The sequence below is a fragment of the Geobacter sp. DSM 9736 genome (genome assembly GCF_900187405.1).
Taxonomy (GTDB): domain Bacteria; phylum Desulfobacterota; class Desulfuromonadia; order Geobacterales; family Geobacteraceae; genus DSM-9736.
Window position 1 is genome coordinate 346,029 of record NZ_LT896716.1, and the last position, 114,315, is coordinate 460,343.

At 56.4% G+C, this 114,315-nt stretch carries 107 protein-coding genes, 1 pseudogene and 1 riboswitch (1 of these 109 cut by a window edge); of the genes and pseudogenes, 83 read left to right on the forward strand and 25 right to left on the reverse strand.

Annotated elements, in window-relative coordinates:
* Window positions 1–193 precede the first annotated feature (193 nt).
* The 13 genes and pseudogenes from CFB04_RS01565 to CFB04_RS18480 all read left to right on the forward strand — a co-directional run bounded on the left by CFB04_RS01565 (window position 194) and on the right by CFB04_RS18480 (window position 10,694).
* Complete coding sequence (locus tag CFB04_RS01565; RefSeq protein WP_088533633.1) at window positions 194–1,069, forward strand: hypothetical protein; 876 nt, start codon at window positions 194–196, stop codon at window positions 1,067–1,069.
* An 87-nt stretch (window positions 1,070–1,156) separates the two neighbouring features.
* The gene (locus CFB04_RS01570) at window positions 1,157–1,942 is read left to right on the forward strand and encodes a DUF5677 domain-containing protein (RefSeq protein WP_088533634.1); all 786 of its coding nucleotides are present in this window, start codon (window positions 1,157–1,159) and stop codon (window positions 1,940–1,942) included.
* Between the two features lie 86 nt (window positions 1,943–2,028).
* Window positions 2,029–2,295 carry a hypothetical protein gene (locus tag CFB04_RS17985; RefSeq protein WP_197692547.1) on the forward strand — a complete coding sequence of 89 codons (267 nt, stop codon included), beginning with the start codon at window positions 2,029–2,031 and terminating at the stop codon, window positions 2,293–2,295.
* 72 nt (window positions 2,296–2,367) lie between these two features.
* A complete protein-coding gene (locus tag CFB04_RS01580; protein ID WP_088533636.1) occupies window positions 2,368–2,709 on the forward strand; it encodes a hypothetical protein in 342 nt (113 codons plus the stop codon).
* Between the two features lie 228 nt (window positions 2,710–2,937).
* A complete protein-coding gene (locus CFB04_RS01585; protein ID WP_088533637.1) occupies window positions 2,938–3,378 on the forward strand; it encodes a hypothetical protein in 441 nt (146 codons plus the stop codon).
* 49 nt (window positions 3,379–3,427) lie between these two features.
* A complete protein-coding gene (locus CFB04_RS17745) occupies window positions 3,428–3,928 on the forward strand; it encodes a hypothetical protein (RefSeq protein WP_157698685.1) in 501 nt (166 codons plus the stop codon).
* Between the two features lie 232 nt (window positions 3,929–4,160).
* Window positions 4,161–4,949 carry a transposase gene (locus CFB04_RS01590; protein WP_088533638.1) on the forward strand — a complete coding sequence of 263 codons (789 nt, stop codon included), beginning with the start codon at window positions 4,161–4,163 and terminating at the stop codon, window positions 4,947–4,949.
* Complete coding sequence (locus tag CFB04_RS01595; protein ID WP_088533639.1) at window positions 4,934–5,497, forward strand: uracil-DNA glycosylase family protein; 564 nt, start codon at window positions 4,934–4,936, stop codon at window positions 5,495–5,497. The genes CFB04_RS01590 and CFB04_RS01595 overlap by 16 nt, the downstream gene beginning before the upstream one ends.
* A 78-nt stretch (window positions 5,498–5,575) precedes the next feature.
* A complete protein-coding gene (locus tag CFB04_RS01600) occupies window positions 5,576–5,959 on the forward strand; it encodes a hypothetical protein (protein ID WP_088533640.1) in 384 nt (127 codons plus the stop codon).
* A gap of 133 nt (window positions 5,960–6,092) precedes the next feature.
* Complete coding sequence (locus CFB04_RS01605) at window positions 6,093–8,285, forward strand: P-loop NTPase fold protein (protein WP_088533641.1); 2,193 nt, start codon at window positions 6,093–6,095, stop codon at window positions 8,283–8,285.
* 35 nt (window positions 8,286–8,320) lie between these two features.
* Window positions 8,321–9,169: a hypothetical protein gene (locus CFB04_RS17990; RefSeq protein ID WP_172825418.1), complete on the forward strand. Its 849-nt coding sequence runs from the start codon at window positions 8,321–8,323 to the stop codon at window positions 9,167–9,169.
* Window positions 9,170–9,260: 91 nt separating this feature from the next.
* Window positions 9,261–9,752: a hypothetical protein gene (locus CFB04_RS01615; protein WP_088533642.1), complete on the forward strand. Its 492-nt coding sequence runs from the start codon at window positions 9,261–9,263 to the stop codon at window positions 9,750–9,752.
* A 153-nt stretch (window positions 9,753–9,905) separates the two neighbouring features.
* Window positions 9,906–10,694: pseudogene (locus tag CFB04_RS18480) on the forward strand (transposase).
* 71 nt (window positions 10,695–10,765) lie between these two features.
* Here the strand turns inward: CFB04_RS18480 and CFB04_RS01625 are convergent.
* Window positions 10,766–11,158: a PIN domain-containing protein gene (locus tag CFB04_RS01625; protein ID WP_088533643.1), complete on the reverse strand. Its 393-nt coding sequence runs from the start codon at window positions 11,156–11,158 to the stop codon at window positions 10,766–10,768.
* The gene (locus CFB04_RS01630) at window positions 11,151–11,360 is read right to left on the reverse strand and encodes a DUF2191 domain-containing protein (protein WP_088533644.1); all 210 of its coding nucleotides are present in this window, start codon (window positions 11,358–11,360) and stop codon (window positions 11,151–11,153) included. Before CFB04_RS01630 ends, CFB04_RS01625 begins: the two co-directional genes overlap by 8 nt.
* 550 nt (window positions 11,361–11,910) lie before the next feature.
* Here CFB04_RS01630 and CFB04_RS01635 point away from each other — a divergent pair.
* Together CFB04_RS01635 and CFB04_RS01640 are read left to right on the forward strand one after the other, a co-directional pair.
* Window positions 11,911–12,219 (forward strand): cytochrome c3 family protein, encoded by a 309-nt coding sequence (locus CFB04_RS01635; RefSeq protein ID WP_088533645.1) that lies wholly within the window; start codon window positions 11,911–11,913, stop codon window positions 12,217–12,219.
* Window positions 12,220–12,248: 29 nt separating this feature from the next.
* On the forward strand, window positions 12,249–12,773 hold the full coding sequence (locus tag CFB04_RS01640; RefSeq protein ID WP_088533646.1) for an ATP-binding protein: 525 nt from the start codon (window positions 12,249–12,251) through the stop codon (window positions 12,771–12,773).
* Window positions 12,774–12,830: 57 nt separating this feature from the next.
* On the opposite strand, the gene CFB04_RS01645 is transcribed toward CFB04_RS01640, so the two are convergent.
* The 7 genes from CFB04_RS01645 to ptsP all read right to left on the reverse strand — a co-directional run bounded on the left by CFB04_RS01645 (window position 12,831) and on the right by ptsP (window position 21,022).
* The gene (locus CFB04_RS01645) at window positions 12,831–13,052 is read right to left on the reverse strand and encodes a sulfurtransferase TusA family protein (RefSeq protein WP_088533647.1); all 222 of its coding nucleotides are present in this window, start codon (window positions 13,050–13,052) and stop codon (window positions 12,831–12,833) included.
* On the reverse strand, window positions 13,043–13,498 hold the full coding sequence (locus CFB04_RS01650; RefSeq protein ID WP_088533648.1) for a hydrogenase iron-sulfur subunit: 456 nt from the start codon (window positions 13,496–13,498) through the stop codon (window positions 13,043–13,045). The genes CFB04_RS01645 and CFB04_RS01650 overlap by 10 nt, the downstream gene beginning before the upstream one ends.
* The gene (locus tag CFB04_RS01655; protein WP_088533649.1) at window positions 13,495–15,447 is read right to left on the reverse strand and encodes a CoB--CoM heterodisulfide reductase iron-sulfur subunit A family protein; all 1,953 of its coding nucleotides are present in this window, start codon (window positions 15,445–15,447) and stop codon (window positions 13,495–13,497) included. The genes CFB04_RS01650 and CFB04_RS01655 overlap by 4 nt, the downstream gene beginning before the upstream one ends.
* Window positions 15,444–15,923 carry a hydrogenase maturation protease gene (locus tag CFB04_RS01660; protein ID WP_088533650.1) on the reverse strand — a complete coding sequence of 160 codons (480 nt, stop codon included), beginning with the start codon at window positions 15,921–15,923 and terminating at the stop codon, window positions 15,444–15,446. Before CFB04_RS01660 ends, CFB04_RS01655 begins: the two co-directional genes overlap by 4 nt.
* A complete protein-coding gene (locus CFB04_RS01665; protein ID WP_088533651.1) occupies window positions 15,923–17,416 on the reverse strand; it encodes a Ni/Fe hydrogenase subunit alpha in 1,494 nt (497 codons plus the stop codon). Before CFB04_RS01665 ends, CFB04_RS01660 begins: the two co-directional genes overlap by 1 nt.
* A 126-nt stretch (window positions 17,417–17,542) precedes the next feature.
* Window positions 17,543–18,544: an NADH:ubiquinone oxidoreductase gene (locus tag CFB04_RS01670; protein ID WP_088533652.1), complete on the reverse strand. Its 1,002-nt coding sequence runs from the start codon at window positions 18,542–18,544 to the stop codon at window positions 17,543–17,545.
* Between the two features lie 129 nt (window positions 18,545–18,673).
* Window positions 18,674–21,022, reverse strand: coding sequence for a phosphoenolpyruvate--protein phosphotransferase (gene ptsP / locus CFB04_RS01675; protein WP_088533653.1), 2,349 nt, complete (start codon window positions 21,020–21,022; stop codon window positions 18,674–18,676).
* Between the two features lie 212 nt (window positions 21,023–21,234).
* On the opposite strand from ptsP, the gene CFB04_RS01680 reads away from it, so the two are divergent.
* The 3 genes from CFB04_RS01680 to CFB04_RS01690 all read left to right on the forward strand — a co-directional run bounded on the left by CFB04_RS01680 (window position 21,235) and on the right by CFB04_RS01690 (window position 24,433).
* Window positions 21,235–22,029 (forward strand): lipopolysaccharide assembly protein LapB, encoded by a 795-nt coding sequence (locus tag CFB04_RS01680; RefSeq protein ID WP_088533654.1) that lies wholly within the window; start codon window positions 21,235–21,237, stop codon window positions 22,027–22,029.
* Window positions 22,030–22,153: 124 nt separating this feature from the next.
* Window positions 22,154–22,513, forward strand: coding sequence for a YtxH domain-containing protein (locus CFB04_RS01685; RefSeq protein WP_088533655.1), 360 nt, complete (start codon window positions 22,154–22,156; stop codon window positions 22,511–22,513).
* Between the two features lie 501 nt (window positions 22,514–23,014).
* Window positions 23,015–24,433 (forward strand): DUF1259 domain-containing protein, encoded by a 1,419-nt coding sequence (locus tag CFB04_RS01690; RefSeq protein WP_088533656.1) that lies wholly within the window; start codon window positions 23,015–23,017, stop codon window positions 24,431–24,433.
* Window positions 24,434–24,550: 117 nt separating this feature from the next.
* On the opposite strand, the gene CFB04_RS17750 is transcribed toward CFB04_RS01690, so the two are convergent.
* Together CFB04_RS17750 and CFB04_RS01695 are read right to left on the reverse strand one after the other, a co-directional pair.
* A complete protein-coding gene (locus CFB04_RS17750; RefSeq protein WP_157698686.1) occupies window positions 24,551–24,703 on the reverse strand; it encodes a hypothetical protein in 153 nt (50 codons plus the stop codon).
* Complete coding sequence (locus tag CFB04_RS01695) at window positions 24,700–25,059, reverse strand: hypothetical protein (RefSeq protein ID WP_088533657.1); 360 nt, start codon at window positions 25,057–25,059, stop codon at window positions 24,700–24,702. The genes CFB04_RS17750 and CFB04_RS01695 overlap by 4 nt, the downstream gene beginning before the upstream one ends.
* A 315-nt stretch (window positions 25,060–25,374) precedes the next feature.
* Between CFB04_RS01695 and CFB04_RS01700 the strand changes: the two genes are divergently transcribed.
* The 10 genes from CFB04_RS01700 (at window position 25,375) to CFB04_RS01745 (ending at window position 43,238) form a co-directional block, all read left to right on the forward strand.
* Window positions 25,375–26,982 carry an ATP-binding protein gene (locus tag CFB04_RS01700; RefSeq protein WP_088533658.1) on the forward strand — a complete coding sequence of 536 codons (1,608 nt, stop codon included), beginning with the start codon at window positions 25,375–25,377 and terminating at the stop codon, window positions 26,980–26,982.
* A complete protein-coding gene (locus CFB04_RS01705) occupies window positions 26,972–28,372 on the forward strand; it encodes a sigma-54 dependent transcriptional regulator (RefSeq protein ID WP_088533659.1) in 1,401 nt (466 codons plus the stop codon). Before CFB04_RS01700 ends, CFB04_RS01705 begins: the two co-directional genes overlap by 11 nt.
* Window positions 28,373–28,660: 288 nt before the next feature.
* The gene (locus CFB04_RS01710) at window positions 28,661–30,274 is read left to right on the forward strand and encodes a dockerin type I repeat-containing protein (protein ID WP_088533660.1); all 1,614 of its coding nucleotides are present in this window, start codon (window positions 28,661–28,663) and stop codon (window positions 30,272–30,274) included.
* Between the two features lie 25 nt (window positions 30,275–30,299).
* The gene (locus CFB04_RS01715; RefSeq protein WP_088533661.1) at window positions 30,300–31,466 is read left to right on the forward strand and encodes a hypothetical protein; all 1,167 of its coding nucleotides are present in this window, start codon (window positions 30,300–30,302) and stop codon (window positions 31,464–31,466) included.
* Between the two features lie 347 nt (window positions 31,467–31,813).
* Window positions 31,814–33,796 (forward strand): Ig-like domain-containing protein, encoded by a 1,983-nt coding sequence (locus CFB04_RS01720; protein ID WP_088533662.1) that lies wholly within the window; start codon window positions 31,814–31,816, stop codon window positions 33,794–33,796.
* A gap of 38 nt (window positions 33,797–33,834) precedes the next feature.
* Complete coding sequence (locus CFB04_RS01725) at window positions 33,835–35,232, forward strand: multicopper oxidase domain-containing protein (RefSeq protein ID WP_172825419.1); 1,398 nt, start codon at window positions 33,835–33,837, stop codon at window positions 35,230–35,232.
* A 341-nt stretch (window positions 35,233–35,573) separates the two neighbouring features.
* On the forward strand, window positions 35,574–36,905 hold the full coding sequence (locus CFB04_RS01730) for a multicopper oxidase domain-containing protein (RefSeq protein WP_088533664.1): 1,332 nt from the start codon (window positions 35,574–35,576) through the stop codon (window positions 36,903–36,905).
* 14 nt (window positions 36,906–36,919) lie between these two features.
* Complete coding sequence (locus tag CFB04_RS01735) at window positions 36,920–39,061, forward strand: cytochrome-c peroxidase (RefSeq protein WP_088533665.1); 2,142 nt, start codon at window positions 36,920–36,922, stop codon at window positions 39,059–39,061.
* Between the two features lie 68 nt (window positions 39,062–39,129).
* Window positions 39,130–40,296, forward strand: a complete 1,167-nt coding sequence (locus CFB04_RS01740) for a hypothetical protein (RefSeq protein ID WP_088533666.1) — start codon at window positions 39,130–39,132, stop codon at window positions 40,294–40,296.
* Between the two features lie 836 nt (window positions 40,297–41,132).
* On the forward strand, window positions 41,133–43,238 hold the full coding sequence (locus CFB04_RS01745) for a thioredoxin domain-containing protein (RefSeq protein WP_088533667.1): 2,106 nt from the start codon (window positions 41,133–41,135) through the stop codon (window positions 43,236–43,238).
* A gap of 32 nt (window positions 43,239–43,270) precedes the next feature.
* Here CFB04_RS01745 and CFB04_RS01750 read toward each other — a convergent pair whose 3' ends face one another.
* A complete protein-coding gene (locus tag CFB04_RS01750) occupies window positions 43,271–43,603 on the reverse strand; it encodes a YajD family HNH nuclease (protein ID WP_088533668.1) in 333 nt (110 codons plus the stop codon).
* Between the two features lie 158 nt (window positions 43,604–43,761).
* Between CFB04_RS01750 and CFB04_RS01755 the strand changes: the two genes are divergently transcribed.
* The 4 genes from CFB04_RS01755 to CFB04_RS01770 all read left to right on the forward strand — a co-directional run bounded on the left by CFB04_RS01755 (window position 43,762) and on the right by CFB04_RS01770 (window position 47,493).
* Window positions 43,762–44,562, forward strand: coding sequence for an AMIN domain-containing protein (locus CFB04_RS01755; RefSeq protein WP_088533669.1), 801 nt, complete (start codon window positions 43,762–43,764; stop codon window positions 44,560–44,562).
* A 180-nt stretch (window positions 44,563–44,742) separates the two neighbouring features.
* The gene (gene murJ / locus CFB04_RS01760; RefSeq protein WP_088533670.1) at window positions 44,743–46,311 is read left to right on the forward strand and encodes a murein biosynthesis integral membrane protein MurJ; all 1,569 of its coding nucleotides are present in this window, start codon (window positions 44,743–44,745) and stop codon (window positions 46,309–46,311) included.
* 7 nt (window positions 46,312–46,318) lie between these two features.
* Complete coding sequence (locus CFB04_RS01765; RefSeq protein WP_088533671.1) at window positions 46,319–46,888, forward strand: methylated-DNA--[protein]-cysteine S-methyltransferase; 570 nt, start codon at window positions 46,319–46,321, stop codon at window positions 46,886–46,888.
* A 41-nt stretch (window positions 46,889–46,929) separates the two neighbouring features.
* Entirely contained in the window at window positions 46,930–47,493 is a 564-nt protein-coding gene (locus CFB04_RS01770) for a manganese efflux pump MntP family protein (protein ID WP_088533672.1), read from the forward strand.
* 219 nt (window positions 47,494–47,712) lie between these two features.
* On the opposite strand, the gene CFB04_RS01775 is transcribed toward CFB04_RS01770, so the two are convergent.
* Entirely contained in the window at window positions 47,713–49,254 is a 1,542-nt protein-coding gene (locus CFB04_RS01775; RefSeq protein ID WP_088533673.1) for a cytochrome B6, read from the reverse strand.
* 643 nt (window positions 49,255–49,897) lie between these two features.
* Here CFB04_RS01775 and CFB04_RS01780 point away from each other — a divergent pair.
* Window positions 49,898–50,224: a hypothetical protein gene (locus tag CFB04_RS01780; protein WP_157698688.1), complete on the forward strand. Its 327-nt coding sequence runs from the start codon at window positions 49,898–49,900 to the stop codon at window positions 50,222–50,224.
* Window positions 50,225–50,228: 4 nt separating this feature from the next.
* Here the strand turns inward: CFB04_RS01780 and msrA are convergent, their stop codons facing one another.
* The 3 genes from msrA to CFB04_RS01795 form a co-directional block, all read right to left on the reverse strand.
* On the reverse strand, window positions 50,229–50,780 hold the full coding sequence (gene msrA, locus CFB04_RS01785) for a peptide-methionine (S)-S-oxide reductase MsrA (RefSeq protein WP_088533675.1): 552 nt from the start codon (window positions 50,778–50,780) through the stop codon (window positions 50,229–50,231).
* A gap of 142 nt (window positions 50,781–50,922) precedes the next feature.
* Window positions 50,923–51,111, reverse strand: coding sequence for a GSU3473 family protein (locus CFB04_RS01790; RefSeq protein ID WP_088533676.1), 189 nt, complete (start codon window positions 51,109–51,111; stop codon window positions 50,923–50,925).
* Window positions 51,112–51,229: 118 nt separating this feature from the next.
* Window positions 51,230–51,314: riboswitch (cyclic di-GMP riboswitch) on the reverse strand.
* A 281-nt stretch (window positions 51,315–51,595) separates the two neighbouring features.
* Window positions 51,596–53,377 carry an ABC transporter ATP-binding protein gene (locus CFB04_RS01795; protein ID WP_088533677.1) on the reverse strand — a complete coding sequence of 594 codons (1,782 nt, stop codon included), beginning with the start codon at window positions 53,375–53,377 and terminating at the stop codon, window positions 51,596–51,598.
* A gap of 145 nt (window positions 53,378–53,522) precedes the next feature.
* Between CFB04_RS01795 and CFB04_RS01800 the strand changes: the two genes are divergently transcribed.
* Together CFB04_RS01800 and CFB04_RS01805 are read left to right on the forward strand one after the other, a co-directional pair.
* A complete protein-coding gene (locus CFB04_RS01800) occupies window positions 53,523–54,881 on the forward strand; it encodes a beta-galactosidase (protein WP_088533678.1) in 1,359 nt (452 codons plus the stop codon).
* 132 nt (window positions 54,882–55,013) lie between these two features.
* On the forward strand, window positions 55,014–55,694 hold the full coding sequence (locus tag CFB04_RS01805; protein WP_088533679.1) for a PilZ domain-containing protein: 681 nt from the start codon (window positions 55,014–55,016) through the stop codon (window positions 55,692–55,694).
* Between the two features lie 67 nt (window positions 55,695–55,761).
* On the opposite strand, the gene CFB04_RS01810 is transcribed toward CFB04_RS01805, so the two are convergent.
* Window positions 55,762–57,420: an AMP-binding protein gene (locus CFB04_RS01810; RefSeq protein WP_088533680.1), complete on the reverse strand. Its 1,659-nt coding sequence runs from the start codon at window positions 57,418–57,420 to the stop codon at window positions 55,762–55,764.
* 284 nt (window positions 57,421–57,704) lie between these two features.
* Here CFB04_RS01810 and CFB04_RS01815 point away from each other — a divergent pair, with 284 nt between their 5' ends.
* Genes CFB04_RS01815 through CFB04_RS01830 form a run of 4 tightly spaced genes read left to right on the forward strand, consistent with a single transcriptional unit; the run spans window position 57,705 to window position 60,045 of the window.
* Window positions 57,705–57,971, forward strand: a complete 267-nt coding sequence (locus CFB04_RS01815; protein ID WP_088533681.1) for a hypothetical protein — start codon at window positions 57,705–57,707, stop codon at window positions 57,969–57,971.
* Window positions 57,972–57,991: 20 nt separating this feature from the next.
* Window positions 57,992–58,774, forward strand: coding sequence for an HD domain-containing protein (locus CFB04_RS01820; RefSeq protein WP_088533682.1), 783 nt, complete (start codon window positions 57,992–57,994; stop codon window positions 58,772–58,774).
* Complete coding sequence (locus tag CFB04_RS01825; protein ID WP_231934317.1) at window positions 58,771–59,067, forward strand: PLD nuclease N-terminal domain-containing protein; 297 nt, start codon at window positions 58,771–58,773, stop codon at window positions 59,065–59,067. The genes CFB04_RS01820 and CFB04_RS01825 overlap by 4 nt, the downstream gene beginning before the upstream one ends.
* Window positions 59,068–59,070: 3 nt before the next feature.
* Window positions 59,071–60,045 (forward strand): Tim44 domain-containing protein, encoded by a 975-nt coding sequence (locus CFB04_RS01830; RefSeq protein ID WP_088533683.1) that lies wholly within the window; start codon window positions 59,071–59,073, stop codon window positions 60,043–60,045.
* A 101-nt stretch (window positions 60,046–60,146) separates the two neighbouring features.
* On the opposite strand, the gene CFB04_RS01835 is transcribed toward CFB04_RS01830, so the two are convergent.
* Window positions 60,147–60,527, reverse strand: a complete 381-nt coding sequence (locus CFB04_RS01835; protein WP_088533684.1) for an HsmA family protein — start codon at window positions 60,525–60,527, stop codon at window positions 60,147–60,149.
* Window positions 60,527–60,997, reverse strand: coding sequence for a tRNA (cytidine(34)-2'-O)-methyltransferase (locus CFB04_RS01840; RefSeq protein WP_088533685.1), 471 nt, complete (start codon window positions 60,995–60,997; stop codon window positions 60,527–60,529). The genes CFB04_RS01835 and CFB04_RS01840 overlap by 1 nt, the downstream gene beginning before the upstream one ends.
* Before the next feature lie 120 nt (window positions 60,998–61,117).
* Here CFB04_RS01840 and serA point away from each other — a divergent pair, with 120 nt between their 5' ends.
* Both serA and CFB04_RS01850 read left to right on the forward strand, forming a co-directional pair.
* Window positions 61,118–62,746, forward strand: a complete 1,629-nt coding sequence (gene serA / locus CFB04_RS01845; protein WP_088533686.1) for a phosphoglycerate dehydrogenase — start codon at window positions 61,118–61,120, stop codon at window positions 62,744–62,746.
* Between the two features lie 70 nt (window positions 62,747–62,816).
* A complete protein-coding gene (locus CFB04_RS01850; RefSeq protein WP_088533687.1) occupies window positions 62,817–64,205 on the forward strand; it encodes a hypothetical protein in 1,389 nt (462 codons plus the stop codon).
* A 75-nt stretch (window positions 64,206–64,280) separates the two neighbouring features.
* On the opposite strand, the gene CFB04_RS01855 is transcribed toward CFB04_RS01850, so the two are convergent.
* Entirely contained in the window at window positions 64,281–65,345 is a 1,065-nt protein-coding gene (locus CFB04_RS01855) for a 3-deoxy-7-phosphoheptulonate synthase (protein ID WP_088533688.1), read from the reverse strand.
* 124 nt (window positions 65,346–65,469) lie between these two features.
* Window positions 65,470–66,072 (reverse strand): isochorismatase family protein, encoded by a 603-nt coding sequence (locus CFB04_RS01860; RefSeq protein ID WP_088533689.1) that lies wholly within the window; start codon window positions 66,070–66,072, stop codon window positions 65,470–65,472.
* Window positions 66,073–66,211: 139 nt separating this feature from the next.
* On the opposite strand from CFB04_RS01860, the gene CFB04_RS01865 reads away from it, so the two are divergent.
* Window positions 66,212–66,895: a 4Fe-4S binding protein gene (locus CFB04_RS01865; RefSeq protein ID WP_231934319.1), complete on the forward strand. Its 684-nt coding sequence runs from the start codon at window positions 66,212–66,214 to the stop codon at window positions 66,893–66,895.
* A gap of 1 nt (window position 66,896) precedes the next feature.
* Here the strand turns inward: CFB04_RS01865 and CFB04_RS01870 are convergent, their stop codons facing one another.
* Together CFB04_RS01870 and eno are read right to left on the reverse strand one after the other, a co-directional pair.
* Window positions 66,897–68,327, reverse strand: a complete 1,431-nt coding sequence (locus CFB04_RS01870) for a nicotinate phosphoribosyltransferase (RefSeq protein ID WP_088533690.1) — start codon at window positions 68,325–68,327, stop codon at window positions 66,897–66,899.
* Window positions 68,328–68,447: 120 nt separating this feature from the next.
* Entirely contained in the window at window positions 68,448–69,737 is a 1,290-nt protein-coding gene (eno, locus tag CFB04_RS01875; RefSeq protein WP_088533691.1) for a phosphopyruvate hydratase, read from the reverse strand.
* A 184-nt stretch (window positions 69,738–69,921) separates the two neighbouring features.
* On the opposite strand from eno, the gene CFB04_RS01880 reads away from it, so the two are divergent.
* The 11 genes from CFB04_RS01880 (at window position 69,922) to CFB04_RS01930 (ending at window position 82,035) form a co-directional block, all read left to right on the forward strand.
* A complete protein-coding gene (locus CFB04_RS01880) occupies window positions 69,922–72,306 on the forward strand; it encodes an HD family phosphohydrolase (RefSeq protein ID WP_088533692.1) in 2,385 nt (794 codons plus the stop codon).
* Window positions 72,290–72,655, forward strand: coding sequence for an rRNA maturation RNase YbeY (gene ybeY, locus CFB04_RS01885; RefSeq protein ID WP_231934334.1), 366 nt, complete (start codon window positions 72,290–72,292; stop codon window positions 72,653–72,655). The genes CFB04_RS01880 and ybeY overlap by 17 nt, the downstream gene beginning before the upstream one ends.
* 4 nt (window positions 72,656–72,659) lie before the next feature.
* Window positions 72,660–73,406 carry a diacylglycerol kinase gene (locus CFB04_RS01890; protein WP_088533694.1) on the forward strand — a complete coding sequence of 249 codons (747 nt, stop codon included), beginning with the start codon at window positions 72,660–72,662 and terminating at the stop codon, window positions 73,404–73,406.
* A 48-nt stretch (window positions 73,407–73,454) separates the two neighbouring features.
* Complete coding sequence (locus CFB04_RS01895; RefSeq protein WP_088533695.1) at window positions 73,455–74,306, forward strand: hemolysin family protein; 852 nt, start codon at window positions 73,455–73,457, stop codon at window positions 74,304–74,306.
* Window positions 74,306–75,862, forward strand: a complete 1,557-nt coding sequence (gene lnt, locus CFB04_RS01900) for an apolipoprotein N-acyltransferase (protein ID WP_088533696.1) — start codon at window positions 74,306–74,308, stop codon at window positions 75,860–75,862. The genes CFB04_RS01895 and lnt overlap by 1 nt, the downstream gene beginning before the upstream one ends.
* A gap of 9 nt (window positions 75,863–75,871) precedes the next feature.
* Window positions 75,872–76,985 (forward strand): peptide chain release factor 2 gene (prfB, locus tag CFB04_RS01905; protein ID WP_157698689.1). Its coding sequence is split into 2 segments (ribosomal slippage): window positions 75,872–75,940 and window positions 75,942–76,985, totalling 1,113 coding nucleotides; the frame shifts between segments, so codons are not numbered across the junction.
* A gap of 63 nt (window positions 76,986–77,048) precedes the next feature.
* A complete protein-coding gene (locus tag CFB04_RS01910; RefSeq protein ID WP_231934513.1) occupies window positions 77,049–77,825 on the forward strand; it encodes a C40 family peptidase in 777 nt (258 codons plus the stop codon).
* Between the two features lie 34 nt (window positions 77,826–77,859).
* Window positions 77,860–79,101 carry a DUF1015 domain-containing protein gene (locus CFB04_RS01915; RefSeq protein WP_088533698.1) on the forward strand — a complete coding sequence of 414 codons (1,242 nt, stop codon included), beginning with the start codon at window positions 77,860–77,862 and terminating at the stop codon, window positions 79,099–79,101.
* 100 nt (window positions 79,102–79,201) lie between these two features.
* A complete protein-coding gene (locus CFB04_RS01920; RefSeq protein WP_088533699.1) occupies window positions 79,202–79,672 on the forward strand; it encodes an FKBP-type peptidyl-prolyl cis-trans isomerase in 471 nt (156 codons plus the stop codon).
* Window positions 79,673–79,703: 31 nt separating this feature from the next.
* A complete protein-coding gene (locus CFB04_RS01925; RefSeq protein WP_088533700.1) occupies window positions 79,704–80,702 on the forward strand; it encodes a hypothetical protein in 999 nt (332 codons plus the stop codon).
* A 97-nt stretch (window positions 80,703–80,799) separates the two neighbouring features.
* Window positions 80,800–82,035 carry a hypothetical protein gene (locus tag CFB04_RS01930; RefSeq protein ID WP_088533701.1) on the forward strand — a complete coding sequence of 412 codons (1,236 nt, stop codon included), beginning with the start codon at window positions 80,800–80,802 and terminating at the stop codon, window positions 82,033–82,035.
* 194 nt (window positions 82,036–82,229) lie between these two features.
* Here the strand turns inward: CFB04_RS01930 and CFB04_RS01935 are convergent, their stop codons facing one another.
* On the reverse strand, window positions 82,230–83,420 hold the full coding sequence (locus CFB04_RS01935; RefSeq protein WP_088533702.1) for a hypothetical protein: 1,191 nt from the start codon (window positions 83,418–83,420) through the stop codon (window positions 82,230–82,232).
* A 199-nt stretch (window positions 83,421–83,619) separates the two neighbouring features.
* Complete coding sequence (gene wrbA, locus CFB04_RS01940; protein WP_088533703.1) at window positions 83,620–84,234, reverse strand: NAD(P)H:quinone oxidoreductase; 615 nt, start codon at window positions 84,232–84,234, stop codon at window positions 83,620–83,622.
* Between the two features lie 148 nt (window positions 84,235–84,382).
* On the opposite strand from wrbA, the gene CFB04_RS01945 reads away from it, so the two are divergent.
* The 30 genes from CFB04_RS01945 to hldE form a co-directional block, all read left to right on the forward strand.
* Window positions 84,383–85,279, forward strand: coding sequence for an HD-GYP domain-containing protein (locus CFB04_RS01945; protein WP_088533704.1), 897 nt, complete (start codon window positions 84,383–84,385; stop codon window positions 85,277–85,279).
* 220 nt (window positions 85,280–85,499) lie between these two features.
* Window positions 85,500–86,978: a lysine--tRNA ligase gene (gene lysS, locus CFB04_RS01950; protein WP_088533705.1), complete on the forward strand. Its 1,479-nt coding sequence runs from the start codon at window positions 85,500–85,502 to the stop codon at window positions 86,976–86,978.
* Window positions 86,979–87,052: 74 nt separating this feature from the next.
* Window positions 87,053–88,327 (forward strand): lipoprotein-releasing ABC transporter permease subunit, encoded by a 1,275-nt coding sequence (locus CFB04_RS01955; protein WP_088533706.1) that lies wholly within the window; start codon window positions 87,053–87,055, stop codon window positions 88,325–88,327.
* A gap of 86 nt (window positions 88,328–88,413) precedes the next feature.
* Complete coding sequence (locus CFB04_RS01960) at window positions 88,414–89,085, forward strand: ABC transporter ATP-binding protein (protein ID WP_088533707.1); 672 nt, start codon at window positions 88,414–88,416, stop codon at window positions 89,083–89,085.
* A 31-nt stretch (window positions 89,086–89,116) separates the two neighbouring features.
* Window positions 89,117–91,426, forward strand: a complete 2,310-nt coding sequence (bamA, locus tag CFB04_RS01965; protein ID WP_088533708.1) for an outer membrane protein assembly factor BamA — start codon at window positions 89,117–89,119, stop codon at window positions 91,424–91,426.
* 48 nt (window positions 91,427–91,474) lie between these two features.
* Window positions 91,475–91,993: an OmpH family outer membrane protein gene (locus CFB04_RS01970; RefSeq protein WP_088533709.1), complete on the forward strand. Its 519-nt coding sequence runs from the start codon at window positions 91,475–91,477 to the stop codon at window positions 91,991–91,993.
* A gap of 23 nt (window positions 91,994–92,016) precedes the next feature.
* Window positions 92,017–93,060 carry a UDP-3-O-(3-hydroxymyristoyl)glucosamine N-acyltransferase gene (gene lpxD / locus CFB04_RS01975; RefSeq protein ID WP_088533710.1) on the forward strand — a complete coding sequence of 348 codons (1,044 nt, stop codon included), beginning with the start codon at window positions 92,017–92,019 and terminating at the stop codon, window positions 93,058–93,060.
* A gap of 31 nt (window positions 93,061–93,091) precedes the next feature.
* The gene (fabZ, locus tag CFB04_RS01980) at window positions 93,092–93,526 is read left to right on the forward strand and encodes a 3-hydroxyacyl-ACP dehydratase FabZ (protein WP_088533711.1); all 435 of its coding nucleotides are present in this window, start codon (window positions 93,092–93,094) and stop codon (window positions 93,524–93,526) included.
* 126 nt (window positions 93,527–93,652) lie between these two features.
* A complete protein-coding gene (gene lpxA, locus CFB04_RS01985) occupies window positions 93,653–94,438 on the forward strand; it encodes an acyl-ACP--UDP-N-acetylglucosamine O-acyltransferase (protein ID WP_088533712.1) in 786 nt (261 codons plus the stop codon).
* Complete coding sequence (locus tag CFB04_RS01990; protein WP_088533713.1) at window positions 94,435–95,364, forward strand: Gfo/Idh/MocA family protein; 930 nt, start codon at window positions 94,435–94,437, stop codon at window positions 95,362–95,364. The genes lpxA and CFB04_RS01990 overlap by 4 nt, the downstream gene beginning before the upstream one ends.
* A gap of 212 nt (window positions 95,365–95,576) precedes the next feature.
* Window positions 95,577–96,665 carry a DegT/DnrJ/EryC1/StrS aminotransferase family protein gene (locus CFB04_RS01995; RefSeq protein WP_088533714.1) on the forward strand — a complete coding sequence of 363 codons (1,089 nt, stop codon included), beginning with the start codon at window positions 95,577–95,579 and terminating at the stop codon, window positions 96,663–96,665.
* An 11-nt stretch (window positions 96,666–96,676) separates the two neighbouring features.
* Window positions 96,677–97,795: a lipid-A-disaccharide synthase gene (lpxB, locus tag CFB04_RS02000; protein WP_088533715.1), complete on the forward strand. Its 1,119-nt coding sequence runs from the start codon at window positions 96,677–96,679 to the stop codon at window positions 97,793–97,795.
* An 8-nt stretch (window positions 97,796–97,803) separates the two neighbouring features.
* A complete protein-coding gene (gene msbA, locus CFB04_RS02005; RefSeq protein ID WP_088533716.1) occupies window positions 97,804–99,528 on the forward strand; it encodes a lipid A export permease/ATP-binding protein MsbA in 1,725 nt (574 codons plus the stop codon).
* Window positions 99,528–100,187 (forward strand): lysophospholipid acyltransferase family protein, encoded by a 660-nt coding sequence (locus CFB04_RS02010; RefSeq protein WP_088533717.1) that lies wholly within the window; start codon window positions 99,528–99,530, stop codon window positions 100,185–100,187. Before msbA ends, CFB04_RS02010 begins: the two co-directional genes overlap by 1 nt.
* Complete coding sequence (locus CFB04_RS02015; RefSeq protein ID WP_088533718.1) at window positions 100,184–101,521, forward strand: 3-deoxy-D-manno-octulosonic acid transferase; 1,338 nt, start codon at window positions 100,184–100,186, stop codon at window positions 101,519–101,521. The genes CFB04_RS02010 and CFB04_RS02015 overlap by 4 nt, the downstream gene beginning before the upstream one ends.
* The gene (gene lpxK, locus CFB04_RS02020; RefSeq protein ID WP_088533719.1) at window positions 101,496–102,578 is read left to right on the forward strand and encodes a tetraacyldisaccharide 4'-kinase; all 1,083 of its coding nucleotides are present in this window, start codon (window positions 101,496–101,498) and stop codon (window positions 102,576–102,578) included. Before CFB04_RS02015 ends, lpxK begins: the two co-directional genes overlap by 26 nt.
* A gap of 14 nt (window positions 102,579–102,592) precedes the next feature.
* The gene (locus tag CFB04_RS02025; RefSeq protein ID WP_088533720.1) at window positions 102,593–102,769 is read left to right on the forward strand and encodes a Trm112 family protein; all 177 of its coding nucleotides are present in this window, start codon (window positions 102,593–102,595) and stop codon (window positions 102,767–102,769) included.
* 10 nt (window positions 102,770–102,779) lie between these two features.
* Window positions 102,780–103,859 (forward strand): lipopolysaccharide heptosyltransferase II, encoded by a 1,080-nt coding sequence (gene waaF / locus CFB04_RS02030; RefSeq protein ID WP_088533721.1) that lies wholly within the window; start codon window positions 102,780–102,782, stop codon window positions 103,857–103,859.
* Complete coding sequence (locus CFB04_RS02035) at window positions 103,856–104,635, forward strand: glycosyltransferase family 2 protein (protein WP_157698690.1); 780 nt, start codon at window positions 103,856–103,858, stop codon at window positions 104,633–104,635. The genes waaF and CFB04_RS02035 overlap by 4 nt, the downstream gene beginning before the upstream one ends.
* Window positions 104,635–105,408 (forward strand): glycosyltransferase family 2 protein, encoded by a 774-nt coding sequence (locus tag CFB04_RS02040; RefSeq protein ID WP_088533723.1) that lies wholly within the window; start codon window positions 104,635–104,637, stop codon window positions 105,406–105,408. The genes CFB04_RS02035 and CFB04_RS02040 overlap by 1 nt, the downstream gene beginning before the upstream one ends.
* Window positions 105,401–106,390, forward strand: coding sequence for a glycosyltransferase family 2 protein (locus CFB04_RS02045; RefSeq protein ID WP_088533724.1), 990 nt, complete (start codon window positions 105,401–105,403; stop codon window positions 106,388–106,390). Before CFB04_RS02040 ends, CFB04_RS02045 begins: the two co-directional genes overlap by 8 nt.
* On the forward strand, window positions 106,387–107,202 hold the full coding sequence (gene rfbF, locus CFB04_RS02050) for a glucose-1-phosphate cytidylyltransferase (RefSeq protein ID WP_088533725.1): 816 nt from the start codon (window positions 106,387–106,389) through the stop codon (window positions 107,200–107,202). Before CFB04_RS02045 ends, rfbF begins: the two co-directional genes overlap by 4 nt.
* Complete coding sequence (rfbG, locus tag CFB04_RS02055) at window positions 107,192–108,262, forward strand: CDP-glucose 4,6-dehydratase (protein WP_088533726.1); 1,071 nt, start codon at window positions 107,192–107,194, stop codon at window positions 108,260–108,262. Before rfbF ends, rfbG begins: the two co-directional genes overlap by 11 nt.
* Before the next feature lie 36 nt (window positions 108,263–108,298).
* Window positions 108,299–109,648, forward strand: a complete 1,350-nt coding sequence (gene rfbH / locus CFB04_RS02060) for a lipopolysaccharide biosynthesis protein RfbH (protein ID WP_088533727.1) — start codon at window positions 108,299–108,301, stop codon at window positions 109,646–109,648.
* Window positions 109,645–110,523 carry an NAD(P)-dependent oxidoreductase gene (locus CFB04_RS02065; RefSeq protein WP_088533728.1) on the forward strand — a complete coding sequence of 293 codons (879 nt, stop codon included), beginning with the start codon at window positions 109,645–109,647 and terminating at the stop codon, window positions 110,521–110,523. Before rfbH ends, CFB04_RS02065 begins: the two co-directional genes overlap by 4 nt.
* A gap of 31 nt (window positions 110,524–110,554) precedes the next feature.
* Window positions 110,555–111,604: a GDP-mannose 4,6-dehydratase gene (locus CFB04_RS02070; RefSeq protein WP_088533729.1), complete on the forward strand. Its 1,050-nt coding sequence runs from the start codon at window positions 110,555–110,557 to the stop codon at window positions 111,602–111,604.
* The gene (locus tag CFB04_RS02075) at window positions 111,564–112,613 is read left to right on the forward strand and encodes a glycosyltransferase family 9 protein (protein ID WP_231934337.1); all 1,050 of its coding nucleotides are present in this window, start codon (window positions 111,564–111,566) and stop codon (window positions 112,611–112,613) included. The genes CFB04_RS02070 and CFB04_RS02075 overlap by 41 nt, the downstream gene beginning before the upstream one ends.
* Window positions 112,613–113,224, forward strand: a complete 612-nt coding sequence (locus CFB04_RS02080) for a DUF4254 domain-containing protein (RefSeq protein ID WP_088533731.1) — start codon at window positions 112,613–112,615, stop codon at window positions 113,222–113,224. Before CFB04_RS02075 ends, CFB04_RS02080 begins: the two co-directional genes overlap by 1 nt.
* A 7-nt stretch (window positions 113,225–113,231) precedes the next feature.
* Window positions 113,232–114,284, forward strand: a complete 1,053-nt coding sequence (waaC, locus tag CFB04_RS02085; protein ID WP_088533732.1) for a lipopolysaccharide heptosyltransferase I — start codon at window positions 113,232–113,234, stop codon at window positions 114,282–114,284.
* A 20-nt stretch (window positions 114,285–114,304) separates the two neighbouring features.
* Window positions 114,305–114,315, forward strand: the start of a protein-coding gene (hldE, locus tag CFB04_RS02090; protein WP_088533733.1) for a bifunctional D-glycero-beta-D-manno-heptose-7-phosphate kinase/D-glycero-beta-D-manno-heptose 1-phosphate adenylyltransferase HldE. Its footprint extends 1,465 nt past the window's final position; 11 of the gene's 1,476 nt are visible here — the first part of the coding sequence; it begins with the start codon at window positions 114,305–114,307; the stop codon falls past the right edge of the window.

Below are 114,315 nucleotides of genomic sequence, written 5' to 3' on the forward strand. Positions count from 1 at the left end.
TAGCGTCGGTTAAAAATGACCGATGTTTATAATAGTATAAATTCTTAGTTACCTAGCATGCTCGCGGGTTTATAATATTAGAAACATTGCTGGTTTATATATGTATAAACTTGTTAATAATAGAAATTTATTTATACATATATAAATTATGTTCTAACTGCTCAATAACGAGTTGAAAAGAAATGGAGATGAAATGAATCGATTGATTATCTATACCGTAATTTCCTGCAGTCTGACTGTTACTCCTTGCCTTGCCACTGGTGCTTCTAATGCTACAAAAAATTTGAAGAATGAGCCGAAATTGGTTGAGGGGTTAATGTGTGGAGATACCCCTTTCAAGAAATTTACAGAAGCTGAAGCTTACGGGAGACCAAAATTTTTAGGTTGCGCCAAAATCTACAGCAAAAACGATACTAAATACTTTTTCAATGATAGGGGCCAACTGTACCAGGTTGACAGAAGTTGTAACGAATCAGAAATAGCAGCCTTTTCCAAAAAACATGGCAAACCAATTATTCGAAAGCGCGGCGATGCTACCTATGAAATGGAAGAGTCTATTTGGGAGGGACAGAACGTTAAAATTTCATTTGGGAAACAAACAGTGGACGCAAACGGAGTGTTAGAAAAGAAATGTTTCCTTTTGTACGCTTGTATTAATGTTGAGCACTCCAATTATGATTGCAACAACTTGGAGACTGAAACTCAAAAGGAACGAGTTGATAGTTTTATTGCCAATCTGGGCGTTGACTTCACTAATAGTATTCATAAAGGCACAGATAACAGTGATTTAGAGAAATATATCGAGTCAACAAATACCGCCGCAGTAAAAATGGGATTGCCAAAACCCCATTCCATAGAAGTTGGTCAAGCCATGGGTATTCCTCAATTATGCCTGAAATATGAAACGAAGGATTATCTCCCATTAAAAACAGCACTATTCAAAAGAATTGGTGACATTACGATGAATTATATGTTTGACAGTTTGGATTATGATGGAAAAACAGCATATATTTCGACTTTCCAAAACAAGAAATCAGACCGCTTAGATATGTGCATAAATAGTAGATAAGTATGCTTTCAACCAAGCGCTAGACCGGCCCAGAAACAAAGTCGGCCGGTCAGCTCTCAGCCGTTGTAGCGATTAGGAAATAAACAAGTGTCATCAATACATGATGCCGGCTTCCTCTCAGAGGAAATAAAGGAATGGATTCAGAAACACAGGAAGGAAAACGAAAAGTGGTTTTCCTTAAGCGAGAGATGCAGCAAGCTCGGCCAGGAAGTCCTCCTTTCCATCAAGGTTAACAACAACGATCTTCAAAAGATTTTGGTATCTCTTTGGTTTAACAGGCTATTGAGCCATTTCCAGGCAATTGTGCTGCTCATGGAAAGAGGAATGCTATATGAAGCACAAATATTACTTCGAACTTTGGTAGAAGTATCTTTTTCGTTAGTTTCAGTTGCCGAGAATCCAGACATTGCACAGGATTTTCTAAAGGACGACAAAGTACAGCAATTAAAGGCATTGAACACCTACATGAACCTGCCAAAAAATCTACGAGTCCAAGACGAACAGCAGGAAGCCGGGATAAGGAAGCTGATCGATGACCTCAAATGCGAAATATGCAAAAACAAATACAAGGAACTTAAAACAGAATTCATCGCGCAAAAAGCCAAAATGTCGGATTACTACAACACGATATATGCAAGTTTATGCAGCACAGTTCACAGCAGAATCCGAGACCTTGAATCACACCTTCTTCTAAATCAGGACAATGACATCGAACAATTGAATTGGGGGCCTGATGTTTCAGGCCTTGACATGGTGCTTCTGGCAGCCAATGAAACTTTTATAGTATCTACAAAAAGAGTTTTACAACTATTTGATCTTCAAGAAATTGCAGAAGAGTTTAATGCGTGTGGTGCTGAATTCGACGATATGTGAGTCGAAGCTACAACCAGGCCCTTGGACACCGACCGGGGCTGAGAAGCGCCCCGGTGCGGGTCAAGGGCGCAAGCCGTTGGGTGAATATGAGAGAGAACATAAAAAGACACAAAGTCACGCTCATTTTCTCATGTAGCCTTGTTTTGATCGCTCTGATGGATACTAAGGCGTATCTTCTGAACGGAAGTATCATCTATCGGAATTGGGCGAATCCTGAAGGTACAGGCTTGGTCATCAGCGGTTGGCAAGCACTAGGAGTCCTGGTCGGAGAGGCAGCTATTGGAGCCTATGGGCTGATTCTGGTTATTAAAACCCATGTCGATAAAGGTAAATGCCACGAGGAAGAGCAGTAGAAATAATGACACCTAACCAGGCCGTTGGAAGAGAGTGAAGTAAGGACATGAAGTATTTTAAGAAGAGCAACAATGTGGATTAAAAAGACGGCTGGAGAAATCCAGAAGGCAAAGCAGGTAAGGAACACAAAGAGGTTCATTTCCGGCTTCTTGCTAGCAGCGTTTCTTCAAGCCATTGGCTGGGACAAATACCAGCGTCCCTTCCATCCTGTTTTTCCTTTCTGGGGGATTCCGCTTGTTATCTGCATAATTATGGGAGTGCTTTTCACAGTGTTTCGAAATATGGACCCTGAGCACAGGGTAGTGATTTGTCCGACCTGTGGAAAATCAAAAAATGCTGACGGCAACATCTCATGTTCTTGTGGAGGGAATTTTATTCCAATGGATCACGTCACGTGGGTGCCGGATAAATGAAGGAGTTGCAGGGTTGCGAAGAAGCTAATAGGGGGCGGCCGACCGACATAGGGCACAGACAGAGCGAAGCCCCAACTTTCGGCTAGACCAGACCGCCCCCAGAACCTGGCGGACTTGTCAGCCTCATGCTGTTGAACACGAAGCTGACAAGATGATCGCAGATAGTCAATGCAGCCCAGGAAAAAACATATGAAAGAGAGCTTATGAAGTACGAATGGGAGGAGCGCTATGACTTGGACATGCCCAGCGTGCGGTAGTAATAACGAGGGAGACATAGTTCGATGCACATGTGGGGCTGAGGACACACCACCTGTTATCAAATCTGTCACCAAGACGGAAGCTGAAATTGCAGGAGAAAAGGCGCAAGCTGCAAAAGAGGCAGGAGCAAAATTCTTTCAAATAGTGATGCCCTTAAGTACTACCCGTGGTGGGGTAGTGCCAATGATGGGGGTATTTACTACAAGCGAAACAGCGGATCACGCATCTATATTAGAAGCAGTCGAAGAACATGGCTGGCACCTTGAGCATGTTAATTATGTCTTCAAAATGACCGAAATCGTGAGTCGTGACAAACTCCTTTCCAGTGGGCAACAGGAAGCTGTCTCGGGTGAGGTGCTTGGAATTTATATTTTTCGTATGAATGTGCAACCAACGCCACCGGCCCAATAACCAGCCGGCTTTGGAATCTATAAAACACCATCAGAACGAGGGGGGGGAAATGAGGATTGTTTTATGTTTGATGATATTGCTTGTGGCAACGGTTGTACAGGCTCAAGTGATAGGTAGTTGGAAAGATGATGGCCCTGAGGGTATCGGTACTGATATTACCATATACAAGTCCAGTGGTGCCTATCATCTGAAACAGGTTTTCCGAGACGGAAGCAGAAGTGACAAAAAGGTCAAAAAAGTTGGATCGAAATATATTCAGTACGGATCACAAGACTATTATGTTATTGACAGAGACGGGACATTGAAATGTTATGACAAGCAAGGGTTAGTTTTTGAAGCAAGATCAGTTAATCTACCAAAAGTTACAGAACAAAACACCTCTGGCGGCCAATCTTGTTATCAATTGGGAGTCAAGTATGGACGTTGTGCAACACTCTCAATGAAAGGTAAAGCTTGTAATCCAAGCGATGACATAGTTATTCCTACACGTTGCCGTGGTAATGCAGACACACAGCGTGGAATTGAAGCTGGGGCTAGGTCAGTTTATTGAAGTTGGATTATTTGGACCATCACGTCACACCACATGAATGTTCCAACGAGGCCAGTAGACCCGGTCGAGACAAGGCCGCGCCGGGTCTCCGCCCGACCGTTGGCAGAGATGACAACCGTCCGTGTTGGGTCGGACCACGGCAAGTATTTGAATTTTTGAGGATTTGCGTGTGAATTGCCCTGCATATCGGCCTTAGAAGTACATTTTTACCCCCGAAAACGAGCCTCTAAGCATGGCACGAGCGAACCGTCATTACATTCCCGGGCAGGTATGGCACATCACGCATCGGTGCCATAAAAAGGAGTTCCTGCTGAAATTCGCCAAAGACAGGCGCCGGTGGCAGTCCTGGCTCTTCGAGGCGAAGAAACGCTTCGGCCTGCGAGTCCTCAATTATGCAGTCACGTCCAATCACATCCATCTGCTGGTGATAGACAGCGCGCCGGAAGTCATTCCCAACAGCATCCAGCTTATTGCCGGAAGAACTGCCCAGGAGTTCAACCAACGCAAGGAACGCAAAGGCGCATTCTGGGAGGATCGTTATCATGCAACGGCGGTAGAACGGAACGAGCACCTTATTCGCTGCCTCGTCTACATCGATCTGAACATGGTCCGTGCAGGAGTCGTGAAGCATCCATCCGAATGGGAAAACGGCGGTTACAACGAAATCCAGAACCCGCGTGAGCGCTATAGCGTGATTGATCAGCAGGGGCTGCGGGAGTTCTGCGGCATCCCTGATTCCGAGCAGGTTGCAGATCACCACCGCAAGTGGGTCGAGGACGCACTGGTAAGTGGTCGGCCTCAACGGGAGAGTCTCTGGAGCGAGAGCATCGCTGTCGGCAGCAGCGGATATGTGGAGGAGATAAAGGCTCGTCTGGGAATAAGGGCGGTAGGGAGAATGATACAAGAGGATACAAGTGAAGTATGTTTCCTGCGAGAAGAGCCAGCGCCTTACAATGCCGATTTCACCCCCGAAAATGCGCTTCTAAGACCTGAAAATAGCTTCTATTGGCAGGAATTCTGAATCAATTCAGCATTTTGATTTGGTCCGACCCCGGGATCCGGGATCCTCAAGCACCATCAGAGAACGGCATAAGAAAGTCAGGCACACACTGGATCGGTGAAGATGGCCAACTTAGGCGGCCAGGTGGCTTCTTTCTTGACAAATACCTGAAGCGGGTAGGTTACAGCGTTAACCCGGAGATTAAAATATTTGCCAGACCATACACAACAAATGTTCTCCATTGCTGGACCGGACGGCGGAACGGGAGAAGAGACCGCCAACCTACCGCTGCTGAACTACAAAATTGTAAGCCATGGTGGCACAAAGAAATTGAATTCATCAGACCAAGGGTGGTTATCCTCCTTGGAAAGCCAGCAGCTGAATCTTTCAGCGCAGTCTGTGGAGACGATAGACCATTCAAGGATCTAATAGTAGCCCAAGGGGAATGGATGCAGTTTGGCGACACCAGCATAAAACGTTACGTCCTTCCCCATCCGACGGCGCCTTATCCTGAAAAATCTGCAATCTACAGTACTGTTTTCAAGCTTGTATCTGTCGACTTGAAGTAGACAAGCTCAACCCGCGACGGCACACGGTCTTCGCTACGCTACGCGGGTGCGCCTTGAGACGTTGGCAAACTGAGGAAAATGAAAAATAATAGAACCCTTATCTGTTGGCTAGTAGTAGTGTGCGCCTCCTTGTGGGCAGAAGGGGGTCACGCTTCTGAGCCTGGCGGAACTTTTCTCATACTATTCTTTGCTGGACTGATCTTTGCGCCAATAATTCAGCTGTTCATCTACCCCATTCTAGTCATATCTGATGCGAAACCATGGACAATAATTGTTGTAGGCGCTGTCTCATTGGCATGGGGAGCTTTTGCAGGTGTCTCCTTGGTAGGATACATAGGCGGAACTTATTTTTGCCTAACGCTATTGTTATTCTTGGCCTCATACCTTAAGAAAACAGCGAAGATAGAGAAAATGAAAGCTGAATCAAATCAAAATAAGAGCTTATCTGACAAAGAAGTGTAGGCGTGAAGCTCGACGCTGTATATCTAAAAATGAAAGCTGATATGTTGCCAACTCGCGGCTAGACCAGACCGCCCGGAAGAACTGGGCGGGCTGGTCAGCCTTTCGGCCGTTGGCCTACAGAAGGAGAATTATTATGGCAGATCACATAAATTACTCATCAGATGCGCCAATATCTACGCCAGATAAGGATAGATTCTCACGATGGCCCTTTTCCAAGCGAATATCGGAGGTCATTGCTAACAGGACTGATCCAAGTAGCATCGTTATCGGACTTTATGGGGCTTGGGGTGATGGAAAAACTACAGTATTGAACTTCATTGAAGAAGCATTAAAAACTGAATCAAATGTTATATGTATCAGATTTAATCCTTGGCGATATGGCACAGAAGAACAATTACTTGAAGGATTTTTTCATAACATTGCAGATGCTCTTGATACAAAGCTGATAACTTCTGGAGAAAAGTTAAAAGACATTGTCAAAAAGGTTGCGCCGGCAGCTGCCGGCGCATTTGGGCAAAAAGGTGTTGGTGATGGTGTAGCTCAATTTATGACTGGTCCGTCCTTAAGCGAATTAAGGTCTAGAATAGAAACCGCATTGGAAGAAGCAAAAAAGAGAGTTGTGATATTAGCTGATGACATCGACCGGCTGGAAAAAGAAGAAATTCATGCAACGTTCAGGCTAGTAAAGCTGACCGCAGACTTTAAATATACTTCCTACATACTGGCGTTTGACGAACAAGTGGTTTCATCTGCATTGCAAGATAGATATGGTGCAGGGGCTGAGAATGCAGGTAAAGCGTTCCTAGAAAAGATTATTCAGGTGCCACTAAACTTACCTTCTGTGGATCGGAAAGTATTAAGAGGATTTTGTTTTGAAGGTGTAGACAATGCGCTCGCTATAGCTGAAATCAAGCTAACAGATCAGCAGGTTCAGGAATTTGTCAGAGATTTCACACTCGCTTTTGATAAAAGGCTAAAAACTCCGAGAATCGCTAGGATGTATGGCAACATCTTAATGTTCTCATTGCCAATTCTTAAAGGAGAAACAAATCCGGTAGATGTCATGTTAATAGAAGGTGTGAGAGTGTTTTTCCCTAAACTTTACGAGGTCATAAAAAAAGATGCGGGGATGTTCACCGGTAGCGTAAGGGACTCTTATGGTAACCGAGATAAAGAGAAATCACACACTATTTCTACCATTGAAAAAGCAATAAACTCATCGGACCCAGAAGAGGTAGACGGAATATTAAGTTTATTAAAATCAATCTTTCCAAAACTTGAAGCAGTGTACGGAAACACACACTATGGAAGTGATTGGGAAAAAAGCTGGTCGGAGGCTCAGAGGATATGCTCTTCGGCATATTTCCAAAGATATTTCACTTATGCTATTCCTGAGGACGATATCCCAGACCAGACAATACAACTTCTTATCGAAGTTTCATCAAAGGAAGATCTCGCTGAAACCGCTAAACTACTAGACGAATTATTGACAACTCAAAATGCAGATCGGCTCATAAGAAAACTACGCTCACGCGCCAAATCACTATCACGAGAGTCATCGATGACATTGGCAGGAGTTCTTCTGCTCTATTCTGGTAGATGTCCTAACCCAGAAAACTTATTCAACTTCAACAATCCATTTGCTCAAGCGGCAATGCTTGTTAGTGACCTAATTCAAAACATTTCAGAAAAAAGTGAAAAAATATCTTTTTCTCAGCTTTGTATTAAAAATGCGCCAGACCTTGAATTCTCTGTCGAGATTTGCCGATGGCTACGAGTAAAAGATAAAGATCGGCCTGAAATTGACGGCTTTACAGAAGACGAAATAAATGCAATTGGGACTATCTTAGCCGAGCGTATTAAATCAGCTTTAGAAGGTGATGTAGATATCACTACAGACTACCCTAAAACATGTGGCAATTTGTTGTATCAGATCAAAAAATACATTGGTAAATCAGGCGTAGAAGACTATCTTGTCAGCTTTTTCAAAACTCGCAAACAGTCTGTTTTCAGGTTTTTAGACACATTCGTTCCTACCGCATGGGGAGTGGAATCTGGAATATCGCATAAATCTGACCTAGAAAGAGAACAGTACAATGCCATAGTTGGTCTAGTTGATCCTGAAATCATCCTCTCCGCAATAACACAGGAAATTGGCCAACTGCCTGCCGTTGCAAAAGAATATCCAAGAGACGATAACGATAGAAACCTATTGCTTACCAACCAATTTCTTTGGCTGCACAACTATGTCCTTCAGGAACAGGCTAAATCAGAGGAGGGCAAAGGCCAACAAGCGGCGGCAGACGGACAAGCCGCTGCGCCTTGAGACGTTATGCAGAAGAAAGAAGACGAGAGTGATACATGAAATTTGAGGAAAAATTCATTGCCTTCGTTGATGTACTTGGCTTCAAGAGCATGGTCGAAGCGTCAGAAGCTGGAACTGGCATGACATTGCCAGAAATCGTCGAATGCCTTTCAAAGCTGGGGACACGAGAGGATGAGGATAAAATCCTCCGTCGTGGAGCAACGATCTGCCCAGGAAGTATGTGCATCGAAAAGAACCTCAATTTCAGAATTACCCAAATTTCAGACTGCGTTATTGTTTCATCAGAAGTTTCACCTGCTGGACTTATTAACCTTGTAAGCCACTGCTGGGGCGCTGTTATCGAGTTGCTCGTACGTGGGATTATGTGCCGCGGGTATATCACAAGGGGGGCAATATATCACCAAGACGGCCAGGTTATCGGAAGTGGCTATCAGAGGGCATACGCCCGTGAGGCTGGCGTATGTGCTTTTAAGCTTGAAGCAGACGAGCGCGGAACTCCATTTGTTGAAATTGATGAAGAGGTGTGCCGTTTTGTAGATGAAGAAACAGACTCATGTGTTAAGGAAATGTTCTCACGAATGGTAAAAACAGAAGACGGGACAACTGCTTTGTTTCCCTTCAAACGGCTTTCACATTCATTTATTATTGCCGGATTCGGCAGAACGTTCGATGCTGAAAAAGAAAAAGAAGCAAATAACAATGTCAGGAAGCAATTATTGGCCTTAAAGGAAAGGGTCATGTACTACGTAGACCATACTAATACTAGAGCGGTAGCGAAGGCGAAGCACTATCTGCGTGCCCTTGACGAACAACTCACTGTTTGTGACATGACTGATGATATGATAAGCAAACTCTGTGCTCCACTGCCATTGAGGCGATTATAGAGAGCGCTGATGCATAACACTCGGGTGCTGCCGGCAAGCGGCAGACCCTCAAGCCGTTGGGCAAGGAACATTAAGAACAAAGGAAGAAGATATGGCTGATACTATTGAGAAGTACACCGAGAAAATGAAAAACATCTGCAAACAGCTACTTTCTCTCGACACTGATCTTGTGGAGGCGCTGATGCATGGTGACCCATTTGATAAGCTGATTAGGAACATGAGCACAAGAAATTCCGAAGGCGAAATTTTTTACAACCACAAAAGAATGTTAAACCACTATCCAAGATCAAGTAGAGCCAATGATATTGTTAATAACAATTCTTTGACAGATAATGAGAAAATAAAACTATTATATCTTGAGCATGACTTTCCATTAGGCCTTATAAAGTCAGAGCTGAAACAAGGCTTAAAAAAGAAGAGCAATGATGAATTGTTTGAAATTGTCGAAAAATCTTTGGCAGTCACTTTAGTTACAAAAGAAGAGAGGCGTGAAATTGACTCTAAGTATAAATCAACAATGCCAGAAAACGGTCAGAATCGTTATGAGGCAACCAATATTACATTGATGACAAAGGGTTTGTAGCAGGCAAGCTGTTGCGGTGAATGTGGAAATGGGTTGGGTCCGTGTTGGGTCGGACCACGGCAAGTATTTGAAATTTTGAGGGTATGCCTGTGAATTGACCCTGTATATCGGCCTTAGAAGTACATTTTTACCCCCGAAAACGAGCCTCTAAGCATGGCACGAGCGAACCGTCATTACATTCCCGGGCAGGTATGGCACATCACGCATCGGTGCCATAAAAAGGAGTTCCTGCTGAAATTTGCCAAAGACAGGCGCCGGTGGCAGTCCTGGCTCTTCGAGGCGAAGAAACGCTTCGGCCTGCGAGTCCTCAATTATGCAGTCACGTCCAATCACATCCATCTGCTGGTGATAGACAGCGCGCCGGAAGTCATTCCCAACAGCATCCAGCTTATTGCCGGAAGAACTGCCCAGGAGTTCAACCAACGCAAGGAACGCAAAGGCGCATTCTGGGAGGATCGTTATCATGCAACGGCGGTAGAACGGAACGAGCACCTTATTCGCTGCCTCGTCTACATCGATCTGAACATGGTCCGTGCAGGAGTCGTGAAGCATCCATCCGAATGGGAAAACGGCGGTTACAACTAAATCCAGAACCCGCGTGAGCGCTATAGCGTGATTGATCAGCAGGGGCTGCGGGAGTTCTGCGGCATCCCTGATTCCGAGCAGGTTGCAGATCACCACCGCAAGTGGGTCGAGGACGCACTGGTAAGTGGTCGGCCTCAACGGGAGAGTCTCTGGAGCGAGAGCATCGCTGTCGGCAGCAGCGGATATGTGGAGGAGATAAAGGCTCGTCTGGGAATAAGGGCGGTAGGGAGAATGATACAAGAGGATACAAGTGAAGTATGTTTCCTGCGAGAAGAGCCAGCGCCTTACAATGCCGATTTCACCCCCGAAAATGCGCTTCTAAGACCTGAAAATAGCTTCTATTGGCAGGAATTCTGAATCAATTCAGCATTTTGATTTGGTCCGACCCTGGGATCTATCCAGATGGCGACGGAATGGGCGAAAAGACATCAATTACCAAAAAGAGAAATTCTGGAATGCTCTCTTATTACTTCGAAATGACCATCAAGGGAAAAAAGTTGGGCACCTGCTTCGATTGCTGCCACAGCAATATAACAATCAGCCAGACCGACAGTTATTCCTTTCCGGCGCAAGGTGTAGGCCATCTGGCCGGCTTTCTCCCATAACGAGGGCGATTCAGGAAGAAATTGAAAGACATGAACAAAATCCCTGATGACCGATAGCTCTCGCTCGGACTTGGCTCCTTGCATTAACTCTCCGAGGATCAGTCCAATACAGCAGACACTATCCGAGTCAAGGAGATCAACAACGGCACCATGAACAGGTTGCTGTTTTCTGAAAAAATCGATCCAGACAGAGGTGTCGATGAGAACCTTAGCCAAGACGGTTGTCTCCGTGTCGTAGCTTGTCTGCTTCGACGACAAACTCCAGCTTACCAGCTAAGGATTTGATCCGTTCCAGTTTTCGCAGCCTGATTTCGTCTCTTATAGCGGTAATTACGGCTTCGGTTTTGCTGCGTGCATTAACAAGAGACATCAGTTCGGTCAGAAGATCTTGTGGAAGCGTTATGGTAGTTCGCGCCATGACATTTCTCCATGAATATAATGCATGAAATTTTGTACCATTATTGTGCTACATTGTAAACATATTTTGCGGCTCTCGCGGCAATGGGGTTGCTTTTTTATCGTTCAAATGTGCGGACTGCAGAGCACAGGATAGGTACGTGATCAAGCTTGCCCAATAAGGCACACCAGCCGACGCCAGAAAGCGGTGCGGCTGAGCTTGGTCGTTGTCAGCATGAAGAAGATGACCAAACGTGTAAATTAGCGATGCGGTTATTTGCTGGCAAGAAACCCTGCCACCTCTTTTTTGAAGCCTCAGCCCCATCAGTACACTCACCATGCCAGGAATAATTGCAGGACGTGATGTAGACCTCATTCAGTTCCGCCTCAAGACCGCAACCCAACGGTCGAAGAGTAATAACGTGGCCAGGCGGATTGCAACTCTCGGAAACCTTGCCGCAATCCTTGCCACTTGGAAATCTGACGCGCAAATCCACTGGTTTACAATACCACATGATATTCGAGCCGCAGCCGGCACGTTGTGGTACTGACATAGACATTTGACGGAGACCATGAAAGTATCGTCTGCTATTATCATTGCGCTGGTTCTCCTTGGAACACCGGGTGGTGCGAAAGATTCCCGGGACGAAGTCTTTGTTTTCAAAGCTTCACGAGGAGACATAGCATTCAATCACACCGCCCATCAGAAGTGGCTCGCTCCCCAAGGGTGCAGACCCTGTCACAAGACGGAAAAGCCGTCATTGTACAAGCCGGAGAAATCCTTCGATCCAGTCATAGCCCATTACTTCTGCAAGGGTTGCCATCGTGAAAAAGGCCGGGGTCCGATGGAATGTCATCAATGTCACAAGCGGAACAAGTAAGTATCGAGTACAAATAAAGAGAGTATGAGATGGGCCGAGCCTATATAGTCTGTGGGAGCCCTGGAGCCGGTAAGACTGTCTATGGGAAGAAGCTGGCGGAGCGGCTGGGCGCGGCCTTTCTGGACATTGACGTCTCAACCGAAGGATTGGTGCGATTGGCGCTGGAACTGGCTGGACGAGACCCTGCCGACAGGGACAGTACCTTCTTCAAGGAGCACTTTCGCGAGCCGATCTACGAGCAGTTGTTCGATATAGCCTGCGACAACCTGCGGCACATCGATGTGGTCATTGCCGGACCGTTTACCAGGGAGCTCAGAAATCCCGACTGGTGCGAAAGGCTGGCGGTACGCCTGGGGGCTCCCGTGGAGATTCACTACATTTCCTGCCCCCCTGAAATCCGGATGAAACGGATGCGCAGGCGCGGGAACGATCGGGACGAAGCTAAGCTCCGCAATTGGAAAAAATACGTTCGGTACTACGACGAAACACCACCCCTCTGCCCGCATGTTCTTGTCGATAATTCCGAGGATAGTGAAGGCGATCCGGACGTTTGACACAAAAGGGCAGCCGTTGCGGCTGCCCTTTCTAGTGCTACTGCATTTTTTCTGTGCCTAGAACTGAATCTGGCACTTCTGCGCCGTCCCCTCGGTCTTGAACCAGAGAAGCACCTTCTTCGACCGGGCGCACCAGTCCTTGATGTCCTTCTCGAAGGTGGAGCAGTCTGCCATGACTTCCAGCACGTCTCCAGGCTTCATTTTGGTCGCCATGACCGTTACCTTGAGAGTCGGTTGGGGGCATTTGAGCCCCTTTGCATCAAGTATCGTTACCGCCATGATGATGCCTCCTTTCGTGACTCGTTCCGAAGAACCAGCGGGCCGAGTTGCCGCACCGATTCAACCATTTCCCCTATGACCCGCACGAATTTCTCTCCTTCGCCTGCAGATACGTAGTCCATCCGGAAGCGTTCCTCTTCGATGCCGAACTGGCCGAGGAGCTGTTTCATGATGACGCTTCGCTGGGCGGCACGGTAGTTTCCCTCCTTGTAGTGGCAGTCTCCCGGGTGGCATGCGAGGATGATAACCCCGTCGGCGCCATTCTCAAAAGAACGGAGGATGAACTCCGGTTCGACCCGGCCGCTGCACATGACCCGGATGACATTGACGTTGGGCGGATAGGGGGTCTGGGCGGACCCCGCCTTGTCGGCTCCCGCATAGGAGCACCAGTTGCAGAGAAACCCGATTATTTTCGGCTCGAACGTTGCCGTTGCCTCAGTGCTCATCCAAGGACCCCCTGTATTTCTTCGATGATCTGCTTGTTTGTGAAATGGTTGCCGGTAATGGCCCCGGCGGGGCAGGCGGCGACGCAGGTGCCGCAGCCGTGGCAGAGGACGGCATTTACCGTCGAGACCTCCTTCTCAGCATCGAAGGATACTGCCTTGTAAGGGCAGACCGTGAGGCAGACCTTGCAGCCGGCGCATCTCTCTTCGTCTATTTCGGCATTGATCGGCTCGATCTCAAGTTTCCTCCCCTCGGCGAGGTCGGAGAGAACGTGGCCGGTGGCCGCCATTCCCTGGAGTGCCGCTTTCTGTATATCCATCGGCGCCTGGCATGACCCCGCCAGGTATACCCCCTTTATCTTGCTCCTGGCAGCGTCTATCCTTCCGTGAAGCTCCTCGAAGAAACCGAATCTGTCCAGGGTGACGTCAAGCAGCCTGCCCAGCTCAGCTGTGGCCGGACCCGGCACCACTGCAGGACAGAGCACCACCATGTCGGCTTCTACCCGGCTTTCTCCGGATATGACGACGGCGCCGCCTTTGTTTCCTGCCGTCACCGCCAGTTCGTCACCTGATTCGAATCGATGGAACGTGGCATTGGGGCTTTTGCGTGCATGGTGGTAGAGGGTGAAGGCGCTCTTGTCGGGAAGGGCGACCTCCCGGTAGAAGTGATGCACCCTTGCATCGGGAAGTTTGCCTCCGATGAGGTGGTTGAACTTGAAGGCATACTGGCAGCATATCCCTGAGCAGTATTCGCGGTGATCAGGGTCGAGGCTGCCGACGCAGTGGATGATAGCTACCGATCCGGGCACACTGCCATCCCTCCTAAGGATCTCGCCTCCAGTAGGCCCTGTGGAGGAGAGGAGCCGTTCGAACTCCAGACTCGTATAGACGTCGGGGAGGGTTCCGTAGCCCAGTGAGGGGATGGATGAGCAGTCGAGAAGGGATGCGCCGGTGGCGAGTATTATCCCGCCGACGTTCCGCTCGATGACTCGCTCCTGGTCGTCGTAGTTGATGACATCTTCACCCATAGGGCATGAATCCTTGCATGCGCGGCATTCTTCGCCACGGCTTCTGACGCAAGCCTCCATGTCGAGGAAAGGCGCATTGGGAAGAGCGCCCATGAAAGGAAAGTCTATGGCGCGCCGTTGGTTGAGACCGCAGTTGAAGGCGTTGGATGCCTCGCCGGGGCAGACGGCGATGCACTCGCCGCAGCCGATGCACTGGTGCTGGTCCACGTAGCGGGGGCGCTGGTGGATCGTGGCGATAAAGTTGCCGTAAAAGCCGGCTACGTCCACGAGTTCCGCCATGGTCAGGAGTTCTATGTTTTCCGCATGCTCCCCGTGAAGGATCTCCCCGAGTACCGGTTCCAGCATGCAGGGTCCGCATTCCATGTCCGGAAACAGCTCTTCGTAACGGACCGGCAGTCCGCCGATCACTGGCTCCTTCTCCACCAGCACCACCTTCCGCCCGGCTTCGGCGAGGGTCAGGGCCGCTTTGAGCCCCGCCGGTCCGGCGCCGACGATGAGGACGTCACGGGAGGCCTCCAGTTCCTTTTTCTCAAGGGGGACATGGTGGCGCACTCGGGCAACTGCACCGCTGATGGCCGCAACGGCTTTCGCTACGGCTTTCTCAGCCTCTTCGGTTACCCAGGCAACCTGCTCCCGGATGTTGACCATCTGCAAGAGGTACGGGTTCATCCCGGCTTTTGTCATGACCCGCATAAAGGTGCCTTCATGATCCCGGGGTGAGCAGGCGGCGACGACGATCCGGTCGGGGCGGTTTTCGGCGATGTCGGCCTCTAGAAATGCCTTCCCATCCTCGGAGCAGATGAAGTCCGCCGTCTTGAACCAGGCAACGTCAGGGAGGGCGGAAACAGCCTTGCCGACTTCCGCGGGGTCTATTTTTTCCGCTATGTTGGAGCCGCAGTTGCAGAAATATACCGCAATCTTCATGCTTTCCTCCTGTCACACTCGAGTACACCAAGGATCTCCCCCACCAGCAGCGGCACGGTGGCGGCAACGGATGGAGTCAGTTCCTCGCTGAATGTTTCGACTTCGCTGGCCTCAACTCCCCAGACCCTGATCTCCTCCGGGAGGTGAATCCCCGCCATTCGCCCCATCTGCAGCGCCGTCGCAAGGTCGGTATCGTGGGTGGATACGGTGTTCTTTGTGGTGACGAAACGCTCGATTTCAAATGGCAGGACCGTACCGGGGACATGCTCTCCGGTTATGATCGCATCGACCACATATGCCCTGTCGAATCCCGCCATCGCTTCCATGAGCCGTATGCCCCCTGTCCCGAGCTCGCACACCTCCACGTCGTTCCTCTCCCGCACTGCCGGCGCGATCTCCCTAACCACGTGAATGCCTACGCCGTCGTCGGTGAGGAGCGCGTTACCCATTCCGATGATGATGGAGCGCGTCCCCATCAGAACTCTCTCCGTATGACGCGCAAGGTTTTCCCCCGGCTGTCGCGGATGTTCAGGGTAAGCGGCATCTTTCCGGGAAGGGTGTGGGTCGCGCAGGAAAAACAGGGATCGTAGAGGCGGAATGCCATTTCGACTCTGTTGAGGATCCCCTCCTCAACCACTTTCCCGCAGGTGATCAGTTTTTCCGCAACGCGTTTGATCGACATGGCGATGGGTGCGTGGTTGTTGGTGGTGCCCACCAACAGGTTCACCTTTTTCAGCACCCCCTTCTCGTCGGTTGTGTAATGGTGGGTGAGGGTGCCGCGGGGGGCCTCGACAGACCCGATTCCGGAGCGGTTCGCACACCCGTCCTGCGGTATCGCACGAACCTCCGGCGAAAGAATTTCCGGGTCCCTGGCAAGCTCCAGCATGTGCTCGGCAGCGTAGAGAAGCTCGATGAGGCGGGCCCAGTGGGTGGCGAGCCGGTGGTGGATGGGCTGGTACCTGCCTTCGATCTTCTTGCAGCCGAAGGTCTCGTAGAGCCGCTCGTACTCCTCCTGTGCACGTGGTGTCGCCATACCGTCGGAGACGTTGAGGCGCGACAGGGGGGTGGCGCAGTAGATGCCGCTCTCCTTCCCGTCGACGAACCCTTTCCAGCCGATTTTTTTCAGATATGGGAATTTCAGGTAGCTCCAGGGTTCCACCCGTTCCGCTATCTGGTTCATGTAGTCGGATGCTGGATAGGTGACTAGTTCGCTCCCTTCCGGGTCCACGACCCTGATCATTCCGTCGTAGAAGTTTACCTTCCTGTTCGGGTCCACCGTTCCCATGGAATAGGTGCGGTGGAGGTAGATGTCGGAGGTGACGAGGTCGAGGAATGCAGGGTTCTTGAGGACGATGTCGTCGAAAGCCTTGAGGCTGAAAAGGGCGAAGTCGATGTTCTTGCGGGCGGCGGCTTCGATTTCACCCCGCTCCTCCTCGGTCAGCGGCTTGCTCCATCCTCCCGGCACTCCCGCCGTCGGATGGACCCCCCGCCCCCCTATCTTCCGGATGATGGCGTGATTTCTCGCCCGGCAGTCGATTACTTCCTTTGCGACATCGAGCCCCACCTTGCGCACCACGCCGAGTATGTTCCGCTCTGAGGGGGGAGCATCGGGACCGACTATGAAGTCGGGTCCTCCCAGGGCATAAAAATGGGTGGTGTGGTCGGTTACGTAGAAGGTCATGTAGAAGAGCTCGCGGATCTTCTTGGCGGCGGGGGGGGGATCGACGCCGAAGAGGTCATCCAGCGCCTTGGCGGACGCTAGATGATGAGCTTCCGGGCACACGCCGCAGATCCGGCTCGTAATGAGGGGCATTTCTTCGGGAAGCCTCCCCACGCAGAACTGCTCGAAGCCGCGAAGTTCCGGCACCTGGAAGTAGACGTTTTCCACGTTGCCCTGATCGTTCAGGAATATCTCGATCTTGCCGTGCCCTTCGAGCCGGGTTATCGGGTCTATCGTTATGCGCTGCATGGTGCCTCCCTTGATAACACTAAAGTCTTCATATCTGCCACGGAGACACAGAGACGCGGAGGAAATGCAGAACAGATCGAGAACCTGGTGAAGGTTCTCTGGGCCTCTGTGTCTCTGTGGCCTGTTTTAGTTTTTGTCTTTATTGGCGGCGCCCCGAAGGATCGACTCCGCAAGGCTGTATTTGTAGAAGGTCCCTGCATAGTCGGGGATTGAGGAGATGACACTCTCGATCCGGGAGTGGATTTCGGCTTCGGATACACCCTTGACTTCGCCTATGTCGATGATGGAGCCGAGAGCTCCCAGCATTTTCGCTCCCTGATCGCCGGCTCCTTCCGGGTTTCCGTAACAACCGGTGCATGGCGTATTAACCTGAGGGCAGAGGGCGCCGCAACCGTCGCGGGTAGCCACCCCCATGCAGAGAAGTCCCTGTTCCAGCAGGCACTTCTCCGGATCGGGAATTACCTCATAGCTGCGATAGAAGCGCCCTACCTTCTTCTCTTCTTTCGTACGGGAGCATTCGTCGCATACGGTGGAGCGGCCTCCCCCGATGACGCTTCCTGCCGGAGGGAGAGTCGCTCCGCTTACTATCAGTTCCACCACGTTCCAGATCTGCTGCGATTCCGGCGGGCAGCCGGGGATGTAGTAGTCTACGGGGACAGTCTGGGCAAGGGTTCTTACAGTGTCGTGAAATGCGGGAAGCGTCAGCGTCCCTTCCGCGACCTCGGTTTTTTCTCCGGGAGTGGTGGCGGTCGGGTTGTCGATGGTGGGGGAGTCGATGTAACTGCTGACGAAGTGGCTTGTGCGGGAATGGAGATTGGAGAGGGCCGGTATGCTTCCCCCCTTCGCGCACGAGCCGAAGGCGACGAGCACCTGGGACTTGCGGCGGAGCAGGTGGGCCATCTCCTCGTTCTCCCCCGTGCGGATGGCGCCGTTGAAGAGGGTGATGGCTATGCTTTTGTCCGGGAGGGCCTCAATGTCCTTTTTCTTGGTGTCCATGAGGCAGGGGCAGAACATGAAGTCGAAATGCGCATCGACATCGAGGATCTTTTCGTTGATGTTGACCAGTGAAATTTCGCAGCCGCCGCACGATGCTCCCCAGTACATCGCCAGCTTCGGTTTCTCCGCCATGCCGACCTCCGCTCCATCAGGATTTTCAAAACCTCCGCCGGAAGCGGAGGTAGTTCCAGGATGGGTAAAGATAATCGGGGCTTATGAGGAATACTTTAGAAATTTGTGTTGAATTACAGCGGGAGGGGCTCAGAGCCCAAGATCGTTGCGGATGTCGGCGAGGTATTTTCTGATGCCTGAGGAACTTTCCAGCGACAGGACATGGGCGGCTATGGCATGTGCCCTGTGCGAGTCGATCCCGCGGATAGCCTGCTTCACAACAGGGATGTAGGGAGCGGAAACGCTGAAATCGGTGATTCCCATGCCGAAGAGGATGACGGCATTGAGGGGATCGGCAGCCATCTCTCCACATATGGAGACCGGTTTGCCCGCACTTCTTCCCACTTCGGCCACCCGCTTGATGGAGTGTAGCACCGCGGGATGATACGGGTCATAGTACTGCTTCACCTTCGGATTGTTCCGGTCCGCGGCCAGGGTGTACTGGATGAGATCGTTGGTGCCGATGCTGAAGAAGTCGACTTCGCGTATGAGGATGTCCGCAATTTGTACAGCCGCAGGAACCTCGATCATGATGCCCAGAGGAATCTCGGGATTGAAGGTGTGACCGCTGCTGCGTAACTCGTCCTTCACCTCGGTAATGATTTTCTTGATGGCGGCGATTTCGTCGGTACCGGAAACCATGGGGAACATGAGCTTGACGTTTCCGTGGGGAGAAGCGAGAAAGACCCCTGCCAGCTGGTCGCGGAAAATATCGTCCCGTTCCAGCGACACGCGTATGGAGCGCCACCCCATGAAGGGGTTGTCCTCCTTTGGGTAGGCGAAGTAGGGGAGACCCTTGTCTCCTCCGATATCGAGGGTGCGGATGCTGACAGGGAGCGGGCCGAACCCTTCGACGATCTTCCGGTAAAGGCTGTACTGTTCGGTGCGGTCGGGGAATGCTTTTCTGGTCATGTACGGAAATTCGGTGCGGTACAGGCCTACGCCTTCCGCCCCGTTGGCAAGGGCCACCCGGATGTCGCTCAGCAGGCCGATGTTGGCATACAACCGGACCCTGGCCCCGTCCTTCGTCTCGGCCGGCAGGTCCCGCAGCCCTTCCAGTTCTTTCCGCTTGACGCCATAATCGTGCTGCAGGCGCTCGTATTCGACCTTTATGCGGCTGTCCGGATTTATGTAGAGATGCCCGGAGTTTCCATCGATGATAATGTCATCACGCAGGCTGATGGCATCAAGAAGTCCGTCGACTCCAAGTATCGCCGGAATGCCAAGCGACCTGGCCATGATCGCCGCATGGGAATTGAGATCTCCACGCTCGGTGACGATGCCGAGGATCTTGTCGTGGTCGAGGATCGCCATGTCTGAGGGGAGAATGTCGGAGGCGACGAGTACGCGCTTTTCACGCAGCCGCGTCCGTGTCTGGTCGTTGCCTTCGAGGCAGTCGATGATGCGCCGGCCGATGTCCTCGATGTCCGCAGAGCGCTCCTTCAGATACGGATCTTCCATCCGGGCGAAGGCTTCGACGTAGTAGTCCACCGACTCCCTCACTGCCCGCACCGCGCCGGAATCGCGGTCGATCAGCTCAAGTATCTTCCCGGTGAAGCCGCGGTCTTCCAGCATCATGAGATGGGTGTGGAATATGGCGGCATCTTCCTTGGAGATGAGCTGGGCGACCCGCTTTTCCATGTATAGCGTGTGGATCTTGGCTCGTTCCAGGGCAAGGAGAAAGCGCCGGCGCTCCTCCTGACGTGGGAGCACTTTCTCAAGTGTGCCGTCCCCCTGGCGGTCGGGGCGCTGGTTGAGGATGTAGACTTTCCCCTGGCAGAAACCGGGAGAAGCCGGGGAACCTGCGAGAGCCTGCGGCTGCCGCCCTCCCTTTCCTGCTCCGGGGCCGCCCGGGCCGTGATCTCCTGCCTTCATCCGCTCCAGTTCGTGCTGAAAGAAGGCGCGTTCCTCCTCTTTCTTGCGGATGGAATCAAGGAGCTTGGCGTTGATGACGATGCTGCTGAGCTGGCAGGCAATGGTGGAGAGGGTGCTGATTTCTTCCCTCGTGAAGACCCGCTGCTCCTTTGTTTGAACCACAATGACGCCGAGAGGTGTCTTGCGTTCGAAGAGAGGGATGCCCAGGAATGAATGGAACTTTTCCTCACGCGTTTCGCGGAAATATTTGTAACGGGGGTGGGCGGGGGCGTTATCTGTCGCCACTACTCCCTTCTGCTCGATGACCAGACCTGTGAGACCTTCCGAAGTCCTCATCGTGATCCGGTCAACGGAGCTTTTGAGGAGGCCGCGGGTCGCCTTCAGGCGCAGCGTTTCCCCATCATCCTCCAGAAGGTATATGGAACAGACGTCGGAACCCATCCGCTTTGCGACGAGGGTAACAATGTTTTCGAGGGTTTGCGGGAGGTCGTGGGAATGGAGAATGATGCCGCTGATATCCTCAAGGGTCCGCAGCCCGAGGTTTTCCTGAATTTCGTCAGCCATCGCGGCACCCTTGGAGGTAGCTGAGTTCGTCAGCAGCCCTGCTCCCGTCGTAGAATCGCACGCCCGGAGCGGGCAGCGCGGCAATCGGTATGCAGTATATTACAAGAGGTGGGAAATTGAAACCCGGGGTCTTAGGATTTTTTGATTATGCGGGTGGAAAAGCCCCTTTCTTTCTGATATAGTCTGGGCATTTTTCAGGATCGGGAGGCCCCATGAGCAGCACATTCGACGACCAACTAGCAAAAGGAATCTCTCAGCTCGAAGCGGGCGAGGTCGCGGAGGCGACAGCCCTGTTCAGGCGCTGCACGGAGATGGAGCCGGGGAATCCGGAAGGGCATTTCAACCTGGGGGATGCACTGGCAGCGGACGAGAAGCCGGAGGAAGCCATCGCCGCATACGAAAAGGGTCTTGCCATAGCTCCGGAAGATACCCAGGCGCTCACCGCCCTGGGGGATGTCTATTTCGAGCTGGGCCGCCACAAGGATGCACTGGCACGGTACCGTAAGGTCAGCGAGATCGACCCTAAAGATCCCGACAGCTATGTCAACATAGGCCTCGTCTACAATGCGATGGAACGGTCCGATGATGCCATCAAGGCCTACAATGCCGCTCTGGAACTGGACCCGAGCAATGTCTTTGCATACAATGCACTTGGGGATGCGCTTTATGGTCTGGGCAAACGGGACGAAGCCGTAGAGGCCTTCCGCAAGGGAATAGAGATCGATCCCAACGATGCGGCCGCTCACTTCAATCTGGGAGAGCTCTACTACGACCTGGGTGAATTCGAAAACGCCGAGAAGGAATGCCTGGAAGCGGTAAGGCTCGATCCACATTTCACGCTGGCTTACCTCACTCTCGGCAGCATCTGTATGGATGGCGAGCGGGTAAAGGATGCAATCAAGTATCTTCAGCTGTACCTCAAGATGGAAACGTCGCCCCAGGCCGCAGAAATGGTGGCCGAGGTAAAGGCTGTGCTCGAAGGTCTCAAGGCGGAAGCGGAGGGGTAGAGCACGAAAATTGAGAGGTACGTTTGCAACGGCGAATTTTGCGATAAAATAGACACTGTCGCCGCCGTTATGGAGGCGTCGCTTTCCGAGGCGGCTTTGATGCATCACATGAAGGAGGTAGACAATGGCTGAAAACAGGAATGGAAACACCGCTGTTCTGGGTGCGCTCATGCTAGTGGCCGGTGGCATCATCGGCGCAGGCGTCGCGCTGCTTTTCGCGCCGAAGACCGGGAAGGAGACACGTGAGGACCTCGGCCGGTACGCAACCAAAACGAGACGCAGAGCGGAGGAGGTCGTGGATGACCTTTCTTCCAGCATCTCGGAGATGGTGGACAAGGTCGGGGAAAAAGCGTCGGAACTGCTCGATTCGGGCAAGGATGCGGCCGGCACTGCCCGCGAGAGCCTTCTGAAGGCAATAGACGAAGGTCAGGAGAAACTGGAGAAACAGCGAAGCCGACTGGCCAAGCTGTTCAGCAAAGAGTAGAAAATAGGGGCGCCGATCGGCGCCCCTTCTCATTGGAGGATCCCACCTTTAGATGACGTGCGCGTTCACAACGTGTCACGGCATCCTTTCATGTAATTCCGATGAAATGACTGAAGGGAATGATAATGCCATGATCAGCGTCATGCCCAGGGGCACCTGTCGCCATTGCTGGTGAAGGAACTGCCGCCTCCGCTGAGATCTGGCAGGCATGGCTGCAGCCGTGAAAAAACGGTTGCAGCAGCACATTTCCCCGGTGCGGTACCCGCAGAAAAAGCGTGTATCGTGGGGGCGCTCTGCTGCGTCCTGAGTGCAGGCAGAGTCCAGAGGTATTAGAACCGAAAATCACCTGAACAACATGCCAGCCAGGTAAAGCAGCGATTATCTTCTATCGTTGCGTGGTGTCTCTCACTCTCATCCGGGGAGCGGTAAAACGGCAGCCTCACATTTTGATGGGGCGGGCTTGGTGAATGATGACAACAAAACCGGAGAAAAGGAGAACCTATGAAGAAACTGCTTGCACTTGCTTCGATTCTGGTCAGTACGGCAGCATTTGCACAAATAACCCCCCCGACAATGGGGAACCAGACCACTGTGCCTCCGCCTGTACTTGACAATCAGACCAGTGTACCTACGCCTGTTCTCGGTAATCAGACTAGTATACCTACGCCTGTTCTCGGTAATCAGACCAGTGTACCTACGCCTGTTCTCGGTAACCAGACGAGCGTACCTCCGACCTCCACTCAGGGGACGCAAACTCCCCAGGGAACGGAGCCGACATGTGCTGCCGACTGGCAGCAGGTACAGCAGATTTTCAGCACTACTGCCGGGGAGATCGAGGGCAACACACTCAGGATAGCCATTCCTCGCAACGACCTGACCGTGCGCAAAGCGGACGTGCAACTCGAACCCGCTCTTGCGCTGACCACTGTGATCAATTTCCAGTGTGGTCCGGAGAGGACAAGGATGACGGCGGATATGGTGCTTAAGGAAGAGGAGGTGCAGCCGGTGACGGATAACCTGCTGCGGCTGCAACAACAGCAGGCCCAAGGCGCTGGAATCAACCTGTCGGCTCTGCACGCGCATCTGATCAGCACGAGTCCGCCCGTAGTATTCCTTCACCTCGAAGGGACCGGCAACGCAAACGAAATGGCGAATGCGGTAAAAGCAGCGCTGGCCCTTACCGCCACACCGGTAGGCACTGCGGAGGCCGCAGCGCCGCAAACGCCTCCGACACAATGGGCAACGATTCAGAACAGCCTCGGGGTTCAAGGGAAGCAGAAAGGAAACGTGCTGGAGATCCGGGTTCCACGTACGGACAGCATTCAGGAAAATCCGTTCTTCTGTGACTCGACACAGGGGGTCCAGGAGCTTCTCGCACCTCCCCTTGGTGCCGCCAGCGAGTTCAAGTTCCAGCCGGTGGGGGATCGCGTTGCCGCGACAGGGGAATTCGCGCTTCTCGCGAGAGAGGTGAATCCTGTGGCGAGGGTTCTCAACGAGAACGGCATACGTGTCGAGGCGATTTCTAACCATCTCATCTTCGAGGAGCCACGGCTGATATACGTCCATTTCTGGACGATCGATAACCCGCAAAGGGTAGCGGCAGCGCTCCAGGCGGCCCTGGGTCAGATAAATTCGCAGCAGTGTCCGCAGGCGACCCAGGGTACTTCGCAAGGCACGACCAGCACGCCACAGGGTCCAACAACCGGCGTCACACCGGCTGGTGCGACCGGTGGCTCGACCGGTGGTGGCGCGCCACCGGACGGCACCACTACGCCACCGGACAGCACCACTACGCCACCGGACGGCACCACTACGCCACCGGACAGCACCACTACGCCACCGGACAGCACCACTACGCCACCGGACAGCACCACTACGCCGCCGGACGGCACTACACCGCCACCGGAGGAGCCGGTATAGATGAAGCGAACTCGGCGGTAACGGTAGTGGAGGCCGTTCCCGAGCAGGACGCTGACATGGAACGCCCGGAGAGATTGACTCTCCGGGCGTTTTTTTCGACTGGTGATTCGATCGGTTCTACCGTGCTCCCTCGATCTCAAGCTCATCGGCGACGAAGGTGCCGGTGACGAGCCTGGCCTTCACGACCGTGCCCGGTGCCGAAGCGGCCCCCGGGACGACAAGGTTGAAAAATTGGGCAGCAGTGATTGCAGCTTCGATTGAATTCCTCACCGCTTGTCTGGGCTCTCGATGATTTCCTCGCCATGCGGGATGAGGGTAAAGAGTGAATTTTCCTTCGGCCACGGCCGCTCCGCCTTAACGTGACCGCACCCTTTAAGGCATGAGAGGTAGGGTGTTCGGACGTAAAAGTAAGCGGCGTAATTGAAAAAATCGGGATAGTGCCACTGTTCGCTGACGGTGCGGGTGACCCTGGTCTCGGAACCGCAGAGGGGGCAGGAGAAGGGGGAGCAGATATCGAAATCGACGGAGATGTCCACGCGCTTTTCACCGTTCCGGAACGAAACGCAGACAATCTTCCACGGGGAGGACAACCCGAGCGTTGCGGAAAAGAGTGCATTGCGGTTCATGACTTCTCCAAACCTGATGAAAATGATATGCGGCTGTGTTATTTTGGTGTAACTCCAACCGCTGGTGAGGCCCGGCGATAGTGGTGAGGCCGGTATGGAATTCCCGGTTTTACAGGAACCGTGCCTACCCATAATCTGGGGGAGGAGGGGGCTGTAGAGTGCTCCGCCACTAGTGGTTTTCCAAGGCGTGTGAAGTGCGGTAAAGGGAGTTCAATGTATCCGGATTCAAGGTGGAAAGGATGTAATGATATGTTACATCTCTACTTTCTTTTACAGTTCAGCCAGGGCAGCTACGTTCCTGCATGAAAGGAAGGCATGGTTTACAAGGAAGACCAGCCGGCGGATGAGGGGACAAGGGAGCGGGTATCCCGCTCTCCGCTCGGTGTTGTTTTGATCATCACCGTTTCGGTGTTCGTTGCCGAAACCTTCACAATGGGGCTACTCAAGCTCTTGCCCGACATGGACCCTCCGGTGTCCTTCATTGTCGACGCGATGCTTCTGGTCCTGTTTCTCGTGCCGATCCTTCGCAATTTTCTCTTTAAGCCGTTCCAGGAGCTGGTTCAGAGGCGAGAGGTCGCGGAAGGCGCTCTCCGGGAATACCAGCGCAACCTGAAAAAGACGATCGAAGAGCGTACGGAGCGGCTTACGGAGGTAGTCAGCGAACTGAAGAGGGAGATTGCGGCGCGGAGGGAGACGGAGACGGCCCTGCAGAAAAGCGAGGAAAGGTTCCGTCAGCTCTTCGAGCAGACGGAGGATGCAATCATACTCTTCAAACGGGGCACCTGCGATGTTATCGATACCAATCCGGTTGCAGAAAACATGTACGGCTACTCCCGGCAGGAGTTCTTCCAACGGGGTCCTTCCTGCATGGTGAGCCGGGATGAGGTCGCCAGGTTCTGCGACCTGATCAGCGGCATCGCCCACGAGAAGCCATTCCAGATCGACCGAATGGTGCATGTCCGCAAGGACGGCAACGAGATCATAGTCTCCATGCGCGGTAAGATCGTCACGATCCAGAACGTGGACCTGGTCTACTGCACGGTTCGCGACATCACCGAACGGACCCGCCTCGAGGAGGAAGCCCAACTCATCCAGGCAAAACTCATCCACACCAACAAGATGACTTCGCTGGGGGTCCTGGTTACCAGCATCGCCCATGAAATCAACAACCCGAACAACTTCATAAAGAGCAACGCTCAGCTCATTTCCAGAGCCTGGGGTGATATCAGGAAAATCCTCGACGACTACTACCGGGAGAACGGCGATTTTTCCATGGGGGGACTCCCCTATTCAGAGATGCGCGATTCATCCGGCGACCTTCTGACCGGGATAGCGGACGGCTCTCGCAGGATCAGCGAGATCATCGAGAACCTGAAGGACTTTGCCCGTCAGGACAGTAGCATGATGAACGTAATGACGGACCTGAACAGGGCCGTCTCCCTGGCTGTCTCCATTCTCGGCTCCCAGATCCGCAGATGTACTGACCACTTCAGCCTGAATCTTGCCGATGACCTCCCGCAGGTAAGGGGCAGCCTTCAGCAACTGGAGCAGGTCGTGATAAACCTCGTCATCAATGCGCTTCAGGCCCTCCCCGCGCGATCGAAGGGGGTCAGTGTCAGCACTTCGGTCAAGAACGGGTTCGTGTCGTTACACGTCAGCGACCAGGGCGTAGGAATTCCTCCGGAGGCAGGAGAGCGGATCATGGAGCCCTTCTTCACGACCAAACTGGGGCAGGGAGGTACGGGTCTGGGGCTCTCCATCTCCCATTCCATAATAAGGGACCACGGAGGCACCATGTCCTTCGAGTCGCGGCCGGGGGAGGGTACTACCTTCACCGTCCTTTTACCGGCTGTTTTCTCCACGGCTACGGAATCCGAATCCATGAGATCGACTGTTACGGAGGTCACAACGCATGTCAGCTGACGTCAAGCCGGTTCTGCTGGTAGACGACGAACCCAATATCCTTACCTCTTCCCGCCTGGCGCTTCGCAGCCAGGGGGTGGATGCCGTGGCCACGCTGAGTGACAGCAGAGAGGTCCTCCCCTTTCTGGAGGCCAACAGCGTTTCTGCAATCGTGATGGACCTGTTCATGCCGAACCTGTCGGGGCTCGAACTGCTGCCGGTTGTTGTGGAGAGGTTTCCTCACATTCCGGTGATCGTGATGACGGCGGTGGGGGAAGCCCAGACCGCCGTTGATTGCATGAAAATGGGGGCGTGCGACTACCTCGTCAAACCGGTTGATCCGGGACAGCTCTATTCCAGTGTACGAAAGGCGCTGGAGATCCAGTCGCTTTCCAATGAGCTTTCCTCCCTGAAGGAATGTCTCTTCGACGACAGCCTCCGCAATCCCGAGGCGTTCGCAGCCATCGTCACACGCAGCGACAAGATGCACAAGGTTTTCCAGTATGTGGAGGTGGTGGCGAACTCACGGCAGCCCCTTCTGGTAACTGGGGAGACGGGTGTCGGCAAGGAACTTTTCGCCCGTGCGATACACACCCTCAGCGGCCGCCGTGGAGAATTCGTCTCCGTCAATGTGGCGGGGCTCGACGACAATATGTTCTCCGACGCCCTTTTCGGCCACAAGAGAGGAGCGTTCACCGGCGCCGATCAGCCCCGGGAGGGATTCATTGCACGGGCCGCAGGCGGAACGCTCTTCCTGGACGAGATCGGAGACATGAAGGAGCTCTCCCAGATCAAGCTTCTGCGGCTCCTCCAGGAGAACGAATACTACCCGGTCGGCTCCGACGTGCCGCGCAAGAGCGAGGCGCGCATTGTCTGCGCCACCAACCGCAACCTGCAGCAGGCGATCTCGGCGGGGGAGTTCCGCAATGACCTTTACTACCGGCTCTGCGCCCACCAGGTCCGCATCCCCCCTCTGCGGGAGCGCCGGGAGGATATTCCTTTTCTCCTCGACCACTTCCTTGCAGAGGCCGCGATGTCTTTCAACAAAAGGAAGCCGACCCCTCCACCGGAGCTGGTTACGCTTCTTTCGCTCCATCCCTTTCCCGGCAACGTCAGGGAGCTGCAGGCTCTGGTATTCGATGCGGTCGCCCGGCACGCCTCGGGAGTCCTCTCGATGGAGAGCTTCCGAAGCGCCCTGGGGGACGAACGCCCCCTGACAGCCGCTACCCCTTCCGAAGAAGACCCGCTCTACAATCTTTTCGGCCATTTCCCGACGATGAGGGAAATGGAGGATCACCTGATCCGGGAAGCCATGAAACGCGCCAACGGCAACCAGGGGATAGCGGCGTCACTCCTGGGTACGACCCGGCAGACGCTCAACAGGCGGCTCCAGTCGAAAGAAGAATCGTAGCCCCACTAACTGCTCCCTACCTTTTCGTCGAACCCCTGTCGCAGAAAGCGACAGGGGAGTTGCCTCCTTTTCAGCCCTGATCCCCCATTCCTCCTGACTTTCTCTTCCTCCGCCCGCGGTATCCGCTCAGCACCCGTTACACCGGTACAAAACCTCTCATTTTCTATCAAGCCGAAATCATTAATGAATTTCACGTCGGCGGGCGGGCATGAAGCATGAAGTAAACGGCAGACATCCAATCAAACGCAAAACGCGCAAGCAATGACATAAAGGAAGAGGAGGAGCGTCATGAAGCGGATACGTCAATCATGCATCAAAGCCGCGCTGGTCAGTCTCATTGCGGCTGCCGCCGCACCGGCCCATGCCGAACTGAAGGCCATGGGACCGGTCAATCCCGCCAACGGTTTCCCGGTCTGGTACCAGGATACCAACAGCCTGTCGTTGGACCTCTGTCTCGATCCTCTCGACGCTTTCTGCCTGCAGCCGATCCCCGTGCCGAACCCTGCCCAGCCGGTTTCCTTTCCCGGCAATTTCCCGGACGAGGGGTTCTGGTGGACAGGGGACGCCAGCGTAAATCTGGCGACCGGGGGGACGGCCGATCTCGTCCTTGCACTGGAGGCGGCGTTCGGCAACGGTGCGCCGGCAGTGGGCGACCAGATCAGTTTCGGCCGCATCAGGATCAGCATCGACGACCCGCCCGTCCCGGGGACATACCGGTTCATACACCCTTACGGCGTGCGCGAGGTAACCGTCGGTGCCGGAGAAAGGATATTCGATACCCGGGATATCGGGGCGACGGGGCAGCAGTTCACGGGTGTCCTGGACCCGGCGCAAAACGACACGGAGCAGGTTACGACGGTGGACATGTACCGCTTCGGACCATACCTGCGGTGGACCGACCCTGATTTTCCGGTCACTGACCCTGCTTCGGGCAAGCGCTATGTCGGTAATCCCAACATCCCCCATGCGGTGACAGGCAGTCCCTTCAACACTAACTTCTTCCGTGTGGAGGGGCCTGCCGGGTCGAACATCGGCGGCCCTGGTGTCGACTTCGTGCAGACATCGCTCTTTACCGTGTCGGGCCGGCTCATCGGGCTCGGAGTGGAGCCCTTTCCCGCCGCTGCAATGACGGCGGTGGTCGGGACCCCGGTGCTTCAGGAGGTGACGATGACGAATATAACCGGCAGCACCGTAGCCTTCACCGGGCAGAATGCTCTCGCCATCACCGGATCCCCCGACTTCACCATCGTCCCCGGGGTGACCGATACCTGTTCCGGGCAGACGCTCCAGGTGCCTCCTGCAACTCCATCCAGCTGCTCCTTCCAGGTCTCGTTCAATCCGGCTGCCTCCACCGTTGCCGCACGGAGTGCAGTCCTCACCATTACCCCCGACGATACGGCGACCGCTCCCCCCGTTTCCGTCACCCTGGCGGGCACAGCACGGTTCGCCCTCACCACCTCCACTGCAGCCAGTGCAACCCCTGCCGGCAGCCGCGTCGCCGGCACCGTCTCACCGGCGGGTACGGTGAACGTCGACGCCGGTGGAAGCCAGACGTATACCTTCACTCCCGAGGCCGGCTATTTTCCGCGGGTCCTGGTGGACGGGGTATTGCAGACGGTGACGGACAATACCGTCACGTTCGGCAACCTGGGCGCGAGCCACACCGTCGATGTCAAGTTCGTCCGCAACGGTGACGTGGTGGAAGACGGAACGATAAACATGAGCGACGCGATCAAGGCGCTCCGGATCGCGGTGGGGCTCGATACCCCTACCAATGACGAGAGAATCGCCGCCGACGTGGGCCCCCTCGTCGCGGGGAGACCGAAAGCCGACGGCGCCGTGCGGGCGAACGATGTGCTCCTCATCCTGCGGCGGGTAGTCAATCTTGATCCTATCTGGTGACCAAAATCTTCGAAAGAGGTGACATATGAATATTCGATTCCTACTTAGTGTAATTATATCCCTCTCCCTTGCCACCATCTTCGGCTGCGGAGGCGGCGGGTCTTCCGGGGGGCCTTCGGCCACGGTGGTTTCCGGCACGGCGGCAAAAGGCCCCATCAACGGCGGCACCGTAAACATCTATGCCGTCCGCAGCGGCGCAGTCGACCGTTCGGCCCCGTTGGGTACCTTCACCCCGACTCCTGCCAGCGGCGTTTACTCCGTCAACATCGGGTCCTATACCGGCCCTGTCCTGATCGAAGTGACCGGCGGATCGTACACAGACGAGGCGACGGGTGCACAGCTCGACATCAGCGCGGTGCCGCTTCGCGCCTTCGTCGGCAGCGCTTCCGGAAACGTCTCCGCCTCCGTGACGGCGCTCACCGAGATTGCCGCAAAACGTGTCGTCGACTCGGGTGCCCCCATAACGCCTTCCCTTATAACGAGCACCAATTCCGATGTGGGAGCCACCTTCGGCGTAGCCGACATCATCGGGACGCAGCCTGTGGATGCGGCTGCGGCGGGGGCCAGTGGTGCTTCCCAGCCTCAGCAGGAGTACGGGATGGCGCTGGCAGCCCTCTCTAAATACATGCAGCAGAACACCCGCACTCTCGGGCAGTCGGTTGCCGACTTTACAGCTCCCGCTACAGCTGACCTCCTGAGCAAGCTGAACACCGCTAGGACCGCCTTCATCGTCGACCCCGACAGGAACAGGACGGCCATAACCGGCAACAGGACCGCCACACGGGCCATACTGAAGCTGAGCACGGCGGGGGCGCTTACCGCCTCGAACAGTGTCGGCAGCGTGGAGGTAGTGATAAACCTTCCGCAGGGTGTGTCGATACCGCTTCAGGATGCCGGCACAGGGGAAATTGCCACCTCCGCCCTGACGCTTTCCGGAGCCATTCCCTCCAACGCCACCATTCTCAGCGGGAAATTTACCCCCGCTACCCTGACTTCGCCGGCGACGATCATGCTCGTTCTCGCCAGCGTCTCCGGATTCCCGGTCGGGGAGTTCGTGACTGTGAACTGCGACGTCGCCACAGGAAGCGTCGTAACTCCGGCCCACTTCATTCTCACCGGTTTCCAGTCCACGGACATACTCGGCGCGGCCCTGACCGGTGTTACTCCCGCCCTTGCCGTAACCTTTCAGTGATGTGATGGGGGCTGAAAAAGCTCCCCTTTTTCCATAAGACGGGTGCTTCGCCGCACCCGTTTTCTTTTGGGACACCTCAAGACGTTACAGCCGTACAGAATTTTACAGGTGACGAAAAGTGCAGTAAGAACGGCAACTTGTTAATGAGACCCGCTCTTTCCTCTCATGAATTTGTTACACCCGTCTCTCGGCCCACCTCACCTAAAGTAGTTTCCAAGTTATTGAATTAACGATCAGTTTCCGGCCAGAGAACCCTCGGCACGGAACGTGGAATACAGATATAAAACCGGTGCATTCGCTCCCGAGTCACTGCAGCGAGATTCGGTCACTACGGAGGTTGATACACAATGGCTGAACTGACTAAAAAACTTCTCCTTGCCCTACTGATCGTAGCAGGGGGGGCTCATGATGCCTTCGCGCTGCTGGGGGCGGTTTCCGGAAAGCCGACAGCCGGCACACCGAACCAGCTCACTGAAGTACTTCCGGGAGGAAATCCGGCAGATGTCGCCACGAGCCTGGCCCACGGCTTCCCCATCTGGTATCGCGACGAAAATGGCGTGAAGCTTGAACTCTGCCTGGACAAGCCGGCCGCGGGTGGTAACGGTATTGTCATCCCATGCCTCACGGCGGAGCCATTCACCAACTTCCCGATTTCCTTCCCTGCAAACTTCGGCTCGGAAGCCTTCTGGTGGAACGCTACGGGGGTGGCGACCTTTACTAGCCTTGACAACGGTACCTCGGTTCCGGGAGGCGACATGCTCGTCGTCATGGCCCTGGAGGCCTCCTTCGGAAATCTGCTGGGGACCCCGGAAGAGAACCAGCAGGTCGCTTTCGGCCGCATAAGGCTGCGGGCCAACGTTCCGGTAGCAGGCACCTACCAACTTACCCATCCCTACGGCACCCGTGATTTTGTAGTTCCGGGCGTGTCCGCAGGGCGGGAGATAAACCAGACCCAGGACCTGGGCATCATAAATCCCCTCGACTTTACGGTAGCCCTCTCCGACGGCCCCCCCCCACCGGCACCCCCCGCGCCGACTCCCCCTTCCACCGATGCGCAGGTCGTCAATGCGGACGGGCTCAGTGTCGGCCCCTTCCTGGTTCCCGCTGTGACTCCCTACAATCCGGTAACCCGTATCGGGGGTCCTTTGACTCTGGGGGGAGCGACCTATATCGGGGAACCGGGCGGGGCGGTGCATGTGGAGCAGGCACTTACCGCGGCTCCGGACGCGGCTCCTTTCGGGCATTCGGTTACACTCACGCTCCTCAATCCCCCCGCGGGCTTCGTACTGAACTCGGCCACCGGCAACCAGACGGTCACCATCAGCAACTTTCAGGTGATGGGGAAGCGTTTCAACGACGGACCCAACCTTCGGCCCACCGCCCGGCCCGACTCGGCTACCACCGCAATGAACCGCGCCGTCACCATCGATGCCGTGCTCAACGATCTCGATCCCGTCACCGGCGCCAACGTGCACGGAATCAACCGGCAAGCTCTGGGGCTCGTCGCCGCGGGGGGCGAAATCCTCCGCACCACTCCCGTCGCCACCGCCAACGGCGGAACCGTGCAGCGAACCACCAATCTGGTGACCGGCAAGGCAACCTTCACCTACACGCCGGCTGCCGGTTTCACCGGGGAAGACAGCTTCAGCTACGTCGTGCAGGACACAGGCGGCCTGATCTCGGAGCCGGTGCAGGTAACCGTACTGGTGGAGAACCTCTCCGCCAGCAAGGCCGAATTCAGGCCGAGGACAGGTACCTGGAGGATAGAGGGGACGAGCTCCGATACAACCTCGAATCTCATCACCATCCATGGCGGTCCGCGCGCCGTTCTCTCCGGGCCCACCGCGGCCGGAGGAGGGATAGGCCTGCGCGTCACCGATACCGAAATTGCATATCGCCTGACGGCGGAGCCGCTCCCTTCGACTGTGGCGAGCATCGATATCCGCCTCGACACCGCCGACGGTCCCGCAATCTTCAACCTCTATGACAGGGATTTCGACGGCGCGGTTACCTTTCCCCGGGAGGGGACCCTGACAACCTTCAACTTGCAGCCGCGCCCGAACGACGGTGTCAGCACCTTCTCCGATGCAGTGGCCAGGATACTGGCCGGAAGCGCCTTCCTGACCGTAAGGACAACCGCCCGCCCCACCGGCACCGGTGAGATGAGCGGAAGGATCAGCCGTCCCGTCATCGGTACGGCAGCCGTTAGGCCGGGAGGAAGATGGGCCTTCCGCGGCAAGTCCACCGCAAGCCCCGGCCCCTTCGCCTCGGTGAGCATTACGTCCTCCAACGGCATCAGCGCGCCCACCCTGCCTGTGCGGATGCGGTAACGAAGCATAACCTGAAGAACGTCTTAAGGAGTCTGTTTATGACAATGTCGCGACGTGATTTTCTGAAACTCAGCTCCGCCGGGCTTGCCGCCGTCGCCGTCGGAACCGCCGGCACACACTTTTTCTGGCGGGGTGGGGAAGCCATAGCCGCGGCGCCCATGGTGGACCTGGAGATAGTGGAGGCGTTTCATGAGATGACAGACAAGGTGCAGATTCCGGTCTGGGCCTTCAAGATGGCCGGAGACGTGCCGCGGGTTCCGGGTATGATGATTGCCGCCGTGGAGGGGGATGAGGTCGAGATCAGGGTGACCAACCGCCACAGCATAACCCATGGGTTCAGCATTCCCGGCGTAGTTACGGCCACCATCTCTCCCGGAGCAACCACGACCATCCGTTTCAACGCGCCCTCCGCCGGCACCTACCTCTATTTCGACCACCTCAACGCACCGGTGAACCGGGTAATGGGGCTGCACGGTGCTCTGGTCACCGTGCCGAGGATACCCTTTACACCTTATTCGCAGCCCACCAGCAACGTAACCAGGCTATTCCGTGATTTCGGTACGACGGACCATTTCCCCGGCAATCCCTGGGACCCGGCCCGATCCTGGATCTGGCTCGTCAACAGCTATGACCCGGTGAAGAACAATCTGGCATCTCTTTCGCCCAACCTCAGCGCTGCGGCGTTCACCGGCGGGTATGTTCCCCAATATTTCACCATCAGCGGGAAGAGCGGTTTCTTCGCGTCCCACGATCCTCACATTGCCGTCTCCGGCCACATCGGGCAGCCGGCAATCGTCCGCTGCCTCAATGCCGGATTGGTATGGCACTCCATGCACCTGCACGGAAACCATGTGTACGTCCTGACCGAGAGCAACTTCAGCGCCGGGACCCGTACTATCCAGCAGAACATAGTAGTTGTCGATGTGTGGAGCCTGCCGCCGATGATCGGGCGGGACGTGATCATTCCGTTCATCAAACCCCCCGACATCCCCCAGGACACATGGACGAGGATGTTGGCCGGCGCAAGCGACGAGATATTCCCCCTCGACTTCCCCATGCACTGCCACGCAGAGCCGTCCCAGACTGCGGCCGGGGGGAACTATCCCAACGGGCTGCTGACACACTTCATGATCGAGGGACCCACCAATCCGGCAGATGCGGTGATTCAGGTGACCAAGGCGGAGCTGCGGCTGAAGTTCGGGAAGCTTTCTCTCAGGGGAGTCACATCCCTTCCCGCCGGCTCTACCCTCGAAATCCACGCGGGTTCTACCATAGCTCCCCAGAGCCAGCCGGTGGGGACGGCCATAGTTCAGGGTGGGGGAGCCTGGTCCTTCAGCGGCAGGGCACTTCGGGCTCTCGCCACTCGCTCGGTGAGCATCACCGCCGCGAACGGAGGAGACCCGCAGCGGCTGGACATAAGGCCGACCATCAGGTGAGGGCACCTGTAGGTAGCAGGTTGTTGAAAAACAGCCATCTCGCCGCCGTCCTCGAAAGCCACCGTGTGCGGCGTAGCGCTGTTTATGCCCCAGAGGGTACTACGCCTCCGTGGGGCTTTCTGCGGGTGCGACGATCTGACTATTTTTGAACAACCTGAGTTTATAAACAGTCGTACGTAAAGGTTAAAGCGGCGACAGATTCGCGATGATTCCGTCGTCGGCGACCGATGGCCCGCAGGCGTAGTACCCACAGGGCATAAACAGTGCTACGTCGAGGAGCCTGAGTAGGAGCCGGCGGCGGAAGGGCGCGAATATGGCGCCGCTGAAAAGGAGAAGGAATCATGCCAGTAATACCGCGAGACATAGACCACCCTCTGAACGAGGCCAGCTACGACGAGATGATCCGCTTCTGGCAGCACGGCGTGGCCCAGCCGACCAGCGTTGCTCTTCTCGACCCGAACAACACGAAGGGGTTCGAGCCGCCGCCGAACCTGGCCGCCGGTCAGCCACCTTCTCCCAACGACCGCCGCCTCACCATGCTTAGCGCGAACTTCCGTAACAACGTCCTGGCTCCCATTCTCGACCCGGCCGCCCCGCTCCCTACGCCGGACAGCATCCCTACGCCGGCACGCACTTTCGAACTGAGCAATGTTGCTGGGGGAGGAGTGCTTCCTGTCCCGTATCCCACCAAAGGAGGCGCCAACACCCTCGAAGTCTGGGGATTCAACGCAAGCGGTGGTGCCGGCGAGACATGGTTCCCCGGCACCACCATTCGCGTCAGGGAGGGAGAACTGGTCCACTCCTTCCTGGGCCCCAAGTTCGGCAGCCATACCATCCATCATCACGGCGTCGAACCTACCCCCATGAACGACGGAGTCGGCCATGCCACCTTCCTGGTGGGAGAGGGGGGGTACACCTACCAATGGATTGCCCCGGAAGCCGGCACCTACTTCTATCACTGTCATAAAAACACGGTGCTCCACTTCGAGATGGGGATGTACGGCCTTCTCATTTCCGATCCCGATGTCCCCGGCGCCCCCTTCATCGACGGCGGCTCCGGCATGGTCTACCGCCGGGACAGCCTGAGGAGCTACCAGAGGGAGGTCTTCTGGGTGATCGATGATTTCGACAGCCGCTGGCATGAAGATGTCATCGGCATGGGGCATAGTGTCGGCATCGGCACCGTTGGAAACGAGTTCCTCCCAATCGGAGGGGTCCCCGAGAACTCGACGGTCCAGCTCCACCGTTTCGACCCGGACTATTTCCTCGTCTCAGGCGTGATTGCCGATCCCCAGAGCCAGGCCGGCGGCCGCCAGAACGTGATCACGAATCCATCCGTATCGCCGACCGCCCAGCGGGGGGAGACGCTCCTCTTCAGGGTCCTCAACGCCTCCTACACCTCGGTGACCATCAACTTTCCGGCGCACTTGAACCCGGAGGTGATCGCGATGGACGGCCGCACCTTGGGGCGGGCGCCCTTCGTCCAGTATTCGAACCCGTTCAGCATGTCGAGCATTGGGGGGCGGATGACCCTCTCCACCGCCCAGCGCTGGGATCTGCTTCTAAACACGAACGTTCCGGCGGGGACATACTTCGTCGATATCGAATACCGGCACTGGGTAACTCAGGAACTGCTGCGGACCATTTCCATCCCAGTAATCATCGTCAGCTGAATGCGGGGTCTGTCATGAAGTATCTGCAAACGAAAACAAGTTGGAGAAGTAGGGGAGGAGGGGGCACCTTCCTGTCGGCCTGCCTCATGCTCCTCTGCCTGGCGGCTGACGCGATAGCCCCCTACGGTGCCGCTCTCGCAGCGACACCCGCGTCTCTCAGGGGAGTTCCGGTTCCCGAGCCGAGCGACCTTTCACTGTTCATTTCCAACCGCGAAGCGGCGGTCAGGCTGGGAAAGGCCCTTTTCTGGGACATGCAGGTAGGAAGCGACGGGAAGACCTCCTGCGCCACGTGCCACTTTCATGCGGGCACCGACAGCCGCACCGGCAATTCCGTCAGCCCCGGTCTTCTCGGGGGGGACTCTGATTTCACGCTGGCGGTGAACGGCACACTCACCGCAGGGGATTTCCCGCTGACACGCCTTGCCGACCCCCACGACCGTTTTTCTGCCCGCACGCACACCAACGACGTCGTCTCTTCCCAGGGAGTTCCCCTGACCGCTTTCCAGCCGGGACGGACGGGGACCGCCGTCGAGGCGGGGCGCGCGCTTCGCGACACCGTCTTTACCAAAAACGGCAGGAATGTACGCCGGGTCGAGCCCCGCAACACTCCATCGGTGATCAACGCCGTATTCAACTTCGCCAACTTCTGGGACGGCCGGGCCAATCATTTCTTCAACGGCGTCAACCCCTTCGGCATCCAGGACGTGAGCGCCCGGATCTACGTCAGCAACAACGGGACGATCGAGCCGCTGGAGCTCAACAGGCTCACCGATCCCGTCACCGGGGCCCGGGTCAACCTCCTCGACAATTCGAGCCTCGCCTCGCAGGCGGTGGGGCCGCCCCTCAGCGACATCGAGATGTCGTGGCGCGACCGGAGCTTCCCGGAGATCGGAAAGAAGCTTCTCTCCCTCCGCCCCCTGTCGGGGCAGGTCGTACACAGAAACGACAGCGTTCTCGGGTCCCTCTCGCGAAGCCCTCAACCCGGCCTAGCAACGACATATGCGGAGATGATCCGGGAGGCGTTCCCCGCCCGGTTCTGGGACAGCACACAAACGGTGCAGCTCCAGAAGTCGGCGGCGCGCAAGGTGCTCCCCAGCCGCCAGGAGCCGCGGACCTTCCTCCTCAATGGTGGGAAGGCTCTTCCGAAACGGGCCGCGGCGGCACTTCCCGGGACGACTTCATACACGCTGATGGAGGCAAATTTCGCCTTCTTCTTCGGCTTGGCGGTGCAGCTCTACGAGGCGACTCTGGTTTCGGACGACACCCCCTTCGACCGCTTCGTTTCGGGAGACCCCACCGCGCTGACTGCACGGCAGCAGCGGGGGATGAACCTCTTTTTCTCAGGCGCAGCCGGCTGCGCCGACTGCCACGTGGGGGCAGAGCTGACGGCGGCATCCATCACCAATGCTCGCAATGCGCTGGAGCCTGGGCTCATCGAGCTGATGGCGGTAGGTGACGGAGCGCTGGCCAACTATGACATCGGTTTCTACAACGTCGGCGTTACCCCCACCGGAGAAGATATCGGCCGGGGAGCAGACGACCCGTTCGGCTTCCCTCTGGCGTTCTCCAGGCAGAACTTTCTCCAGCCACCTCCGCCATTCACCTTCCCGAAGCCGGGGTGCGTCAATGACTTCATAGGAGACCCACCGAATATCTGCCCCCCCACAGCAGGGGAGGTCACCAGGGTGGCGGTCAACGGGGCATTCAAGACACCGGGACTTCGCAATGTGGAGCTCACCGGCCCCTACTTCCACAACGGCAGCCTTCTCACCCTCCGGCAGACAGTGGATTTCTACGTCAGGGGTGGGAACTTCCGTGAGGCGAACATCGCCAATATCGATCCGGTCATCACCGACATCAATGGTCTCAAGGGCGCCGGAAAGGAGGAGGACCGCGCCGCTCTCGTCGATTTCCTCCTGGCGCTGACCGACGAGCGGGTCCGATGGGAACGGGCTCCCTTCGATCACCCTCAGCTTTTCGTACCGGATGGCCATTCGTCCAAGGTTAGCGGCGACCCGAGGCGCAAGAGGACGCTGGATGACAGGATGATGGAAATTCCCGCAGTAGGTGCGGCAGGAAGGCAGAGCCAGGGATTGCCCCCGTTGCGCCCCTTTCTCGACACAACCGGTGATCCGCAGTTTCACTACAGGAATTAAGCGGCAGGCGAAATCCGCCGGCCCGCACGAAATAGACAGCTTGCGAATCTGATGGAAGGAGAAAGACCATGGAAAAACTCAAAAGAATACTGACAGGGCTGCTGATAGCGGCGATGTTTGCCCTCCCGGGATGCGGCGGAGGAGGAGGGGGCGGGGGACCCAGCGATCTGGACGGGGATGGTGTGCCCAACGCTCAGGATGCTTTCCCCAATGACGCGGCGAAATTTTCGGCTTTTGCCACGAAGCAGCTTTCGCCTCTCTCCGGCGGCATTTTCAGCGCAGCCATAGGGATCAACAGCGCCATGAAAGTGATCGGCATGTCCGACAACGGCTCGCAGCAGATACAGGGGGTTCTGTGGAGCGTGGCGGCGGACGGTACGCAAACCGACCAGGTGAGACTTAAGCCGCTTGGCTCCAACTCCTACAGCGCCGCTTACGGGATCAACGATTCGGGGATCATCGTAGGGGAGTCATCCAAGGGGAGCGATACCGTGGCGGTATGGTGGCCGTCTGGAGCGACTGCGTCAAGCGAACCGACGGAGCTCCTGCTTCTTTCCGCCACCGGTCCCAGCGCCGCGTACTCCATCAACAACCGTGGTGTGAAGGTCGGAGAGGCGCTCGACAGCAACGGCAGGATGGTCGCTGTGGTATGGAGGAGCGGCGACACCGCCCCGGTTCCTCTCGGGGGACTCGCTTCCGACGCTACCAGTGCTGCCTTCGCGGTTAACGAGAGCATGAAAGCCGTGGGAGAGTCGGAGGTGTCGGCGGGCGGCGCGGTGCATGCCGTGATCTGGAGCATGGATGCCAACGGTGTTCTCACCGACGGCCCCACCGATCTCGGCACTCTGTCGGGCCACCTCAACAGCACCGCCCTCGGTGTGGCTACCCTCCCCAACGGGAAAACAGTCATAGTGGGGGAGTCTGAGTCGGCAACCGGCGAGGTTCACGCGGTGATGTGGCAGGAGGGCCTTCTCTTCGGGTACAATATCGTCGACCTGGGTCCCGCTGGGGCGAGGGGCAGCGCTGCAGCCATCAGCAGCCTGGGGCTGATCGCAGGGTTCACTGACACTACAGGTTCACTGGCAACCGTCTGGCACGCAATGCACAGCACTCCGGTCACTACCAACCCGGTGTTTTCCGATTCATCCCTCGGGCAGGCGCTGGGGATCAACAATGCGGGGTACCTGGTGGGGATCTCTGCCGACCGGGCGTTCGTTGCAGTGCCTACGCCGTAACAGCCGGTATCGCTGAGGCGGCCCACGGCTGGTTATTTAAGGCGCAGTCCATCCGGATTGCGCCTCTTTTTTTCTAAAAGCCAGGGAGGGGGCTTGCCCCCTCACCCCCACTTCATTTCTTTTGCTTGCCCAAAAGAAACGAAGCAAAGAAAAGGGCACCCCTGCGACCTGGCCTCTTTCGCGGTTCCCTCGCTGCGAGCACCGACGGCGCGACGATCAGATTCGCTTCGCTCAGGAGATCGTCGAAAACCCGCCGCCGGTGTTCTCACTCGGCCATGCCGAAGGGGAAAACTGCTTAGAAGCTAAAGCTTTAAGCCCTTAGGCCGCGTCCGCGGCCTCCCCCATTACAGGTTGCTCAAAAACAGTCAGATCGTCGCACCCGCAGAAAACCCCGCGGAGGCGTAGCAGCGCTACGCCGCACACTTTTCACTTGTGAAAAGTGGACCGCAGCTTCAAGCGCCCGAAGGGTGAGGCCGCAGGCCGAAGTCACAAGGTGGCTTTCGAGGACGGCGGTGAGATGGCTGTTTTTCAGCAACCTATGCATTTCGCCGAGTGAGGAGGCCGGGCGGGAAGGGGTATGCTGCCCAGGAGCGGAGCGACTTTGCAGAATCCCCCGCCCGGCTGACGAGGGAGGGCATCCCGAAGGGACGGAATGTTCCGGGGCGGATCTTTCTTTGCGTACTTTCTTTGGAGCCTAGCCAAAGAAAGTACGTGGGGTACGGGGCAACGCCCCGAAGGCTTAACTATGTACATCAGCAAGAATGCCGGCCGGGAAAGAGGCGCAAAAATAATCTGGTAAAATTTGAAGACAAGCCAACCGAGTGGAAGGAGCCGTTATGGGAAATACAGCCAGGGATGAGAACGAGCGGATCAGGCGCTTCATCGCGCTGGATAAAAACACTCTTCCGGCCGACGGCGGTTCCGGTTTCAATCGGCTTATCTTCGCCACGAGCCCTTACCTTCTCCAGCACGCAGACAATCCGGTGGACTGGCACCCGTGGGGTGAGGAAGCTTTCGCTGCCGCCCGGCGGGAGCACAAGCCTGTATTCCTCTCCATAGGTTATGCGACCTGCCACTGGTGCCATGTAATGGCCCACGAGTCGTTCGAGGATGGGGACGTTGCGGCCGTGCTCAACCGGGACTTCATACCGGTGAAAGTGGACCGGGAGGAACGCCCCGACATAGATGCCCAGTACATGACGGTGGCCCAGATGATGACCGGCAGCGGGGGATGGCCTCTCACCATCGTGATGACCCCGGACCGGGAGCCTTTCTTCGCAGCCACGTATCTTCCGAGGACTGCCCGAATGGGAATGCCCGGTATCATTACGGTACTCGACCGGATCACCCATTTCTGGCGGACGGAGCCGGACCGAGTAGCCGAGAATTGCGCTGCTATCCTGGAAAACCTGGGCCACGTCCATCGCTTCTCCCCCGGGCCCGCACCTGCCGGGGACGTGCAGCAGGGAGCCCGACGTCAGTTGGAGGAGATATACGACCAGGAATGGGGCGGGTTCGGGGATGCCCCCAAATTTCCGATGCCGTTCAATATCATGTTCCTTTTGCGCTGCTGGCGCAGAAATGGTGACCGGAAAGCCCTTGAAATGGTGGAGCATACCCTGCGGAAGATGCGTGAGGGGGGTATCTTCGACCAGATCGGTTACGGCTTCCACCGCTACAGCGTCGATCGGCAGTGGCTCGTCCCCCATTTCGAGAAGATGCTGTATGACCAGGCGCTCCTCTCCATGGCGTACGTCGAGGCCTGGAAAGCCACGGGAGACATTTACCATCTCAATGTGGCCGAAGAGGTCTTCACATACGTGCTGAGGGAGATGGCGGCGCCTGAGGGGGGCTTCTTTTCGGCGCTGGACGCCGACAGCGAGGGGGAGGAAGGCAAGTTCTACGTCTGGACTCCCGGCGAGATACGGGATCTTCTCGGTGAAGACGCAGGTCTATTCTGCCGGCTCTTTGATGTCACGGAGCGGGGAAATTTCGAGGAGAGCAACGTCCTCCATCTGCCGGCGCCTCTTGACGAAGCTGCGAAACGCGAAGGTCTCGATCTCTCACAGCTGAACGAGAAGGTGGCGTTATGGTGCGAGAGGCTGCTGGCCGTGCGGGAGCGTCGCATCCGCCCCTTCCGGGACGAGAAGATCCTGAGCGCCTGGAACGGCATGATGATCGCTTCGCTGGCGGCAGGGTATGCGGCAACGGGAAAACAATCGTACCTCACCGCCGCCGAGAGCGCGGCCATCTTCATTGCCCGGCGGCTCGTCAATGGCGAGGGGAGGCTCATGCGTAGCTTTCATCTGGGCAGAGGTGTCGTTCCCGGTTTTCTGGAGGACTATGCTGCATTCGCCTGGGGACTCTCCGTTTTGTACGAGGTGACCGGAAAGAGTTCCCATCTGGATCTTTCGGAAAAACTCTGCCACGAGATCCTGCGGCTGTTCAGGGACCGGGAGAGCGGGCTATGCTACGACACGGGAAGCGATACCGAGGAGATACTCTTGAGGATCAGCGACAGCCACGACGGCGTGGTGCCGTCGGGGAACTCACTGGCAGCTTACGTCCTGTGCAAGGTCGGGAAACTGACGGGTGATCTGGAGCTTCAAGAGGCGGGGCGCGCAATAATGGCCGGTGTTATGGGTAAGGCTGCCAGACAGCCTACAGGGCATCTTGCTCTTCTGATTGCATCCGATGCCGATGCTTTCCCCATCGAACTCACGGTGGCGGGTAAGCTTGATGAAGCAGCGACCAGGGCTCTGGTGCTGGCGGTGGGCAAGCTGTTCCTTCCCGGACTCGTCATCCGGTTCGCCGGGGAGGGGGATAAGGCCTATTCGCCCCTGGATGGCCGCCCCGCCTTCTACCTGTGCGCTGCGGGAAGGTGCCGCCCTCCCGTTGTCGACCTGACAGAGCTGGAGCGGCTACTCGCGGAGGTGGCGTAGCAATCCTGCAAACCTTTCCGTCGTTGAGGCTCCTACTTCCTGCCCGCCAGGTAATCGGCAAGGATGGACCGGCTGTGCTCATCGTCGTGGCAGTAGATGCAGAGGTTTTCCCAGTTGCTTCCGTCGGCAGGGTTGTTGTTGTGATTCCCGTCCTTGTGGTGGACCGTGAGCAGGTGGAGGTTGTGGAGCTCGAACTCCCGGCCGCATTTGGCGCAGATCCACCCGTGAAGTTTCAGTGACTTCTCCCGGTAGTTCTCCCCTCGCGACTGCCCTTCGCGCATCTTTCTGACGATTTCGTCCGCTTCCTCCTGGGTTACCGCTTTACCCGCGCCGGGGCGGCGCGGCCTGCTGGAATAGGCCGACATGATGCCTCCTTTTTCGTCTCCCACGTCATGATTATACGTTATTCGGCAGGCAAGGGAAGAGATGTGAATGCTGCAGCCCCTCGTCTTGCAGTATCCCCTTTGCATCATAGCGTGCTATCTGCTATAAACGGTAACCTTTGGGAATGGGGTGAGACGGCATGGTGAAGCTTGCGGTAAGGAACATCCTCGTACTGCTCGGTGCAGCCTGCTCTTTCTCTGCCGCTTCTGCGGCAGAGGTGAAGGAAGTCAGGGTAACGGGAAAAGCGGACGATGTGCGGATCGAAGTGGTTTCCGATTTCCCCATCAGATACACGCACTACACCATGTCGGCACCTCCCCGGGGGATCATTCACATCATCGGCGCGGAACCGGGTCAGGTGGAGCCGGTTACCGACGTCAGGGAAGGCCCCCTCTCCAGGGTGGTGGTGACCAAAAAGGACCTGAAGTCGATGATGGCGACACGGGTCGTGGCCGAACTGCGAAAAGAGGTCGATCTGGTCACCGAAACGTCCGACGGGGGCAGAAGGCTGACTGTTTCCTTTGCTCCCCTGGGAGCGGGGGGGGCAGCCAAGCCGGCTCGGAGACAGGGGGAACCAGGCACCGAACCGAATGCCGCTCCCGCTGCTGCGGTGCGGGAGCGTGTCGCAGCTAAGCCGCCGGTTGTGCCCCATGTGCGGGGCGTGAGGATCAACGGTAGAAGCGTGGAAATCGTCGGCACCGGAATCGAAGCCTACAAGGCATTCACCCTGGACGGTCCGAACCGGCTCATCCTGGATTTCGCGGGAGCCCGGAACGGCGTCGCTGCAAAAAAGATCGACATCCCCCACTCGAAGGTGCGCCGCTGCCGGCTCGGGGAGATTCCAGGGCGCCTGCGCCTGGTGTTCGATCTGGTCGACGGAAGCGGGCCCCAGTACAGTGTCGAAAAGATCGAGTCCGGGTTGCGCATCACGTTCCCCTGATCTTCTGGAAGGTTGTTGAAAAACAGCCATCTAGCCCCCCTCCTCGAAATCCGCCATGTGCGGCGTAGCGCTGTTTATGCCCCAGAGGGTACTACGTCTCCGTACGGCTTTCTGCGGGTGCGGCGATCTGTCTATTTTTGAACAACCTGATTTTTCAACAAGCTCTCTGATAGAAACCCAATGTCCGAAAAAAAGAACATAGCCCGCGCGGCGGGGGTCCTCGGCTTTGCCACCATACTCTCCCGTATCATGGGAATGGTGCGGGACATCGTCGTTTCGCGCATATTCGGGGCGGGCTTTGCCACCGACGCGTTCTTCGCCGCTTTCCAGATACCGAACATGCTTCGGCGCTTTTTTGCCGAAGGTGCACTCACTTCGGCCTTCGTCCCGACTTTCGCCGAGTACCGGACCAGAGAAGGTGAGGAGAGCGCCCGGGAGCTGGCTAATATCTGCTTTACCCTGCTCACCATAGTAATGGCCGGCATCACCCTTTTCGGCATCCTCTTTTCTCCGCAGATCGTCCATCTGATGTTTCCAGGATTCGCCTCGCAGCCGAGCAAGATGGAACTGACGGTATTTCTCAACCGCCTCATGTTTCCCTACATCTTCTTCATCAGCCTGGTCGCCCTCTGCATGGGGATTCTGAATACGCTACGCCACTTCTTCACCCCTGCCATATCGACCGTCTTTCTCAATATTGCGATGATTGTTTGCGCGCTCTTCCTCCACGACAGGTTCGCGGTGCCGATTACCGCTCTCGCCGTAGGGGTCCTCGTGGGAGGGCTCCTGCAGCTCCTCCTGCAGCTTCCCACGCTCTACCGTCTCGGGTTTCCAATCCGGCCGAACTTCAGCTTCGGACACCCGGCGGTAAAGCGGATTTCGCTGCTGATGGGGCCATCGATCTTCGGCGCGGGGGTCTACTATCTCAATATCATGGTGGGGGCAATCCTCGCGTCATTCCTTCCCCAGGGAAGCGTCTCCTACCTCTATTATGCACAACGCCTGTTCGAGTTCCCCCAGGGGATCTTCACGGTCTCCATAGCCCAGGCGGTCCTCCCTTCCCTCAGCAGCCAGGCGGCCGCCGGCCGGTACGAGGAGATGAAGGAATCCCTTGCCTTCGGAATGCGGCTCACCCTTTTCATTACGGTGCCTGCAGCCCTGGGGCTCATGGTCTGCTCGACACCCATTTTCAGCCTCATCTTCATGGGGGGAGCCTTCGATTACGAGAAGGCGGTGCGTTCTGGGGAAGCACTTTTCTACTACTCCATGGGGCTCACTGTGGTCGCCATGGTGCGGGTGCTCGTGCCCGCCTTTTACGCCCAGAAGGATACAAAGACCCCTGTCGCCACTGCTTTTGCGGCATTCCTGCTTAACGTGATATTCAGCCTGCTTCTCATGAAACCACTTCTACATGGTGGCCTGGCTCTGGCAACCACTCTGTCATCGCTGGTCAACCTGCTGCTGCTCGTTTGGCTGCTTCGCCGCAAGATCGGTCCCTTCGGAGGGAAGAGCCTTGCCCTTTCCGGCTTGAAGGCACTGCTCGCTTCGCTTCCGATGGCGGGGCTCGTCTACTTCATCATGGGCGCCATCGACTGGTCGGTTCCGGGAGAGAAGGTTTTGAAGACCGGCGTGCTCGGCGGGGCGATAGTGGCCGGAATGGCTCTGTTCATGCTCTGCGCGCACCTTTTGCGGTGCGAGGAGGCGCATGAGGTGGTGCGTCTGGTCCGTCGCAAGATTCTGAAAAAATGAGGATACCATGAAACATGCCAGAGACCGGGAAGCCGGCAGATACTGTTCGTTCTACGACACCGCGCTGGGATGCGGCGCCGTGGTGGCGGGGGGTGAAGGTCTCGTCGAGATCTTCCTTCCATTCGCCGGCAGGACGAGGGATGAGATTTCGAATGATGTCAGGGAAGCGTATCCCGCCGCCAACGGTGCAAGTCCGCTTGCCGAAGAGGCGGCTGCGCGGCTTGTCCGGTATTTTGCCGGAGAAGATGTCACCTTCAACTTCCCCCTGGATCTGGGGCGATATACCCCTTTTCAGCAGGCGGTCTACAGGGTGGTCGCCGCCATCCCCTGGGGAACCGTGCGAACGTACACCGAAGTCGCTGCACAAGCCGGGTCGCCGCGGGGGGCAAGGGGGATAGGGCAGGCAATGGCGCGAAACCTCCTCCCCATCATCATTCCCTGTCACCGGGTCGTCGGCGCCTCAGGGTGCATGACCGGGTATTCCGCCCCCGGTGGGATTTCTTCGAAGCAGTGGCTGCTGCGGCTGGAGGGGGTGAGGGTGACGGAGCGGGGAAGGGTCGGGCGGACGGAAGCGTGAAGGCACATTCGGCGGCACCAAGTTACAGATAAGGACATGTAATGGATTGGATGACTATTTTGGGTATTGCAGTGGCTCTGGCAATGGACGCCTTTGCCGTCGCCCTGGCGGCCGGAGCTGTTCTCAATCCTCTTACCAGGCGCCACCTGTTCCGTCTGGGATTTCATTTCGGCCTGTTCCAGGCGTTGATGCCGGTGGCAGGTTGGCTCATCGGCATGACGGTCCAGAAATGGATCTCGGCCTATGATCACTGGATCGCCTGCGGGCTTCTCTCCTTCGTGGGGGGGAGGATGATTCTGGAAGCTTTCGACAAAAAGGAGGAGAAAGCCGCCTCCGACCCGACAAAAGGCTTCACCATGGTCATGCTGTCGGTGGCTACCAGCATCGATGCTCTGGCGGTGGGGCTGTCTCTTGCAATGCTCGGCATAAGCATCTGGCTTCCCGCTACGATCATAGGCGTTGTTGCTGCGGTGCTTACCGTCACAGGCATGCTGCTGGGCCGCCGGTTGGGGGGGAGCTGGGGGAAGCCTGTGGAAATTCTCGGCGGCCTGGTGCTCATAGGGATAGGGGTGAAGATACTCCTGGAGCACACCCTGTTCAGTTGAATGTTCTTCACTATCTTCCATGCTGGTTGAGCGGTTCAGGTGGCGGGTGCAACCGCTCCATGCCCGTCCGGGTCGCATTGCCAAGCAAGGGGGCAGGCCCCGGGTGCCTGCCCCCCTTTTGCTTTCGTTCACAGTAAACAGCCGCCGCTGACATCCCTTTCTTTTAAATCATCCACCTTCCCTTTGAAAACCTTTCGGTGCCGAAACCGACGTGGAGGATCACAGCGCTCGCATGAAAGAGACGAGACTTCCCTTTTCCTCTTTCGTCAGCCTCAGGCCCAGCACCAGGTTGAATAGCTCGACAGTGTCTTCCAGGGTAAGACAGCGGCCATCGTGCATGTAGGGAGGACTGTCCTTGATCCCTCGCAGGGTGAAGGTTTTGATCGGCCCGTCCCCCGGTTCCGTGGTGAAACGCTCCATCTGAAGGTCATGCATCTGATGGTCGAGGTACGTGGGTGGAAGATGGCACTCTCCACATTTCCCCTTGCCGAAGAAGATCTTCTCGCCGGCCAGTTCCGCTTCGGTAGCTTTTGCGGGGTCGAGCCGACCCATGGGGCTCAGCTTCGGTGCGGGGGGGAAGTCGAGCATGTTCTGCATCTGGGCCATGTGCGGGACGAGTAGCCGTGGGATCTCCACTATCCCTTTTTTCATCGCGTGGATCGGATCTCCGTTGAAGTATGCCGTCCGCTGCTCAAATTCGGTGAAATCCTCGACGGAACGGAGGCTTCGCTTCGAGGCGTGGAGCTGCTGGTTGAACATGCCCCTCAGGCTTGTCGTATCCAGCCGGAACCGTCGCTCCTGGGGGCGGATGTCCGGGCTGAGGTGAAACTGACCCGTGGTGTGACCGTTCACGTGGCAATCGAAACATGCGACCCCGAGGCTAGGCTGCTCCGTCTTCCGGTCATCGGTGGCGTTGAACTCCTCCTGTGGAAGCGGTGTGAGGAGCAATCGCAGGCCGTCGAGCTGAACCGGAGTGATGAGATCCTTGAACAGGCGGTGGAAGTTGTTTATCGATACGACTTCACCTCGGGAGACGTCGCCGAGCTCCGGACGGTTCTGCAGGAATATCGCCGGGGGGAACTCGGGGAGAAACTCCTCCGGGAGGTCGAAATCGACGTCGAAGCGCTGAAGCCTCGGGAACATGTCGATCTGCATCTGGGGGAATACCTGGCCGCCGGTGGACTGCTTCGGGTGTGGAAGAGGGGGATACGGGAAGATGTTCCGCTTACGGATTTCCTCCGGGGTCAGACCCGCCAGCGACTCCCAAGTTTCCCCCTTTGAGAGACGTGCCGTCGGCCCTACCGCCAGCGGTTTCCCCCGCGACATCTTCGCGTCCGTCGCCAGGCGGGGCTTCAGGTCGTAACGTTTTTCCAGAAGCTCGCGCTGCGCTTCCATCACTTTCTTTTTCTCGGCCACATCCGCCTTGTAGATCTCTTCGAACGTCATCATCGGCTTCTTTGCGTTCAGAGGGTCACGGGCGAAATCGAACCCTTTGACCTTCCCCTCGTCGGGTTGACCGGCGAATGCAGAGGATGCCGGTGCAGCCTTGTCGGGAGCAAATTTTTCCGGAGCATCCTGTTCCGTTTTCTTCTGCTCCGGTCGCGTAATCTCAACCTTCCTCGGCGTCTGTGCCTCCTGCACCGCATCCGGAAGTGTCCGTGACTTTGCCGGAGCTTTCGTCTCGGTTCTCGACTCCGAAGAGAGTAGAACAGCGCAGATCAGGCTGATTACCGTAACTGCCATCGTCGGCTTCTTTCGCATCGAAGGGGCTCCTTTCTCATTTATTATGGATATTTAATATAGTGGCAGGGGTTACCGTAAAGTCAATACAGGTATGGCCGACACCTTGAGAAAGCAGAGATCGATTGCAAAGCGAATGGGGGGGCGATGTACTCTTGCCTCTTTTGTTTGCATCGGCATGAAGCGTGTCCGGAGTTCGGAAAAGGGGTATAATACAGATAGGTAGCAAATCCAATACAAGGGAGTTGAGGGCTGATGTTGGAGAAATGCAGCCACAGCATGCAGCACTGGGAGCACATGTGCTCATTGACCGAGAACGGTTGTGCTGCGATGGAAACATTGCGCCACAACATGGATCACGACTGCACCCCGTGTGAAGACAAGTCGCACCGGCATTTTGCAGGATGCACATCCAGCTATGTAGCAGCGTGACGAAACCAGATGGCTCTGTAAGTTGCGGGGCGGCTTCGAGAGAAGACCGCCCTTTTCTTTTGCACTTTCCGAGTGCGTTTGACATGAGGGGTTTCGGCATTAAAATGAAGCATGTGCGCGCGAGCAGCGGATGCTGAAGCGGCTTTCGCGCGGGCTGAAAACCGGACACCGTGAGAAAACGCCGTACACGGCAGAAAGGGCGCATGCGATGAAGGCGGGATGGAGGAATGCAGTGATGATTTCGGCAGTGGTTACGGCCTCATTTATGGGGGGCGAACCGGTGCAGGGCCTTGAGTGCGGGTTCATCACACGTGACAAGTGCGAAGAGGTCTGCCAGGGGAAGGAGATACGCGGGTGCAGGAGTTGCGGCTTCTTGTGCGAGGAGTGTGACTGCGGCCTTCCGGTTAATGACGAAATGGTCTGCTGCCACATGAAGGGTCCTTCCTGTGACAGCGCTACTGTTCCGGATGCCTTTCAGTGGCTTAGAAAAGACGAGTGCGACCGGTTCTGGGCCGGCACCGGTGAAAAAACATGCCCGAGGGAGCTGTGCGACCAGTAACAACTTACTGCTCGGGGTCCTTCAACTTATCGGGGAACTGCCGGAACAGCTTGGTTACCTTCGGGTCGATGACGATTCTGCAATAAGGCTGGTCGCGATTCAGGCGGTAATAATCCCTGTGATAGCTTTCGGCGGGATAGAAGGTAGTGAGCGGCACGACCTCTGTCACGATATGTCCCGGCCACAGCTTTCGTTCCGCGACCCGCCGCAGCGACCGCTCGGCTACCTCCTGCTGTTCCGGATCATGGAAGAAGATCGCTGATCGGTACTGGGTCCCCTCATCTGCTCCCTGGCGATTGCGGGACGTGGGGTCATGGGTCTGCCAGAAAACATCCAGAAGTTCTTCGAATGAAATCTCCTCCGGGTCGAATACGATCTGCACAGCCTCCGCATGCCCGGTCGATCCGCTGCATACATCCTCATAAGTTGGATTGAGCGCCGTTCCACCGGCATAGCCCGGCATAACCTCCATGACCCCCCTCAGACGCGCAAATACCGCTTCCGTGCACCAGAAACATCCACCGGCCAGTGTTGCAGTCTCACGGCGTTCGGACATGGTCACCTCCTGATGACAGTGAAGGGCCGATTATAGTGTTTTCATGAATTTTACCACGAAAGTGAGGGTATTGCAGGCAGGGAGACAAAAAGCTGCTGCGGGTGACGCAGCAGCAGGAAGAATGGGACTGCGTGTAGTTGTTTCAGGTGGAGCTGAACCTGTCCGATTCCTTGCCCGACCTACGTTTTCTGCGGATCGGGTCGCGTGCGATCCATGCGAGGCCGTTGGAGCGTTCGAATGCTATGATTTCGCGCCGGTCGATCAGGTCGTCCAGGGCACCCGACTCGACCCATCCGGTAGCGCCGTCGGAATATATAACCTTGATTTGCATCGTTTCTCCCTTTCCGTCCCTGTCAATAGTATACCCGAGGCACGACTCGGGGAGCAAAAAGAAAAGCCGCCCCGGTCGCGGGTGCCGGTGCGGCTTTCTATGCAGTTTCGCCTGTTTCTTCGGCAGCCCGGCTGTCTGTTACCTAATAACAGACCCGTTAGCTTTGTGTACCGGAAATTTCTTTTCGGCAACCCTTTCGGAAACAGGCTGACTTCAGTTTATCGCAGCTACGGGGGATGTAAAGGGCTTGCGCGGAAAATTCTGCAGCACTCGGTTCCTCTGTTTAAAGGGCACTGATTACTTCATTGTCGGCATAATTTTATTCGCACCCGGAAGTTTCGCTTAGCCAGGATAGTTAAGCGGCGTCAGATTCGCGATGATTCCGTGGTCGGTGACGACCGATGGCCCGCAGGCGTAGCAGCGCTACGTCGAGGAGCCTGAGGAGGAACCGGCGCGGAAGGGCGCGAATATGGCGTCGCCCCTCCTAGCTCGCCAGGAGTAGGCCCCGCGACTGGCTTCTGACCAGCGACGCATAGTACCCGTTGCGCCGCATGAGGCGCTCGTGATTGTCGGACTCGATGATCCGACCGTTCTTCAGGACGAGAATGCGATCCGCACCTACGACGGTATCGAGGCGGTGAGCGATGATGAAGCTGGTCCGTCCCTTGACGAGCCGGTCGAGAGCTTCCTGGACGAGAGCCTCGGATTCGGCATCCAGGGCGGAGGTCGCTTCGTCGAGAATCAGAAGCGACGGGCTCTTGAGCAGCGCGCGCGCAATGCTGATCCGCTGCCGTTCTCCCACCGAAATGCGGCACCCACGCTCTCCTACCACAAAGTCATACTTTTCGGGGAGCTGGGAGATGAACGCATGGGCGTTGGCGGCGCGGGCGGCAGCCTCTATTTCCGCATCGCTCGCATCGGGTCTCCCGTAGGCTATGTTGTTGCGGATGGTGTCGTTGAAGACAAGGGCGTCCTGTAGAACGACACCGATCTGCTGCCGCAGGGATCGCTGCTGGAGGGAGCGAAGGTCCTGTCCGTCGAGCTTTATGGAGCCGTCGGTGGGGTCGTAGAAGCGCTGCAGGAGCGAAACCATTGTTGTTTTTCCGGAGCCGCTGGGCCCCACTATGGCCACCGTCTCCCCGGGGCGAACATGGAGGTCGATGTTGTCCAGAATGCGGCGGTCCCTCGTGTAGGAGAAGCTGACATTGCGGAAGCTCACTTCCCCTTGGACCGATCTGACCGGGAGGGCATGGGGAGCATCCTTCAGCCGATCCTCCGCATCGAGGATCGAGAAGACAATGTCGAAGGAGATGCTCGCCTTGCGAAGGGTCTGGTAGATCCCGGTGAGGTTGTTCACCGGGCCGAAGATCCCTCCCTGATACCCGAGAAATGCCATCAGGGTTCCTACCGTCGTCTCGCCCCGCTGGATGAGCAAGACGGCGAACCCGATGGAAGCCGTCTTGGCCAGCATGATCACCAGGTTCTGGATGGCCCCTATCTTGGTGTCTGTGACCACCCCTCTCCGCACGATCCCGTGCGCCTCCGCCACGTCTCCCATGAACCGCTTCCGCTCCGCCTCCTCCATTGCGAAACTCTTCACGGTAACTATCCCCGAAAGCACCTCGTTGAACCGAGAGAAAATGATCCCCCAGCGGTTGAGCAGAGCGGATTCCCGTGCTGTCTGCTCCCGTGAGGCATAAATGCCTATGAGGGCGGGAAGCGGCGCAAAGAGTACCACCACCAGCGACAGCCGCCAGTCGAGGCGGATCATGATCACTACAGAGATGGAAAGGTAGATGAGACCTGGGAGAATATTGAAGGCGATATCGGCGACGGCTGCCACGAATCCGTTTATCCCGTGATTGAGCCTGGTCATGAGGCTCCCGACGGTTTCCCCACGATGGTAGGAGAGGGGAAGGGAGTGGAGGCGCGCCGTGGTGGCATCCAGAAGGTGATAATTGACAGCCAGCCGGATCTTCCAGCAGAGCCTGTTGGAAAATCCGTTAAGGGTCTCCCTCGCCACCGCGGCGGCCATTATTGCACCGACTGCCATGAGCAGGCTGGCGATGTTCGACCCACTTCCCAGGCGGTCGAAGACCACCTTGTAGATGAGTGGCTCCAGAGCCCCCAGGGCGGCCACCATGAGCATGAACAGAAGGATGAACGGAATCGTTTTCCTGTGCGGCCTGATGAAGGAGAGCGCCCGGCGGGCCTGCTTCCTTTTTTCATCGTTGAAACCGGCATATGTGATGAGTTTTCTAAGCATCGGAAACCTCTCTCAGTCACTTGAAAGCTTACTGCTCACCCACCCTAGTGAATCGGTATCGAAAATACAGTGACGGGAGTCACAGGGGTGCCGTTGCAGATGGGGCGGAGGCTGTTATAGTGGGATCAGGAGGTAGGAAGGGGGAATGAGACGAAACCTGTTTTTCCTCGTGATATGGCTCTGCGCGGCGCAGATTGGTTTGATCGCCACGGTTCCCGCATCGGCGAAAGGGAGTGCCGTCCGTGCAGCTGCCGCCTTTACTAAGCCGGTGTCCTTCAGCCTGCTTCAGGACTACCCGAAGGGTGAGGATATCCGGGAGGTGGAGCGGGACTTCCAGTTGATGAAGGAGCTTGGGATAAGCACCTGGCGTGGGAGCTTCAGCTGGATCGATTACGAACCGCGTCCAAAAAAATACGATTTCGCGTGGCTTCACCGATTCCTGCAACTGGCGGAACGTCACGGGCTAACACTCCGCCCCTACCTCGGCTACACACCTGCATGGGCGGCAAGGGGGGGGAAAGACGGTGAAGCCTGGAACGATCCCCCGAAACGGCTGGATGACTGGCGGGGATTCGTCACCCGGATAGTTACCGAAACCAAGCGGTACCGTAACATCGAGTCGTTCGAGATTTATAACGAGGAAAATGTCGCGCAGTGGTGGGACGGACGCGCTGCTGATTATAACCAGGTTCTCCGCGCAGGTTCCGTTGCGGTCAAGACGGTGATCCCTGCAACGGAGGTGATTTTCGGGGGCATGGTGTACCCCGACGTGGATTGGGTGGAGCAGGCGTGCGCCGTTCACGGCAACGCGCGAACCTTCGACATCCTGCCCTTCCACGCCTATCCCGAAACCTGGACTCCTAAAGAAGTGACTGTGGAGAATTACCTGGATCAGGGGGATCCCGGTTTTTTCGGCAAACACTTTCTGGCAACGGTGGATAAAAAGTGCGACGGGCAGCCGATCTGGATCAATGAGGCCGGCTTCGCCACCGCACCGGGTAAGACCGAAAAGGACCAGGCGAACTGGTGGGCGCGTGCCATAGCCACCTTCCTGGCGGACCCGCGGGTGGAGCATCTCGGGATTTACCAGATGAGGGACAGGAAGAAGTCGGAGAAGGTCATCGGCGAGAGCGAGAACTACCATCTCGGAATCACGCGCGCCGACCGCACCAAGAAGCTCGCCTTTCATCTCCTCAAGCGGCTCATTCCCCTGATGAATACCGGATATCTCACTGTGGCCGACCGGGAGCTCGCACTGGAGGTCGTCGGAGGGAAGAGGGGGGAGCTCTATCATCACCTCTTTGTGCGTCCGGACGGGGAGCAGGTGCTCTTCGTATGGGACCGGAAGGGAAATCCAGTGCTCCGGATTCGCCCCCGAGCCGCAACCGCCGTGACCGAAATCTTCCTTGACGGCACTTCGGCTCCGGTTGAGTCATTTGACGGCCGTGAGCTGGACCGGGTCAGCCTCAGTCCCGGAACCGTTAGGATCTTCCATTTCAGGTAGCGCCTGCGGATCGCCGGGTGCTGCAGCCTCCTTCTATCGAAACCTTTTCAATCAACGTTCAAGTTGGGCCCTCGCTCTCCGATAACAACTGTAGCCTCCCTTCGACAGACCTACATCCCTGCAGGAGAATCAATGTCAGATCTTCGCATGCTGCTTATCGCCCGCGAGGGTGAAGCGCGTGAAGCATACCGTGCCGCGCTGGACCGTCTCGGCGTTCCCTATGATATTGCCGCCTCCTTCGGTGAGGTCCCTGCTCTGGCCGGAGGAAACGCCTACAGCGGACTTCTGATGGATATCCTTACCCTGGTCCGGACCAAAAAGGAGGAGGAGAAGACGGTGGCATACGAATGCATCAACTTCTACCCCTCAACTCGTTTGAAGTGGGATTCCAAACGGGATCGCATCAGTCTTCTCGCTTTCGATCATGGGACTGCGGACGAGGCGGAATCTGCCCTGGAAACATTCATAGAGGAGCGGTGCCGCAGTTTCCCGCCGCGAGCCCTCCGCAGCTCCATCAGAAAGGATCTGGTGCTCAACCTGTATCTGAGCGGAAGAAGCCTGAGTGCTGAGGAGAAAACCTTTTCCCTCAACGTTTCCCGTGGGGGAGCGTTCATACAGACCATTCATTCGTACGAAAAGGGGGACGACGTCTCGATCAGGTTCAGGGAATTATTCGAAGGTACCGAGGTGAGAGGGGTGGTCTGCTGGCGGCTTGCGTGGGGGGAGCGCCGTGCGGTCCCCGGGATAGGCATCCGGTTTGAGGGGTTGTCGGAGGCTCAGGCAGCGGAGTTGGCCCGGCTACTGAAAAAATAGGAAAAGCCAGCAGCAGCCGAAGCGCTGCTGCTGGCTAAATGTTTGAAGGGGTTCGCGCGGAGATGCGTCAGGCGGTTGCACACGCCAATTCGAGCTGCAATTCCTCGATGGCCATCTCCTGCAGTTTGAACTTCTGAATTTTTCCCGAAGCGGTCATCGGATAGCTGCTGACGAATTTAACGTAGCGCGGAATCTTGTAGTTGGCTATCTTCCCCCTGCAGAAAGCCTTCACCTCCTCCTCGGTCATCTCTTCCCCCTTCTTCAGAATGATGGCTGCCATAACCTGCTCGCCATATTTCCGGTCGGGGACGCCGTAGACCTGCACGTCCGAGATCTTCGGATGGGTGTAGAGGAACTCCTCGATTTCCCGGGGATAGATGTTTTCGCCGCCGCGGATAATGATATTCTTGATCCGGCCGGTGATCTTGCAGTAGCCGTTCTCGTCCATGACCGCCAGGTCCCCGGTATGGAGCCAGCCTTCGGCGTCTATTGCCTTGGCTGTCTCCTCCACCATCTTGTAGTAGCCCTTCATGACCAGATAACCGCGCGTGCAAAGCTCTCCCTGTGTTCCGGGGGCGACGGTGGCGCCCGTCTCGATATCGACGATCTTCACCTCCACATTGGGGAGCGAGCGGCCGACAGAGGCGACCCGTAACTCGATCGGGTCGTCGGTGCGCGTCTGGGTGATGACGGGTGAGGACTCGGTCTGTCCGTAGGCGATGGTGATCTCGGTGGCGTTCATATCCCGTATGACCCGCTTCATCACCTCTATTGGACAGGGGCTTCCGGCCATTATTCCGGTCCGCAGGCTAGAAAGGTCGAAGAGCTCGAAGGCCGGATGCTCCAGCTCAGCGATGAACATTGTCGGCACGCCATGGAGAGCCGTGCACCGCTCCTTCTCCACCGTCTGAAGCACTTTGAGCGGGTCGAAAACTTCGACCGGCACCATGGCTGCTCCGTGGGTAACGCAGGCCATCACGCCGAGAACGCAACCGAAACAGTGGAAGAAGGGGACCGGGATGCAGAGGCGGTCCTTGTCGGTAAACTTCATGCACTCGCCGATGTAGAAGCCGTTGTTCACGACGTTATAGTGGGTGAGCATCACTCCCTTGGGGAAGCCGGTCGTACCCGAGGTGTACTGCATGTTTATCACTTCGTGGCAGTCGAGGCCGGCCTCCACGGCGGCAAGCTCTGCATCGGTCACCTCCTTGCCTGATTCCACAAGGCTCGAAAAGCTGAACATTCCGGATGGGGTTTGCTCTCCCAGAAAGACGACATTCTTCAGGAAAGGGAGTGTGTTGCTTGAAAGCTTCCCGGGTTCGGAGGTTCTCAGTTCAGGGACAACCTCGTAGACTGTATCTACGTAATCGGTATCCTTGAACGACTTGACGAGGAAGAGGGTAGTGGAGTCGGACTGGTTGAGAATGTACTCCAGTTCACGGGATTTGTAGTTGGTGTTTACGGTGACCAGGACTGCGCCGATTTTAGCGGTGGCGAACTGAAGCACCACCCACTCCGGGACGTTGTATGCCCAGATGGAAACATGGTCCCCCTTTTTGATGCCGAGCCGCAGAAGCCCCTTTGCCACCTGCCTGCACACGTCGTTGAACTGCCGGTAGCTGTAGCGCAGCCCTTTATCGGGATATACCAGTGCATCGTTATCAGGATACCGATCGGCTATATGGTCAAGTAGACCGCCTGCGGTAAAGGGAAGAAGTTCCGCCATCATGTTCCTCCAGTGTGCGCCGTGCTTGCGGTGGCGAGAAAGGGCAAAATTCATTAAGTAGCAGGTACATACACGAAGGGGCGTCACCTGTCAATACGCAATCTGTGAATAGCGATTCCCGATTCAGGGGGGATGGCACGATGGCGGGGAGAGGTGCGTCAAACTGCGCCGCAGAGGGGGAAAAGAGGGTTGACCGCAGTGTCCAATGCTGTATAGTATGGCCGCCCGGGGAGTATTCGCCCCAATTGATTCAGTCGTGCAAGAGTGTAAATCGGAAGTGTGAAATGAAAGACGCAAAGAACAGCACCGCCGGTGCCAGGAAATACTTCATATACACCGGGATCGCCGTAGGAACCGCCTTAAGTCTCTGGTACCTCTACCGGATACACCTCCAGCGCATCGAGCCTGGAGTGCCGGTCAAGTACGACCCTGTGTGGACTCAGTTCGTGAACATCGCCCTCATCTACTTTGCAGCAATTTTCCAGTTCAGCCTTCTGCACAAGCTGTATGGCCTTGTGATGCGTTTTGTGAGGAAAGATCGTCCCCGGTAAAAGCCGCCGGGGGAACGCCTATGGATAAAGAAACTCTCGACCGGCTCAAAAGCTGGTTTTCCGATTACTGCTCCGGATTCCGGTTCTCCTCCACGGAAGACCAGCGGAATATTGCTCTGAAGGAAATCCATACCCGCAACGTCTGTGCGGACATGGTCCGTATCGCCGGAGAGGAGAGGGTAGCCGGAAAATCTCTCCTCGTAGCCGAGACGGTTGCTCTGTTTCACGATGTGGGCAGGTTCGAGCAGTACCGGCGCTATCGTACGTATCGTGACAGCGACTCGGAGAACCACGCTCTGCTGGGCGCCCGGATTCTTCAGGAGACCCGCGTGCTCGAAATGCTGGAAGAGCCGGAGCGGCGGATCATCATTGAGTCGGTCCGGCTGCACAACCTCTTTTCGATTCCGCGTGATGTGGCCTCCGATGTGAAGCCCTTTCTCGAGCTGATCAGGGATGCAGACAAGCTGGACATCTGGCGGGTCTTCATCGAGCAGTTCAGGCTTCCCGTTGCCGAGCAGGCTTCCGCCGCTTTCCTCGGCCTCCCCCTTACGACCACCTACACGAGCGATCTGCTTGCATATCTTCACCGTGGTGAGATGATTAGCTTGTCCAGGGTGAAAGTCGTCAACGATTTCAAACTGCTCCAGATGTCCTGGATTTTCGACCTCAACTGCAAGGCGTCCCTCCGGATGGTGGAGGAGCGGGAGTACATCAGCCACCTTGCCGAAACCCTTCCCGATGATGAGGCTATCCGGGAGGTAGTGGAGGTGCTGCGGAAGCATCTGAAGGAGCGGGTTGCGTGACGGGAGGCGAAATGCACGGGTTCGAGATCATAGGTGCAGTCGGAATTGCGATGATGTTCGTCTTCTGGCTCATTTTCGCCGCCGGGTTCGTGGTATGGCTTTGGGCGCTGGTGGATATTCTGCGCCATGAATTCAGTGGGAACAACAAGCTGATCTGGCTCCTCGTCGTGATCAGTCTCCCTCTGCTTGGGGTATTGCTTTACTGGTTCATAGGCCGGGAACAGAAGGTTTCCAGTGACGTTCATGCTCCGTTTTCCGGGCATGGCGAGGATAATAAGGAAGAGGAGAGATAGAGTATGAAGAACAATGCGATGAAGTTATTCGTTGCCGCAGTGACCCTCCTGTTGCTAGCCGCCGCCCTTCCTGACAGGAGCGCCGACGCCCGGGCCGGCGGTGGGAGGTCTTCGGGGAGCCGAGGATCCCGCAGCTACTCTCCCCCAAACCGTTCCTATTCGCGCCCGGCCCCGGCGCCGTCGAGAGATGCTTTCCCCGGTTCAGCGCCGGTTCAGCGCCAGACCGGTTCCGGCGGTTTTCTCCGGAGCATGGCGGGGGGAATCGTGGGCGGGGTGCTTGGAGGAATGCTCTTCCGCAGCCTCGGGTTCGGCGGGATGGGAGGACTCGGCGGAAGCGGCATCGGCCTCTTCGAGATCATACTCATCGCCGGCATCGGATATCTGATCTACCGGATGGTGGCGAAACGCAGAGCCGCGGCCTCCGCCCCCGGTTACGGCCCGGGAACGCAGAATGTACCATCTTACGAGCGGCCCGATTACCGTGAGCAGGCGTCCATGGCTCCGGCATGGCAAGCTTCTCCAGGCGAGGCCGACGTCCAGGCGGGTATCTCCCACATCCGGCAGATGGACCCGAACTTCGACGAAGGGCGTTTCAAGGATATGGTAATGGATGTGTTCTTCAAGATTCAGGGTGCCTGGATGAACCGGAATCTGTCGGGTGTGTTGCCGCTTCTGACCGAAGAGATGCAGCATATCCTGCAGGAGGACGTGGACCGGCTTCTGCGGGAGAAGCGGATCAACCGGCTCGAGAACATTGCCGTGCGGAGCGTCGATATTTCGGAGGCATGGCAGGAGGGGGGGCAGGATTTCGTTACGGCCCTGATCTACGCCAACCTCCTCGACTATACCGTTGACGATCAGAGCGGCGCGGTAGTTGCCGGAAGCAACATCGAGCCGGTCAAATTCGAAGAGTACTGGACCTTCGCACGCCCGGTCGGGAACAATCAGTGGAGGCTGTCGGCAATTGACCAGAAATAACTTCGACTTCAGGTTTTCTCGGGACTAAAGGATAAGCCGGTTCTGCAGCCCGGCCGGAGGTTTTCAGGCGGCCTCCGGCCTTTTCGTTTCGGCAGCTTTGACTATCTGGCCATGTGCCGCATCCCGTAGAAGGCACCGCTGGCGAAGGCGATGACCCAGAGAGTGTAGATCGTGAGGCTGACTTTGTGGAAGGTCCTGTTTATCGGCTCGGCTCGGCGGAGCAGGCTGGCGAAAGTGGCCAGTAGAAAGTGGAAGGCCATCCCGCCGAGGGAAAGAATGCCGGTGACATGGTGCATCTGCGGCGCTTTACCGAATGCTAGTGCGTAGCGGTTCATCTGCAGTGTGCCCAGGTAGTCGCAAAGCAGGCCGAGCCCGAAGACCAGAAGATGTTTTCGGTGCAGCCCTTCTTTTCGGCCGCTGAACACGGCATAGGTATAGAAGAGGAGGGCGAGGCTCATGAAGAGGATGGCTCGAAGGAGCATCAGCTGAGCCTCCCCGTCTGGCGCAAGGCTTCGTAGAGAACGATTCCTGCAGCGGTAGACAGATTGAGGCTGCGGACCTTTCCGAAGATCGGAATCCGGATCGTGCTGTCACGGTTGTTTTCGAGAAGCTCCTCCGGCAGCCCCTGGGTCTCCTTGCCGAAGACAAGGAAATCCCCCTCCCGGAAGGAAAAGGAGACGTAGCTGGTTTCCCCTTTTTTGCTCGTATAGACGAAGCGCCCGCCGGGATGTGCAGCCTTGAGCTCGTCAAGGTCCTGCCAATAGCGGACATCGATCTCGCTCCAGTAGTCGAGCCCGGCCCGTTTCAGGGAACGGTCGTCGGTGGAGAAGCCGAGCTTCCCCACGAGATGCAGCACCGTGCGGGTCGCACCGCAGAGGCGGGCGATGTTTCCCGTATTGGGAGGGATCTCCGGTTCGATGAGGACGATGTTGAAGGGTATGGCAGGTTCCATAGGCTCGCGGCGGTAATGTATACCATGAAGTGCTGCCGCCGGTCTTGAAATTTTTAGCGGTGGGGGCTATTATTCAGCTTTTCTTCCGTAGCCACACAATCCCAATCCAGAGGAGCCGCAATGAAGGTAATCGTTACCGACGAGGTTGCCAGCGAAGGTCTGGCGCTGCTGTCACAGGACCCCCGCATTAAAATGGACGTCCGACTCGGCCTGAGCAAGGAGCAGCTGCTCGACGTCATCGGTGAGTACGAGGTGATCATAACCCGGAGCGGCACCACGGTCGACCGTGATGTTCTCGATGCGGGAAAGAAGCTGAAGATGGTTGCCCGTGCAGGGGTCGGCATAGACAATGTGGATGTCGATTATGCGAGCACGAAAGGGGTCATCGTCGTCAATGCACCCTTCGGCAACACCAACAGCGCGGCAGAGCACACGCTCTCCCTCCTTCTCTCCTTCTGCCGCAACGTCCCCAAAGCGAACGCGAGCCTGAAAGGAGGGGACTGGAAGAGGGCCCCCTTCACTGGGTATGAACTGAAGGGGAAGGTGGCGGGAGTCATCGGCCTCGGCAAGGTAGGGGGACGGGTTGCCACGCGCCTCAAGGCGTTCGAGTGCGAAGTGCTTGCCTGCGATCCTTATATTTCGGTCAAACGCGCTCACGATCTTGGCGTCAAGCTGGTTTCCCACGATGAAATCTACAAGCAGTGCGACATAGTCACGGTTCATACTCCCCTCAATGACGAGACGAAAAACATGATCGGGGAGCGTGAGCTGGGGATGATGAAGCAGGGGGTGATCGTCCTCAATGTTGCCAGGGGGGGCATACTCAACGAGGAGGCTCTTCTTTCCTTCCTCGAAAAAGGGAAGGTGGCCGGTGCCGCCATTGACGTATTCAGTGAAGAGCCACCTAAATCCGAAGCAGTCAAGCGGCTCATCGCCCACGACAAGGTCGTAGTCACCCCGCACCTGGGTGCCAACACCTTCGAGGCACAGGTAAATGTGGCGGTGGATGTCTCCAGGGAGATCCTCAACTATCTGGACGACCAGCCCCTGGAAAATGCGGTCAACATTCCCCGCTTCGACCTGGCGCTCATGGACCAGATGCGCCCTTTCCTCAATCTGATGAGCGCCATGTGCGATTTCGGCATTCAGCTCCTGGACACGAACCCTGCCAAGGTCACCTTCGGCTATTCGGGTACCATCGCCCACTACGACTGCACCCCCCTTACGGTGTGTGGGATAGCCGCTCTCCTCAACCGCCGGGTTGAGCAGGACGTCAACATGGTGAACGCCACCCTAATCGCTGAGAACATGGGGATCGTCATCGAAGAGACGAAATCGACACAGGTGGACGCTTTTTCCAATCTGGTCACCCTCGCCATCGAGGGTGAGGGGGGGAAGCGCCGGCTGATTTCCGGGACCCTCTTCGAGGGAGCGCCGCGGATCGTAAGGCTGCGCGACTATTCGATAGAATTCGCTCTCGACGAGCACATGCTGCTCCTCAACTATGAAGACCGGCCCGGCATGATCGGCAAGATCGGCACCATCATGGGGACGCACGGAATAAATATCGCCTCCATGAGTCTTGGTCGACGCGAGAAGAAGGGAGAGGCGATGGTCATCCTGTCTCTCGACTCGGCGGTGCCGCCGGAGGTGGTGGAAGAGGTTCGAGACTCCATTTCGGCAAGCTTCATCCGTGCGATCCACATGCGGATCGGCACCTGCAACCGCGGCTGCGGCTGCGGCGTGTAAACTGAAAACAATGCATTTCCCCCCCCGCAGACCGGAAGGCTGCGGGGGGACTGTTATCACGGGAGGAACGGTGTCCCTGGCAGGTCGTCGCAGCTTCCATATCTTTCCTCTTTTCGCCGTCGCCATAGCGCTTCTCTATTACGGGCGGTTTCTCGACAACTTTTTTACCTTCGACGACTTCAAGTACCTGGAGAACATGTACCGGACGCGGGCCGATGTCCTCATCGGCTACGGATCTCTCAGGCTCTTGAGCAATGCGTCATGGTGGCCGCTCTTTGCGCTTTCGGGCTTCGACCCCCTCGGTTACAACCTCTTCGCACTCATCCTCTTCACAGCCAACGCCATTCTGCTTTACGTACTCCTTCTGCGTCTCATACGGGACCGGCAAACTGCCTTTCTGGCGGCAGCATTCTTCGTCGCGGGAAGTGTCGGAGCCGACGCAATCTTCTGGAAGGCCACCAACAGTTCGCTCATCAGCCTGTTTTTCTACCTGGGAAGCCTCATCCTCTACGTCGAGAGCCGCCGCGACGGTTCCACCGGGAAATTCGTAACCGCCTTTCTTCTTTTTGCAGCAGCGATGTTCAGCAAGGAAGAAGCTGCCTCTCTTCCCCTTGTGGCCGCCATGGTCGACATCCTCTTCCTGGACGGCTGGCGGGACCGGCGAGGGCTCGCCAAAAGATTCACCATTCTTTCCACCGTCGTGTTCCTTTACCTGGCAGGAAACGCGCTAGTCTTCAACTACCTGCTGAACGGCCAGGCGGAGCCACAGAAGCTGTTCCGGCTCCGTCCCCTCTATTCGTTCCTGGGGGGTGGCACAGCGTTCTATCTTCACCCGGACGGCTTCATCAGGGTCAACTCGCTGCCGGTCTACCTGACGGTTCTTCTGATCCCGGTCAGTTTCCTCATTGTCCGCGACCGGCGGCTTCTCCTTTTCGGCTACCTCTGGGTCTTTCTGGCCTTCCTTCCCCAGAGCCTCACCGGACTCGGCCAGTTCGAACCTCGCGTCATCGTCAACTCCGTCAGCCGTTATCTCTACATCACATCCATAGGCTCCAGCATCGTCTTCGCCTCCATCCTGATGAGAGGCCGGGGGATTCTTCCCAAGCGTTGGTGGTATCTTCTCTGCGCAGCTGTTCTTGTGATCTTCGTATTTTTTCATTACCAGCGGGTGAAGGTGCGCGGGGAGCTATGGATGAAGTACGGGAACGACATGAAGGAGTTTGTGGCGGAGATGAAGCGGGTGGTGCCGGCGCTTTCGGGGAAATGTCACGTGCATGTGGTGAACGGTCCGGGTGGAAGAGCGTTCATTCAGCAGGCGTTACGGGCGTTTTACGCCAACCCGGAGATATACTGGATTGATGATCCTGAGCAAACCGGGGTTCCTGCGGGAGAGCCGGTTTTCGTTGTGCTCTACCAGGTTCGCCCGGAGGACCCGCTTCAGGTTTTCCAAGTGAGATAGAGAAGGCTTCAAAGGATGTAAAGAAAAAGCCCCACCGGCAGGAGGGGCTTTTTTTGCAAGATTTGAAACGATAGCTCAGGCTAGACGGCGCCCGCCGCACGCCTTCAGGCGGGCATGGGCTTCTCTCAGAATCCTTTCGGTGGTGGCCCAGTCCAGGCACTTGTCGGTAATGGATACTCCGTACCTCAGGGCGGAAGTGTCCTCCCCCATAGGTTGATTACCCCCTTCAAGATAGCTTTCTATCATCACTCCCGAAATCGAGCGGTTCCCCTCTTCGATCTGCCGAACCACCTCCTCGAGTACTAGCGGCTGCCGCTCATGATCCTTGCTGGAGTTCCCATGGCTGCAGTCAACCATGATAGTCGGGAAGAGCCCTGACTTTTCAAGCATCTGCTCGGTCTTGGCGATATCTTCCGGGTGGTAGTTGGGTTTGTGGCCTCCCCGCAGGACTATGTGTACATCCGGGTTGCCGGTCGTGCGGATAATGGATGTGAGTCCCTCCCGGTTGATGCCGAGGAAGCTGTGGGGGTGCAGAGCCGCCTTCATTGCATCAATGGCGATCTGGAGGTTTCCGTCGGTGCCGTTCTTGAATCCGATGGGAAAGGAAAGGCCGCTAGCCATCTCCCGGTGTGTCTGCGACTCGGTGGTACGGGCTCCGATGGCGCCCCACGAGAGATGGTCGGCCAGGTATTCGGGGGTGATCGGGTCGAGCATCTCCGTAGCTACCGGAAGCTGCATCGAGGTTATCTTGGAGAGCAGGCCTCGGGCTATGCCGAGCCCCTTGGAGATGAGATGAGTACCGTTCATGTCGGGGTCGTTGATGAGCCCCTTCCAGCCGATGGTGGTCCGCGGTTTCTCGAAGTAGACACGCATTATCAGGAGGAGCTGGTCGGAGAGCTCACCCGAGAGTCTCGCCAGTCTTCGTGCGTAATCCAGCGCTCCCTCTGCATCGTGGATGGAGCAGGGGCCTACAACGACCATGAGCCGGCGGTCTTTACCCTTGAGGATGTCGGTGATCTGGGCGCGGCTGCTGCTGACGAATTCGCTTGCCCTGTCGGATAGGGGGAAAACCTGCCGCAGGTCGGTGGGGGCGATGATGGGGGTGATGCTGGTGATCTTTAGGTTGTTGGTTCTGATCATGGCCTGCCTTCCTGAACGGTTTTAGGGGCCACAATCTAGCGCGTTTCGGTCGGTTTGTCAAAAAAATCGTGCCTTTCAGGCACCTGCCGCTCATTTTGAAAGGATCGGAGGGTAGCTCCTTCCATCACTGATTTTTGAGGCTGCTCGACAATTTTTCAATGGTGGTGCTTTCCGCCCCCGCGGTGAGCATGTCCGCCACAGCCCGGGCCGAGTCCCCTGAGACGGCGTCGATTCCCCGGATTGCCTCTTCCAGGAGGGTCACTGCGTAGCCGCGGTGCAATGCATCGAGCACGGTCTGACGGACGCAATAATCGGTGGCGAGACCTCCCACATAGAGCCTGACGACTCCCCTGCTTTCGACAAGCTCCTGGAAGGTTTCACCGTTCGGGGTTACTGCAAGAAAACCCGAATATCCATCCTCTCCGGTCTTCATCCCCTTGGATAGGATCGTTACTTCCGGCGGCAGTTCGAGCCCCGGATGAAACCGCGCTCCGTCGGATTCCTGCACACAGTGCCGCGGCCACACTCCGCCATCCTCCCGGAAGTGAAGCGTGTGGAGCGGGTGCCAGTCCCGTGTGGCGAAAATGGGTAGCGCGTATTTCCGGAAGAGCCGGATGTAGCTGTTCAGGAACGGTATGATCCTGTCCCCTTCGGGCACAGGTAACGCGCCCCCCGGACAGAAATCCTTCTGTACATCGATGATCAGTAATGCCGCACCGTTTGGCATGGCTGCACTCCTTCTATGCATTCTATTGTAGAGCATTCTCCGGCAATTGCCACTATCCGAACATGACGCAACGGCTATAAATTGTTTGACATATATATTATTCGAAATATATATTGCTCTAAAATTATCGGGGGAGCATGTGAAAAGTCAGGATCAGTCATACGAGTACCCATGGGCACAGCCGGTTCGGCACAATCACCGCTGGCTTCTTGCAGGCGTGATGGTTCTTGTGATCGCCACAGGCTGGCGCTATCCGGTCTTCGGTTTCGTCGTGCCCGTAGCCATGCTCACCGGGATACTGGGGAGCTTGCTGCGGGGCCGATATGTTTGCGGCAACATCTGTCCGAGGGGTAGCTTTTACGATACCGCCTTCCGCTTCGTGGGAGGGTCACGCCCGATACCTCCGTTGCTACGATCGCCTCTGTTCCGCTGGCTATTCATGGCGCTGCTCATGACCGCTCTTGCACTTCAGATCGCGCAGAAGCCCCACGATCCATTGCACTGGGGGTTCGTCTTCTGGACTGCATGTGCCGTCACCACGGCTCTCGGCATAATACTGGGAACGATATACCGGGCACGCACCTGGTGTTCCTTTTGCCCCGTCGGAACCATTGCTTCCGCGCTCGGCGGAAAGAAATACCAGCTGCAGATCGCGGATCATTGTCGCAGATGTGCCGCCTGCGAGAAGAGCTGTCCAATGGGCTTCTCCATTTCCGCCCACAGTGGCGCAGGCGCCTTGTCCGAAAAGGACTGCCTCAAGTGCTCATCCTGCACAGCTGCCTGTCCGGTCGGCGCCTTGAGCTGGCCGCAGGAGGGGAGTTGATTCAGCTTGTTCCCCTGCGGACTTTTTCCAGGAGTTCCCGCCGCAGTTGGTTTAGTTTTCCGCTGATGGATACCTTGTAGATATGTGGATTTGCGAAACGCAGGCACCCTTCGGGAAGAAGTTGGAGCTCCCGCTTGCACCGCTCGGCCATCTCGTTCAGATCGTCCGATGCCTCCTCCGCGCGTATCCCCTCTCTCATGACGACCTTCCGTAAATCGACCAGTCGTGCGCCCGCCGGGATATAGGTGTACTCCGCGTCGTTGACGGGGTTGTAGACCATCTCTCCCGGACCGCCCATTTCTACCTCCAGGGTAATGACATCCTGAATGAAGGAGCCGTCAGGGGCGACGGCACGCAGGAGCCGCTTCCGGTCGGGAAGGGTCGCCTTGGCGGCCTCGCTCGTAGTCTTCAGTCTGGGCTGATCGCCGATTCGTACCAGTTTGTACACTCCGCCCAGAGCGCCTCCTCCATCCCCCATACATGTCGCAAGTTTCGTCCCTACGCCGTAGGTATCGACCTTTCCCCCCTCCCTCACGATCGACTCGATTACATACTCATCGATCTCGTTGGAAGCTACGATCTGCACCTCTGGGAACCCCGCGTCGTCCAGCATCCGGCGTGCGGTCTTGCTGAGCCAGGCAAGATCCCCCGAGTCGAGACGTATGCCCCACAGATTGTGCCCCCGGCTTCGAAGTTCGCGCGCGACGGTGATCGCGTTGGGGACGCCGCTCTTGAGCGTGTCGTAGGTGTCTACCAGCAGAATGCACTTGTCAGGGAAAGTCTCCGCATAGGCGCGGAAGGCCGAGAGTTCGTCGGGGAAGGACATGATCCAGCTGTGGGCGTGGGTTCCTGCGACGGGAATGCCGAACTGCATCCCGGCCATCACATTGCTCGTGCTGCGAACTCCCCCCACGTATGCAGCACGGGCGACGCTGATGCCCCCGTCGGGGCCGTGGGCGCGGCGCAGTCCGAACTCGATTACGCGGGCGGTTCCCGCAGCGTGAGAGACGCGGGCGGCCTTGGTGGCTACGAGGGTCTGGAAGTTGACGATGTTGAGGAGCGCCGTCTCCACGAATTGCGCTTCCGACAGCGTCCCCTCGACGGTCAGGAGCGGTTCCCGTTCAAAGACCACGGTACCTTCAGGTACGGCGGTCACCTTGCCGCGAAAGCGGAATTCCCTGAGATAGTCGAAGAAGGAGGGAAGGAAGATGTCAAGCCTCTGGAGGTAGGCCAGCTCTTCCTCTGCAAAGCGCAGGTTTTCCAGATAGGACAATGCTGTATCGAGGCCGGCGAAGACGGCGTACCCGCCACGGAAGGGGTTTTTGCGGTAGAAGAGGTCGAAGACGGCGGGAGTCTGATGCATCCCCTTTGAGACATATCCGGCGAGCATGGTCAGCTCGTACAGGTCGGTGATGAGGGGGGAGTAGCGCATTGGAGGCTCCGTCTGGGTGCCTCAATTGTAGCACCTTCCGCTCCTTATGCACTTGCCGGTCTGCAATGAAAAAAGGCAGGGGGGCGCCCCTGCCTTGCTATCTCATTCCGTTGTTCGTCGTTACTTCCTGATGTTGTAGAAGACGTCATGCCCACGGAAGATGGCGGAGGTGTCGAGCTCGTCCTCTATCCTGAGCAACTGGTTGTACTTTGCGACGCGGTCGGTGCGGCACAGGGAACCGGTCTTGATCTGTCCGGAATTTACCGCTACGGCCAGGTCCGCCAGGGTCGTATCTTCCGTTTCCCCCGAGCGGTGAGATATTACGGTGGTGTAGCCGGCGCGCTTCGCCATTTCGATGGCATCGAGAGTTTCGGTGAGTGTGCCGATCTGGTTAAGCTTTATGAGGATCGAGTTTCCGATTCCTTTCCGGATTCCTTCCTTCAGGATCTTCGGGTTGGTGACGAAGAGGTCGTCGCCGACGAGCTGAACCCGCTTTCCGAGCCGTTCGGTCAGGAGCTTCCATCCTTCCCAGTCATTTTCCGCCATGCCGTCCTCGATGGAAACGATCGGATACTTGTTCACCAGGTTTTCATAGAAGTCGACCATCTGCGCCGGAGTCTTTTCCGGCTGGGCCTCGTTCTCTAGGAGGTACTTCCCGTCCTTCCAAAGTTCCGAAGATGCAACGTCGAGGGCGAGAAGCACATCTTCTCCCGCCTTGTAGCCGGCCTTGCCGATTGCTTCCACGATCACTTCGAGAGCTTCTTCATTGGACTTAAGGTTCGGAGCGAAGCCCCCTTCGTCGCCGACGGCAGTATTGTAGCCTTTCCCCTTGAGAACGGCCTTCAGCGCGTGGAATATCTCGGCACCCACCCGCAGGGCCTCCGAGAAACTCTTTGCACCGGCCGGCATTATCATGAATTCCTGGATGTCAACGTTGTTGTCGGCGTGGGCTCCTCCGTTGAGGATGTTCATCATGGGGAGAGGGAGCTCTTTTGCGTTGCAGCCGCCGATGTACTGGTAGAGAGGAAGGCCGACTTCTTCGGCAGCGGCCTTCGCCACTGCAAGCGAGACACCCAGAATCGCATTCGCGCCGAGTTTGCTCTTGTATTCGGTGCCGTCCAGATCGAGCATCTTCTGGTCTATCCCGACCTGGTCGCTCGCTTCGAAGCCGCAGATTTCATCGGCGATGATGTCATTTACGTTGTCGACCGCCCTGCGGACGCCTTTGCCCAGATATCTGGACTTGTCCCCGTCCCGAAGTTCCATCGCCTCACGCTCCCCGGTGGAAGCGCCGGAAGGAACCGCAGCCCGCCCCATGACTCCCGATTCAAGAAATACCTCAACCTCAAGGGTCGGATTGCCTCGGGAATCGAGAATCTCCCGGGCGTAGACATCGGTAATCTGACTCATTGATATTGCCCCCTTGCATGAAAAAAAAGTAATAAATCCAAACAGACAATTTTTATATCACACTTTGGGCAAAAGTGAAGGAATTTGTACTTCATGTTACTATTTGACATTCCCGGGATGACACGGCTATAGTAGCTCTTTCGGTCGCACTTCGAACAGCAACCACGGAACATTCACATACCTTATGCCAGACGGCGGCAGCAACGTTAACAAAACAGGCGGATCACTTCTCCTCCTTGGCGGGCGTTTTCGCGAGGTGCTGATGGAACGGCTCTCGGACCCCCGGCATGCACACAGGAACAGGATCATCCTCCTTCTCCTCACTGCACTTATCCTTACTTTCCTCATAATCCCCCGTCAGCAGCTAATGACTACCAGCTTCAAGGCCGGGGATATAGCTACCTCCGATGTCCGCGCGACCCAGGATTACCTTCTGGAAGACCGCCCGCTCACCCAGAAAAAAAGGGCAGAGGCGGAAATGGGGACTCCAAACGTCTATAACCTTAACGAAGATATGGCGCAGGAGCTTCTGCGCAGCTTTGAGAAGGCGCTCGTAATCGCCAGAGAAGGGAAAAACATAGGTGGTGGCGGGGCCGTTGATGCTGTGCACGAGGTGCTGGGTGTCAATGTTTCTCCTCGCGATGTTGCGGCCCTTGCACGGGTGCGGCCGGAGAAGGTGCTTTCAGAAGTCGGTAGGCTGGCCGGGCAGGTTTACACCCGGAACGTGGTTACGGAGAAACGGCGGTTCTCGCTGGATAGCGCCCACGGTATTCTCGTTCTCGATGGAGGCACCGGAGAAATTGCCGGAGCCGGAGATCAACCGGCGTCGGCAATCGATCTTTCCGATGCACGAAAGATGATCGGAGCGGCGCGCCCCGCCGGAGGGGAAGATTCTGCGGATATCCAGACGATCAGGGAGCTGTTGGCCCGCGCGCTTCAGCCCAACCTGACATTCGATCACGAGGCCACGGAGCACAGGCGCAGAGCCGCTGCGGCAGCGGTAGGGCCGGTGCTTTTTCAGGTCAAACGGGGAGAAATGATCGTCAGGGTCGGTGACAGGATCACCGAAGCCCAGGCTCTCAAACTTCAAAAGATATTCGATTCCCGCCACGGCGTTAACAGCGTCTTCATGGGCGCCGGAATCTTCGGCCTCCTGCTGGTCCTCTTCTATTTCCCCTACCGGTTCGCGCGGAAGAACATCCGCAAGTTCCAGCCGACGAACAAGGACATCCTGCTCTTGTCGCTGGCCACCGTATTCCACTTCCTGATGTTGAAGATCGGCCTGGTAATTTCCACTGCTCTGGGGGGGGTATTCCCCTTCGCCGGGACATCGGATTACTACTACCTCTTCCCCTTCGCGGTGAGCAGCATGCTTGTGCGGATAGTGCTCAACTCGGAGGTCGCCCTCGTCTATTGCGCCATCACCGCACCTCTTCTAGGCTTCATGTTCGACAGCAGCCTTCTGGTGGTCGTCTACGCATTGATGGGGGGAGTGGTAGGAGCGCACGGAGTTCGCCAGTGCAAGGACCGGGGAACGATCTACACCGCGGGTCTCAAGGTCAGCGTCGTCAACATGGCGCTGGTTCTCTCGTTCCAGCTTCACAACGGCGCCCTTCTCACCACCGAAACCTTGTTCTGCATCGTTTTCGCCTTCATAGGCGGCTTCTTTAACGCAGTTCTCGTAACCGGAACGATTCCGCTCATAGAAAATCTGCTCCACTACACTACGGACATCAAACTGCTCGAACTGGCCAACCTGAACAGCCGCATTCTGCGAGAACTCATGGTAAGGGCGCCAGGCACCTACCACCACAGCGTGATGGTAGGGAACATGGTGGAGGCTGCTGCCGAAGCCATTCACGCCAATCCCCTTCTCGCCAGGGTAGCCGCTTACTACCACGATGTCGGCAAGGTCAGCAAACCTCTCTATTTCATCGAGAATGTTTCGGGAGGAGAGAACCGCCACGACAAGCTGTCGCCAAGCATGAGTGCACTGATCCTGATCTCCCACGTGAAGGAGGGAGTGGAGCTGGCCCGGGAGCACAAGCTTGGTTTGCCCATCATCGACATTATCCGGCAGTCCCACGGGACCCAGCTCATCAGCTATTTTTACCAGAAGGCCCGCAACCTTGCCGGCCCCGACACTACAATCGACGAACGCGACTTCCGATACCCGGGACCCAAGCCGCAGACAAGGGAAGCGGGACTAGTGCTGCTGGCGGACTGCGTGGAAGCTGCATCACGGACGCTGGCCGATCCTACTCCTGCACGAATCCAGGGGCTGGTGCAGAAGATCATCAACAACATATTCATCGACGGCCAGCTTGACGAGTGTGAGCTGACCCTGAAGAACATTCACGAAATCGCAAAAAGCTTTATCCGGATTCTCACAGGTGTGTACCATCACCGGATCGAATATCCGGAGCCTGCCTACAAGGAGAAAGGGAACGGGGGAAGGAAGACTGCCGATGATAGCCCTGGACAATCGCCAAAGACGCCACTCGATCGAGACGAAGAGGCTAAGAAGGGCAGCGGAGAAGATCTTAGGCGCCTTGGGATATCCCGATAGCGACCTATCGGTTTCCTTTGTGGGCGACCGTACCATACGCCGCCTGAACCGGGAGTACCTGCAACGGGACAAGCCGACCAACGTCATCTCCTTTTCCCTCCAGGAGGGAGAATTCGCGGGGGTGAACCCGCAGGCACTCGGAGACGTCGTCGTTTCCGTCGACACCGCCCGTCGGGAAGCGGATGAGGGGGAGATGACCCTTCATGCCAGGCTAGTCTTTCTGCTGCTTCACGGGATACTTCACCTGACCGGGTTTGATCATGAGCGGAGCGGGCCTGTGGAGGCTGAGCGGATGGAGGCGAAGGAACGTGAACTGTTCGAGCTGCTGAAGCGTGAAGGACTGGCTTAGGCCGATGGAGAAACCCTCGGACAACAGCCGCAGTGGCCCGCCGTTGAAGCCGACGCGTTTCATCGATTCCGCGAACTGTGCCATCGAGGGCATCATTTACACTGCCAGAACCCAGAAGCATATGCGGAACCACTTCGTGTTCGCTCTGGTTGTGCTGTTGGCGGTGCTTTTCCTGAAGGTAACCGCGGTCGAGTTTACCCTTCTGGTACTGACAGTCTGCTTCGTACTCTTTGCCGAGCTTATGAACACGGCCATCGAGGTTGTGGTGGACATGATCTCTCCCGACTATCACCCCCTTGCAAAGACCGCCAAGGATGTCGCCGCAGGCAGTGTTCTGGTGGCCGCCGTCGGTGCAGGAGTGATGGGGTATCTGATCCTGTCCAAGTATATTTTTCCGCTGTACAAGGAGGGGCTCGGCATGATAGGTACCCCCACGGAGATGGGCGCGCTGGTGTCGCTCCTAATGGTGGTGATCGTAGTGGTCATACTCAAGGCCCTGTCGCACCGGGGGACACCTCTTGAAGGGGGGATGCCGAGCGGGCACGCGGCTGTCGCCTTTTCGATTGCGACGCTGGTTTCGGTCGCCACCCAGGAGCCCCTAATTTCCATCCTGACTACGGCGCTGGCAGCCATGGTGAGCCATTCCCGGTTGCTGCTGAACATACATTCGGTGCGGGAGGTTGTCCTGGGGGCGGTAACGGGGACGCTGATCACTCTGCTCGTGATGTTCCTGTTCAGGACCATGGCGTAATTTGCAGGCACATCTATTGTCAACTACACCACAGGAGGTGTAACGGGTTTGGACGACGGGCCAAGTAGGAAGAACCAGGGGTTGTGGGAACTTGTCAATCGCTTTGTTTCCGGGCGCAGAAAGATCACCGAAGAAGAGATCCACGAGCTGATGGATGCCGGGGAAGAAGAGGGATTGATCAACGAGGAAGAGAACGAGATGATCCGCGCCATCTTCACCCTGCGGGACACGGTGGTCCGGGAGATCATGGTGCCCCGCACCGATATGGCCTGCATCTCGGTTGACGCAACTGTGCGGGAAATCATCAGCCAGATTATCGGTTGCGGCCACTCCCGAATCCCGGTTTTCGACGGTACCGTGGACAATATCGTCGGGCTGGCGTATGCGAAGGATCTTCTGAAATACTGGGGAATGAACGATGCGGCAATCGTCCTCAGGAAGATCATGCGCCCTCCCTACTTTATCCCTGAGGCGAAGAACCTGGAGGAGCTGCTCCAGGAGTTCAGGAAAAAACGTGTTCACATAGCCATCGTCATCGATGAGTATGGTGGGACTTCGGGGCTCGTCACAATAGAGGATCTCCTGGAGCAGATCGTAGGGGACATTCAGGACGAGTACGACCTTGAAGAAGAGTGGCTCGTGGAGGAGCCGGAGGGGTCGGTGCTCGTTGACGCGCGGCTTCCCATCGAGGAGCTGGAAGAGTATTTCGATATTCAGATCGAGCGGGAAAAGTTCGACACGGTGGGGGGGCTAATCTTCCACCTGACCGGCAAAATCCCCAAGGCTGGCGAGGAAGTTTCCAATCATTCAATTGTGATGACGGTGCTTCAGGCAGACGAACGGAAGATCAGCAAGGTGCGGATAAGGCGGCTGGAGAGAAGGGAAGAAGGCGTACAGTAGTGGCCAAGCGCAGATTCAAAACACCGGGATCCAAGGGGATACAGCGTCGCGACTACCTGCTGGCCCTCCTGTCGGGGGTGCTGCTGGCCCTCTCTTTCCCGAAGCCGGGGTTGTCGCTTCTAGCGTGGTTCGCTTTTGTTCCGCTTCTGCTGGCCCTCGGCAGGAAGAGCCCCAAAGACGCCTTCAAGCTTGGTTTCACGACCGGCATGGCTGCGTATGCCGGGATTCTCTACTGGCTCAACATCGTCATGGTGACCTACGGCAAGCTCAACTGGGGTGTCAGCGGTTCGCTTTACCTGGTGCTGTCGGCGTATCTGGCCCTTTACGTCGGCATCGTCACCTGGGCGGTCGCTCGGGGCACTGCAGCGGGAATTTCGCCCTTCCTCTCCTTTCCGGTCTTCTGGGTTTCGATGGAGTATCTCCGCTCCTTTCTTCTTACCGGCTTTCCCTGGGCGAGCCTCGGGTATTCACAGTTCAAGACGCTGCCCCTGATACAGGTGGCGGACGTGACCGGCGTGTACGGGCTCAGCTTTCTCGTCGTAATGGGGAACGTCCTGCTCTACCTTATACTGAGAGCAGTGGCAGGAAGGGACAAGGCATCCTACCCGACCAGGGAAGCGGTCCTTTTTCTGCTACTGCTGGTCGTTACTCTCGGGTACGGTTTCAGCCGTCTCAACCGGCCCGATACAGGAAAGCCCATCAAGGTCTCGCTGATCCAGGGAAACATCGCCCAGGACGTGAAATGGAATCCGGCTTTTCAGGAAGAGACGGTGGCAATCTACGAGCGGCTCTCCCGGCGGCCGGAGACGGCGGGTAGTGATCTCGTCATATGGCCCGAAAGCGCTGCTCCTTTCTTCTTCCAGGACGATGCCAGGTATGCCGACCGGATAAGGAAGGTCGCAAGCGGCCTGAAGACTAACCTCGTTACCGGCAGCCCCGCCTACGACATGACTGCCGCTGGCCCCATGTATTTCAACAGTGCCTTTCTCATCGGCGCCGACGGACGGACCATGGGGCGCAGCGACAAGATACACCTCGTTCCTTTCGGGGAGTACGTTCCGATGGCCCGTCTGCTTCCGTTCGTAAACAAGCTGGTGACGGGGATAGGGGATTTTTCACCGGGTGCGGCGGCTGTACCTCTCGACATCGGCAAGGGGCGAATAGGCATCCTCATATGTTTCGAAGGGATATTCCCCGAGCTGGCACGAGAGTACGTCCGGGAGGGAAGCCGGGTGCTCGTCAACATTTCCAACGATGCCTGGTACAAACGCTCTTCGGCACCGCACCAGCACCTTTCCATGACGGTCTTCCGGGCGGTGGAGAACCGGGTGCCCCTGGTGCGCTCGACTAACACCGGAATCTCCGCTATCATCGACAGCAAGGGGCACATCCGCGGTATGACTCCTCTGTTCGAGGAGGCCGTTCTTGCAGGGGAAGTAAGGAGCGGCGAAGGCGGGTCGCTTTACACCGCCTATGGTGACTTCTTCGCCATAGCATGTCTCCTCCTGGGGGGCATCACACTGGTTACGGGCCTGGTAAGATTAAAAACACGATAAGGAGCAGCAATGTACCGTGAAGAAATAGCAACCATCGAAGCTCTTGCCGAGCGGATCGCCAAACTTCGGGGGTCTCTTTGACGTAGACAGGAAGCGGGAGGATATCCGGGAGCTTGAGGCAGCCATTGCCGCACCCGGTTTCTGGGACGACCAGGAACGTGCGCAGAAGGTACTCAAGGAGCGGACGGCCATGGAGAAAACGGTCGAAATATGGGACCGGCTCCAGCGGCAGGCGGACGATATCCGGGTGCTCATCGAACTAGGCGCGGAAGCGGAGGACGAGGCCACTCTCGCCGAAGTCCATCAGCTGAACGAAGAGCTCGAACAGAAGGTGGAGCAGGCTGAGTTTCAGAAGATGCTCTCCGGTCCCCATGACCGAAGCAACTGTTTCGTCTCCATCAACGCCGGGGCAGGGGGTACCGAATCCCAGGACTGGGCGGAAATGCTCCTGCGGATGTACCTCCGCTACTGCGAGCGGAAGGGATGGAAGACCGATATTACCGACTATCAGGCAGGTGACGAGGCGGGGGTCAAGGGTGTCACCTTCGCGGTGTCGGGGGAGTGCAGCTACGGATATCTAAAGGCCGAGGCGGGCATTCATCGTCTGGTGCGGATATCCCCTTTCGACAGCAATGCCAGGCGCCACACTTCTTTCGCTTCGGTCTTCGTATTTCCCGAGATAGAAGACGACATCGAGGTGAAGATCAACGAGTCGGAACTGCGGGTCGATACGTACCGGTCCAGCGGGGCCGGCGGCCAGCACGTCAACACCACCGACTCGGCGATCCGCATCACACATCTTCCAACCGGTATAGTCGTCGCTTGTCAGACCGAGCGGAGCCAGCATCTGAACAAGGCCACGGCGATGCGTGTTCTGCGGGCGAAACTCTATGAGCGTGAACTTGAGGAGCGGGAAGCGAAGGCGGCCGAAATCAGCGGCGAGAAGAAGGAGATCGGCTGGGGGAGCCAGATACGCTCCTATGTACTCCATCCTTACAAGATGGTGAAGGATCTGCGGACCGGAGTTGAGACGGGAAACCCCGATGGCGTGCTCGACGGCGATCTGGAAGATTTCATTGTGGCTTATCTGATGGGGGTCCGCCGCGAAGTTCAGGATGTCTAGCCTATTAATGCTTTGATTCGATGTTTTACGCATTGAGCTGAACCGGGTAAAAAGAGGATTATGATGCACCGCAGTACCATTCTTCTTCTGTCGCTCCTCATCCTCCTTTCCACCGCCGCTGCCGGTTGTGCGGCTCATCTGAAGGAAACGAAGGGGGTTTCGCGGCTAGGATACTCCATTCAGGTGGGGGCATTTTCCGATGTAAAGAATGCGGAGCGTCTCACGGCGCGGCTTCAGGAGAAGGGGATCGACGCTTTCTACTTCAAGCGGGACAGCCGCATCTACGCGGTACGTTTCGGCGACTATCCGACTTGGGACGCAGCGAAGAAGCACGCTAAAAAGCTCGTCTCAGACAAGATGATCGACTCCTACTTTATCGCTTCCCCTCAAAGCGAATTCATCGAGAAGGGTAAAAAAACCGAGCTGAAGAAGTATTCCTCTCCGGTGCCCCGTCCCAAACCTACGAGTGACATGGGGGGAATCGCCGCTCGCACTGCAGAACGCTTTGTCGGCATCCCTTACCGGTGGGGGGGGAACAACGTGGTGGACGGCATGGATTGCAGTGGTTTTGTTCGTGCGGTCTACAACTTGTGCGGGGTCAACATCCCGCGTACGTCACGGGAGCAGTTCGGCACCGGTGAAAACATCGACAGAGACGATCTGAAGGATGGCGACCTCGTCTTCTTCGGTGCCTCTCGAGACGAGATCAATCATGTCGGCATCTATGTCGGCAACCGTCGCTTCGTCCACGCGCCCCGGCGTGGTGCTGACATCAAGATTTCTTCCCTCGACGAGGAATATTTCGTCAAGAAATTCATCGGCGGCAAACGCTACTTCTAATTTTCAGTATCAATTACCTACAGAGGAAATCATCATGGCATTGATTAAACCGTTCCGGGCGCTGCGGCCGGCGTCCGATCTGGCCGAACGTGTGGCTGCGCTTCCGTATGACGTCATGAACGTGGAGGAAGCCCAAATGATGGCGGCAGGGAATCCCTACAGCTTCCTCCACATATCACGGCCGGAGATCGATCTGCCTTCAGAGGTCGATGTCCATTCGGAGCCCGTGTATGTGAAGGGGCACGAAAACCTTATGCACTTCATGAAAAACCGTGTTCTCATCCAGGATCAGCATGACTGCTACTACGTCTATCGGCAGAAAATGGGAGAAATCGTTCAGACAGGTCTCGTCGCCTGCGCCAGCGTTGACGACTACCAGTCGGGCGTGATTAAAAAACATGAGCTCACACGTGCCGACAAGGAAGAGGACCGCGTCATGCACATAGACCGGCTCGATGCCAACGATGAGCCGGTCTTTTACACCTATCGCCACGATGCACGAATAGCAGCTCTGGTAGCTGAAGTGACGCGGGGAGAGGCCGTTTACGATTTTACCACCGATGACGGCGTCGAGCATGCCCTGTGGGTGATCGACAAGACTGACGCTATTGCCGACCTTACGGCTCTCTTCGCAGCCATTCCGGTACTCTATGTCGCAGATGGCCATCATCGGAGTGCGGCCGCGAGCCGGGTTCGCGACCTTCGCATGAAGGCGAATCCGCACCATACAGGGGGGGAGGAATACAACTTCTTCCTTACGGTCATTTTTCCGGATGACGAGATGAACATCATGCCGTACAACCGTGCCGTGAAGGACCTGAACGGCCTCAGTCCGGAGCAGTTCATTGCCGGCGTCTCCGAGCAGTTCGAAATCGCACCTGTCGCTGGCCCGTTCCAGCCGGAGCGCACTCATCAATTCTGCATGGTCATGAATGGGAAATGGTTCGAACTCCGTGCACGTCAGGGATCGTTCAATCCCGATGATGCAGTATCGAGGCTGGATGTATCAATTCTCCAGAACAATCTTCTGAGTCCGATTCTTGGAATTCATAATCCCCGTACAGATCAGCGGATCCATTTTGTCGGCGGCATCCGGGGGCTTGCAGAGCTTGAGCGCCTTGTTGCCGGTGGTGAATACCAGGTCGCCTTCGCCCTCCATCCCACCTCGCTGGATGAATTGATGGCTCTGGCGGACGAAGGAAAAATCATGCCCCCTAAATCAACCTGGTTCGAACCGAAGTTGCGAAGCGGGCTGTTCGTCCACCTTCTTTCGTAGATACGTAAAAAATTCTAAAGAAACGAATAAGCAGTTCGATACATGCAAGTACGCAAACGGAAACGCTCCGAAAATTCATAATCAACAGCAGGAGGTTGCAGTGAGAGGTGTAGAAAAGTTGATTGTAGTTCTTCTTCTGATCGCAGGGATCATCATCCCGGCATGTGCACAGAAGGAGCAGAAGCCTGCAGGCGATAATGCGAAACAGCCCGCAGCCGCCGCACAGGCGGCCGTAAAGACTCCGTCGGGGCTGTCCTATGTTGATCTGGTCACCGGTACTGGAGCGGCCCCAACACCCGGCAAGCAGGTAAAGGTCCACTACACCGGGTGGCTTGAGGACGGCACCAAGTTCGACAGTTCGCTCGATTCAGGGCAGCCCTTCGTGTTCACACTGGGTGTGGGACAGGTGATTCCGGGATGGGACGAAGGGGTCCAAACCATGAAGACCGGCGGCAAGCGGAAGCTGATCGTGCCTCCTCAGCTCGGGTATGGTGCGGCCGGGGCCGGTGGCGTTATTCCTCCCAATGCGACCCTTATTTTCGAAGTGGAGCTTCTCGAAGTGCAGAACTGACACCTGTGGAGTGTGAGGCGGAGGTTGCAGCATGCAGCGAAAAGCATCGATAAGTATCCTCCTTCTCACACTCTTCCTACCAGGCCTTTGCAGTTTCCCTTCCTCAGTGGTGGCCGGGACCACCGGAACCACCTTCTATCTTGACGCTGCAATCATAGAGTTCGACGCGGTTGCCACCGCTAGAACCATTGACCTTCTGCTTCCTGCAGGGGTGAAGCCCGGTTCGCTCCGTCTCAAACCGGCTGGCCGGCAGGTGATTGAGATGGTGGAATTTCTTCCAATGCCTCGCAGCAAGGAACGGGAGCAAGAAGCTGCGCGGCTGTCGGAGCGCCGGGGGCACCTGTCGGACCGCCTGAAAGCGCTGGAGGCAAGGGAAGAGATCTTCCGCTCAGCCGCGAAGTCCCAGAGCGGGAAGGCGCCCCGCAAGACGAAGGGGAACCCCGAGCCGCTGGCCACCATCCGTCAAGGCACGGAATTCGCCATAGCCCAGCTGGAAGAGGTCTATCGGGCGCGTCGCAAGGCTGAGACGGAGCTGAAGGGGGTGGAGGCGCAGCTGGCCCGGCTCGGAGGAGAGGCGGAGAAAAAGGGGCAACGCGTCCGGATCAGGCTCTCCGGTAAAGGTGGCAAGATCAGGGGGAGCTACATACGTACCGACCTTGCCTGGACTCCCCGCTACGATTTCCGCCTTTCGGGAAATGGAAACGCCGATGTTGCCGTCCGGGCGACTCTTCCCGATTTCAAGGACACCGGCAGCTGGACCGTGGTACCCGCCACCATTTCGGATTCAGCATCTACCTCTTTTCCAGTGATCTCTCCGGATCGCCCCGTGGCAGCCTATCTGCTTCCGGTCGAAAAGGAAGCTTATCTGCCCGGAGCCCGTTCCCATCTTTCCTTTACCGTCACCAATACCGGGCAGACCGGGTTCCCTCCCGGCGAGGCGACGTGCTATCGGCAGGGTGAGTATGTTGGTACTCTCTCCTTCCCCGGTCTTCTTCCTGGTGAGAGCAGCACGATTTCAGCTGGAAGGTGAAGAAGCCACCTCGCTAACCTTGCCCCCTCCCTTGACTTTTCCACGTTTCTGTAGTTGAATCCAACGCCGGAACAGAATCCATAGCCTGAGGATCAATATGTTATCGTTCAAGTTCACGTGGCTTCGCCACGCTTCTCTTTTCGTGCCCCTCCTCGTCGCAGGGTGCGGCGGCAGCACGCAGGAAACAGTCGCGTTCAGCACCAGGACTCCCGCGTTCTATTATGCCCACGCGGCAGCAGTTAAAGATGGAACTGTGTATTCCTGGGGGTACAATGCCAACGGCCAGCTCGGGGCGGGCGGCACCAGTGGGAACACGCGGTATCTTGTCGATCCTGTTACTGTTGCGAGCAATGTACCGCCCCTTGAAGGGGTGACGGACGTTGCTGTGGGCGGGTCCCATACGCTGGCTTTCCGGAATGTGAGCGGGGCCACTATGTGGGCATGGGGCAATAACGGCTACGGGCAGGTGGGTACCGGGGACACTAATGTGCAGACGAGCGCCATGACCGTGAAGCGGGAGGGTGGTGCGGAGCTGATCAGTGTGAAGGGGGTGGCCGCCGGTACCGATTTCAGTCTTGCAGTGCGGTGGGACGGAACGGTGTGGTCCTGGGGGTCCAACAACTATGGGCAGCTAGGTGATAGCGGCTCTGAGAGAGCTCTTGCGAAGCCCATCAATGGTTTGAGCGGCATCCAGCAGGTCGCAGCGGGGAGCTATCACGGACTTGCGCTTACCGCCGACGGTAAAGTCTTCGGGTGGGGGCGTAATGACTATGGGCAGCTGGGGGTGGGGAGCACGGGCAGCCCTGCGACAGAGACTGCTCCGGTAGCCATCGCCTTTCCCGACGGTATCGAGATTATCGCTATTGCCGCAGGTGGACTGAACAGCTACGCCATCGACAGTACCAACCGTGTCTGGGCATGGGGCTATAACCAGTTCGGGCAGGTTGGGAAACCAAAGTTAGAGGACCAGGAGCGGCAGCCGACTCCCCAACGGGTTCCCGGACTCCCCGGTATCGTACAGATATCGGCCGGCCTCGATCACTGTCTGGCCCTGGGAGCAGACGGAACGGTCTGGGGCTGGGGATATAACGGCTACGGGCAGATAGGCCGTGCTGAAGTGCCCTCTGTTCCCGATGATAAAGATTATCCCACCCCTCAACTGATAACAGGCATAGAGGGCGCGGTAGTGAAAATCCGCGCCGTCGGCCACTACAGCCTTGCTTTTACAGCCGACTCGGTCTGGGCATGGGGCAGCAATGCCCAAGGCCAGCTGGCGCAGGGAGAAGGTGATAAAAAGCCTTCCGGCATCCCTCGCCGGGTTGGAGGGTTCTGAGGATGGGCGCAGAGAAAAGGCCGGATTTCGATCCGGCCTCTTTGTTTTTGCAGCGCCACGGGAAAAAGTGGATAGTGTCCTCGGCTGGTGCTTTTCTATAGCCGCTACTTGGCATGTGCAGGAACGGGCAGAGAGCGATATCTGAAGCTGTCATAACAACTTGCAGCCACCGGTAGCCGTCCCATCGGCATGAGCTACTTTACAAATTTCCGGTACGCCTCATGGGGGAACTCCACCTGCGGCTTCACCGGGAACCCCGACATTGCATCCCGCCCGGCCATGCCGATGGCGAGGACGTAGGTCCGTGAGTCACCGGGAGCGAGGCTTCTTGGACCCCACTGCAGCCCGAGGAAGCGGGTGTCGCTCGAGAGCGGTTTCTTTCGGTCGTCGAAATAGCCGGGGTTGTTGGAGAAGAAGGCGACGTCAGGTTTTTCCCCGAGCCACTCGATGAAGCTCGCCATGCGGGTGAAGTTATGGCTTTCGTTTATGAGGGGGTTGCCGTAATCGAATATGCCGGCATAGCTGTACTTGTCGGTATCGATGGAACCTTCGACATTGATGATGCTGTCCTGTAACCACCCTACGTCTCCCCTGGAAGTTCCGTAGTTACCCACCCATGGCTCGTCACCATAAACATACGAAAAATTGGCCTCCACTTTGCCGACGTTCCGTATTCTGGTAACGAGGGTAAAGTGAATGTCCCCCGCCGAAAACAGCGCGTAACGCTCCATGAGCAGAGTTGCATCCCCCAGTTTCACCTCGTGATTACTCATGATGGCGACCTTTTCATCAGTCGCGGACAGGATCCGGCTTCCCAGGAATTTCATCCGTGAAGGGGGGACGTTGAGCGGTTGCGGCCCATCGGTCAGGATCGCCTCGTTAACGCTGCACCAGATGTGGTTCCAGCGTGCTCCGTCATAGAAGGACATGCCGGTGGCATTAGGTGCAGTACGTTTCGCCAGTCGCAGGGAGAAGGGGAGGTTTCCCCCGACGAACAGGCCGGATGGAGCCCGGCCCGAGCCTTCGATGAACCTGCTGAAGCAGGTGACAAGCTTGGTACCGTTGGGGTAGTGGTTTATGACGTAGCCGCGCCCTGTTTTCTCATTCCAGTTGCAGGAAAGGCTCATGGGGGGGGCGGAGCTGGATTGTGCCAGCTCCGAATCATGCGGTCTCAGAAAGAAAGAGAGGAGCAGCTTCTCCTGCTCTCCGTGGAACAGGTCGTCGGTTATCCTGAAGGAGGAAATTCCATCCCCTTTCAGGAGAAAGATTCCTTCGTAACCGTTCCGCAGTTCCACGTGATAGGCAGCAGCCCCTCCCAGTGCGAGAACAATTGCTACAGCAGCAAAGAGGTAGTTCTTTTTCAGAGCCGATATCCGGAGCTTCATATTCACTGATTTCTAAGAGGGATTCCGGGTCGGCGGTTGCAGGGGTGGCGTCTTGACCGTTGTGTCCGACGGTGGGAGTCAATTGCTCATTAAAATTACCGCGACCGCAGACGAATAGCCACATAATTTTTTTTCATCCCCCATTTTGATCCACAGTAAATGTGGGAGGTATTGCCCTCACCTGCTTGTCCTGACGAAGCTACGGCCTTGCAAGCCGCGCTGCGATGTCGGCGACATGCCGTCCCTGGAAACGTGCGGCGGCCAACTCGTTTTCGCTGGGCATGCGTTCGCCACGCCCACCGGCGATGGTGCTGGCGCCGTATGGTGAGCCGCCGGTAATCTCGTCTATCCTCATCTGCTGGGCGAACGAGTAGGGAAGGCCTACGATGACCATACCGAAATGGAGCAGATTGACGTGGAAGGTGAGGATGGTTGATTCCTGCCCCCCGTGCTGCGTTGCCGAGCTTGCGAAAACACTTGCCACCTTGCCGACAAGCGCTCCTTTCAGCCAGAGCTGTCCGGTCGCATCGAGGAACTGGCGCATCTGGCCGCACATGTTTCCGTACCGCGTCGGCGTTCCGAAGATGATGGCATCATAATCGACAAGCTCATCGACGGTGCAGATGGGTACGTGGGCAAACGCCTTCTGGGCCTCCACCGCTCCCATCAGCTCCAGGACCTTCGGGGGGAGGGTTTCGGGGACACGCCTAAGTACCGCTTCCGCGTCGGCTATCTCCCGTACTCCTTCGGCAACTGCCTCAGCCATTCTGTGGATGTGTCCGTACAGCGAGTAGTATAGAACCAGAGCTTTCATGACTTCCTCCTCTGCGTCATAGATTCAGGAAGCTTAGCGTATCGTGACGCTTTCGCAAGAGTCCAGGGCATTTAGCGGCTTCCCCTTTTTCGGTTCAAGTTCTCTAACCGCTCGTCGATAAGCTTGCAAAAGACGAAGGAGCAGAATCATGAGGGAGAAGATCACGACATACGATTTCGGAACCGGGAGCAAAATGGCTCTTGCTATCACCGGTTTTATTCTTTGGTGGACACTGGGCGGACATCTGACTGAGTCGAGACTTGTTGCCGCCGGCTACGTGGTTTTGCTCATGACTGCGCTCTACTTTGTCCTGCGTCAGATGGAGCGTGCTTCCGCTCTGAGGCTCGTCGAGAAGAATTGGTCTCTGGCTGGGGAAAAGGTCGATCTCAACGAGACACTGTCCGTTCTGGAGGAGACATTCACTACTACGCTTCAATCGATAGCCGAAGCAGCAGACAACAACGACACGTACGCCAGTGGGCATAGTGCGCGTGTTGCTGACTTTTCTGTCAAGATCGGAAAAGCGATGGGACTTGCCGATGAGGAGCTGGAGTCTCTTCGGAAGGCGGCACTTTTCCACGATATCGGTAGAATATGGATTCCCGGCTATGTCCTCAGCAAGGAAGGCCCACTCAATGCTGAAGAACAATCCATGGTTCGAAAGCATCCTGTAATCGGTGCCGAACTCCTCGATTCCTCCCGGGCGCTCCCGAGCGAAACTGCAGCCGTTCTTCACCATCACGAACGCTTCGACGGTACAGGCTACCCCAACGGCCTCAAGGGACTGGCGATTCCTCTGGAGGCCCGGATACTGGCAGTGGCAGACGCATTCGATGCTATGACGTCGGATCGCCCTTACAGGAGCGCGCTGCTCATGCGTGACGCGCTCAACGAGCTTTACTCCAATGCCGGTACTCAATTCGACCCGCGTGTTGTAGAAGCCTTCATAAGTGTCCTCGACGACATTACCCAGGAAAATGACGTTGTACTCATGACTGACAAGCATTTCGGCGCGCGTCTTTACAGCACGATCGGAAATTGCTGAAACCGCTGCCGCTGTTAATCTGAAAGGGAAAGATCATCGAATACGGCAGGCATTTCCGCCTAAGCCGTATACAAAAACCTCCTAGAATTTTCGTTACTTGCCTTATTCACCCCCCTGTTTTTCCCCCCCCTTTTTGCTTGACTTACCCTGATGAACACGCTAATTTGTCGGTTTGGTAATCCGGCTGCGCAAGCAGCCCCCAGAAAGGGTGTATGGTGCAATGGAAGAGTTGAGCGAGTTGCTGCTCCAGAGAAGGCGGAAAGTCGATGCGCTGTGGGAAGCCGGAATCAACCCGTACCCCAACGATTTCAAGCCTGCGCATACTTCGGCCGACCTTCAGGCCGCTTACGGTGAAGTGCAGCAGATCGAGGAGAATCCGACCAGCTTCGTCGTCGCAGGAAGAATTCTCGCCCGCCGTTCGTTCGGCAAGGCTGCATTCATCCAGGTACAGGACCGGAAAGGGCGCATGCAGCTCTACGTCAAGAAGGATGCGGTCGGCCCCGACGTGTTCGAACAGTTTGAAACCTTCGACATAGGCGATATCATCGGTGCCGAAGGCTATCCGTTCCGCACCAAGACGGGAGAACTTTCACTTCATGTGACCAGCCTCAGGCTGCTTACCAAATCGCTACTGCCCTTGCCCGAAAAGTTTCACGGGCTGACCGATGTGGAGACCCGCTACAGGCAGCGCTACGTCGATCTTATCGTGAATCCGGAGGTGAGGGAAGTCTTCGCCAAGCGCTCCCGCATTGTAAATCTCATCCGGGAATTCATGACGGACAACGACTTCCTTGAAGTCGAAACGCCCATGATGCAGCAGATTCCCGGTGGAGCCACGGCGCGCCCCTTCGTGACCCATCATAACGCACTGGATATGGAGCTGTTTCTGCGGATTGCCCCGGAACTCTACCTGAAGCGGCTCGTAGTGGGCGGGTTCGAGAAGGTGTTCGAGATAAACCGTAATTTCCGCAACGAGGGAATTTCGGTTCGGCACAATCCGGAATTCACGATGATGGAGTTCTACCAGGCTTATGCTACCTTCGAAGACTTGATGAACTTTACTGAAGAACTCCTCTGCTATGTCTCAGAGCAGCTACTTGGAACGCTTGATATTGTGTATCAGGGCGAGGCGATTTCCCTTCAGCGTCCATGGCGGCGGCTGACCGTGCGGGAGGCGATTCTCGAGTATGGCGACATCGACTCGAAATCCCTGGACGATAGAGACCTTGCATATGCCTACGCCCAGAAGATAGGTCTCGACCTTCCCGGCGATGTAGGATATGGAAAACTGATAACCGAAATCTTCGAAGAGGTAGCCGAGCCGAAGCTTATTCAGCCTACGTTCATTACCGCCTATCCCACGGAAGTCTCTCCGCTCTCGCGTAGGAATGACCACGATCCCGAGATCGTCGACAGGTTTGAGTTTTTCTGCGCAGGACGTGAGATGGCAAATGCATTTTCCGAGCTAAACGATCCTCGCGACCAGAAGGAGCGTTTCCTCGCGCAGGTCGCGGCCAAGGCCAAGGGGGATGAAGAGGCTCACTACATGGATGAGGATTACATCCGTGCGCTTGAATACGGTATGCCTCCCACCGCCGGCGAGGGGATCGGAATCGATCGTCTGGTCATGCTGCTCACCGATTCGCCATCGATTCGCGACGTCATACTGTTTCCCCAGCTGCGAAAAGAGATAAAATAACGGTACTGGCAGCTTTATGCCTGCTGCGCCGGCCAGGGCGGCGGGAGTATCAATTCCAATATCACGGGACCTGAATGCCCTACGAACTCTTCATTGGCCTGCGTTATCTGAAAGCGAAGCGCAAGTCGACCTTCATTTCGATCATTACGGTCATTTCGACCGCGGGGGTGGCCCTCGGCGTCATGGCTCTCATCATCGTTCTGGCGGTGATGACAGGGTTTGAGGAGGACCTTAAGGATAAGATTCTCGGCACCAACGCCCACATCGTCGTTCTCAAGTCCACGGGGGGGATCGAAGGTTATGACGCACTCATGGGGAGGCTCAAGAAGATAGATGGTGTTGTTGCCGCGACCCCGTTCATCTATAACCAGGTTATGCTCTCCAGCGGGAAGAATGTCTCCGGTGTAGTTCTGCGCGGGGTGGATGTCGCCACCGATCCACTGGTTACGAACCTGAGCAAGTCACTGGTGGAGGGGAAGCTCCAGCAGCTGGAAAAGCCCGCGCAGGTACCTCTGGCAGGAAGCGAGCCTGCGCGTCCGGGTCTGATAATTGGTAAAGAGCTGGCAAAAAACCTGAACCTTTATACCGGCGACACCGTCAACGTCATCTCTCCCCTCGGAAACATCACGCCGCTAGGAATGGTGCCTAAGATGAAGCAGTTCCGCGTTGTCGGAATCTTCAATACCGGCATGTTCGAGTATGATTCGACCCTGGGGTATGTTTCGCTTCCGGAAGCGCAGGAGTTCCTGGGGCTGGGTGACACCGTCACCGGTATCCAGCTCAAGGTGTCCGATGTGTACGCGACGGGACGGATCGCGGCCCAGATCAACACCAAGATCGGTTTCCCCTATTTTGCCCGCGACTGGATGCAGATGAACAAGAACATCCTCTTCGCTCTCAAGACGGAAAAGCTAGTCATGTTCATCATCCTGACCCTGATCGTGCTCGTTGCAGCGTTCGGTATAGCATCAACCCTCTTTATGGTTGTGATGGAGAAGACCAAGGATATCGCCATACTCAAGTCTATGGGTGCCACCGGCACGAGCATCATGAAGATTTTCGTCATAGAGGGGCTGATCATAGGTATTTTCGGTACTCTCATCGGCGTGCTGGGGGGGCTGCTCGTTGCCACGAACCTGGAGCCTATCATTACCGTGGTTCAACACGTGACGGGTTTTGAGCTGTTCAGCAAGGATGTCTACTACCTTGACCATTTCCCTTCACGGGTCGTTCCCTCCGATGTGCTGCTCATTTCAGTCACTGCGGTTCTGATCTCGTTCCTGGCCACTCTCTACCCCTCCTGGCAGGCATCGCGGCTTTCCCCTGCGGAGGCTCTTAGATATGAATAGGCCGAGGTTTTTAGCAGCACCAACAGGTTCAGGCACAGGCTCGATCCTTAACCTCGGCCTTGAGCTGATCTCGGGTGTCGCCGTCTATGGCTGAGCTCCTCGATACAGTTGATCTGCGCAAGTCGTACGGATCCGGAGAAGGTAAGGTCGAAGTCCTCAAGGGAGTGACCCTTCAGGTTGAGGCAGGTGCCACTGTTGCCCTCGTCGGTGCTTCGGGAGCCGGGAAGAGCACGCTTCTCCACCTTCTCGGAGCCCTTGACCGCCCCAGTTCGGGCACCGTCAAGTTCCGGGGGGAAGACATTTTTCGCCAGAGCGATTCTGCTCTCGCGCTGTTCCGCAACAGGTCCATCGGTTTCGTGTTCCAGTTTCACCATCTCCTTCCCGAGTTCACCGCGCTCGAAAACTCGATGATGCCGCTGCTGATTTCAGGAATGAAGAGGGACGAGGCGGCAGTCATCGCTGAGGAGATGCTTTCCAACGTCGGATTGTCGCACCGCCTCACTCACAAGCCGGGGGAGCTTTCGGGAGGGGAGCAGCAGCGGGTGGCCATTGCCCGGTCACTGGTCCTGTCTCCGCAACTGCTCCTGGCCGACGAGCCGACCGGAAACCTGGACATGAAGACCAGTGAGGGTATTCACGACCTTCTGTCCGAGATTAACGGCAGGACTGGTATAACCATAATCATAGTAACCCATAACGAACTCCTGGCAGCCCGCATGGGAAGGACCATACGGCTCGTCGACGGCCGGCTGGACTAGAGGACAGGTGTGACATGAAGGTGAGGGTTTCTTGCTGAACAGACTGTTCCTCCTACTGCTTCTCTTGATACTCGCCATCCCCGCGGCTCATGCCGACGACGAGAGGGTCGTCGAAGTGCTCGTGAAGGGCAACCGGCGCATTGAGGCCGCCGCTATTGCAAATGTGCTGAAGACCACTGCCGGCAGCTATCTTTTTCCGGAGCAGGTGGACGAAGATGTCCGCGCCATCTTCCGGCTCGGCCATTTCCAGGACGTAAAGGCCGAGATCAGCCGGGGGGACAAAGGGACTGTCCTTACCTTCCTAGTCACCGAGAAGCCGGTCGTTCGTGAGATCCGCATTGAGGGAAACAAGGAAGTCTCTACGGAAAAAATCAGGGAAGTGCTGGAGATCAGGACCAATACCATCTACTCCCCCAATGATGTCGCTAAGAGCATCAAGAAGGTCAAGAAGCTCTATGCAGACGACGGTTACTACCTTGCGGAGATCGACACCCGCACGGAGAAGCGGTCCGCCAACGAGGTGAGGGTTCTGCTGACTGTAAAGGAGGGGGACAAGGTCCTCATCCGGAAGATACTCTTCGAGGGAAACAGGGCCTTTTCCGATCGCAAGCTGAAGAAGGTTATGGAAACCAACGAGAAAGGCTGGTTTTCATGGCTTACCAGTTCGGGTACCTATAAGGAAGAAGTACTGAAAAACGACGCGAACCTGATTGCCGACCTCTACTACAACAACGGGTATGTCAACGTGAAGGTGGGCGAGCCGGTCGTGACGGTAATGCCCGACAAGCGGGGCCTTGAAGTCCGCATCGGCATCACCGAGGGTGAGCAGTTCAGTGTAGGCGCTCTCGGCTTCAAGGGTGACCTTCTCGAATCCGAAGCAGAACTGGCCAAGCAACTGAAGCTTAAGACGGGGGAGATATTCAGCAGGGGAACGCTCCGTGGCGATGTATTTACCCTTACCGATATCTACGCCGACAAAGGCTACGCATTCGCCAACATAACGCCACTTTCCAAAGCCGATGCAGAGCGCAAGATCATCGACGTGACCTTCGACCTGGAGAAGGGGGAGAAGGTCTACATAGACCGCATTAACATCGGCGGCAACGTCAAGACCAGGGACAAGGTCATTCGCCGCGAGATAAAACTGGCCGAAGGGGAACTTTACAGTGCTACGGCACTTAAACGAAGCAAGCAGAACCTGATGAACCTCGGGTTCTTCGAGGAGGCGAATCTAGCCACCGCCCGGGGACGTGCCGACAACAAGCTGAATCTGAACGTCGACGTGAAGGAGAAGCCGACGGGAACCTTCAGTATCGGAGGCGGCTACAGCTCTCTCGACGGCATAATCGGCCAGGGTTCGATCCAGCAGGCGAACTTCCTCGGCCTCGGCCTCAAGCTCAACGCTGCCGCCTCCATCGGTGGGAAATCCCAGACATACAACCTCGGCCTGACCGATCCCTACTTCCTCGATACCCGCTGGACACTCGGGGCGGACCTTTACCGTACCGAACGGGATTACCTCGACTTCACCCGCCGCGTCACCGGCGGCGACATAAAGGCCGGCTATCCCCTTTCCGATACGGTCAGCACCTTCTGGGTCTATAAATTCGAGGACAAGAAGGTGTACAATCTATCGGCCGCTCTCGAAAACAACATACTGACGGGGCAGGCACAACCGGTCGAGACTTCAGCCACCACGAGTTCCGTCACCGGCAGCATCACGCGTAATACGACCGACTACAGGCTCGATCCTTCTAGAGGGATGGTGAACAACCTGTCGGTCGAGGTGGCCGGGCTGGGAGGTACGAGCCGCTATGCCCGCTACATCGGCAATACTACCGTTTTCTTCCCTGCGTGGTGGGGCACGGTGTTTTCGCTTCGCGGTGAGGTCGGGCACATTCAGGGGATCGGAAAGCAGGTGCCCATCGACGAAAAGTTCTTCCTGGGGGGCATCAACACAATCCGCGGCTATGCTGGAAGGACCGTCAGTCCGGTAAACACCAACCGCCCGTTCTTGCCCGTCGATTCATCAGGTGAAGCTGCAAGGTCCCTTAACGAGGTATATCTGGGGGGGGACACGGAAGCATTTTTCAATGCCGAGTACCAGTTTCCCCTCATCAAGGATGCAGGGCTGAAAGGCGTTCTCTTCTTCGATACGGGGAACTCCTTCGACAGCAAAGCAGCCGTCTTTGACCGATTCCTTTCGAGCTACGGTTTCGGGATCAGGTGGTTTTCTCCCATGGGGCCGCTGCGTCTGGAGTACGGCATACCGCTTAACCCCCGCGCCGAGATCGACCAGTCGGGGGGAAGGCTCGAATTTTCCATCGGCGGCTTTTTCTGACACGCAGTATAAACGCAAGAAGACAAACTCAACCTGAAGGAGATGAACATGAAAAGAGCCATTACCGCATCCGTTCTTCTGCTTTGCCTTGCATTCGCCGCTCCCGTCCTTGCAGAGGGGGGGAAGATCGGTTCCGTGGATGTCCAGAAAGTCCTCCTCTTTTCGGAGTCCGGAAAGGGTGCCAAGGAGCAACTCGCCCAGAAGGCGAACAAGTACGAACTCGACAAGAACACCAAGGAAGAAGAGCTCAAGAAGCTGAAGGCTGAACTTGAGAAGCAGAGCGTCCTTCTTTCCGAGTCTGCTCGTATCACCAAGGAGAAGGACTATCAGCAGAAGCTCAAGGAGTACCAGCGTTTTCTCAAGGACGCGCAGGATGATCTTCAGGCGAAGAATGACGAGCTGACGAGCCGGATCGTCGACGAGATAGTCAAGGTCGTTCAGGACTACGGCCGCAAGAACAAGTACACCTTCATCTTCGTAAAGAACGAAGGAATGATTTATCAGGACGAGACTGCTGACGTGACGGATGACATCCTCAAGCAGTTCAACGCTTCGAAGAAAAAGTAGCCCGGAGCGGCAGGAGCGGAAACGTGGAAAAAACTCTCAACGAACTGGCCCAATATCTGGGCGGCACACTCGTCGGCGACGGGGAGGCCAGGATCACAGGACTTGCCGGGCTCGACGAAGCCGTGGAAGGCCAGATTACCTTCCTCGCCAATCCGAAGTATGCCGGGAAGGTATCGGACACCCGCGCTTCCGCCGTTGTCCTCCCTCCCGGAGCCGAAAGATACGGTCGCAACGCGATTCAGGTCGCCAATCCCTACCTGGCTTTCGCCAAGCTCCTGACACTTTTCCATGTACGGTCTCTGCCGGTGAAGGGGGTATGCGAAGGGGCCGTTGTGGGCAGCGGCGTCATTATGGGAACCGATGTGACGGTCCATCCTGGAGCGTGCATAATGGATGGTGTGAAGCTTGGTAACCGTGCGACGGTTTTCCCGGGGGCCGTGCTTTATGAAGGTGTGGAAATCGGCGACGATACCGTGATCCATGCCAACGTGACTATAAGGGAGCGGTGCCGGATCGGCAGCAGGGTTATCGTCCACAGTGGCACAGTCATCGGCAGCGACGGCTTCGGTTATGCTCCCGACGACGCCTCCTGGTACAAGATTCCCCAGATCGGCATAGTCGTTATAGAGGATGACGTGGAGGTCGGCGCCAATGTCGCCATCGACCGCGCCGCGCTTAACGTGACACTCATCAGGCGCGGGACCAAGATAGACAATCTGACCCAGATAGCTCACAACTGCGTCATCGGTGAGAACTGCATGATTGTCTCCCAGGTCGGCATCTCCGGGAGCACCACCATCGGTTCCCATGTTACCCTTGCAGGGCAGGTCGGCGTGGCGGGGCACATTCACATCGGTGACAATACGATGATAGGGGGCAAGTCCGGAGTAACCGGCAGTATCCCTGCCAACGGAATGTTCAGCGGCATTCCCGCTATTCCGCACAGGGAATGGCTGCGGGCGATGGGTACCGTGCCCAGGCTTCCGGAAATGAAGAAAAACATCAGCGCCCTTGAAAAGAGAATTCAGGAGCTGGAGGAAAAGCTGGAGCAGTTAAGTTCGAAGTAATTGATCTACTGAAATACAGGGAGGACGAATCATGCTTGACGTAAACCAGATCATGGAGATACTGCCCCACCGGTATCCGTTTCTGATGGTGGACAGGATTCTTGAGGTCGAGCCGGGGAAACGGATCGTCGGGATCAAGAATGTAACCATCAACGAACCCTTCTTTCCGGGGCACTTTCCTGGGCACCCCGTCATGCCGGGAGTGCTTATCATAGAGGCCATGGCTCAGATAGCAGGCATCATGGCATACCTTGCGTCCAGTGAAGCGGATCGGGAAAAGGTCACCTATTTCATGGCGATCGATAACGCAAGGTTCAGAAAGCCGGTCAAGCCCGGGGACCAGCTGCGAATCGAGGCGGAAACAATCTATACCAAGCGGGGTATCTGGAGCATGGCCTGTAAGGCATATGTAGAAGATACACTCGTGACCGAAGCGGAGTTGAAGGCTACCTTCGCAGACAAATAACAAAACAGCGGTCGGGCTTCGGGTGCTGGCGCTGTCGGCTTCGGCCTGAAAATCGCGCAAGACCGGCGTCGCTTCGGTGATACCAGGCTGGCGGGTCTTGCACCTCGACCGCTTCAGGAGAGAATAATGATACATTCTACCGCGGTGATACACCCCACCGCAGAGCTGGCTGAAAATGTTGAGGTCGGACCGTACGTCGTGATCGGTCCCCATGTCAGGGTGGGGCAGGGGACGAAGATAGGCGCGCATACGGTTATCGAGTCGTGGACCGAACTGGGGGAGGAGAACATCATTTCCCATATGGCTTCCATAGGCGCTCCTCCCCAGGACCTGAAGTACAGGGGGGAGGAGACCTGGCTCAAGATCGGCGACCGCAACATAATCCGTGAGTTTTCCACCCTTCATCGGGCCACCACCGCCAAGGAATGCGTAACCAGCATCGGAAGCAACAACATGTTCATGGCTTACTCTCACGTCGCCCATGACTGCAAGGTCGGGAGCAATGTTATCATGGCCAACTGTGCGACTCTCGCCGGTCACGTTACCATCGAAGACTCCGTTACCTTTGGCGGCCTTACCGCCGTTCACCAGTTCACACGGATCGGTTCTCACGTCATGGTCGGCGGCGGGACGCTCGTAGGGACTGATGTCCCCCCGTATACGATCGCTACCGGGGGGGACCGGCGCGACGCGCAGCTGAGAGGCCTCAACCTCATCGGCCTCAAACGGCGCGGTTTCCCCGATGAAGTCATTGCGAGCCTGAAAACAGCCTACAAGATACTTGTCCTTTCCCAGTTGAAGCTTGCCGATGCCATCGAGCGGATCAAGCAGGAGGTCCCTGCTTCGCCGGAAGTGAATCACTTCATCGAGTTCATCGAGCACCCTTCGCAACGGGGGATTTGCAGGCGATGAAAAGGATACGGACGGCGGTCATAGGTGTCGGATACCTCGGGCGATTCCACGCGCAGAAATATGCTGCCATAGAGCACTCGGACCTCGTCGCGGTGGTCGATCTTGACCCGCAGCAGGGGGGGCGGGTGGCAGAGGAGGTCGGCACCAGGTACTGTGGCGATTACCGAGAGATAGCTGACCAAGTGGATGCGGTCAGCATCGTCGTGCCGACCAATTACCATCATGAGGTAGCGAAGTTTTTCCTGGAGCGGGGGAAGCATGTTCTCCTCGAAAAGCCTATCACTCGGACGCTGGAGGAAGCTGACGAGCTGATCCGCATTGCTGCGGCCAAGGGTGCTGTTTTTCAGGTGGGGCATCTGGAGCGGTTCAATCCGGCCATGGCGGCGCTCGGGGGCGTGCTCAAGGAGCCCAGGTTCATCGATGCCACACGGATAGGGCCGTTCAAGGCACGGGGGACCGACGTCAACATCGTCCTCGACCTGATGATACACGATATCGAAATCATCCAGCACCTGGTAGGAAGCAACGTGGCCCGGATCGATGCGGTCGGTGCACCGGTTTTCACCGCCGGAGAGGATATCGCAAACGCCAGGATTGTCTTCGAGAATGGCTGTGTTGCCAACGTGACCGCCAGCCGGGTGAGTTTCACCAGTGAGCGGAAAATGCGTATCTTCCAGCCCGATTCCTACGTCGTTCTGGACTTTCAGAACAGGAAATTGGCGGTGCTCCGGAAGGGAGATGGAGAATCGGCACCGGGCGTTCCTGCTGTGGACGTCAGTGAACAGAGTTTCGAACAGGTGGATGCGCTGAGGCTTGAGATCGAGGCATTTCTCGAATCCATCGCAACAGGGAAGGCTCCCGTCGTTACAGGGGAGGATGGAAGGAAGGCGCTGGAGATTGCCCTCCTCATCAACAAGCAGCTTTAACAGCTTGTTGAAAAACAGCCATCTCGCCGCGGTCGTCGAAAGCCGCCGTGTGCGGCGTAGCGCAGCTATGCCTCCGTGGGGCTTTCTGCGGGTGCGGCGATCTGACTGTTTTTGAACAACCTGCCTGATTCAACAGTCTGGTTATTACTAAATCTCGCGCTGCCGAATGCCTCTTGGTTCGGGCCGAGGCAGAGCGATCCCGAGGTGAGAACATGATTCCGATGGTTGATCTGAGAACACAGTACCTGAGCATCAAAGAGGAAATCGATAAGGGCATTCTTGAGGCGCTGGACAAGACCCAGTTCATTCTCGGTCCCAATGTTGCCGCATTCGAGCAGGAGGCTGCGGCCTATCTCGGTGTGCCTAATGCCGTTGCGGTTGCTTCAGGAACCGACGCCCTGCATCTGGCGCTAGCCGCAGCCGGCATCACGGTCGGGGACGAGGTAATCACCTCCCCCTTCACCTTCATAGCCACCGCTGAAGCAATACGGTACGTCGGTGCTACTCCCGTTTTTGTCGATATCGATCCGAAGACATTCAACATCGATCCGTCGAAAATCGAAGCTGCGGTAACGAGCAGGACTCGCGCGATACTTCCGGTGCACCTGTTCGGACAGCCGGCAGACATGGCTCCCATCGAGGAGATCTGCAAGCGGCACAATCTTCTCCTCGTCGAGGATTGCGCCCAGTCCTTCGGCGCTTCCATCAACGGAAAGATGACCGGGGCCATTGGTGCCCTCGGCTGCTTCAGCTTCTTCCCAAGCAAAAACCTCGGCTGTTACGGTGACGGCGGGATGATTACCGCCACCTCCGCGGAACTGGCAGAGAAGGTGAAAATTCTGCGCAACCATGGCAGCAAGGTTCGATATCATCACTCCGTAATCGGTTACAACAGTCGCCTCGACGAAATCCAGGCGGTCATTCTTAGAGCAAAACTAAAGCGGATATCGGCATATAACGAGGGACGCCGCCGCGTCGCTCACCGGTACAGCTCACTTCTTGCCGGCTCCCAGGTCACTCCCCCCTTCGAAGATGGCCTTGGCGTCCACGTTTACCATCAGTACACGGTGCTGACCGATTCCCGCGATGCCATCATGCAGGCCCTAACCGCAGCGCAGATAGCTTCGGCCGTGTATTACCCCATTCCGCTACACCGCCAGGAGGTCTTCGCGGCAGAATATGGCAATGTTTCGCTGCCGGTGGCTGAAGAAGTGGCTTCACGCTGCATGTCGCTCCCCATCTTCCCCGAAATGACCGACGAGCAGGTGGAGGAAGTGGTACGGGTTATCAAGGGTTGCTGAAGAAGCGTGTAATGATCGTCGCCGGAGAGGCTTCCGGCGACCTGCATGGGGCGGGCCTTATAAGAGAGGCCCGGCGCATGGACGAGCAGGTAACCTTCTTCGGGATCGGTGGCGCGAGGATGCGGGAGGCGGGAGCCGAGACTCTCGTCGATGCGTCCGACATGGCGGTCGTGGGCCTTTTCGAGGTGGCGGCTCATTTCGACGTCATCTACAGGGCCTATGCCACGCTTCGGGATATCCTCCGAAAAGATCCTCCTGATCTTCTTATCCTCATCGACTACCCCGATTTCAATCTGCGGCTGGCGAAAGTGGCGAAACGGGCGGGTGTCCGCGTCCTATACTATATCAGTCCGCAGGTCTGGGCCTGGCGGGTGGGGCGGGTGAAGAAGATCGCCCGGCTCGTGGATCGGATGGCGGTAGTTTTTCCCTTCGAGGTTCCTTTTTACGAGAAGGAGGGTGTGCCGGTGAGTTTCGTAGGGCACCCCCTGCTCGATGTAGTTCACCCTACGATGTCGCCTGAGGAAGCCCGCGCTTTTTTCGGTCTCGACTCCACTAAGCGGACAGTCGGTCTTTTTCCGGGGAGCCGACGGGGGGAGATCAAGAGGCTCCTCCCGGTGATCCTCGAAACGGCCCTCCTGCTACGCGGACGTTTTCCGGACCTTCAGTTCGTTCTGCCCCTTGCTTCCAGCCTTAACCGCCAAGACCTCGCTCCACATCTGGAAGGATCGGGGCTGAACATAACTGTCGTGGAGGGGAAAGGGTACGACGTCATGCAGGTGTGTGACGCCATTATCTCCGTATCAGGCACCGTCACCCTCGAAATCGCCCTCATTGGAACCCCGATGGTGATCATCTACCGGGTGTCCCCCTTCACGTACCAAGTGGCAAAGCGCCTCGTCCGTGTCGATCACATCGGCCTCTGTAACATAGTGGCGGGGGAACGGGCGGTGCGGGAACTCGTTCAGGATGAAGCGCGGCCTGAAATTATTGCCGACGAAATAACGCGGATACTTACCGATGATGAATATGCAGCGAGCATACGTAGCAAGCTGGTTGCTGTGCGCGGAAAACTTGGTTGCGGCGGCTGTTCTGCGCAAGTCGCCCGACTTGCTCTCGACATGTTGGCCTGAAAAAACACATGGACACCTTTAAAAGAATTCTTCGATACAGCAAACCCTATTGGTGGCGCATCGTCATTTCGGCGATCTTCTCAATGGTAGTGGGAGGGATGGACGGGCTGTTCGCCTACCTTACGGGACCGCTCCTGAAGCAGATCTTTTCGGGGAAGGATCAGCGTATCCTTCTTCTTCTCCCCCTGGCCGTCATTGGGATCTTCTTTGTCCGCGGGATGGGACGGTACATCAACGAATACTTCATCAGGACTGCTGGGCAGCTGGCGGTACAGAATATCCGCAACGACGTCTACCGCAACGGGATGTTTCTTGGCTTGCGCTTTTTCCACGCGCACCCCACGGGAACGCTCATGTCGCGGGTACTCAACGATGTGAATGCAATGCAGGAGGGGGTTGGAAACGTTATCACCGGCCTCTTCAGGGACGGTTTTGGCGCACTCTTCCTCCTGGGCATGATTTTCTACCTCAACTGGAAGCTTGCGATCATCGCATTTCTTGTAATTCCGCTCACTGTAGTACCGGCGCAGAAGATCGGCAGGCGGATCAAATCTCTTTCCTCCGCCAGCCAGGGAAAGATGGGGGACATATCCAGCATACTGCAGGAAACCTTTTCCGGTATCAAGGTGATCAAGGCCTTCGGTCTGGAGGAGCGGGAGATCGGGAAGTTTCACGCAAAGAACCTCGAGTACTACCGGTTTATGCGCAAATCCATCAAGTACGAGGGCCTCTCCGTACCGGTAATGGAACTCCTGACATCGCTCGGGATAGCCGCGGTCATCTGGTACGGAGGGTATCAGGTCATCAACGGCAGTATGAAGCCTGATGCGTTCCTGTCGTTTATCGCGGCCATGATCCTCCTCTACAACCCCATCAAGAAGCTGAACAGTGCCTACAATGTCGCTCAGCGAGCGATCGGTGCAGCAGTGCGCGTCTTTGAAATGATAGACGAACCGCGCGACATCGTAGATCATCCGGATGCGGTGTCCGCAGGACGTGTGAAGGGAGAGGTCAGGTTCGACAAGGTTTCCTTCAGGTACGGAGAAGACGATGAGCCCGTTCTTCGTGAGGTTGACCTCACAGCCGGCAAAGGGGAGATTATCGCTCTGGTCGGTCCTTCCGGCAGCGGCAAGACTACGTTTGTCTCGCTCATTCCCAGATTTTATGACGTTACCGAAGGTGGCGTCACAATTGACGGGATTGATGTGCGGCGGATCAGACTTCGGGATCTCATGCGCCAGATCGCACTGGTCGATCAGGAGACGGTCCTTTTCAACGATACCATCGCCAACAACATCAGGTACGGGAAGAGCGATGCCACTGATGCCGAGGTGGAGGCAGCGGCAAGGGCAGCCTACGCCCATGACTTCATCCTCGACATGCCGGAAGGATACGAAACCAACATCGGTGACCGTGGTGTGCGTCTCTCTGGTGGGCAGCGGCAGCGCCTATGCATTGCACGGGCGATTCTCAAGGACGCCCCGATCCTCATCCTCGACGAAGCTACAAGCGCACTCGATACCGAAAGCGAGCAGATGGTTCAGGAAGCCCTGAACAACCTGATGGCGAACCGGACGACTTTTGTCATTGCCCACCGGCTATCGACCGTTCTGCATGCAGACAGGATCGTAGTACTGGAAAACGGCAGAATCGTCGAATCCGGGCGCCATGACCAACTGGTTGCTCAGGCTGGCCTCTACCAGAAACTCTACGCAATGCAGTTCCAAACCTGATGAAAAACCTTCTCCTTACATTAAAGAAACGGTTCCCGAGCGTTCTCCCCTGGCTCGCTTATTCGGTACTACGGATGCTCTTCACCACCCTCCGGGTGCGACTCGTGAACGTGGAGATTCCCCGGGGGTACCATGAGAGAGGGGAAGGGATAATTCAGGTGATGTGGCATAGCAGGCTGTGTGTAAGCCCCTTTGCCTATCAAGGCAACAAAGGGCATATCCTCATCAGCAGCCACGGGGACGGAGAGATCATTGCAAGAATCACCGCGCTTTTCGGGTTTGAGCACATACGCGGTTCATCATCCAAAGGGGCCGATAAGGCGCTCAAGCAGATGCTGAGGCTTGCGAGGCGGAATGAAGACCTCATAGTCACCCCCGACGGGCCTCGGGGGCCGGCCGAGGTCGTTAAGCCGGGTGTAGCACAGATCGCCAAGCTCACCGGGTTACCGGTGCTCCCTTTTGCCATTTCGGCTTCCAGGAAAGTGCGTCTAAAGAGCTGGGACAGGTTCATGATCCCTCTTCCCTTTACAAAATGCTTCTTCGTCTGGGGGGAGCCGCTGCGCTGCGGCGTGGAGGAGGAGATCGAGCAGTTCCGCCAGCGGGTCGAGGGTGCCCTCTGCAAGGTCACGGCTGAAGCCGACGGGATGGCGGCAGCATGACCAACGTTATCTACACCCTCCTCCTGTGGGTGGCATTGCCGGTTGTAATTGCGTACCATTGCTTCCGATCTGTCAGCAGAGGCCGCCCGGCGGCGCTGGCCGAGCGGTTCGGGTTTGTCCCGCAGGATGAGCTCAAAGGTCTTTCCGGTGCCGAGGTGATATGGGTCCATGCCGTCTCCGTCGGTGAAACGATGGCCGTAGTTCCTCTCCTCAAGGCGCTGAAAAGACGCTGGCCGGAGCGCAAGATCCTTCTCAGCAATACGACGGAGACGGGTCGTGAGGTATCCGGCACCATCGCAGAAGTTGACTGTCGCTGCTACTTTCCTTTCGATTACCCGTTTGCGGTTTCCCGCTTGCTGCGGCGCGTGCGGCCCTCCCTGATCGTGGTAGTCGAAACTGAGATCTGGCCGAATTTTCTTCGCACAGCCCGATGCATGGGGGTACCGGTTGCGATGGTCAACGGTCGTATATCGGACCGCTCCTTCGGGAGGTACCTGAAGCTTAAGCGGTTCTTTCAGCCGGTGCTGGGCTGCTTTTCCGCCTTCTGCATGCAGAGTGACGAAGACGCCAGACGGATAGGGGAGATCGGTGCAGACCCGGTCAAGGTGCATAGTGTGGGGAACCTGAAGTACGATGTTCCTGGCGCATTGCCTTCGCCGGACGTACGCCGCGAACTGCGGCGAAGCTACCAGATCCCCGAGAACTGCATCGTCTTCACTGCCGGGAGCACCCATCAGGGTGAAGATGAGGTGGTTATTGGTGCTTTCAGAAAGGTTTCTGCCGAGATTACGGCTATGAACCTCGTGCTCGTACCTCGTCATCCGGAACGCGCTGCCGCGGTAGGTGAGCTTCTGAGCACTCTCGAAATTCCGTTCGTTCTGCGTTCTCAGCTCCACCTGCGGGAGAAGCCATTGTCGGCAGGGGAGGTGCTGCTTGTCGACAGGGTTGGGGAGCTGAACCGGTTGTATTCATTATCCGACATCGCTTTCGTCGGCGGCAGCCTGGTCCCGACCGGCGGACACAACGTCCTGGAGCCAGCAGCATGTGGTGTCCCTGTGCTGTTCGGACCTCATATGTCCAACTTTCGCGAGATAGCAGCGGATATCCTCAAGTCAGGCGGCGCCATTCGGGTGGAAGACGGCGCAGTCATGGAGGAATCTCTTCGATCTCTCTGTATGGACCCGGCTCTCCGGCAGGAGATGGGGCAACGGGGCCTGAGCTGGTTGCAGGTTTCGGGAGGAGCGGTGGATCGGCATATCGAGGTGCTTGCGCGTTTGCAGGGGCGAGAAAAATCAGAGTCCAGTCTGAATGAGTGCAGCAGTGGCAAACGTTGAGCTATACTTCAGAGAGCTGATAGAGGGAAAACGGCAATCTGTGCGGGATCGCCTCGTCCTGGCACTCCTTGTAGCAGCCACCTTTCCGTATGGCCTCATCATGCGCTTTCGTGCCTGCCTCTATGCTTTCGGTCTCCTCCGCTCATATAGGCTTTCGAAACCGGTGGTGTCGGTTGGAAATCTTACTGTGGGCGGCACCGGCAAGACTCCCTCAGTGGCCTGGATCGCGCGCTTTTTTCTTCAGCAGGGCAAACGCGTAGCCGTTCTCTCCCGTGGTTATGGCGGCACCAGTCACGGGACTACAAAGATCGTGAGCGACGGAAAGGATATTTTTCTCTCGGCTTCCGAAGCGGGAGACGAACCTTACATGCTGGCGGCTACGGTTCCCGGTCTCATGGTTGTCATCGGTCCGGATCGATACCGTGCCGGAAGGCTTGCAGAGGAAAAGCTCAACCCCGACATTTTCATTCTTGATGACGGGTTCCAGCACCAGCGCCTAAGGCGGGACTTCGACATCCTTCTCATGGACTGCACGCGACCTTACGGTAATGGACGTTTGTTGCCTGCCGGTATGCTGCGGGAGAATCCTTCGGCGGCGAAGCGGGCGGATATGGTGATTTACACGAGATGTGGCAATGGGTCAGCGCCGACACTTCATTCCGATCTCGCTTCATGTCGTGCCGGACACGGTCTGACAGGTATTGTTGCATTTGGCGAGAACGAACTGCAGCCCTTCAACGTGCTGGAGGGTTCCCGGGTGATGGCCTTCGCCGGCATTGCCGACCCCGCTTCCTTTTTCGATGCCCTGGAAGAAGCGGGTGTCCGCCTCATCACAACTCTTGCATTTCCTGACCATGCCACGTACGGTGATGAGGAGCTTGCAGCACTGGTCCGGTTGCGAGATGCATCCCGCTCACAATATCTTCTGACGACGGAAAAAGATGCGGTGAAGCTCGTAGGCATGCAGGAAAAACTTGGCGAGACGTTTGCCGTGCGGCTGGAGATGCGGTTCGAAGATGATACCCAGCTGCGGGCGTATCTTCAGAAATTTCTTTAGGTAGAGGTGTCTCTATGGCATTATCGCAGGAACTGCTCGATATCCTGGTGTGCCCCCAGTGCAAGGGTGAACTTGAGCTTTTAGGAAATAGTGCTGCACTTCTCTGCAGTCCCTGTCGTCTCAAGTATCCGATACGGGACGACATCCCGGTCATGCTCGTTGATGAAGCGGAGAAAATAGGGCAGGATTGAAGGGTGAAGATTGAAGGTTGAAGCAAAAAAAAGAATCCTCGTTCTGCGGTACCGGTTCATCGGGGACACCATTCTTACCGTTCCTTTCCTGCGAAACCTGCGTCGGGCCGAACCCGATGCGTTCATTGCATGGGTGGTTGCTCCAGGCTCCGCCGAGGTGGTGCAGGGAATTCCCTATGTTGATGAACTGATCTTCTGGGACCCTCCCACTATCCACGCCGACAGCCGCTCCACCCATCGGACCTTTCGGGACAAGGTTTCCTTTATTCGGGAGTTGCGGGCGAGAAAGTTCGACAAGGTCTATGTGCTGAAACGCTCCCTTTCCAGCGCCATCATGGCGATTCTTTCAGGGGCTCGGGAAAGGGTCGGGTTCGATACCGAAGGGCGCGGATTTCTCCTTACGAAACGTGTACCTTACAGGCACGATCAGCACGAGGTGCAGAATTTCCTGGACGTTCTGCGGGCTGACGGGGTGAAGGTCGAAGACGACCATCTTGAAGCATGGCTTACGGAGGAGGAACGACAGTTCACCGAGGATTATTTTTTGCGCGCAGGGGTAGCAGCAGATGAGCCCATTGTAGGCATCCATCCTTTTTCTGCCAATCCTCCCCGAGCGTGGCATATCGATAACTTCATCGAAGTGGCCAGACGGCTTCAGGAAAACTACGGCGCGCGGATTCTGTTCTTCGGCGGTCCCAGAGACGAGGAAGCACTTCCCGCTCTCCGTGCAGGGCTGACTACCCCACCCCTTTTTGCGGTCGGGAAGACAACGCTCCGCCAGACCATGGCACTCCTTTCTCGCTGCAAGCTTCTCGTCTGCAATGACAGCGGAATCATGCACCTAGCAGCATCGATGCAGGTGCCACTAGTTGCGATTTTTGGACCGCAGTCGCCGGTTAAGTTCGGGCCGTGGGGAGAGAATAGCCGCGTCGTGTACAGTGCTTTTCAGTGCTCTCCGTGCCGGCAAAAATTTTTTAAGGAGTGCGAGCCGACCGAGCGCGGGAGGCCTGAATGCGTCGAAGCCATCGACGTCGATGCCGTCTTCACTCAATGCACGACGCTCCTCGATTCCCGGAGGGAGAGAGGATGACACTGATTGAGCGTCCGCGCCTGTCCGCTTTTGTCATCACTAAGAATGAGGGCGCAAAGATCCTGGAGTGTCTTGGATCCCTGCAGTGGGTGGATGAGGTGGTCGTGGTGGATGACTACAGCACTGACGACACGGTCCCAAAATGCTCCAACTTCGCTAACGTTCGAGTAGTGCACCATCCGTTCGCCAGTTTCAGGGACCAGAAGAGTCATGCCATGTCATTGACTAGCAATGAGTGGGTCCTTGAGATTGATGCGGACGAGCGCGTTTCCAACGAGATGAAAAGCGCTGTACTTGCGCTTTCACAGGCTGACTTTTCCGAATTCGACGCGTTTGCCTTCCGCCGCCTCACGAACTTCTGGGGTAAGTGGATCAGGCACGGCTCCTTCTATCCCGATTACAAGGTGCGGCTGTACAACAAGCGAAACGGAGCCTGGAGCGACAGTACAATTCATGAACGTTTCGTGCCCCGGGGGAAGATCAAGCGGATTGCAGCCGATATCATCCATGATCAGGACCTCGACCTGACTGCCTACTTCCAACGGACCACCAGGTACTCCGAACTTTCAGCCCTCGATTACCACAGCCGAGGAAAACGTTCTAAGTGGCACCACTATACCCTGCGACCCGTTTATACATTCTTCTACCGCTACCTCTTCCGGCTTGGTTGTCTGGATGGCGTGCAAGGTTTCGTTGTTTCCGCGATGGGCGCTATAGGTACATTTCAGAAGTACATGCGGCTGTTTGAGTTGCAGAAGGGCCGTCGGAGGGTTTGATGGATACGGGTGGATCAACCGGACAATCATGTGCCGGTAGTGCCCCATTGGTTACAGTCATCACGGTAGTCCGTAATGGCGCAACAGTTGCTGAACGAACTCTGAAGAGTGTAATCAGCCAGCGGGACCAGCACCTGGAGTACATAGTCATAGATGGAGGGTCGACAGACGGCACTGTTGATCTGCTGAGAGAGAACGACCATGCTATTGACTACTGGATAAGCGAGTCCGATGACGGCATTTACGATGCCATGAACAAAGGCATAGCTCATAGCAGCGGTGACTACCTGCTCTTTCTCAATGCTGGAGACGAATTGGTTGTTAACCTCAAGGAGATTGAGGATTACTTCAAAGCAGGTTATGTGATTGTCTATGGCAAAGCCAGCATGCTGGAGAATGATGGGAGATTCGTATATACGAAAGGCAAAAAACTAAGAAGCCCGAACAAAATGATTACAGGCATGCGACTGTGCCACCAGGCCATCTTCTACCGTAGAGATGCGATAGGGGGGGGGTATGACGCCGGATATCGCATCTTGGCGGACAGGGTCCTTACCCATGAGCTGATGAAAAAGCATGGTATCAACAGAACTTTGTTCATCGACAAAGTAATCTGCACCTATTACGAAGGTGGATTCAGCAGGCAGAATCCCGAGCAATGGAAGGTGGAAGAAATACGATTTTTACGATCCAATGGCAGGTATTTGTATGCCGAATATCGAAGGCTAAGCTGGTTCTGGAAAAAAATGAAAAGAGCTGCACGTGATGTCTAGAGAAAAACTACCACTGGTCAGCATACTGGTCCCGGTCTACAACAGGGAAGCGCTGGTACAGGTATGTATCGAGTCGGCCCTTGTTCAGACAGTGTCAAATATCGAAGTTGTTGTTGTCGATAACGCCAGCACTGACGGCACCTTCGAGGTGTGCACGGAGCTGGCTGCACGAGATCCGCGGGTTCGGGTCTTTCGAAACGCCAGTAACATCGGACCTGTTCGAAACTGGATTCGATGCATCGAGGAGGCCCGGGGGGCATACGGGAAGGTATTGTTTTCCGATGATCTCATGGCTCCCGATTACCTGGAGAAGACGCTCCCATTTATGGAAATCAATGAAGTGGGTTTTGTCTTTACTCCGGCTTTTGTCGGTCCCGAGCCCTTCAGTGGCAACATTTCCTACCAGTTCACCGGGCGGACCGGCACCTTCCCTTCTTCCCGCTTCATCAGTACCGGCCTCTTCAATGGAGATGTTCCATTTTCACCCGGCGGTGCGCTTTTTCGGATGAACGACCTGCGTAAGAATCTGCTCCGTGAGATTCCTTCACCAACGATTAATGATTTTCTGGACCATGGAGCCGGGCCTGATTTTCTTCTCTACCTTTTAACTGCCGCACAATATCCGAAGGTGGCTTATCTACACGAACCGCTTTCTTACTTCCGCGCCCACGGCGGGTCTATAACTATGAGTTCAGTCAAACCGTATATTGCCCAGTGTTACCGGCAGGCGCGGCTTTGGTTTGCCGAGCAGTATTTGACTGATAGGTGGTTGAAGATGCTGTACGTTTATGAATGGAAACGGGAGACGAATGAAAAGGGAAAAAGGGAGTCGGTTGACCAGTTTGTCAGGCAATTCACTTTGAGTGGTCTTACGATTTCCATTCCGAGTATAGTTTACGGACTCGCCTTCTCTAAATTATTCAAAAAAGGTGTCCTGACACTGCCAGGAGGGAAGGGGAGGATAAAGGTGGCGAGTATATGAAAGTTGTCATTCTAGCGGGAGGGCTCGGCACTCGCTTAAGCGAGGAAACGGTCCTCAGGCCCAAGCCTATGGTTGAGATAGGTGGTAAGCCGATTTTATGGCATATTATGAAGATATACTCCTACTATGGATTCAACGAATTTATCGTATGTCTCGGCTTCAAGGGGTATGTGATCAAGGAATACTTCTCCAACTACTTCCTGCATATGAGCGATGTGACCTTCGACATGGCAAACAACTCGATGACTGTGCATGAACGGTATGCCGAGCCTTGGAAGGTGACGCTTGTTGATACCGGTATGGACTCCATGACCGGAGGGCGGGTCAAACGAATCGAGCCTTATATCAATAATGAAACTTTCATGCTTACGTATGGGGATGGAGTGGCTGATGTGGATATCCCTGCATTGCTTGCTTTTCATAAGAGACAGGGGAGGCTCGCTACCGTCACCACCACGCAGCCTGCCGGCAGGTTCGGCGCGTTAAGCCTTACTTCCGATAACAGGGTCGCTTCTTTCCATGAGAAACCGGCAGGGGATGGTGCGTGGATAAATGGTGGATTTTTCGTATTGGAACCCGGCGTCATGGAATTGATCGCTGGTGATTCTACGGTATTCGAAAAGGAACCGCTTGAACGCCTTGCCGCAGAAGGTGAACTCGCAGCGTTCAGGCACTCAGGTTTCTGGCAACCGATGGACACCCTGCGCGATAAGACTCATCTGGAAGATCTTTGGAATTCGGGGACCGCGCCCTGGAAAGTATGGGGGCAGCGGGCAGAAAACGATGCCAAGGGCGAGAATAATGCTGGATAAAGCTTTCTGGAACAACAGGAAGGTGTTTGTCACCGGCCACACCGGGTTCAAAGGCGCCTGGCTCAGTCTCTGGCTGCATCGAATGGGAGCGGTCGTAACGGGCTACGCTCTTCACCCGCCAACGAATCCCAACCTCTTTGAACTGGCCCGAGTAGGAGAGGTAGTGGATTCTGTCATTGCCGATGTGCGTGATGGCGAAGCGGTGGGCAAAGCCATGATCTCGGCTGCACCGGATGTTGTCATTCATATGGCGGCTCAGCCCCTTGTCCGTGACTCGTATGTTAATCCTGCTGAAACCTATGCTATCAACGTAATGGGCACGGTCAATGTGTTCGAGGCGGTCCGCCGATGCCGAAGCGTGAAAGCCATCATAAATGTGACAACTGACAAGTGTTACGAAAACCGGGAGTGGGTCTGGGGCTACCGGGAGAACGAACCAATGGGGGGGTATGACCCCTATTCGAGCAGCAAAGCCTGTTCCGAGCTGGTTACAGCTGCTTACAGAAATTCCTTCTTTAATCCGCGAGACTTCTCTTCGCACGGCGTTGCTGTCGCTTCGGCACGGGCAGGCAATGTCATAGGAGGTGGCGACTGGGCTGCCGACCGGCTGGTCCCAGACTGTGTCAGGGCCCTCTTACAGGGGGAGAAACTAGTGCTCAGGAATCCTGAGGCAGTCAGACCCTGGCAGCATGTCCTGGAGCCGCTGAGTGGTTATCTCCTGCTGGCTCAGCACCTAGTCGAGGGCGGCGCTCGCTATGGAGAGGCATGGAACTTCGGACCCCGTGACGAAGATGCGAGGCCGGTGGAATGGATTGCGCAGACTCTCTGTGCGTCTTGGGGGAATGGCGCAACCTATGAGGTTGACAGCGGTCAGCACCCGCACGAGGCGCATTACCTCAAGCTCGATTGCTCGAAGGCTGGGGGCAAATTGGGGTGGAACCCCAGATGGGATCTGGCGAAATCACTCGACCTGATCGTGGACTGGACGAAGGCTTACCAGAGAAACGAAGATATGAGAGATGTCTGCCTGAGGCAGATCAGCGAGTACGACGCAGAATGACCGAATTTCTTGTCTTACGATGCATAGGAGTATCCGATGGACATAACAGCCGAAACTGAAAAAGAGCTTCGCGACCGAGCAATAGCCGCTGCTATAGAGTATTACCAGTTTAAACATGCGGGCCGAAAGCCGTTCACACCGGGGGACCGAATCCCGTATGCCGGACGGGTGTTCGATGAGCAGGAAATTGCGGCTCTTGTAGATTCTTCTCTCGAGTTCTGGCTGACGACCGGAAGGTATGCTGAGAGGTTTGAGAAGGAACTCGGAAGTTTCCTCGGAGTTCAACACTGCTCCCTCACCAATTCCGGATCTTCTGCCAATCTTCTGGCATTCATGTCGCTGACATCCCCCAGGCTCGGGGACAGGAGAGTGAAACGCGGCGATGAGATTATAACCGTGGCTGCCGGGTTCCCCACCACTGTGGCCCCGATCATTCAATACGGCGCTGTCCCGGTTTTTGTCGACGTTACACTTCCGACTTACAACATAGATTGCACGCAGCTTGAGCAGGCACTATCGGAGAAAACAAAGGGGGTGATGGTTGCACACACCCTCGGGAATCCGTTTGATCTGCACGCCGTACGGGAGTTTTGCGACCGGCACTCTCTCTGGCTGATAGAAGACAACTGCGATGCTCTAGACTCACGTTTCTTTTTCCGCGGTGAGTGGCGGTATACCGGGACTATGGGTGACCTCGGCACATCGAGCTTTTATCCCCCACATCACATGACCATGGGAGAGGGTGGTGCAGTTTATACGGACAATACTACTCTTGCGCGACTGGTGGAATCTTTTCGTGATTGGGGCAGGGACTGCTGGTGCTCATCGGGACGCGACAATACTTGTGGCAAGCGCTTCACGCAGCAATTTGGCGAACTTCCATACGGCTATGATCACAAATATGTTTACTCCCACTTCGGCTATAACCTGAAAGTTACCGATATGCAGGCCGCGATAGGGTGCGCTCAGCTAGGTAAACTGGCGGCCTTCTCTGAAGCAAGGAGAAGCAACTGGCGCAAGTATCGTGAAGGGCTGTCCAATCTGGGCGATCGATTTGTTCTGCCTGAACCGACTGCGGGTTCGGATCCGTCGTGGTTCGGTTTCCTGCTAACGGTCAGGGAAGGCTGTGGTTTTACACGTGACAGAATCGTCGCTCACCTTGAGTCGAAAGGAGTTCAGACGAGGATGCTCTTCGCAGGGAACCTGACGAAGCATCCGTGTTTCGACGAGATGAGGGAGAGTGGTGAGGGTTTCCGAATCGCCGGAGAACTGCTGAATACGGACCGGATAATGAATGACTCATTCTGGGTCGGCGTATATCCGGGTCTCACGGACTCGATGAGCGACTTCGTTATTGAGAAGATCCGGGAGTTTTGCAGCAGATGAAGATTGTTGTAACGGGAGCAACGGGGTTTTTGGGGAGCCGTCTCGTAAGGGCGCTGCTGAAAAGCGGTCATACCCCCGTGGTGCTAAAACGGAGCTTTTCCGATCTTGGACGGATCCGTGATCTATTGCCTGCCCTCATGGCCTACGACATTGATCTCTGCGGTCTACAGTTCCCGTTTAGAGAAGTTGGCAGCATCGAAGCAGTGATTCATTGCGCAACTTGCTACGGGCGTAAGGGAGAAAGCGCTTCGGAGGTGCTTGAATCCAACCTTCTTTTCCCGTTACGGCTTATGGAAGCCGCAATAGAATCGGGCGTTCCTCACTTTATCAACACCGACACGTGCCTCGACAGGAGCATAAGCGCCTATGCTCTGGGTAAGAAGCAATTCAGTGAATGGGGGCAGCATTTCTCGGAGCTTCAGAGAATCCGGTTCGTAAACATCATGCTCGAGCATTTCTATGGACCGGGGGACGATCCCTCCAAATTCACGTCACATGTAATAAGGAGCTGTATCAGGAACATCTCGGAGCTGAAGCTGACGAAGGGGGATCAGAAGCGGGATTTCGTCTATATTGATGACGTGGTCGCCGCTTATCTGGTGCTCCTGGGTGCACTGCCGGTGAGTAACGAAACGTACCAGGAATACCCCCTTGGATCCGGGGTTTCAGTTTCAGTCAGGGATTTCGTTCAAACAGTTTATGCGATTACCGGCTCCACAACTGAGCTGAAATTCGGAGCAGTGCCGTACAGGCAGAACGAACTGATGGATTCATGTGCCGATATCAGGCGCCTTGCCGCTCTCGGGTGGCTTCCACGGGTATCGCTTGTGGAAGGTGTCGCGGCAACAGTATCGTATGAAATGGCTCACGTCTGATGATTCCTTCGAGAGCCTTGGGAGATAAGTAATGAAACTATTGATTACTGGTGGCTGCGGCTTCCTCGGAAGCAATCTTGCTTCGCATGCACTTCGCAGCGGCGACGAACTCGTAGTCTTCGACTCACTCTGCCGGAAAGGTTCAGCTGAAAACCTCCTTTGGTTAAAGGATCAGGGAGAAATGAGATTTGTGCATGGCGACATCCGGATCGAAAACGACATAAACCGGCTCGTGCAGGAGTTCAGGCCCGAGGCAGTGTTTCATCTGGCGGGACAGGTGGCCATGACGACCTCTATTGCCAACCCCCGTCTCGACTTCGAAGTTAACGTGCTGGGCACGCATAATCTTCTGGAAGCAGTTCGCCTGCATGCCTCTGAAGCAACAGTCATATATTCTTCGACAAACAAGGTATACGGAGATCTGGAGCAGTACAGGTATAATGAGACTGAAACCCGATTTGTCTGCTCAGACAAACCGAGGGGATTCGATGAAACGACCCCGCTGGAATTCCATTCTCCGTATGGCTGCTCGAAGGGGGCTGCAGACCAGTACATGCTCGATTACGCCCGTATCTTCGGCCTTAATACAATAGTATTCAGGCACTCTAGCATGTATGGCGGACGGCAGTTTGCCACCTATGACCAGGGCTGGATCGGGTGGTTCTGCCAGGTGGCAGAGGAGACTAGACGTGGTCACCTGAAAGAGCCTTTTACAATTTCAGGTACCGGCAAGCAGGTGCGGGATGTTCTCCATGCCGACGACATGATCGCCCTGTATTTTTCGGCTGTTGAGCGGCATAGGGACATAAGGGGTGAAGTGTTCAATATTGGCGGCGGCATGGAAAACAGCTTGTCACTACTGGAATTGTTCCAGCTTCTTGAGGAAAATACCGGGGCCTCTTTGAACTACACCCGACTACCTCCGCGAGGCAGCGACCAGCGCGTGTTTGTTGCGGATATATCGAAGGCAGAACAGCGCATCGGCTGGAAGCCTGGCGTCACCGCTCGATCGGGTATTCGGAGGATGCTGGACTGGACCAGTGAGTTCATCGGTCGTGAAGAAAATGGCTGCAGAGTTTAAATCAATCCTTATCATCAAACCCGGTGCCATTGGCGATGTTCTGCACATGACCCCGGTAGTGAGAGCGCTGAAGGATCGATATCCAGAGAGCAGGATCAGCTTTATCGTGAGCTCGCCTGTTACCGCATCCCTTTTTTCAGGTAATCCTCTCGTGGACGAGGTAATCGTCTTCGACAAGAAGGGAGCCCACAAGTCCCTCTCCGGATTCCTCTCGCTGTGGCGGCAGTTAAGAAGCAGGCGTTTCGATCTCGTCCTCAACTACCAGCGCAGCAATATCAAGGGATGGCTGTTGGCCTCGGCTGCCTTTCCAAGCACCGTCGTCGTCTATCACAAAACACGTGGAACGGTTGTGCATGCCATTGCCGATCACCTCAGCCCGTTGATGAAAATCGGGATCGATGCGCAGCGGGCGAGCCACCGCCTCGATTTTTTTCCTTCCGGGAAAGATAGTGAGTTCGCCGATGATTTTCTGGCAGCAGAAGGCCTTGCCGGGAAGCCGTTGATAGCCTTTAATCCGGGCACCAGCCACGCATGCAAGTGCTGGCCGATAGAGCGCTTCGCCGAGCTTGGGGACAGGCTCGTGGATGAGCTGGGGGTGGAGATCCTTATTCTCGGCAGCAGGGACGAAAAAAAGCTTGCGGATGAGATCCGGAACCGGATGACCCGATCAAGCCATGATCTTACCGGCTGCTCTCTGGGTGAACTGGGAGCAGTACTCCAGCGGGTTCAACTTCTGGTAACCGGTGATACCGGGCCGATGCACATAGCCGCAGCTGTAGGGACCAGGGTCGTGGCGCTCTATGGCCCCATCAGCCCGGTAAGGAGCGGACCGGTGGGAGAGGGGCATCGCATTCTGATCCATGAAGAACTGGAATGCTGCCCCTGCAACAGCTTCGACTGCAAGAATCCCGCGTTCCGGGAGTGCATGGAAATGATTTCCGTTCAGGAGGCCTTTGATGCCTGCGCGGAGATGTCGCAAAACAGTTCTGTCCAAGGGAGAGCAGTGTAATGATGCAGGAACTCGAACTGGTTGATCTGCCTGAGGCCTTCGATGAGTGCATAGCTTGCTGGCACAAGGATGCCTCGCGCTCCGACGGTGTGGTGGTTGCGATCAATCCGATTGCCATCGAACTGGCTTATCGAAATTTCATGCTCTGGCATGAGGAGGACAAGGCTCGCAGGACCGATGTTGCCGATAGCGAAATCGCCCAGGTGAAGCGCAACATTGACCGTTATAACCAGCAGCGCAACGACCTGATCGAGAAGCTGGATGAGGCCATACTGAGCCGGCTGCTGAGCCAGGGCGAGATGAATCCCCGGCTTCCGATCAATTCCGAGACCCCGGGCAGCATTGTGGACAGAATCTCCATACTGTCGCTAAAGGTCTGCCACATGGAGGAGGATACTCTCCGGGACGATGTTTCGGAGGAGCATCGGGAGCGTTCGCGCGCCCGGCTGGCGATCCTCCGGGAGCAGCGTTCCGATCTCGCCACAGCCCTTGCTCTCCTGATAGATGAATACCGGCTGGGTAAGAAGCAGATGAAGCTCTACCGGCAGTTCAAGATGTACAATGATCCTTCCCTCAATCCGGAGATCTATAGAAGATCGAACAAGCAGTAACGGCAGAATGAAAATACTGATCGTTAAAATGAGCGCGCTGGGGGATATCATCCACGCATTGCCTGTGCTGGATTACCTGCATAGGGTCTCCCCCGGAATCGAAATAGACTGGGTAGTCGAGGAGCCGTTCCGGGAGGTGCTGGAAGGCAATCCGCTCGTGCGGCGGCTTTATACTGTGCGGACGAAGGTGTGGAGGAAAAAGCCCTTCGCTTCCGCTACGAGACGGGAAATCGGCGAACTCAAGGCGTCATTGCGGGAGCACCAGTACGATTTCGTTTTCGACATACAGGGCAATCTGAAGAGCGGTCTCGTCTGCTGGCTGAGCGGAGTGGAGCACCGGATCGGGTTCGAGAAGGATGCTCTTCAGGAGAGCGTAAACCTTCTGTTTACTACACGTCAGGTTCCGTTGCGTATGATTGATCGCCATATCACCGATCAATATCTGCGGCTGGTGAGCGTTCCGTTCGGCAAAGATTTCCGGGAGTTCTCCCTCATAACTGATATCTGGACTTCCGCGGAGGACGATGCTGCCGCGGAAGCGCTGCTGGCTACGCTGGACGACGGGCTCGTTTTCCTGTTCCACCAGGGGACGACGTGGCAGACGAAGTTGTGGAAGCAGGAGGGGTGGGCAGAGCTGGGAGCGGATCTGCTCCGGCGGCATCCGCATTCGAGCATTCTACTCTCATGGGGAAATGAGGATGAGCGCAGGGCGGTTGTGGACATCGCATCCGCGATTGGAAGTGGTGCCCGTGTAGTCGACCGCTATTCTTTGAAAGGCTTTGCTGCTCTGTTGAAGAAAGTCGATGTTGTCGTCGGCGGCGATACCGGTCCTGTTCATCTCGCTGCTGCCGTCGGCACCCCGACCGTTTCGTTCTATCGCGCCAGTGACGGCATGCGCAGCGGTCCACGTGGCAGCCAGCATGTCGTGATACAGGCTCAGCTTCCCTGCACCGGCTGCTTTAAAACTTCCTGCGACAAGGATGCTGCTTGCAGGGACAGCATAACTGTGGAGGCACTTACTGCCGGTATCGACAAGGTGCTTTCCCATCACTGCGCGTAGAAACAACATTGGAGGCCGTAATGCAACGTAA

What these genes read in the sequence shown, in the direction of transcription:
- rfbH (WP_088533727.1), top strand. Translation starts at nt 108,299, where the DNA reads ATGGACATAACAGCCGAAACTGAAAAAGAGCTTCGCGACCGAGCAATA.
- CFB04_RS01945 (WP_088533704.1), top strand. Translation starts at nt 84,383, where the DNA reads ATGAGGGAGAAGATCACGACATACGATTTCGGAACCGGGAGCAAAATG.
- CFB04_RS01935 (WP_088533702.1), bottom strand. Translation starts at nt 83,420, where the DNA reads ATGAAGCTCCGGATATCGGCTCTGAAAAAGAACTACCTCTTTGCTGCT.
- CFB04_RS01590 (WP_088533638.1), top strand. Translation starts at nt 4,161, where the DNA reads ATGGCACGAGCGAACCGTCATTACATTCCCGGGCAGGTATGGCACATC.
- lpxK (WP_088533719.1), top strand. Translation starts at nt 101,496, where the DNA reads ATGAGTGCAGCAGTGGCAAACGTTGAGCTATACTTCAGAGAGCTGATA.
- CFB04_RS01660 (WP_088533650.1), bottom strand. Translation starts at nt 15,923, where the DNA reads ATGGGGACGCGCTCCATCATCATCGGAATGGGTAACGCGCTCCTCACC.
- CFB04_RS01830 (WP_088533683.1), top strand. Translation starts at nt 59,071, where the DNA reads ATGAAGAACAATGCGATGAAGTTATTCGTTGCCGCAGTGACCCTCCTG.
- CFB04_RS01795 (WP_088533677.1), bottom strand. Translation starts at nt 53,377, where the DNA reads ATGCTTAGAAAACTCATCACATATGCCGGTTTCAACGATGAAAAAAGG.
- CFB04_RS01855 (WP_088533688.1), bottom strand. Translation starts at nt 65,345, where the DNA reads ATGATCAGAACCAACAACCTAAAGATCACCAGCATCACCCCCATCATC.
- CFB04_RS01990 (WP_088533713.1), top strand. Translation starts at nt 94,435, where the DNA reads ATGAAAAGGATACGGACGGCGGTCATAGGTGTCGGATACCTCGGGCGA.
- CFB04_RS02065 (WP_088533728.1), top strand. Translation starts at nt 109,645, where the DNA reads ATGAAGATTGTTGTAACGGGAGCAACGGGGTTTTTGGGGAGCCGTCTC.
- CFB04_RS01695 (WP_088533657.1), bottom strand. Translation starts at nt 25,059, where the DNA reads ATGAACCGCAATGCACTCTTTTCCGCAACGCTCGGGTTGTCCTCCCCG.
- CFB04_RS02045 (WP_088533724.1), top strand. Translation starts at nt 105,401, where the DNA reads ATGTCTAGAGAAAAACTACCACTGGTCAGCATACTGGTCCCGGTCTAC.
- CFB04_RS01800 (WP_088533678.1), top strand. Translation starts at nt 53,523, where the DNA reads ATGAGACGAAACCTGTTTTTCCTCGTGATATGGCTCTGCGCGGCGCAG.
- CFB04_RS01775 (WP_088533673.1), bottom strand. Translation starts at nt 49,254, where the DNA reads ATGCGAAAGAAGCCGACGATGGCAGTTACGGTAATCAGCCTGATCTGC.
- CFB04_RS01600 (WP_088533640.1), top strand. Translation starts at nt 5,576, where the DNA reads ATGAAAAATAATAGAACCCTTATCTGTTGGCTAGTAGTAGTGTGCGCC.
- waaC (WP_088533732.1), top strand. Translation starts at nt 113,232, where the DNA reads ATGAAAATACTGATCGTTAAAATGAGCGCGCTGGGGGATATCATCCAC.
- CFB04_RS01890 (WP_088533694.1), top strand. Translation starts at nt 72,660, where the DNA reads ATGGAGAAACCCTCGGACAACAGCCGCAGTGGCCCGCCGTTGAAGCCG.
- serA (WP_088533686.1), top strand. Translation starts at nt 61,118, where the DNA reads ATGAAGGTAATCGTTACCGACGAGGTTGCCAGCGAAGGTCTGGCGCTG.
- CFB04_RS01770 (WP_088533672.1), top strand. Translation starts at nt 46,930, where the DNA reads ATGGATTGGATGACTATTTTGGGTATTGCAGTGGCTCTGGCAATGGAC.
- CFB04_RS02015 (WP_088533718.1), top strand. Translation starts at nt 100,184, where the DNA reads ATGACCAACGTTATCTACACCCTCCTCCTGTGGGTGGCATTGCCGGTT.
- CFB04_RS01615 (WP_088533642.1), top strand. Translation starts at nt 9,261, where the DNA reads ATGGCTGATACTATTGAGAAGTACACCGAGAAAATGAAAAACATCTGC.
- ptsP (WP_088533653.1), bottom strand. Translation starts at nt 21,022, where the DNA reads ATGGCTGACGAAATTCAGGAAAACCTCGGGCTGCGGACCCTTGAGGAT.
- CFB04_RS01640 (WP_088533646.1), top strand. Translation starts at nt 12,249, where the DNA reads ATGGGCCGAGCCTATATAGTCTGTGGGAGCCCTGGAGCCGGTAAGACT.
- CFB04_RS01725 (WP_172825419.1), top strand. Translation starts at nt 33,835, where the DNA reads ATGACAATGTCGCGACGTGATTTTCTGAAACTCAGCTCCGCCGGGCTT.
- CFB04_RS01740 (WP_088533666.1), top strand. Translation starts at nt 39,130, where the DNA reads ATGGAAAAACTCAAAAGAATACTGACAGGGCTGCTGATAGCGGCGATG.
- CFB04_RS01960 (WP_088533707.1), top strand. Translation starts at nt 88,414, where the DNA reads ATGGCTGAGCTCCTCGATACAGTTGATCTGCGCAAGTCGTACGGATCC.
- CFB04_RS02080 (WP_088533731.1), top strand. Translation starts at nt 112,613, where the DNA reads ATGATGCAGGAACTCGAACTGGTTGATCTGCCTGAGGCCTTCGATGAG.
- CFB04_RS01635 (WP_088533645.1), top strand. Translation starts at nt 11,911, where the DNA reads ATGAAAGTATCGTCTGCTATTATCATTGCGCTGGTTCTCCTTGGAACA.
- CFB04_RS01815 (WP_088533681.1), top strand. Translation starts at nt 57,705, where the DNA reads ATGAAAGACGCAAAGAACAGCACCGCCGGTGCCAGGAAATACTTCATA.
- CFB04_RS01765 (WP_088533671.1), top strand. Translation starts at nt 46,319, where the DNA reads ATGAAACATGCCAGAGACCGGGAAGCCGGCAGATACTGTTCGTTCTAC.
- CFB04_RS01930 (WP_088533701.1), top strand. Translation starts at nt 80,800, where the DNA reads ATGTTATCGTTCAAGTTCACGTGGCTTCGCCACGCTTCTCTTTTCGTG.
- CFB04_RS02070 (WP_088533729.1), top strand. Translation starts at nt 110,555, where the DNA reads ATGAAACTATTGATTACTGGTGGCTGCGGCTTCCTCGGAAGCAATCTT.
- CFB04_RS01970 (WP_088533709.1), top strand. Translation starts at nt 91,475, where the DNA reads ATGAAAAGAGCCATTACCGCATCCGTTCTTCTGCTTTGCCTTGCATTC.
- CFB04_RS01870 (WP_088533690.1), bottom strand. Translation starts at nt 68,327, where the DNA reads ATGCGCTACTCCCCCCTCATCACCGACCTGTACGAGCTGACCATGCTC.
- CFB04_RS01655 (WP_088533649.1), bottom strand. Translation starts at nt 15,447, where the DNA reads ATGAAGATTGCGGTATATTTCTGCAACTGCGGCTCCAACATAGCGGAA.
- CFB04_RS01670 (WP_088533652.1), bottom strand. Translation starts at nt 18,544, where the DNA reads ATGGCGGAGAAACCGAAGCTGGCGATGTACTGGGGAGCATCGTGCGGC.
- CFB04_RS02035 (WP_157698690.1), top strand. Translation starts at nt 103,856, where the DNA reads ATGACACTGATTGAGCGTCCGCGCCTGTCCGCTTTTGTCATCACTAAG.
- CFB04_RS17985 (WP_197692547.1), top strand. Translation starts at nt 2,029, where the DNA reads ATGAGAGAGAACATAAAAAGACACAAAGTCACGCTCATTTTCTCATGT.
- CFB04_RS01810 (WP_088533680.1), bottom strand. Translation starts at nt 57,420, where the DNA reads ATGGCGGAACTTCTTCCCTTTACCGCAGGCGGTCTACTTGACCATATA.
- CFB04_RS01650 (WP_088533648.1), bottom strand. Translation starts at nt 13,498, where the DNA reads ATGAGCACTGAGGCAACGGCAACGTTCGAGCCGAAAATAATCGGGTTT.
- CFB04_RS02010 (WP_088533717.1), top strand. Translation starts at nt 99,528, where the DNA reads ATGAAAAACCTTCTCCTTACATTAAAGAAACGGTTCCCGAGCGTTCTC.
- CFB04_RS01790 (WP_088533676.1), bottom strand. Translation starts at nt 51,111, where the DNA reads ATGCAAATCAAGGTTATATATTCCGACGGCGCTACCGGATGGGTCGAG.
- CFB04_RS01880 (WP_088533692.1), top strand. Translation starts at nt 69,922, where the DNA reads ATGCCAGACGGCGGCAGCAACGTTAACAAAACAGGCGGATCACTTCTC.
- CFB04_RS01630 (WP_088533644.1), bottom strand. Translation starts at nt 11,360, where the DNA reads ATGGCGCGAACTACCATAACGCTTCCACAAGATCTTCTGACCGAACTG.
- CFB04_RS01910 (WP_231934513.1), top strand. Translation starts at nt 77,049, where the DNA reads ATGCACCGCAGTACCATTCTTCTTCTGTCGCTCCTCATCCTCCTTTCC.
- msrA (WP_088533675.1), bottom strand. Translation starts at nt 50,780, where the DNA reads ATGTCCGAACGCCGTGAGACTGCAACACTGGCCGGTGGATGTTTCTGG.
- eno (WP_088533691.1), bottom strand. Translation starts at nt 69,737, where the DNA reads ATGAGTCAGATTACCGATGTCTACGCCCGGGAGATTCTCGATTCCCGA.
- wrbA (WP_088533703.1), bottom strand. Translation starts at nt 84,234, where the DNA reads ATGAAAGCTCTGGTTCTATACTACTCGCTGTACGGACACATCCACAGA.
- CFB04_RS01605 (WP_088533641.1), top strand. Translation starts at nt 6,093, where the DNA reads ATGGCAGATCACATAAATTACTCATCAGATGCGCCAATATCTACGCCA.
- CFB04_RS01705 (WP_088533659.1), top strand. Translation starts at nt 26,972, where the DNA reads ATGTCAGCTGACGTCAAGCCGGTTCTGCTGGTAGACGACGAACCCAAT.
- lpxA (WP_088533712.1), top strand. Translation starts at nt 93,653, where the DNA reads ATGATACATTCTACCGCGGTGATACACCCCACCGCAGAGCTGGCTGAA.
- CFB04_RS01955 (WP_088533706.1), top strand. Translation starts at nt 87,053, where the DNA reads ATGCCCTACGAACTCTTCATTGGCCTGCGTTATCTGAAAGCGAAGCGC.
- CFB04_RS01820 (WP_088533682.1), top strand. Translation starts at nt 57,992, where the DNA reads ATGGATAAAGAAACTCTCGACCGGCTCAAAAGCTGGTTTTCCGATTAC.
- CFB04_RS01685 (WP_088533655.1), top strand. Translation starts at nt 22,154, where the DNA reads ATGGCTGAAAACAGGAATGGAAACACCGCTGTTCTGGGTGCGCTCATG.
- CFB04_RS01700 (WP_088533658.1), top strand. Translation starts at nt 25,375, where the DNA reads ATGGTTTACAAGGAAGACCAGCCGGCGGATGAGGGGACAAGGGAGCGG.
- fabZ (WP_088533711.1), top strand. Translation starts at nt 93,092, where the DNA reads ATGCTTGACGTAAACCAGATCATGGAGATACTGCCCCACCGGTATCCG.
- CFB04_RS01715 (WP_088533661.1), top strand. Translation starts at nt 30,300, where the DNA reads ATGAATATTCGATTCCTACTTAGTGTAATTATATCCCTCTCCCTTGCC.
- CFB04_RS17990 (WP_172825418.1), top strand. Translation starts at nt 8,321, where the DNA reads ATGAAATTTGAGGAAAAATTCATTGCCTTCGTTGATGTACTTGGCTTC.
- CFB04_RS02025 (WP_088533720.1), top strand. Translation starts at nt 102,593, where the DNA reads ATGGCATTATCGCAGGAACTGCTCGATATCCTGGTGTGCCCCCAGTGC.
- CFB04_RS01755 (WP_088533669.1), top strand. Translation starts at nt 43,762, where the DNA reads ATGGTGAAGCTTGCGGTAAGGAACATCCTCGTACTGCTCGGTGCAGCC.
- CFB04_RS01805 (WP_088533679.1), top strand. Translation starts at nt 55,014, where the DNA reads ATGTCAGATCTTCGCATGCTGCTTATCGCCCGCGAGGGTGAAGCGCGT.
- CFB04_RS01995 (WP_088533714.1), top strand. Translation starts at nt 95,577, where the DNA reads ATGATTCCGATGGTTGATCTGAGAACACAGTACCTGAGCATCAAAGAG.
- CFB04_RS01735 (WP_088533665.1), top strand. Translation starts at nt 36,920, where the DNA reads ATGAAGTATCTGCAAACGAAAACAAGTTGGAGAAGTAGGGGAGGAGGG.
- CFB04_RS01745 (WP_088533667.1), top strand. Translation starts at nt 41,133, where the DNA reads ATGGGAAATACAGCCAGGGATGAGAACGAGCGGATCAGGCGCTTCATC.
- msbA (WP_088533716.1), top strand. Translation starts at nt 97,804, where the DNA reads ATGGACACCTTTAAAAGAATTCTTCGATACAGCAAACCCTATTGGTGG.
- CFB04_RS01585 (WP_088533637.1), top strand. Translation starts at nt 2,938, where the DNA reads ATGACTTGGACATGCCCAGCGTGCGGTAGTAATAACGAGGGAGACATA.
- CFB04_RS17745 (WP_157698685.1), top strand. Translation starts at nt 3,428, where the DNA reads ATGAGGATTGTTTTATGTTTGATGATATTGCTTGTGGCAACGGTTGTA.
- CFB04_RS01645 (WP_088533647.1), bottom strand. Translation starts at nt 13,052, where the DNA reads ATGGCGGTAACGATACTTGATGCAAAGGGGCTCAAATGCCCCCAACCG.
- CFB04_RS01720 (WP_088533662.1), top strand. Translation starts at nt 31,814, where the DNA reads ATGGCTGAACTGACTAAAAAACTTCTCCTTGCCCTACTGATCGTAGCA.
- CFB04_RS01730 (WP_088533664.1), top strand. Translation starts at nt 35,574, where the DNA reads ATGCCAGTAATACCGCGAGACATAGACCACCCTCTGAACGAGGCCAGC.
- CFB04_RS01565 (WP_088533633.1), top strand. Translation starts at nt 194, where the DNA reads ATGAATCGATTGATTATCTATACCGTAATTTCCTGCAGTCTGACTGTT.
- CFB04_RS01680 (WP_088533654.1), top strand. Translation starts at nt 21,235, where the DNA reads ATGAGCAGCACATTCGACGACCAACTAGCAAAAGGAATCTCTCAGCTC.
- CFB04_RS01860 (WP_088533689.1), bottom strand. Translation starts at nt 66,072, where the DNA reads ATGCCAAACGGTGCGGCATTACTGATCATCGATGTACAGAAGGATTTC.
- rfbF (WP_088533725.1), top strand. Translation starts at nt 106,387, where the DNA reads ATGAAAGTTGTCATTCTAGCGGGAGGGCTCGGCACTCGCTTAAGCGAG.
- murJ (WP_088533670.1), top strand. Translation starts at nt 44,743, where the DNA reads ATGTCCGAAAAAAAGAACATAGCCCGCGCGGCGGGGGTCCTCGGCTTT.
- lysS (WP_088533705.1), top strand. Translation starts at nt 85,500, where the DNA reads ATGGAAGAGTTGAGCGAGTTGCTGCTCCAGAGAAGGCGGAAAGTCGAT.
- lpxB (WP_088533715.1), top strand. Translation starts at nt 96,677, where the DNA reads ATGATCGTCGCCGGAGAGGCTTCCGGCGACCTGCATGGGGCGGGCCTT.
- CFB04_RS01835 (WP_088533684.1), bottom strand. Translation starts at nt 60,527, where the DNA reads ATGCTCCTTCGAGCCATCCTCTTCATGAGCCTCGCCCTCCTCTTCTAT.
- CFB04_RS01580 (WP_088533636.1), top strand. Translation starts at nt 2,368, where the DNA reads ATGTGGATTAAAAAGACGGCTGGAGAAATCCAGAAGGCAAAGCAGGTA.
- CFB04_RS02040 (WP_088533723.1), top strand. Translation starts at nt 104,635, where the DNA reads ATGGATACGGGTGGATCAACCGGACAATCATGTGCCGGTAGTGCCCCA.
- rfbG (WP_088533726.1), top strand. Translation starts at nt 107,192, where the DNA reads ATGCTGGATAAAGCTTTCTGGAACAACAGGAAGGTGTTTGTCACCGGC.
- CFB04_RS01665 (WP_088533651.1), bottom strand. Translation starts at nt 17,416, where the DNA reads ATGCAGCGCATAACGATAGACCCGATAACCCGGCTCGAAGGGCACGGC.
- CFB04_RS01915 (WP_088533698.1), top strand. Translation starts at nt 77,860, where the DNA reads ATGGCATTGATTAAACCGTTCCGGGCGCTGCGGCCGGCGTCCGATCTG.
- CFB04_RS01925 (WP_088533700.1), top strand. Translation starts at nt 79,704, where the DNA reads ATGCAGCGAAAAGCATCGATAAGTATCCTCCTTCTCACACTCTTCCTA.
- CFB04_RS01690 (WP_088533656.1), top strand. Translation starts at nt 23,015, where the DNA reads ATGAAGAAACTGCTTGCACTTGCTTCGATTCTGGTCAGTACGGCAGCA.
- CFB04_RS01750 (WP_088533668.1), bottom strand. Translation starts at nt 43,603, where the DNA reads ATGTCGGCCTATTCCAGCAGGCCGCGCCGCCCCGGCGCGGGTAAAGCG.
- CFB04_RS01840 (WP_088533685.1), bottom strand. Translation starts at nt 60,997, where the DNA reads ATGGAACCTGCCATACCCTTCAACATCGTCCTCATCGAACCGGAGATC.
- CFB04_RS01710 (WP_088533660.1), top strand. Translation starts at nt 28,661, where the DNA reads ATGAAGCGGATACGTCAATCATGCATCAAAGCCGCGCTGGTCAGTCTC.